The sequence below is a fragment of the Streptomyces sp. NRRL S-646 genome (assembly GCF_000720765.1).
Taxonomy (GTDB): domain Bacteria; phylum Actinomycetota; class Actinomycetes; order Streptomycetales; family Streptomycetaceae; genus Streptomyces.
This window is the reverse complement of record NZ_JODC01000018.1, coordinates 114676-203419: the sequence shown is the minus strand read 5'-3', so window position 1 is coordinate 203419 and position 88744 is coordinate 114676. Positions and strand designations below refer to the sequence as shown.

The window sequence follows — 88744 nt, the reverse complement described above, 5'->3', positions numbered from 1 at the left end:
GCCCGGTTACATTCCGAACCCGGAAGCTAAGCCTTACAGCGCCGATGGTACTGCAGGGGGGACCCTGTGGGAGAGTAGGACGCCGCCGAACAAAATTTGGGAAAACCCCGCACCATTTTGGTGCGGGGTTTTCTGCGTTCCGGGCCGTTTAGGGTGGTGTCATGCGCTACGACCTCGTCATCTTCGACAACGACGGCGTCCTCGTGGACAGCGAGCCGATCTCCAACCGGCTCCTGGCCGCCTATCTCACCGAGCTCGGGCACCAGACCTCGTACGAGGACTCCGTCCGGGACTACATGGGGTCCGCCATGCACCGGATCCACGAGCTCGTCCTGGAGCGGACGGGGCAGCGGCTGCCGGCGGACTTCGACGATGTCTTCCACGCGCGTGTGTTCGCCGCGTTCGAGCGGGAGTTGAAGCCCGTGGCCGGGGCCACCGACGTACTGGAGCAACTGGCGGCGGACGGGGTGCCGTACTGTGTGGCGTCCTCCGGGAGTCATGAGCGGATTCGAGTGGGGCATCGGACGACGGGGCTGGACCGATGGTTCGACGAGTCGCGGGTGTTCAGTTCGCAGGATGTGGGGCGGGGGAAGCCGGCTCCCGATCTGTTCCTGTACGCGGCCGAGCGGATGGGGGTCGCGCCTGAGCGGTGTGTGGTCGTGGAGGACTCACCGCTGGGTGTGCAGGCGGCCGTTGCGGCCGGGATGGACGTCTACGGGTTCACGGCCATGACGCCTGCTGAGCGACTTGCGGGGGCCACTCAACTCTTCTCGGGCATGGGGGAGTTGTCAGGGCTGCTGCACTGACATTTGTCATGCCGAGCTCCGGACGATCGTTTCTACTGGCGACCGGGTGCCGGACGGGAAGCTGAGGGCATGACGACGAACACGGTGTCCCAGGGCCAGAGCAGCAACCAGACTCCCAGCGCGCTCGACAACCTCCGCCCGCTGATTGTGGACGTGGCGGTCCCGCTCGGTTCGTACTACCTGTTCAAGGACGCCTTCGGGATGAGCACCTTCGCGGCGCTCGCCTGGAGCAGCGTCGACCCCGCGGTCCGGACCGTCTGGAGCGTGGTGAAGGAGCGCAGGACGAACGGGCTGGCGGGGCTGATCCTCGTCGTCAACGTGGTCTCCCTGCTGCTGAGTTTCGTCTCCGGTGACCCGCGGCTGATGCTCGCCAAGGATGGTGCGGTCAGCAGCACCGTGGGCATCGGCATCCTGGTCTCGGTGGCTCTCGGCCGGCCGATGATGACCGCCGGGATGAAGCCCTTCCTGGTGAAGGGCGACCCGAAGAAGGAGGCCGCATGGCAGCGACTGGCGTCGGGCCGGGCGGCCGCCTCTGCGGACTTCCTGCGCAAGGAGCGGACGTTCTCCTTGGTCTGGGGCGTGGCCCTGCTCACCGAGTGCGTGGCGCGGGTCGTGGGGGCGTACACCGTGCCCGTGGACACCATGGTCTGGCTCGGAGGCGTCGTGATGGCCGGTGTGATGGTGCTGACCTTCCTCCTCAGTGGTGGGCTGGCCGCCGGGCCGATGGAGGAGATGCTCCGCGCCGAGGTGGAGGCCGAGGAGGCGGCTGCTCGGAGCGCCGTTGCCGTCGCCGCCTGACAGAGAAAGTAAAGCTGAGGGAAATTCATCTTTGGCTTGATCTACCCACAGGTAGCCCGGGGCCCTACGCTCGCCGCCATGACAGATGTGCTGCGGCGCGGTAGGGCCTCGTTGGCGTTCAGCTTCCTTGCCCAGGGCGCCACCTTTGCCCTTCTCGTGACCCGTATCCCGGCCATTCAGGACCGGTACGGGGTCTCCGACGCGCTGCTGCCCGCCTTCCTGGCCGCCGTGCCGATCCTGGCCGGTGTCGGGAGTGTGACGACCGAGCAGCTGGTGAAGCGGATACGCCCCGGTCTGCTGCTGCGGTGCCTGCAGCCTGTGGTGCTCCTGGCGCTCCTCGGCGTCGGGTCCGGGGAGCACCTGGCCGAGCTGGGGATCGCGCTGGGGGCCTTCGGGCTGGCGGTGGGCGGGCTCGACGCCTCGATGAACATGCTCGGGGTGAGCCTGCAGCGGGCGTACGGGCGCAGCATCATGCTCAGTTTCCATGCCGCGTTCAGCCTGGGCGGGATCGTGGGGGCCTCGCTGGCCTGGGTGGGGGCGCACTGGCATCTGGCGCTGTGGGTGTCGTATCTGCCGGTCGTCGCGGTGCTGTTGCCTGCCACGCTGATCGGGAGTCGGTGGTATGTCGACTCGGGTGCCGCCGTCGACGTGTCGGAGGAGGGGGAGGGCCAGGCGCAGGGGCAGTCCGTCGTCTTCAAGCTGCTGCTGCCGCTGTGTCTTGTGATGACCTTCGCGTACATCGGGGACTCGACCGTCTCCAACTGGAGCGCCAAGTATCTGAAGGACGTGCTCGGGAGCTCGGAGCAGCTGTCGACCGTGCCGTACAACGTCTACATGGTGACCACGCTGCTGGGGCGGTCGCTCGGGGACCTGGGGGTACGGCGGTTCGGGGCCGTGGCGGTCGTGCGGCTGGGGGCGATGGTGGCGGCGCTGGGGTTCGCGGTGGTGGCCGTCGCGCCGGGGGCGTGGGTGGGGATGCTCGGGTTCACGCTGCTGGGGCTCGGGCTGTGTGTGCTGGTGCCGCAGACCTTTGCGGCGGCCGGGCGGTTGTTCCCGCATGCGTCCGATGCGGCCGTCGCGCGGCTGAATGTGTTCAACTACGTCGGCTTTCTGATCGGCTCGCCGCTGGTGGGTGCGCTGGGGGATGCGTGGAGCTACCGCGGGGCCATGGTCGTCCCGATGGCGTTGGTGCTGGTGACCGTGGTCTACGCCAGGTCGTTCGCTCCTCAACCGGACCGATACGGTGGCGGGCATGAGCGGCCGCGCACAGCTGATGTGGGACGAGGCAGTAACGGGCTATGACTTCGGTCCGGATCATCCGATGGATCCGGTCCGGCTCGCCCTGACCAGGCGCCTTGTCGATGCCTTCGGGCTCGACAAGGAGGTCGAGGTGGTGGCGGCGAAGCCCGCCGGGGAGTCGACCCTGCGGCTCGTCCACCGGGAGGACTACGTCGACGCGGTGAAGGCGGCTTCGGCGGATCCGGAGGCGGCGAACGGGGCGTACGGGCTGGGGACGATGGACGATCCCGCCTTCGCCGGGATGCACGAGGTGTCCGCGCTGATCGCGGGGCAGTCGGTGGGGGCCGCGGAGGCGGTGTGGCGAGGGGACGCGTTGCACGCGGTGAACTTCGCGGGCGGGCTGCATCATGCGATGCCGGGGAGCGCCTCGGGGTTCTGCATCTACAACGACGCCTCGCTGGCGATCGCTCGGCTGCTGGAGCTGGGCGCCGAGCGGGTCGCGTACATCGATGTGGACGTGCATCACGGGGACGGTGTGCAGGCGGCCTTCTGGGAAGACCCGCGGGTGCTGACGATCTCGCTGCACGAGCATCCGCGGACGTTGTTTCCGCAGACCGGGTGGCCGGAGGAGACGGGGGCCGACTCCGCTGAGGGGGCGGCCGTCAATGTGGCGCTGCCGGCCGGGACCGGGGACGCCGGGTGGCTGCGGGCCTTCCATGCCGTCGTACCGGAACTGATTGCCGATTTCCGGCCGCAGGTGCTGGTGACGCAGCACGGGGCCGACACGCACTTCGAGGATCCGCTGGCGCATCTGGCGGTGTCGCTGGATGCGCAGCGGGCTGTGCAGGTCGCCTGCCATTCGCTTGCGCACGAGTACGCCGGTGGGAAGTGGGTTGCGCTGGGCGGTGGTGGTTACGCGGTGGTCGAGGTCGTGCCGCGGTCGTGGACGCATCTGGTGGGGATCGCGGCGGGGCGGGAGATTGCGCCTGAGGCCGTGATTCCGGAGGGGTGGCGGCAGGAAGTGTTCGCGCGGACGCGGCAGTTGGCGCCGGCGCGGATGACGGATGGGCGGTGGCCGGTGTCGTACCCCTCCTGGGAGGCGGGGTACGACCCTGCGGATCGGTTGGATCAGGCTGTGCTGGCTACTCGGCGGGCTGTGTTTCCGTTGCGGGGGTTGCTGGCGTAGGGGGCCGCTTGCCTGCGCTGGCGGGGTGCCGCCCTGAGCGGCACGACTGCCCGCAGCTGCGTGGAGTGCAGCGGCACCCCGTGTCGCGTCAGCCGCAGTGGCCCGAGTCGCCGCCCGAGGCGTTGCCGATGACGCCGTACCACTCGATGCAGTGGCCGCGGGCCTCGACGTAGACAGGGCCGGCGTACGACGTGTACCGGCCTTCGTCCCTGACCGGCGTGGTCTCGTGGCCGACGAGGGCGTTGAGCTCGACGGACATGTAGATCTTCGCGCCCGGGGTGTTGCGGATGGTCACGGCGCAGTTCTTGCCGGTCGACTGGTTCCAGGTCAGGAACACCTTGCCGGAGTTGCCGACCGGGGTGGAGTCGATGACCTTGTAGCCGGTGCCGCAGGCACCGTTGTACGACGCGGCTGCCGCGCTGGTGGTGGTGGCCGCCGAGGCCGGAGCGGTGGCGGCGACCGTGCCGCCGAGCGCCAGCACGGTGAGTGCGGCGGCGGTCGTGGCGCGACGGGACAGCTTCATGGTGTTCCCCCTGGTGATGTGTTGGCCAATGCGGTGAGGACGGTTGGTCGTTGCCGTCCACGCAGAGTGAGACCCGGGAGCCCCTACGACGGTTGTGGGCCGTTGTGTCCCTGTTCTGTCACCAGTGTCACGGGAGCCGTTACGCCAACTGTGCGGTGTTTGCGCGTTCGTATGCCCCTGCCCAGCCCGGTCCGCCACCATCGATGTGTGTTGAGCACCGGAGCCCTGCGGGCCCATCTCCTGGCCGCCCGTCTCGCCGGGCCCGTGGCCACCTCCCGGGAGGAGAGCCTGCGCAGCTATCGGCTGTTCGCCGCCCGCGACCCCCGCGTGCTGATCGGGCTCGATCCCGAATGGACATGGCGGCAGCGGGATTTGATCGAGTTGATGGCGGACAAATGCGGTGTTTCGGCCGATCCGCGGCATGTCTCCGGCCATGACGTGATCGATCCGGAGCGGACTCTGACTGCTCTGGATGCCTTCGCGGACCGTCTCGCCGCAGCCGCCCAGCGCGGCGCCCCTGTACTCCTCGGCACCGGCCACCCGCACCGGCTGCTCGGGTTCTACGCCGCCTTGGCGGACGCGCTGTCGGCGGCGGGATGTACCGTCCTCACACCGGCGCATGGTCACTGTGTCGACATAACGACCCGGTTCGGTCTACGCACGTACAACCTTGACTACGTACAAGGAGTCGCGCTCGTGCGAGAACCCGGGGCGCCTCGCCCCGGTTGTGCGACCGGCGCACACACGCATTCACCGCTCCCGGTTCGTACCGCGCTGGCTGTGGCGGCCGAGGCCGGCGGGCCGCTTCCCGAGCTGGTCGTCGGAGACCACGGCTGGGTCTGCGGGGCAGGTCAGCTGGGGTTCGAGGCCATTGGGCTCGCCGATACGGACGACCCCGCGCTCTTCGTGGGGGAGGCCGAGGGGTCCGTGTCCGTCGTCGTTCCACTTGATGACGCTGTGCGGTCTGATTACTACCGGCCGCTTACCCGCTACGTACTCAATCGAGCGTGTCTGTCACAGTAGGCCGCCGATGGGTGCACCTCTTCCCCACTCGCATCACCCGCCCCTACATTGGGGAGTGAGCACGCAGCGACGAAGAGTCACCGGAAGGGGAAGCCGGTGGCCGTCGAGTGCGGAAGGTTCAGGTGTGTCATGGCTGCTGAGCAGAGGCCTCTGAGCGAGGTTCAGTTCCTTACCGTGGCGGAGGTCGCCTCGGTGATGCGAGTGTCGAAGATGACCGTGTACCGCTTGGTGCACAGTGGTCATCTGCCCGCGATCAGGGTGGGGCGGTCCTTCCGCGTCCCCGAGAACGCGGTTCACGAGTACCTCCGCGAGAGCTACGTGGGGGTGGAAACCGCCTGACGGCGATCCCCGGGGGGATCCTCAGGGCTCTTCTGGATCTCCCCCGGCACCCTCGATTACGACCTCAGCGCTCGGGCGGGTAGGCTGGCCCCTTGTAGGTCGTATGGGCCCATGGCGCCCAGCACCGAGTGATGAGAAGTGAGCGAGGGTAGTCGTGGGCTCTGTTATCAAGAAGCGGCGCAAGCGGATGGCCAAGAAGAAGCACCGCAAGCTGCTCAAGCGCACGCGCGTTCAGCGTCGCAACAAGAAGTAAGCGACGCTCCAGGAGCGTGTTCTGTGGCCCCCCACCGCAACCGGTGGGGGGCCACACGCGTTTGGAGTTCACAGAAGCTCCCAGAAGCGCACGGGACCTCGCACAAGGCCTGTGCGTACGCACGTGTTTCACATGGCTTGGTCTGTTCGTACGTCTGTGGATGTCGTCACTTCGTGCATTGGGTGGTCATCACAGCGCAACATCGACCCGCTAAGTTGGCCGAACACGGGGAACGCGGCAGGCTACGAGTACCGGATGGGCTGGAAGGAAGGCGCAGATCTTGGGCAAGGTCGTGCTCGTGACCGGAGTGGCCCGCAGGCTTGGGGGCCGGTTCGTACGACGGATCCAGCGTGACCCGCAGGTGGACCGGGTCGTCGCCGTGGACGCGGTCCCACCCGAGCACCACCTGGGCGGCGCCGATTTCATCCAGGCCGACATCCGGCAGCCCACCATCGCGCGCGTGCTCGCCGAGACCGGCGCCGACACGGTCGTACACATGGATGTGAGCGCGACCGGGCTCGGCAGCGGCAGCCGGACCGCGATCAAGGAAACCAACGTCATCGGCACGATGCAGCTGCTCGGCGCCTGCCAGAAGTCGCCGACCGTGAAGCGGCTCGTCGTGAAGTCCAGTACGAACGTGTACGGGTCCGCGCCCCGTGATCCCGCGGTGTTCACCGAGACCACTCCGCCCAAGTCCCTGCCGAGCGGCGGCTTCGCCAAGGACACCGTCGAGGTCGAGGGGTATGTACGCGGCTTTGCGCGGCGGCGGCCGGATGTGGCCGTGTGTGTGCTGCGGTTCGCGAACATCCTGGGGCCCGCGGCCGACACGCCGCTCGCCTCCTACTTCGCGCTGCCGGTCCTGCCGACCGTGTTCGGCTACGACCCGCGGCTGCAGTTCGTGCACGAGGACGACGTGATCGAGGTACTGCGGATCGCCTCGCACGAGCCGGAGCGGGGCACCCTCAACAGCGGCACCTTCAACATCGCCGGCGACGGCGTCCTGCTGCTCTCCCAGTGCTCCAGGCGGCTCGGCCGGCCCACGGTGCCGCTGCTGCTGCCTGCGGTCACCTGGGCGGGCTCCCTGGTACGTACGCTGGGCATGACGGACTTCTCACCCGAACAGATCCGGCTGCTGACCCACGGCCGGGTCGTGGCGACGGACCAGATGCGTGAGACGCTCGGATTCAAGCCGAAGTACACGACCGCGGAGACGTTCGCGGACTTCGCGCGCAGCCACGGACCCGGACTCCTGCCGCCGGAGGCCCTTGCGGGGGCCGTCGACCGGATCGCCGCGCTGCCCCTGCCGGGCAGCGGCCACCCCCCGACGCAGAGCGCCAACTGAGGAGCGCATCAACGATGGCGGATGCCAAGGTCATTCCGTTCGACGACGACCGGTCCCGCGGGAGCGCCGTGCAGCGGCCGCCGCGGCGCCGGGGCGTGGGGAGCCGACGCAAGACCGCGGAACCCGCGCTGGTCGGCGACGTCCAGCCCCTGCCCAGCAGGGCGCGCACGCAGGATGATGTTCCTGTGACGCATGAGGAACAGCCGCCCCAGCGGCCGCAGCACGACGGCGGCCTGGAGCGGCGCGTCGCGAGCGGCCTGAGCTTCCTGCGCCGCCGCCTCACCGGCGACTACGAGGTCGACGACTTCGGCTACGACGAGGAGTTGACCGACCAGGTCCTGATGTCCCTGCTGCGGCCGGTGTACGAGAGGTACTTCCGGGTTGAGGTGAAGGGCATCGAGAACATCCCGTCGGAGGGCGGCGCGCTGATCGTCGCCAACCACTCCGGGACGCTCCCGCTGGACGGCCTGATGATGCAGGTCGCCGTCCACGACAACCATCCCGCAGGCCGCCATCTGCGTCTGCTCGCGGCGGACCTCGTCTTCATGTTGCCCGTGGTCAACGAACTGGCCCGCAAGCTCGGTCACACCCTGGCCTGCGCGGAGGACGCCGAACGGCTGCTGGGCCAGGGCGAGCTGGTCGGGGTCATGCCGGAGGGGTTCAAGGGCATCGGCAAGCCCTTCAGTGAGCGCTACAAGCTCCAGCGCTTCGGCCGCGGCGGCTTCGTCTCCACCGCTCTGCGCCACGGCACGCCGATCATCCCGTGCTCGATCGTCGGGGCGGAGGAGATCTACCCGATGATCGGCAACGCGAAGACGTTGGCTCGCCTGCTCGGCTTCCCGTACTTCCCGCTGACGCCGACGTTTCCATGGCTGGGCCCGCTGGGTGCGGTGCCGCTGCCGACGAAATGGACGATCCAGTTCGGCGAGCCGATCCCCACGGACGGCTATCCGCCGGAGGCCGCCGAGGACCCGATGCTGATGTTCAACCTGACGGACCAGGTGAGGGAGCAGATCCAGCACACGCTGTACAAGTTGCTGGTGCAGCGGCGGTCTGTGTTCTTCTGAGGGTTTTCCGTACGACAGAGGGTTTTTTCGTACGACGACGGGGGCGCCCCTCCTGAGAAGGGCGCCCCCGTTGCCGTACGGGCTACTGGTTTGTTTCGCCGCTTTCGATGCCTAGGCCGGGGAGCAGGCCCGGGAGTAGGGGCGGGATCGTCACGTCCGGTTCGGTGGACGGGGACTTGGTGGACGACGGGGAGGCGCTGCCGCTGTCCTTGGGCGGGTCGAGCAGGCCGCCGGTGCTGCCTCCGAGCAGGCCCTCGCCGGTGGAGCCGGCCGACTGGCTGGGGCTGCTGGAGTGGCTGTTCTTGGAGGAGCCGCTGCCGCTGCCGGATGCCGCCGATCCCCGGCCGGAGCCGGGTGTGCCCTTGGACGCCGCTCCCGAGCCGTGGCGCTTGCCGTTGCCTCCGCCGTGGGCCGCGGACGGGGGCAGCAAAGACTGCAGCGGGGCCACCTCTTCGTCTATGGCGGCGAACACCGACGAGACCTGGCTACTGACGTCTCCGAGCTGCACCGGGAGCTTCTGACGGAGAGCGCCCCAGACCTCGCGGTGCGCGCGTGAGAAGGCGGACAGGGCCTGGATGGGGCCGAGGGACCCGGGGTCCCGCTCATACGCCTCGTGCAGCAGCCGGTGGCCCTCGGACGCGTCGCGCGTCATGCCCGACAGCGTGCGGCGGATCTCGCCGACGGACTCGTGATCGAGGTGGCGGCCGCCGCGGCCGCGCTCCATCAGACGACGCGCCTCGGCCAGCCGGGTGGAGGCCTGATCGAGGTAGGCCACTCCGCGCTCGTCGTCCCCGTCGGACAGGTAGTTGAGCTTGAAGTCCTCGATTCCGCGTTTGAGCCCGTAGAGCGAATCGCCGGGCAGGGCGTCCGAGCTGGCGGCTGCGACCCCGCCGAAGGCGCCCGCCGCGACGCCGACGCTGAGCCCGCCCGCGGCCAGGCCCTTGGTCAGCCGCGACCGCGGTCGCAGTTTGCCCAGTGGGCTCGCCCGGTGCGCTCCACGGGAGCGCTGCTCGGGTAGCGCAGCGTCCGCCGCCTCGCCGCCGACGCCCTCCTGCACCATGGCCTCGAACGCGGCCACCAGTTGTGCTCGTTGGACGACCTTTACCTCGGGGTCCAGCTCCGGTCTGGGCAGCTCGCCGAGACACTCCGCGAGGGCCAACAGACGGCCCTGCTCGGTCTGTTCCGCAGCAGCCGGGGCCGTGGCCGGTCCTTCGGACTGCTCGGCCGCCGTGCCCTGGTCCGGCTGCTCCTCCAGGGCCTGGGCGAAGGCGTTCGCCCGCCGGTGTGCCGATACGTTCGCGATCACTGGCGGCACCTCCTCTCGTGATGACGGTCGACTCCCCAGGGGGTCCTGAGGGTTGCACGCTCTGACCACATCCACACGATCGAGTGATCGGAGACGGCCAGGGAGTGACCACAGGGAGCCTGCATCCCGCACAACGAGTGTCTCGGCACTTGGGTTACGGACGACGGATGATCGGATCGGGAAGTCAACGGACTTTCACTGACAGCTAGTTGGGAATCACTGAGCGTATACCGAAGTGTTCTGTCAGGGCCGGTGTGGGTGCCGGGTGCATTCCGTGCGGTCCGCGGGGATCGCGGGACCGGGTGGTCCGTGGTCCGTGGTCCGTGTTCCGTTTCCGTGCGTCGTGTCAGCGGGCGTCGTCCGGGAGGAGGCGGGCCAGGGTGCGTACGGCGCGGTACTGAAGGGTCTTGATGGCGCCCTCGTTCTTGCCCATCACGCGTGCGGTCTCGGCGACGGAGAGGCCCTGGAGGAAGCGGAGCGTCACGCACTCCTGCTGCTGGGGGTTGAGGCGCCGTACGGCGTCGAGTAGGGCGGCGTTGGAGAGGGACTCCAGGACGGAGTCCTCGGGGGAGCGCTCGACCTCGTTGGCGTCGAGCATCTCGCCGGTCGTCACCTCGAGGCGGAAGCGGCTCGACTTGAAGTGGTCGGCCACGAGGTTGCGGGCGATGGTGACGAGCCAGGCGCCGAAGTCGCGGCCCTGCCAGGTGAAGGTGCCGATGCGGCGCAGTGCGCGCAGGAACGTCTCACTGGTGAGGTCCTCGGCGGTGGCTTTGCCGCCGACGCGGTAGTAGATGTACCGGTACACGGTGTCGCTGTACTGGTCGTAGAGGCGGCCGAAGGCGTCGGCCTCGCCGGCCTGGGCGCGTTCGACGAGATCCATCATCCGGGCGCTGTCGCTGTCCGCGGCCGGGCGGCGGGTGGTGGTGGCGCCGGCGGCTCGGCTGCGTCTGCCGACGGCGGCGGTGCTGCCGTCGGCGAGGGCGTAGCACGGGCCGACGGGGGTGCTGGCTACGGCAAGGGCGGGGACGGCGTACGCGGTGGGGACGAAGCCGCGCAACAGGTCTTGGACCGTTGCGCGCAGCGTAGCCAGGCCCGAGGCGTCAACCCCGACGTGTGGGTACACGGGACTCCCAGAGGCAGAGCTTCCATCACGTGCAGTGCGGGACCTTTCACCCGTCGTAGCGACGGAGGGGTACCGGTTTGCGTCTGAGGAGAATAACGCTTCGTGCAGGCGCTGCTACACCCAGTTGCTCAAATCATCGATTACGTCGCTTCTGTAACCGATTGGCGGCCTATCAAGTGCCGTAGCGTGACCGGTTGTTGATCGGAACGGGTCGGGTTTCGAGTGGGAACGGGGCGTGTTGTGGCCGTGTGCAGCCAATGGGACTGGACAGGGGGTGTGGGGGTAGGTCGTGGGGATTGGCGTGTTCGGGGCGGGGTTGGTTGCGGTGTGATCAGGAGTGGTGCGGGTGTTGATGTTTTCTCGCCCCCGCCGCCCCTACCCGTCCCGTCCCCAGGGGCTCCGCCCCTTCGACCCCGCCGGGAGCGGAGCCCCTGGGCCCCGGCGGGGACTGCGTCCCCCGCGCCCCTCGGGGCTCTGCCCCTGAAACCCGGCGGGGACTGCATCCCTGGGGCCCTTCGGGGCTTTGCCGTTGAGCCCTGGCGGGGACTGCGTCCCTTGTACCCCTCGGGGCTCTGCCCCTGAAACCTGGCAGGGACTACGTCCCCCGCGCCCTCGGAACTCCTGCCCCTGCGCCCTACTTCGGGAGCCAGCCCCCGGCCCCGTGCCACTGCTGCCCTGGCCCCTTCGCGGGGCTCTGTCCCGGACACCGGTCGGCCTGAACGGCCTCGTCCTCAAACGCCGGGCGGGCCCATAGGGCCCCGCGGGTGGGGATCTGCGGCTGCGTCGGCTGAGGGCCGGGCGGGCTGGTCGATGCGTACCCGGGACCAGAGGGAGGGGCCAACAGCCGACGCGGCCCAGAGGCTAGGCCTCCGCGCATGGTTGGGGAATGGCGGCTGGAGGTGTCGGTTCCGCGTCGAGCGCCGGAGGGGTGGGATTACGCGTTCGGTGGGGCGCAGTGCCGCGGCGTTTGGGCCGGGCCGGCTTGCAGCGGGTCCTTGTGGGCCCTGACTTGCTTGTAAGCAGGGTTATTTGCTGCCGGAGTGGCTCGCGCGCGTCGCTCTTTGCTCGTGGGCCGGCGTGCGGCTCACGGGGCTGGCTGGCACGCGGCCGCGGCGGCTGCGGACTACCCCCGTCATGCGGCGCATGATGACGTCCACCCGTTGGCCTGCGGACTGGCATGGCGTCCACCAGTGCTGGCCTGCGGACTGGCATGGCGTTCGCTCGTGTTGGCCTGCGGACTGGCTTGTGGCGTAGTGGTGTTTGCCGATTCCCTTGGGCCGGCCTGCGGCGCAGGGGTTTGCTGCCGGCGCTCGTGGTTGTCCTCGGGGTGGCTCGCAGGGCGTGGGGGGTTTGGTCTCCGGGCGGGGTGGCCGGGTCAGCGGCGGCGTCTGTGGAGGGCGATTGCTGCTGCTGTGCCGCCTGCTACTGCTCCTACGCCTGCTGCTGCGGGGATGCCCACCTTGGCTGCCTTGCGGCCGGTGCGGTAGTCGCGTAGGCGCCAGTCCAGGTTGCGGGCGTGTTTGCGGAGCTTGGTGTCCGGGTTGATGGCGTAGGGGTGGCCCACCAGGGACAGCATGGGGATGTCGTTGTGGGAGTCGCTGTACGCGGCGCAGCGGGAGAGGTCGAGGCCTTCGGCGGAGGCGAGGGCGCGGACTGCTTCCGCCTTTGCCGGGCCGTGGAGGGGTTCGCCGACCAGTTTGCCGGTGTAGACGCCGTCGACGGACTCGGCCACCGTGCCCAGGGCGCCGGTGAGGCCGAGGCGGCGGGCGATCACCGTGGCGATTTCGACCGGGGCCGCTGTGACGAGCCACACCTTCTGGCCCGCGTCCAGGTGGGCCTGGGCGAGTGCGCGGGTGCCCGGCCAGATGCGCTCGGCCATGTACTCGTCGTAGATCTCCTCGCCGATGGACTGGAGTTCCGCGACGCGGTGGCCCTTCACGATGGAGAGGGCCGAGTCGCGGGCCTCCTGCATGTGTTCCGGGTCCTCGACGCCGGCCAGCCGGAACCACGCCTGCTGCCATGCGAACTTGGCGAGGTCGCGGGTCTCGAAGAACTTGCGCTTGTAGAGGCCCCGCCCGAAGTGGAAGAGGGCAGCACCTTGCATCACGGTGTTGTCGAGGTCGAAGAAGGCTGCTGCCTTGTCGTCGCCGAGCACCGGGAACTCCGGTTCCTCCGGGGGGACGTCCTGCGAGGACTTGCGCGCTGCCTCCGCCGAGGCCTCGCCTGCCAACACGCTCCGCGCCGTGGCGGAGCGCCTACGGGGAGTGAGCCATCCGAGAGCGGCCATGCCCGTGAGCATAGCCAGTTTGTTCGGTGCCTCCAGACGCCAGAGGTTTGAACGCTGTGAACTCTCCGCGACCATGTCGTTAAAGAACTGATCCGATCCACCCGGTCCTTGGCTTTTTCGCGGGTGTGCCGCCGCCGCGCGCTCGCGCGAGAATGGCTGACATGAGTCCCCTCTTCCGACGTAAGGCCCAGGACGTCCAGGGCCGGAGCGTCACTCTCATTCGTAAGGCCGGGTGTCATCTGTGTGATGACGCACAGCTTGTGGTGGAGAAGGTGTGCGCGGAGGTGGGGGTGGAGTGGGAGGCGAAGGACATCTCCCTGGACCAGCAGCTTCACGACCAGTATTGGGAGCAGATTCCCGTGGTTCTCGTCGACGGTCGGCAGCACACCTTCTGGCGCGTGGACGAGCAGCGGTTGCGCAAGGCACTGACTGAGTAGTCCAAGTCGTCCGGAACCTCGCTTAGGATCGACGGCGACTGGTCTCGGGGGCGGGGATCGTAAGAGGAGAGTGTGCGGTTTTGCCCCCAGAGATAGAGGGTCGGTGGTGCTCGTGCGCCGGTTCTGCATCAGTGCGCCGGGGGCGCGTGACCCCGGTCACGTTGGCCGGGCAAATCGGACACCATCTTTGTGCACGCGTTCACAAAGACATAGCCTGCTGTCGACGGGGCGGTCTGGGTACGTGTGACCGCCTGCAGCCCCGCTCTACCCGCAGGAGCACCGTGGCAACTGGCCGAACTCACCGACCGGCGACCCGTAGCCGAGGGATTCCCGAGGCCACCGTCGCCAGGCTTCCGCTGTACCTCCGCGCCCTGACCGCACTGTCGGAGCGCTCGGTACCCACGGTCTCGTCCGAGGAACTGGCGGCTGCCGCGGGGGTCAACTCCGCCAAGCTGCGCAAGGACTTCTCGTATCTGGGTTCGTACGGGACGCGCGGTGTCGGCTACGACGTCGAGTATCTCGTCTACCAGATCTCGCGTGAGCTGGGGCTCACCCAGGACTGGCCGGTTGTGATCGTCGGTATCGGTAACCTCGGTGCCGCTCTGGCCAATTACGGAGGGTTCGCCTCCCGTGGGTTCCGGGTCGCGGCTCTCATAGACGCCGATCCGGCGATGGCGGGGAAGCCCGTCGCGGGGATTCCCGTGCAGCACACCGATGAACTGGAAAAGATCATCGAGGACAACGGGGTGAGCATTGGCGTCATCGCCACTCCCGCCGGTGCCGCGCAGCAGGTCTGCGACCGGCTCGTCGCCGCCGGTGTCACCTCCATTCTGAACTTCGCGCCGACCGTGCTGTCCGTCCCGGACGGCGTCGACGTGCGCAAGGTGGATCTCTCGATCGAGCTGCAGATCCTCGCCTTCCACGAGCAGCGCAAGGCCGGGGAAGAGGCCGAGGCCGCCGGGCCTGACGGCTCGGGGCCCGTCGCCGCCGCCCGCCAGGAGTCCGCCGAGCAGGGGCCCGACGGGGACGTACCCGCCGTGATGCCGGCATGAGTCTCCTCGTCGTCGGGCTGAGTCACCGCAGCGCCCCGGTCAGCGTCCTGGAGCGGGCCGCGCTGAGCGCGGACGCCCAGGTCAAGCTGGTGCAGGACACGGTCGCCGCGGAGCCCGCCACCGAGGCCGCGGTCCTCGCCACCTGCAACCGCATCGAGCTGTACGCCGACGTCGACAAGTTCCACGCCGGTGTCGCCGAGCTGTCCACGCTGCTCGCGCAGCACAGCGGGGTGGGGCTGGACGAGCTCACGCCCTATTTGTACGTGCATTACGAGGATCGGGCCGTTCACCATCTGTTCTCGGTCGCTTGTGGGCTCGACTCCATGGTCGTGGGGGAAGGGCAGATCCTCGGGCAGATCAAGGACTCGCTCGCCAAGGCGCAGGATCTGCACAGCGCCGGGCGGCTGCTGAACGATCTGTTCCAGCAGGCGCTGCGGGTCGGCAAGCGTGCCCACTCCGAGACCGGGATCGACCGGGCCGGGCAGTCGCTGGTCACCTTCGGGCTGGAGCAGCTGGCCTCCGGGGCGGATGTCCAGGGGTGGGCCAGTGGGAAGAAGGCGCTGGTCATCGGGGCCGGGTCGATGTCCTCGCTGGCCGCAGCCACGCTGGCGCGGGCCGGGGTTGCCGAGATCGTGATCGCCAACCGTACGGATGAGCGGGCCGAGCGGCTCGCCCAGATCCTGGCCGAGGGCGACGACACGGACGTGGTGGCCCGCGCGGTACCGATGGGTTCGGTGCCGGGCGAGCTGACACGTGCCGATGTTGTGGTGTCCTGTACCGGGGCGACTGGGCTTGTGCTGACGGCCGAGGCGGTTGCTGCGGCTGTTGGCGAGCGGGTGCCGGACGTTGGTGCGGGCCGCGGCGCGGGTGCGCAGCCCGGCGGTGGCGGCGTGCCGCCTCTTCGTGGGTCGGGAGCCGCCCCAGCGGCACGACTGCCCGCAGGCTCCGCGGGTGACGAGAACTGTCCGCTCGATCTGCCCCCGATGCAGGCCACCGCCGGTTTCTCCGTGCTCGGTGAGGGGGCTGTTGCCGGGATGGCGGCGGCCGATCTCGAGCAGCACGCCGCCTGGGTGGACAACGCGCCGCGGCCGCAGACCTCCGGCCCCGCGGCGGGCACCGTGCTCGACCCCGCGCAGGATGCCGGGGCCATCGCAGCCCTGGCCGCCCTCGCCGGCACCGTCGGCCGCATCCCCGAGCGCCGTAAGGCCGAGCCGGTCGTCGAGGCTCCGCGTCCCGCGCCCGTGCTGTTCCTTCTCGACCTGGCGATGCCCCGCGACATCGACGCGGCCGTGCACCGGCTGGCCGGGGTGCGGCTCGTCGACATCGAATCGCTCGCCGAGGCCTCCGCGGACGCTCCGATGGCCGCCGACGTCGACCAGGTCCGTCGTATCGTCGCGGACGAGGTCGCGGCCTTCGGGGCGGCGCTCAGGGCCGCGCACATCACACCCACCGTCGTGGCCCTGCGCACCATGGCCGCCGATGTGGTCGCCAGTGAGATCGCGCGGCTCGAGGGGCGGCTGCCCGCGCTCGACGACAAGCACCGCAGCGAGATCACACAGACCGTCAAGCGCGTCGTCGACAAGCTGCTGCACGCGCCGACCGTACGAGTCAAGCAGCTCGCGGCCGAACCGGGCGGAGCAGGGTACGCGGATGCCCTGAGGACCCTGTTCGACCTCGACCAGGAAGCGGTGGCCGCCGTCTCCCGGGCCGAGGGCGCCGACGATGAATCTGAGAACAGCAAGAACCGAGGGCCGGCATGAGTAGCAAGGCATTGAGACTGGGGACGAGGCGAAGCAGACTCGCCATGGCCCAGTCCGGGCAGGTGGCGGACGCCGTGAGCCAGGTGACCGGACGGCCCGTCGAGCTCGTCGAGATCACCACGTACGGCGACACCTCCCGTGAGCACCTCGCGCAGATCGGCGGCACGGGTGTGTTCGTCACGGCGCTGCGCGACGCGCTGCTGCGGGGTGAGGTCGACTTCGCGGTTCATTCGCTCAAGGACCTGCCCACCGCGCAGCCCGAGGAGCTGGCGCTCGCCGCCGTCCCGCTGCGCGAGGACCCGCGCGACGTGATCGTCGCCCGGGACGCGCTGAAGTTCACAGACCTGCCGCGCGGGGCGCGCATCGGTACGGGTTCACCGCGTCGCACGGCGCAGCTGAACGCGTACGCGCGCAGCCACGGGCTGGACATCGAGACGGTCCCGATACGGGGGAACGTGGATACCCGGATCAGGTACGTGCGGGACGGTGAGCTGGACGCCGTCGTCCTCGCCGCCGCCGGGCTCAACCGGATAGGCCGTAGCGATGAAGTGACCGACTTTCTGTCGGTCGACACCGTTTTGCCCGCCCCCGGCCAGGGGGCACTGGCGATCGAATGCGCCGCGGACAACGCGGACCTCGTCGCCTCGCTCGGTGAGCTCGACGACCCGTTCACACGGGTCGCCGTGACTGCCGAGCGGTCACTGCTCGCCGCCCTGGAGGCCGGCTGCTCCGCCCCTGTGGGCGCGCTGGCCGACCTGCTGGCCGACGGGCAGATTGTCAAGGAAATGCGCCTGCGGGGCGTCGTCGGTACCACCGACGGCTCCCGTACGGTGCAGCTGTCCACCACCGGTCCCGTGCCCGAGACGTACGACCAAGCAATGGCGCTCGGCCGTGAACTCGCTGCCGAGATGCTTGCCCAGGGCGCGGCCGGTCTGATGGGGGAGCGAGCACATTGAGCCCCACCACCCTTCCCGCCGGCCTTGAACACGGGCACGTCACCTTCCTCGGTGCCGGACCCGGGGATCCGGGACTGCTGACTCTGCGCGCCGTGGAGGCGCTGGCGAACGCGGACGTCCTCGTCGCCGAGCACGACGTGCTCGACGTGGTACGTCAGCACGCCAGACAAGGTGTCGCCGAAGTGCACACGGACGGGGGTCCTTCGTCGGACCCGCTTCCGGGCACGGGCACACCTCAGCTCGCGGTTGTTGACGGCTCGTCAACAACCGCTGGGGTCCCCGCGGTACGGGATGCCGCACATCTTGTCATGGAGGCCCTGCGGGGCGGCAGGCGGGTCGTCCGTGCGGTGTCCGGTGACCCCGGACTCGACGCGTACGCCGCCGAGGAGATGCTTGCCTGCGCCGCCGCGGGCGTGCCTTTCGAGGTCGTGCCCGGGGTCGCCGCGGCCGTCGGCGTGCCCGCGTACGCAGGTGTTCCGCTGCGCGACGCCCAGGGTGCGGACGTGCGGTTCGTGGACGCCCGTACCGCCTCGGACCGGTGCTGGACGGAGGTGGGTGTCTCCGACGGGACGGTGGTCGTGTCGACGACCCTCGACTCCGTGGGTGCGACCGCGGGCGAACTGGTGTCGGCCGGCCGTAAGCCGGACACGCCCATCACCGTGACGGTGGCCGGCACGACCACGCGCCAGCGGACCTGGACCGCGACGCTGGGGACCGTCGCCCAGACGCTGAAGCAGGCCAAGGTGCTGCCCTCGCCCGAGGGCGGGCGCCCGGTGATAGCCGTGGTCGGTGAGCGTTCCGCCGCCGCCCAGCGCGACCGGCTGTCGTGGTTCGAGTCCAAGCCGCTGTTCGGCTGGAAGGTGCTCGTGCCGCGTACGAAGGAGCAGGCGGCGTCGCTCTCCGACCAACTGCGGTCCTACGGGGCCGTACCGCACGAGGTGCCGACCATCGCGGTCGAGCCGCCGCGGACGCCCCAGCAGATGGAGCGGGCCGTGAAGGGGCTCGTCACCGGGCGGTACGAGTGGATCGCGTTCACCTCGGTCAACGCGGTGAAGGCGGTCCGGGAGAAGTTCGAGGAGTACGGGCTGGATGCGCGGGCCTTTGCCGGCATCAAGGTCGCTGCGGTCGGGGAGCAGACCGCGAAGGCGCTGGTGGCTTTCGGTGTGAAGCCGGATCTGGTGCCGAGTGGGGAGCAGTCGGCTGCGGGGCTGCTTGAGGACTGGCCGCCGTACGACCCGGTGTTCGACCCGATCGACCGGGTGTTCCTGCCGCGGGCGGACATCGCCACGGAGACGCTTGTCGCCGGGCTGATCGAGCTCGGGTGGGAGGTCGACGACGTCACGGCCTATCGGACCGTGCGGGCCTCGCCGCCGCCGGCGGAGACGCGGGAGGCGATCAAGGGGGGTGGCTTCGATGCGGTGCTGTTCACCTCGTCGTCCACCGTGCGGAACCTGGTGGGTATTGCCGGGAAGCCGCACAACGTGACCGTGATCGCGTGTATCGGTCCGGCCACCGCCAAGACCGCTGAGGAGCATGGGCTGCGGGTGGATGTGATGGCTCCGGAGCCGTCCGTGCACAAGTTGGCCGAGGCGCTTGCGGACTTCGGGCTGCGGCGTAGGGCTGCCGCCCTGGACGCCGGGGATCCTGTTACGCGGCCCAGTGAGCGGCGGCCGGGGGCCAGGCGGCGGCGTACGACCTGAGGTGTGTGGGGGTGCGCGGCCCTGGGGGCTGCGCACCCGGACCCCCATCGGCCCGAGAGGCCTCGTCCTCAGACTCCCCCACTCTCGGCTTGGCTCGAGCGGGGGGACCCCCACGACGGGCTGGAATCGCCGTCACCGGCAGGATGCAGCTACGCGGATGCGGGAAGCACCGTGTGGCCGAAGCGGAGCAGGTTGTCCGGGTCGTAGGTCGACTTCGTCTTGCTCAGGCGGGTGTAGACCTCGTCCGTCCAGGCGCGTGCCCGGTCCTTCTCGTCGCCCGGGCGGCCGTGGAGGTTGACCATCGTGTGGCCGGTGCTGTGCGGGGACATGGCGTTGTGGAGGGCCGTTGTGGCCGATTCCACGGCGGCTGCGGTGTCGGGGTCGGGCAGGACGCCGACCGTTTCCAGGAGGTAGCTGGCGTCGCGGGCGCAGATGGCGTCCTCGACGGGGGCCGGGCGGGAGAGTTCGCCGCCCATGTGGCGCAGTTCGATCAGCAGGAGCGGGAGGTCCGGGACGGCCGGGCCCGCATGTGCCAGGAAGGCCGTCTGGGCGTCCGGGGGCAGCGCCCTGAGCAGGGTGCAGGCCTCGCGGGCGGGGAGCGGGTCGTGCGGGTCCAGGTAGATGCGGTCCATGGCGGCGTACGGCATTTCCTCCACCGTGTCGATGACGACGGGTGCGGCCGCGCGGACGGGGGCCAGGAGGCTCTCGCCCTCCTTCGCGTCGCCGGTCCAGGCCAGGGCGACGCGGGCCCAGAAGCCGCCGCGCAGGGGCTCTGGGATCTGCGGGATCGGCGGCAGGCGCAGGATCGTGTACGCGCTGCACATCTCGGTGGGCAGCGTGGTCGTCCAGTCGGCCCAGGTGCGCAGGACCGTCTCCGCGTGTTCGCCGGGGAAGTAGATGCCGCCGCCGAGGACCGTGGGCAGCGGGAGCAGTTCGAAGGTCAGCTCGGTGACCACACCCACGTTGCCCTTGCCGCCCCGCAGGGCCCAGAAGAGGTCCGGTTCGGTGTCGGCGGTCACCGTGCGCAGGGTTGCGTCCGGCGTGACGACCTGGACGGAGCGGACCCGGTCGGCCGCGTAGCCGTAGGTCCGGCCGAGGACGGGCAGACCGCCGCCCAGGGTGTAGCCGACGACGCCCGCGTCCGAGGACGACCCGTTGAGCGGGGCGAGGCCGTACGGGGCGGCCGCCTCCAGGACGTGGCGCCACCTCGCGCCGGCGGCGACCGTCGCGGTGCGTTCGGCCGGGTCGATCGTCACGTCGGTCAGGCGGGTGGTGCTGAGGAGCAGGCCGCCGTCGATCGGGAAGTTCGCGCCGTGGCCGGTGGCCTGCACCGCAACCGGGGTTCCGGTGGCCGCGGCCCAGCGCATCGCCGTCACGATGTCGTCGACGTCTGCCGCTCCGACCACGACGTCAGGATGGTGGAAGGCCGACAGATTGAAGCCGGTGACCTCGGCCACGTAGGCGTCATCGCCGGGGCGCAGGACGGGGCCGTGGATCTCGGACAGGGCGAACAGGTCCGGGGCCTGATGCGGGGTGTGGTGTGTGGCGGTCATCTCGTCCTCCTCCTTCGCGCAGGCAGACAGGCGTGCGCGGTGAGGGGACGGGGGCCCGGTCCTTGCTCCTTGCTGTGTTTTCAGGATGGACCCGGGGGGTGCGGGGCGCATCGCGAGGGGCGAGCAGCTGCGCAGGCCCGACATACCGTCGGCAAAGGTGCCTGTGGGCCGGGCGTAGCGTAGGCGGCATGACGAAGTACGGATCCTTCCCCGGCACGCGGCCGCGGCGGCTGCGGACCACCCCCGTCATGCGGCGCATGGTCGCCGAGACCCGGCTGCACCCGGCGGACTTCATCCTTCCGGCGTTCGTGCGCGAGGGCGTCTCCGAGCCCGTGCCGATCTCCGCCATGCCCGGCGTCGTTCAGCACACGCGCGACAGCCTGAAGAAGGCGGCCGCCGAGGCGGTGGCCGCCGGGGTCTCCGGGATCATGCTGTTCGGCGTGCCGGAGGAGGAGAAGAAGGACGCCCTCGGGACGCCGGGGACCGACCCGGACGGGATTCTGCAGGTCGCGATCCGTGATGTGCGGGCCGAGGTCGGGGACGATCTTCTTGTGATGTCCGATCTGTGTCTCGACGAGACGACCGATCACGGGCACTGCGGGGTGCTCGACGCGGAAGGGCGCGTCGACAACGACGCCACGCTCGAGCGGTACGCCGAGATGGCGCAGGTCCAGGCCGATGCGGGCGCCCATGTGGTGGGCCCCAGCGGGATGATGGACGGGCAGATCGGCGTCATCCGTGACGCACTCGACCAGATCGGGCGGGAGGACGTCGCGATCCTCGCCTACACCGTGAAGTACGCCTCCGCGTTCTACGGGCCGTTCCGGGAGGCCGTCGGCTCCTCCCTGAAGGGCGACCGGAAGACCTACCAGCAGGATCCCGCCAATGTGCGTGAGTCGCTGCGGGAGTTGGCGCTCGACCTCGAAGAGGGCGCCGACATGGTGATGGTGAAGCCGGCGGGACCGTTCCTCGACATCCTCGCGCGGGTCGCGGACGCGGTGGACGTGCCGGTCGCCGCCTACCAGATCTCCGGTGAGTACTCGATGATCGAGGCCGCCGCCGAGAAGGGCTGGATCGACCGCGACCGGGCGATCCTGGAGACGCTGACCGGCATCAAGCGGGCGGGCGCGCAGAACATCCTCACGTACTGGGCGACCGAAGTGGCGGAAAAGTTGCGCTGATTCGGGCTACGGATGGGGATACGTCAGGCCTCGAATCGGCCACCGACCAGCATCGGTATGCACTCGGTTCGGACACGGAAGCAACTCGGATCCGTGAACTGACGCCTCCCGTCCTGCGGTTCCCCGCCGTTCTCCGTGATCAGCGGCGGGTCCGGGGCGGATCTGCGGTGGATCTGTCCGAAAAGCGCTCAACCGTTGCGGTGTGCACACCGAATTGACGAGTTCTCGTCAGTGTCTTTACCTTCTCGCCTGGCCTGATCCGTTCCGGATGGTCCGAACGTCGATCCCTGGGGGACACAAGTGAGCTGGTTCATCGAGGCGCTGAAGAAGTACGCGGTGTTCAGCGGGCGCGCGCGCCGCAAGGAGTACTGGATGTTCGTGCTGTTCACGGCGATCATCTACGCCGTGCTGCTCGGCATCGGCCTCGCGATCAAGGCGCCGTTCATCGCGATCGTCTTCTACGTCGCGATCCTGCTGCCCAGCCTGGCCGTCGGCGTGCGCCGTCTGCACGACACCGGCCGCTCCGGCTGGTGGCTGCTGTTCGGGATCGTCCCGATCGTCGGCGGTATCACCCTGCTGGTCTTCAGCTGCTCCGACAGCCAGCCGGGCGAGAACAAGTACGGCCCGAACCCGAAGGAAGCGGCTGTGGCCCACGCCTGATCCTCTGAGCATCGAGGCCGCCCGGTTCACGACCGGGCGGCCTCTTCGCGTTCCGTTCGGCGGGAGCGTGCCCGGCGGGAGCGTGCAGGGAGTGGTTCCTTGCCGGGCCCTCGTCCTGAAGGCCCTCCCCGTCCCTGCATCCCGTCAGCGCGAACGCGGCGAGTACCAGGGCGGTGGCGGCGAGGAGACGGGTGCGAGGGGCTCGGGCGGGCATGGTGGTACGTGCCTTCCGTGGGCGGTGGGCTGGGGGATTCCAGCCTGAGCGGTGATCGGCCGCGCGCGCCACAGTCTGCTGGCGATTCGGGACGCCGAAGCCAGGGAATGGCCTCTGACCTGCAGGGATGTCACGTCCCATGGGTTCGATACGGGACGCGTCGGGAGTCCGGGACCTGTGAGGCCACGGTGCGGGCAACGGCAACCCTTCGTGCTGCGCTCCCGGGCGGAGGTCGAGCGCTTCTTCGCGGAGAGCGCGCTGGAGCCGGCGGATCCGGGGGTGGTCCCGGTGCATCACTGGCGCGCCGACCACGCCGCTCCCGTGCCCGAGCAGCCGGACGCCTCCTGCCTGGCGGTGCTCGAGGACATCGAGAAGGTGCGGTACGCCGACATCAACGACGTCACGGACGCCGACATCAACGTGTACGCGGCGATCGGCAACAAGGCCTGAGCGGCAGGCCGAAGGCCTGAGGAGCGGTTCGTCCGTATCGCGGAAACCTGCTTGTAGACAGCACGTACATCCCTAGGCTGCGGTCACGAGCCGCCGTCACCGCAGTCGAAGGAGCCGTGCCATGACCGTCGCACCCGCCTTTGCCCCCGTCCCGCCGCCGGCCGCGCGGGCCCGGTCGATCGGCGGTTCGCCGGTACGGGACATCCTTGCCGTCACCGCCCGCCCCGAGGTGATCAACTTCGCGGGCGGGCTGCCGGCGCCCGAGCTGTTCGACGCGCAGGGGGTCGCGGAGGCCTTCGGATCGGTGCTCGCCGGGGCGTCCGCGCAGGCCCTGCAGTACTCCACGACGGAGGGCGAACCGGCGCTGCGGGGTGCACTCGCCGCCCGGACGGCGGCCCGCGGGCTGCCCACGGACGCCGACGACATCCTGGTCACCACGGGCTCTCAGCAGGCGCTGTCCCTGCTGGCCACGGCGCTGCTGGAGCCCGGGGACGCCGTCCTCGTCGAAAGTCCCTGTTATCTGGCGGCACTTCAGGTCTTCGCGTTCGCGGGCGCGCGGGTGGTGGCCGTGCCAGGAGACGGCGACGGCGTCGACCCCGTGGCCCTGGAGGAACTGGTGGTGCGGGAGCGGCCCAAGCTGCTGTACACCGTGCCGACGTTCCAGAACCCGACCGGCCGCACCATGCCGGCCGACCGCCGGGCGGCCGTCGCAGCCGTGGCCGCCCGCCGGGGGCTGTGGATCGTCGAGGACGACCCCTACGGCGAACTCCGCTTCGAGGGCGAGCGGGTGCCGTGGATCGCCTCGTACGAGGAGGCGGCGGACCGGACCGTGCTGCTCGGCTCCTTCTCCAAGGTCATGGCGCCGGGCCTCAGGCTCGGCTGGCTGCGGGCGCCCGGGGAGCTGCGGCGCGCCTGTGTCGTCGCCAAGCAGGCCGCCGACCTGCACACCCCGACCCTCAACCAGCTTGCGGCGGCACGGTACTTGGCGGACCGTGACCTGGACGCGCATGTGGCGCGGGTCGCGGGCGTCTACCGCGAACGGCGGGACGTCATGCTCGCAGGGCTGGCCGAGGCACTTCCCGACGGCTCGGTCTGGACCCGGCCAGAGGGCGGCATGTTCCTCTGGGCCCGCCTCCCGGAGCCGTACGACACCACCGCGCTGCTTCCGCAGGTGGTGCGGCACGACGTGGCGTACGTCCCCGGCGCACCCTTCTACGCCGGCGAGCCCGACCGCGCCACCCTGCGGCTGTGCTTTGTGACGCAGACGCCGGAAGAGATCCGGGAGGGGCTCAGGAGGCTGGGGGAGGGGCTTGCCCTGTTTTGATCAGGCCCGTAACGCCGGTGGGAATGTGACGTTATCGAGAACGGCAGAAACATCACATTTCGTACACGGAGGTCTCAAATGGTCGTCGCTGCTCTGCTCACCGGTGTGGCTGTCCTCCTTCACCACGTCCTCGGCGTCTGAAGACAGCCCCTACGCCGCGGTCGAGACCGGTGCGCCCACCACCGGACCGGCCGCGGCGTCTGCATGCGGCGGACCGTCAGTCCCACCAGAAGTGCCAGGCCGGCTGGTTGAGCAGCTGATGCTCGGCATACGCGGCCAGGGTGGTGTCCGCGCCCTGCAGGAGGTTGTCAGGGCAGAACGCGAAGTGCTCGGCGGCGACGGCCTCCGCCTCGGCGAGGGTGGTGGGCGGGGCGGCGACGGACACCGTCAGCTGGTCGAAGCCGAGCGCCACGACGCGTATGCCGAAGCGCTCCTCCCAGGAGCGGAGTACGGAGCACAGCCGCGCGGTGTCGCCTTCGTGGTTCGCCGGACCCGTCCAGCCGATCGCCGCGGGTATGTCGGCGCTGCGGCGGGCCGGGACGAGGGCGAGACGGGGCTCCTTGAGGGGACCCCCACCGTCGAGGAGGGAGTCCACGACGGCGGAGGCGACGGACTCGGGGTCCGCGTCGGCGGCCACGGGTTGGGCGGCGGCCAGGCCGGGCCAGTCGGCGCCGTCCTCCGCGCACTCGGCCCAGAGCTCCTCCAGCACCTCCTCGGCGTCGTGATCCCCGGGATAGGAGGTCTTGCCGGGCATCAACTCCCACTGCTCCGGCCCGCCGTGACCGGCACCGACATCAAGGACCAACGGGAGCAGCCCGGCGGCCGGTGCCGTCTGCTGGAGCGCGGCCCGGGCACCGGGCGCCGCCTGTCCGTCGGCCAGCCACAGCAACGGCTCGTGCCACGGCCCGTCGTCCGTGGCGTCGACCAGCGCGCCCGGCGGGAGGTCGAGGCCGAGGGACGCGAGACGTGGCAGGGGGTTGGGAAGAGTCGCCATGTCATCGACTGTAGGGGCCGCCACTGACAATGCCGCGGGCAGCCGTCACCGCACGGCCCCAGCGACGACGGTCGCCACCGTTCTGCGCACCGCCGCCGCGTCCGGCGGCCCCGCCTCCCGGTCGGCGAACAGGAGGTGTGCGGCGCCCAGCAGGGTGGCGGCGAGGATGTCCACGTCCGCGTCCACCGCGATACGGCCCAGGTCGCGCTCGGCGGCGAGATAGCCCGTGAGCATCGCCGACGCCTCCGTCATGAGCGGGATGCCGCTGGAACCCGCCGCGCGCAGCCGGGCACGGAGTTCGTCCCGGGTGATGACCAGGCCCACGACGGCGATCGCCACCGCGTCGAACAGGTCCGTCAGCGTGCCGGTCAGGTTGCCGACGACCGTGCCCGTCCCGGCGGCCTCACGCAGGGCCCCGTCCAGGTCCGCCAGCCGGCGGATACGGTCCAGCACCAGCTCCGCCAGGAACGCGTCGAAGTCCGCGAAGTGCCGGTGCAGAACCCCTTTCGCGCAGCCCGCCTCCGTCGTCACCGCCCTGCTCGTCAGGGCGCTCGGACCGGCGCGCAGCAGGATGCGCTCGGCGGCGTCGAAGAGCTGTTGGCGTGGGTCGCGGATGGCCACACCTGTCGGCATACCGCCTCCTGTCCCGGCACGAGTGGGCGCATGCCCATTGACGAGTGGGCGCGCGCCCACCCATAGTGGGCGCATGCCCACTTTACCGTCCTCGGCGTCCTCCTCGCCGTCTGCCGCCGCGAGTCAGCCCGCAAGCCAGTCCCCGAACGAGCCCCACCAGCGCCGAGACATCGCCGAGTCCTTCGGCACGGACGCCGAGCGCTACGACCGGGCGCGCCCCCGCTACCCCGACGCCCTGATCCAGCGGATCGTCGCGGCCGCCCCCGGACCCGACCTCCTCGACGTCGGCTGCGGCACCGGCATCGCCGCCCGGCAGTTCCAGGCGGCCGGCTGCAAGGTCCACGGCGTCGAACCCGACGCACGTATGGCCGAGTTGGCTCGACGGCTCGGTACGGACACGGACGTCGCGAAGTTCGAGGACTGGGAGCCGGGGGAGCGGCGCTTCGACGTCGTCGCCGCCGGAACCGCCTGGCACTGGATCGACCTCGCCGCGGGCGCGGCCAAGGCGGCGCAGGCGCTGCGGCCGGGCGGTCTGCTGGTCCCCTTCTGGAACGTCGCCGAGACCCCGCCCGACCTCGCGGAAGCGGTCGCCGACGCCGCCGAACGCGTCATGCCCGACGCGCCGTTCGACTTCCGGGCGGCCCTGACGCGGTCCATGGTCGACGGCTACCAGGTCTTCCTGGCCAGGGCCTCGGACGCGATCCGGGCGGCGGACGGCGCGTTCGGCGAGCCCGAACTCTGGCGGTACGACTGGGAGTTCACGTACACCCGGGACGCCTGGCTGGACGTCCTTCCCACACAGGGCGCCTTCACCCGCCTCCGGCCCGACCAACTCGCCGAGATCCTGCGCGCGGTGGGCTCCGCCATCGACACGCGTGGGGGCACCGTCACGATGCCCTACGCGACGCTGGCGGTGGTCACCTCGCGGCGGTGAAGGCGGCCCAGGCGATCGTCGTCGTCGCCACGGCCGGCCTGTACGGAGCATGGCTCGGGGCCGAGCCGTGGTGAAAGGGAGCAGCAGGATCCCCAGGAGCCCGCCTGAGCAGGTGCCCGAACTCACCGTCACCGCGAAACGGAGTCGAAGCACTCCTCCTTACCGCCCTCTGCCGGACGGAAACAGGTTCGGAGCACGGTTCCCGGACGGGTCACCGTCATCGGGGTGTAGACGAAGTTGTCCGCGTCGACGGCGTTCTCGACCTCGGCGCGGCGGTCCCGGCCGCCTGCCGTCAGCTCGAGACGGTCGCCGACCCGCGTGCCCCACATCCGTGCCCAACTCGTCCCGCACTCCTTGCTGTAGCGGACCTCCAGCCAGGCTCCGGCGGCCGTGTGATGCGTGGCGACGGTGTCCGGTGTGGCCGCGCAGTACATGTCGATCGGGCTCTTGCCCTCGCAGGACGAAGCCCGGCAGTGCGGCCCGGGAGCGGAGGCGGTCGCGGCGGCCGTGCGGGGTCCGTCGCTGTGGCGTGGCAGCAGGAGCAGCGCCACCGCCACGCCGCCGAGGGCCACGGCACACACCGACGCGAGCACCGCCACGGTCACCGCACCCCGATGACCACCGCCCTGCGCGGTCTCCGCCGGAGCCTCAGGCGGACGCGGCAACGGATCCGCGGCCGGCGACGACGCCTGCTCCGGCGTATCCGCCCGGCCCGCCTCCGTCGCCCGCCCGCTCCACTCCGACTCCGCGATCTCCCACAGCGCCAGACACCGGCCGTCCGGTTCGCCGGCCAGTCGGCACAGCTCCTGCACCGCCGTGCGCGGCGGCAGTGTCCTGCCGTTGAGGTAGCGCTCCCAGGACGACTTGCTGAACGCCGTCTTCGCCGCGAGGGCCGCCAGGCTCAGACCGGTGCGGGCCCTCAACTCCCGTAGCGCGGCGGCCAGTCGGGTCTGTTCCGGGGTCATCCCCGCAGGGCCTTCCAGGTGTGCGGGCCGACGACACCGTCCACGTCGAGCCGCGCCTGCTTCTGGAACGCCTTGACCGCGCCCTGCGTCAGCGGGCCGAACATGCCGTCGATGCCGCCCGGCGAGATACCCGCCCGGCGCAGCAGACACTGCACCTCGGCCACCGCCGGCCCGGAGTCGCCGTACCCCACCGTGGCGTTCCGCGTACGGCTGTTGCCCGCGTACCAGCGGCCGTCGACCTGCTCCAGACGGCAGCTGTACGCGGGCGCCGACGTTCCCGCCGTCAAGGTGACCGTGGTCGTCGTCGTCCGGTCCGCGGTGCCGCCGCCGTGGTCCATGAGCCGCCAGGTCACCAGCACCGCCGACGACATCGCCAGCACCAGGGCCACCGCCCCCGCCACGATCGCGAAGCGCAACGACCGCGCGCTCCCGCCGCCGGGCTCCGCCGACAGGATCTCCGCCTCCGGTACGGCGGTCTCCATGACTGCCGTCTCCGGTTCGGGAGTTCCGCCGCGCGGGTTCCCCCAGGCCTCGGCGGCGACTTCGTGCAGAGCGAGCAGCCGGGTCGGGTCGTCGCCGCCGACCAGGGCCAGCGCCTCCACGGCCTCCCGCGGCGGCAGCGAACGGCCGCCCAGATACCGCTCCCACGACTTGGGGCTGTACCCCGTGCGCGCCGCCAGCTGACGTACGCTCAGCCCGCTGTGGTCCTTCAGCCGGCGTAGACGCACCAGTAACTGCCGTACACGCGGATCGAGTTCTGCGGGCAGCGCTTTCCAACGCGACATGGTGTGGTCCCCCCACGCGTTCATGAACAGCGGCCGTGGTCAGTGGCCCCTGTACCCCGTGCCGCATTCTGCACCAGCATCCACAGGACTGCACCGGAACCTGCGGCCTGCACCCATACCCAATCGGCCACCACCCGCCGCCGGCCGTCCCTCTGCACCGTCGCCCCACCACGAGTCCCCGCAGGTCAACGGGCGGGACATCCCACGAGGACGTCACTTCCGCGGCAACCGTGGCGGCCCTCGCCGCCCTCCCCGCACTCTCGTCCCGGCACCACACACCACGACCCGAGAGGGACACGAATGCGATCGAACGCCTTGGCCAGGACACTCGTCAGCGCCGCCGCAGTGATCGGACTCGCCGCCGGCGGCCTGGCCACCGCGGGCACCAGCTTCGCCGCGCCGGCCTCGGCCACCAGCGCCCAGACCGTCACCATCCGGGCGACGCACAACTTCGGCCTGACCTCCGACGAGGCCAAGAAGGTCCAGAACTGGCTGCACACCTACTGGAGCTACAACGACGGCATCGACGGACAGCTCGGCACCAACAGCTGGAAGGCGTTCCAGCGCTGCCTGCACACGTACTGGGGCTACAACGACACGATCGACGGAGACCCGGGCCCCAACACCATCAAGGCCCTGCAGCGCCTGCTGAAGGACGCCTGGGGCTACACCGGCGAGATCGACGGGGACGCCGGATCGGGCACCAAGGCCGCGTTCAAGCGGTTCGCCAACGGCATCTGACGTCCTCGCCCGAACGACCACGGCCCGCCCTCTCCGCGGAGAGGGCGGGCCGCGGTACGTCGGCCGGTACGGGCCTCAGAGCCGCTCGGGCGTCCGGATCCCCAGCAGCGCCATGCCCTGGTGCAGGGTGCGGGCCGTCACGTCGCACAGGAACAGACGGTTCGCCACCTGCGCGGGCGTCTCGGCCTTCAGCACCGGGCACTTGTCGTAGAACGACGTGTACAGCGACGCCAGCTGGTACAGGTACGCGGCCAGCTTGTGCGGCGCGTACTCCGCGGCCGCCTCGAAGACCGTGTCACCGAACGCGTCCAGGTGCAGGCCGAGCGCCCGCTCCGCCGGGGCGAGTTCCAGCTCCGGGTGCGCGGCCGGCTTAGTCTCCCCGGCCTTGCGCAGGATCGACTGGATACGGGCGTACGCGTACTGCAGGTACACCGACGTGTCGCCGTTCAGCGACACCATCTGGTCCAGGTCGAACTTGTAGTCCCGGTTCGGGGACGTCGACAGGTCCGCGTACTTCACCGCACCGATGCCGACCTGCGCGGCCCGCTCCTGGATCTCGTCCTCGGTGAGGTCCTGCGCCTTCTCCCGGACCACCTCGGCGGCCCGCTGCACCGCCTCGTCCAGCAGGTCCTCAAGCCGTACGGTCTCGCCCTCACGCGTCTTGAACGGCTTGCCGTCCGCGCCCAGCACCGTGCCGTAGCCCATGTTGTGCGCGGAGACGCCGTCCTTCAGCCACCCCGCCCGCCGGGCCGTCTCGAAGACCATCTTGAAGTGCAGCGACTGGCGTACGTCCACGACGTACAGCAGCGACGTCGCGTGCAGGTCGAAGACACGGTTGCGGATCGCGGTCAGGTCGGAGGCCGCGTAGCCGAAGCCGCCGTCGGCCTTCTGCACGATCAGCGGGACCGGCTTGTCGTCCTTGCCCCGGATCTCGTCGAAGAAGACGACGAGCGCGCCCTCGGAACGCTCCGCGACCCCCATCTCCTCCAGGAGGCGGGCGGTCTCCGGCATGCCCTCGTTGTACGCGGACTCGCCGACGATCTCGTCGTCCCGGATCTCCATGTCCAGCTTCTCGAAGACCGAGTAGAAGTAGACCTTCGACTCGTCCACGAACTGCTGCCACAGCTCGAGCGTCTCCTTGTCGCCGGACTGCAGGGCCACGACCCTCTTCCGCGCCCGCTCCTTGAACTCCTCGTCGGAGTCGAAGACCGCACGCGACGCCTTGTACACCCGGTTCAGGTTCGACATGGCCTGCTCGCCGTCGACGTCCTCCGCCGGGGCCAGCTCGCCGGGGTGCTCGAACAGGTACTGGATGAGCATGCCGAACTGGGTGCCCCAGTCGCCGATGTGGTGCCGGCCGATCGTCTGCTCGCCGGTGAAGTCGAGCATGCCGCGCAGCGCGTCACCGATCACCGCCGAGCGCAGATGGCCGACGTGCATCTCCTTCGCCACGTTCGGCTGCGCGTAGTCGACGACCGTGATGCCCGGGTTCTCCTTCAGCGGCACACCGAGCCGGTCACCGTCGGCGGCACGCGCCGCGAGCGTCTCGGTGATCGCACGGTCCGCGATCGTGATGTTCAGGAAGCCGGGGCCGGAGACCTCGACGTCCTTGATCGGACCGTCACCGGTGGCGATCCGGGAGACGACCTGGGTCGCCAGCTCCCGCGGATTCGCCTTCGCCTTCTTGGCGAGCGCGAGGATGCCGTTGGCCTGGAAGTCGGCCCGGTCGCTTCGGCGCAGCAGCGGGTCGACTCCGTCGGCTTCCGGGAGGGCGGAGGCGAGGGCGTCGGTGAGGTGCTGGTTGACTGCGTCGCTGAGGGACTTGACCGGGGCCATGGGAGTGGGTGCCGTTCTCCTCGTGGGGATTGATAGACACGGTCAGTATCCCATGGGGGGTGAAGCGGTTTTTTCGATCGCGGGCCGGTGGGGGTTGATCGCGCCCCGCGGCGGAGCCGCATATGAGCACAGCCCCGCGCCCCTAAGGGAGGCGGCTTCGCCGCCTAGACTGGGGGCGCAGTCGAATTGACCGTACTGGCTGCCCGGAGAAAGAAGGACGTGCCGATCGTGGCTCAGAGCACCGAGACCGCCGACTGGGTCTCCCGTTTCGCGGATGACGTCATCGAGGAGTCGGAGCGCCGGGCACCCGGCAAACCTGTCGTCGTCGCGTCCGGCCTGTCCCCCTCCGGCCCGATCCACCTCGGCAACCTGCGCGAGGTCATGACCCCGCACCTCGTCGCCGACGAGATCCGCCGCCGCGGACACCAGGTCCGCCACCTCATCTCCTGGGACGACTACGACCGCTACCGCAAGGTGCCCGAAGGCATCCCCGGGGTCGACAAGGACGCCTGGGCCGAGCACATCGGCAAGCCGCTGACGTCCGTGCCCGCCCCGAAGGGGTCCGCGTACCCCAACTGGGCCGAGCACTTCAAGGCCGCCATGGTCGAGTCGCTCGCCGAGCTGGGCGTGGAGTTCGACGGGATCAGCCAGACCGCTCAGTACACCTCCGGCGTGTACCGCGAGCAGATCCTGCACGCCGTCGCGCACCGCGCCGACATCGACGCGATCCTCGACCAGTACCGCACCAAGAAGGCCCCGGCCAAGCAGAAGCAAGGGCAGAAGCCGGTCGACGAGGCCGAGCTGGAGGCCGCCGAGGGCTCCGGCGCGGCGAACGAGGACGACGGCTCGTCCGGCACCGCCGGCTACTTCCCGTACAAGCCGTACTGCGGCAACTGCGAGAAGGACCTGACCACGGTCACCTCCTACGACGACGCCACGACCGAGCTGACCTACGCCTGCACGGCGTGCGGCTTCTCCGAGACCGTCCGGCTCAACGAGTTCAACCGCGGCAAGCTGGTCTGGAAGGTCGACTGGCCCATGCGCTGGGCCTATGAGGGCGTGATCTTCGAGCCGAGCGGTGTCGACCACTCCTCCCCGGGGTCGAGCTTCCAGGTCGGCGGCCAGATCGTCGGGATCTTCGGCGGCAAGCAGCCCATCGGCCCGATGTACGCCTTCGTGGGCATCAGCGGCATGGCGAAGATGTCCTCCTCGCGCGGCGGCGTACCCACCCCCGGCGACGCCCTGAAGATCATGGAACCGCAGCTCCTGCGCTGGCTGTACGCCCGCCGCCGCCCCAACCAGTCCTTCAAGATCGCCTTCGACCAGGAGATCCAGCGCCTCTACGACGAGTGGGACAAGCTCGACGCCAAGGTCACCGACGGCTCGGCCCTCCCGGCGGACGTCGCGGCCCACTCGCGCGCCGTGCGCACCGCCGGCGGCGAACTGCCGAAGACGCCGCGCCCGCTGCCGTACCGGACACTCGCGTCCGTCGCCGACATCACCGCCGGCCACGAGGACCAGGCCCTGCGGATCCTGAGCGAACTGGACCCCGCCAACCCGCTCGGCTCGCTCGACGAGGCCCGCCCGCGCTACGACAAGGCCGAAGCCTGGATCAACACGCACGTCCCCGCCGACCAGCGGACCATCGTGCGCGACGAACCCGACGCCGAACTGCTCAAGTCCCTCGACGAGGCCTCCCAGCAGTCCCTGCGGCTGCTGACCGAAGGCCTCGCCGACCACTGGTCGCTCGACGGGCTCACCCACCTCGTCTACGGCGTGCCCAAGGTGCAGGCCGGATTCCCCGCCGACGCCACACCCAAGGAACTCCCGCCGGAGATCAAGACCTCCCAGCGGACCTTCTTCGCCCTGCTGTACCACCTGCTGGTCGGCCGCGACACCGGTCCGCGACTGCCCACGCTGCTGCTCGCCGTGGGACAGGAGCGGGTACGGGCCCTGCTCGGGGAGTGACGCCGTGAGCAAAGCACCCGGTGCCCTGGGGCACCGGGCGCTTTCTCATGCGATGTGCTCCTCCGCCATCTCCGCATTGAGACGGTTCGAGAAACGGTTCACCATGCGCTTGGCCTCGGCCTCGGGGAGCGTGATGCCGTACGTCGCCTCGACGTCGGCGATGAACACCCTGGGCGTGGGCGCCCCGTTACCGCCCTTTATCGACTCCCGGAAGACCTGGTAGTACGCGTCCTCGTCAGGCTCCGGAGGGCCACCGCCCTCGCCCAGCTCACGGGTACGGCCGGGACTCACCGGGATCGGGAAGCTGCCGGTGTCCTCCGGAGAGGGCTCCTGCGCGGGCCCTTCCTCGTACTGGAGCTGCTCCTGCTGGTACTCGTCCTGCTGGTACTGCTCCGCCTGCTGCTGCTCCGCGTACCACTGGGCGTACTGCTCCGGGTCGTACGCAGGGTCGTAACCCCCGTGGTACTCGATCTGCTGCGGATGCCGGGCGTGCAGCCACGGGCTCACCTCCGGCTCAGCCGCCTCGGGAGCCGCGGGCGCCTCGGGAACATAGCCGCGCTGCTCCGCCGGCTGCGGAGCCGGCGCCGCCACCGCGGGACGGCTCTCCACAGAACGGGCGAGCTCCGGCGCCGGCGGCAGCAGGGCCGGCTCGATGCCCGCCGCCGCCAGCCCCTCCGGAGCCGTCTGCGCCAACGGAACCCCGTACCGCGCCAGCCTGAGCGGCATCAGCGACTCCACCGGAGCCTTCCGCCGCCACGCCCGGCCGAAGCGCGAACGCAACCGGGCCTGATAGACGAGCCGCTCCTGCTCCAGCTTGATGACCTGCTCGTAGGAGCGCAGCTCCCACAGCTTCATCCGCCGCCACAGAAGGAACGTCGGGATCGGGGAGAGCATCCACCGCGTCAGACGGACACCCTCCATGTGCTTGTCGGCCGTGATGTCCGCGATACGGCCGATGGCGTGCCGGGCGGCCTCGACAGCGACCACGAACAGCACCGGGATGACGGCGTGCATCCCCACACCCAGCGGATCCGGCCAGGCCGCCGCACCGTTGAACGCGATCGTCGCCGCCGTCAGCAGCCACGCCGTCTGACGCAGCAGCGGGAAGGGAATGCGGATCCACGTCAGGAGAAGATCCAGGGCCAGCAGGACACAGATACCCGCGTCGATGCCTATCGGGAAGACATAAGAGAAGTTCCCGAAACCCTTCTTGATGGCCAACTCACGGACCGCGGCATACGAACCGGCGAAGCCGATGCCGGCGATGATCACGGCGCCGGTCACGACCACGCCGATGAGAATCCGGTGCATCCGAGTCAGCTGCAGTGGCGCGGCCACCCGTACTCCCCTCCCATTGCATGCTGTTGCGCGCAACAGAGTGGCACATGTGTCCGCCGAACGAGGTAACGGAACGGGTGGAGCCCGGTCCCCGCAGGGGGCCGGACTCCATCAAAAAGCGGTGCTGAGCTGCGAGTTGGCGTCCAGACGCAGCCCAGATGTGACAGTCAGCTCTTCTTGGACGCTGAGGAGGACGGAGAGGCCGAAGCGGACTTCGAAGGAGACGGGGAGGCCGACCTCGACGCCGACTCGGACGGCGAGGGCTTCGCCGTGCCCGCACCACTGCCGGCGCCCGCGCCGCCATCGCCGTTGGCCGCCGCCACCGAGGCCACCGCCTCCTTGGCCGCCGCCTCCGCGACCTTCACCAGCGCGTCCGCGCTCGGAGTCTTCTCACCGGCCAGACCAGCACCGTTGTAGTCCAGCGTGATCACGACGTTCTCGACGCGCGTCACCACCGTCTGCTGCTTGAAGGCGCCTTCCTTCTTCTTCAGGTCGTAGCGCACCAGCGTCGCCTCGGCGCCCGTCCCGGCAACCGGCTCCGACTTCAGGTTCTTCGCACCCTGAGCCGCCTTGGCGTCCGTCACCTGCTTCTCGAAGTACGTATGCGCCAACTGGTCGCCCTCACCACGGGTGGCATCCGACTCGAAGCGCAGCAGCGACACATTCAGCCAGCGGAACTGCGAGCCCTTCACACCGTTGTTGTCCAGACTGCTCCACGAGCAGCTCGCCCGCGTCGCCGTATCGCCGGACTTGCCCGCCTTGCCGGACTTGACGCCCTTCGGTACGAGCGAAGTCAGCGTCTTCTTCGACAACACCCCACACGAATCCGGCAACTTCCGGTACGCGGCCGCCTGCACCGTCGGCGCCGTGCTCGCCGTCGCCGCCGCCGTCTCACCGGCGCCCGCGGCCTTGCTCCCCCCGTCACCGGAGCCGGAGTCCGAGGAGCAGCCGGCGGCGAACACCATCACGGGGACTGCGACCGCGCCCGCAAGCAGACGGCCTGACCGCCTCACTCGCTTCTCTCGCCGGTCGCGCTGGTCTCGCTCTGCTGGTCGCTGCATGGTTCCTTCACTCATGACGCTGTGGTTCCTGAGGTCGGCGGATCGGGTCCGAGGAGCCACCGTACGCGGTGAGGAAACTGTGTGCTTCCGCTTCTTCAGCTTTACGAAGGGGCACCCGAGGCACCCGAACGCCCCCTAACCACCCAGCGTGTCCGCCAGCTGCGCAGCCAGATTCCGGGCCCTGTCCTGCATTTCCTCACTGTCGGGCACAACGCCGACAGCAGCCGGCTGCTCCTCGTACTCGATGGTCACAATGACGTTGGACGTGCGGAACACCACAGTCACCGTGCGCTGCCGGGCCGTCGAACCCGAGCCACTCAGAGCGTCGTCCAAGAACGCCTCGTCACCGAGATCGTCGAGAGTACGGGGCTGGAGATTGGCCGGGGCCGCGGACGAGGAGGCGGACTCGGAGCCGGAAGGGGAGACCGAAGCCGAGGAACTGGCGCCGGCAGTGGGACTCGAACTGGCACTGGCGCTGGGAGTGGAACCGGAACTGGAACTGGAACTGGAATCACTGTCCGAACTCGTCGGCTCGGGCAGGTCGGCCGCCGTCTCCTTCTCCGCGAACAACTCCTGCGCCTGGGTGTCGTCGCTCACCGAGTTGTCATACGAGACCACCCGCTCGAAATCGACCATCAACCGGTCGGAAGCCGCCGTCGAGTCCACCTTCCAGCGACAACCCGCCTTGCGGTCGTTGTCGAACGCGAGCGCGGCGTCACCCTCGTAGGCCTTCTCCTGCTGGTCCGCATCCGCGATCTGCTTGATACCCGGCAGCAGCGAGTCCAACGTGTCATGACTCACCGCACTGCACGGCCCCGGCAGCGTGCGGTACTTCCCCGGCTGCGCCACGACACTCGCCGTACCCGCCTCACCCGGGTTCGCGTCATCCGTCGCGCCGCCACCGCCCGAACCGCCTGTGCAGCCTGCCAGCAGCGCCACAAGGAACGCGGCGACGCCGGATACGTACGCCTTCCGCTGCACGGTCGGCTCCTCTCGACGGTGGCTCTGTGGCCGTTCCTGGGCCGGGTCTACCAGTGTCCCCGCTGGTTAATCGCTTGCCGCGCGGGGGCGTCTCCTGGGCACCATGTGTATCGCACGCACTGCCGTGGACGCCGGTCCGTTGTCCTTTTTCATCGACCTTGGCGCCGGTTTTGCGGTCTAAGACTTCTGTCATGTTTTCGGGGGAATGAGGATGATATGTCGTACGTAGAGATGCCGGGCGCGAAGGTCCCGATCCGCATGTGGACCGACCCGACGACGGTCGAGGACGTGGCCCTGCAGCAGCTCCGCAATGTCGCGACGCTGCCGTGGATCAAGGGCCTGGCGGTCATGCCGGACGTGCATTACGGGAAGGGCGCGACGGTCGGGTCCGTCATCGCGATGCAGGGGGCTGTGTGTCCTGCGGCGGTGGGGGTGGACATCGGCTGCGGGATGTCTGCCGTCAAGACATCGCTGACCGCCAATGATCTGCCGGGGGATCTTTCGCGGCTGCGGTCGAAGATCGAGCAGGCTATTCCGGTGGGGCGCGGGATGCATGACGATCCCGTGGACCCCGGGCGGCTGCACGGGTTCGGTACGGCCGGGTGGGAGGACTTCTGGGGGCGGTTCGACGGGATCGCCGAAGCGGTCAAATTCCGTCATGAACGTGCTGAAAAGCAGATGGGTACGCTCGGAAGCGGCAACCATTTCGTCGAAGTGTGCACAGATACGACCGGTTCCGTTTGGTTGATGCTGCACTCGGGATCGCGGAACATCGGCAAGGAACTCGCAGAGTTCCACATCGGCGTGGCCCAGAAGCTCCCGCACAACCAGGGCCTGGTCGACCGTGACCTCGCTGTCTTCGTGGCGGACACCCCGCAGATGGCGGCCTACCGGAACGACCTCTTCTGGGCGCAGGAGTACGCGAAGTACAACCGCACCCTGATGATGGCGCTCCTGAAGGACGTGATCCGCAAGGAGTTCCGGAAGGCGAAGCCGACCTTCGAGCCCGAGATCAGTGCTCATCACAACTACGTTGCCGAAGAGCGCTACGAGGGCATGGACCTGCTCGTCACCCGCAAGGGCGCGATCCGCGCAGGTTCCGGCGAGTACGGGATCATCCCCGGTTCCATGGGCACGGGCTCGTACATCGTGAAGGGCCTCGGCAACGAGAAGGCCTTCAACTCGGCGTCGCACGGCGCGGGTCGGCGCATGAGCCGCAACGCGGCGAAGCGGCGGTTCTCGACGAAGGACCTGGAGGAGCAGACGCGGGGCGTGGAGTGCCGTAAGGACTCCGGTGTCGTGGACGAGATCCCGGGGGCATACAAGCCGATCGAGCAGGTCATTGACCAGCAGCGGGACCTCGTAGAGGTCGTGGCGAAGCTGAAGCAGGTTGTTTGCGTCAAGGGCTGACACGGCTGAAGGCTGTGCGCGCCCATGGGGCCCGAACCATCCGGTTCGGGCCCCATTCCGTCAATGGAGCCGTTTCTCCAGCAGCGTCACCGCGTAGGGGCTGCCCAACCCGCCGTCCTTTACCCGCTGTTCGCCGACCACCGTGTAGCCCGCCGACTCGTAGTACGTGCGCAGGCGCGGGTTGGAGGCCAGGCAGTCGAGGCGGGCGTATGGGCGGCCTGTGGCGGCGATGCGGGACTCTGCCTCCGCCAGCATTCGGCGGCCTGTTCCGGGCGGAGCCGTGTGCGGGGTCGTCATCAGGCGGTGGATGTAGCCCGCGTCGGCGGGGCGGGGGCCCCAGGCTGCCGGGTCGTCCCACCAGAGTTCCCAGGCGCCGGCGAGGTGGGGGCCTGCGTGGGCCAGCCAGACCTCGCCCTGTTCCATGCGGGTGCGGAAGTGGCTCTCGTCCTTTTCGCCCGGCTTCCATTGGTCGATGCCTTGCGCCTGCTGCCAGAGCGCGGCCGTGTCGCGGAGGCGGACGAGGGTGGGGGCGTCGGGTGGGGTCGCCTTGCGGAGGGTCAGGGGTGGCCAGGTGGTGGGGCGGGGTTCCAGGAGGGCTGTGCGGAGGGTTGTCGCCAAGGCTTCTGCGTCCAGGGACAGTTCCCGTGCCACGTAGTCCTCGATCGAGCCGTAGCGCGCCTTCATGGCTGCGAGGAAGGTGCGCATCACCGTCTGCGGGGCCCGGCCGAAGCCCGGCCAGGTCGGTTCGCGGCCGTCGTTCCTCGACTTCCAGCTGGCCAGGATGCCGGGTGTGGCCAGTTCGGTGAGGCTGTAGTCCTCGATGATGGTCGTTTCCGGGATGCCCAGCAACGTCAGGATCAGCGCGGCCAGTTGGCCCGTGCGGTCCTTGCCCGAGGCGCAGTGGAAGACAAGAGGCTCTGCCGACTCCGCTGCCTCCGCCACCAGTTCCAGGGCCCGGCGGATCTCCTTCACGCCGTCCTCCGCCACCTCCATGTAGCGCTCCGCCAGGTACGGCCCGGGGTCGAGGCCGGGGGCCTGGACGGCCTGGTCGTAGGCGCGGTGTTCGATGCTGAGGTTGTGGTACGTGAAGGAGGGGGCGGCCGGGACACGCCCGCGGGCGTCGGCCTCCCAGGGGTGGCGGAGGTCGATGACCGTGCGGATGCCGAGGGCGAGGAAGTGGGACCAGTCCTCCGTGCCCTGCCGCAGCTTGCCCAGCGAGTCGGCCCGGTACAGGCGTCCGGGGCGGATCCGGTGGCCGTCGGGGGTCGAATAGCCGCCCAGGTCACGGAAGTTGTGCAGCCCGTCGAAAGGTATGTGTCTGTCCACAGGCTGTGACTCTACGTTGCTGTACGTCTACTTCGCGTGCAGTACCGCGTAGATCATCACGAAGGCCACGATGTGGATGCCGAAGAGGAAGTACGCGAGGTAGTACCACACGTAGCGTTCGCGTTTCTTCTCCAGCTGCAGGCGTTGCTGTTCGGCCTCCCGCTGGGCGTCATCCGTCATCACAGTTCCCTGTGGACCTTCGTGTTCGACGCCTGGGCGCGCGGGCGCAGGACCAGGAGGTCGACGTTGACGTGGTGGGGGCGGGTGACGGCCCAGGTGATGGTGTCCGCGACGTCGTCGGCCGTGAGGGGTTCGGCCACGCCCTCGTAGACCTTCGTGGCCTTCTCCTGGTCGCCGCCGAAGCGGGTGAGGGCGAACTCGTCGGTCTTGACCATGCCGGGGGCGATCTCGATGACGCGGACCGGCTGGCCGACGATTTCGAGGCGGAGGGTCTCGGCGAGGACGTGCTCGCCGTGCTTGGCGGCGACATAGCCCGCGCCGCCCTCGTAGGTGCCGAGGCCGGCGGTGGAGGAGAGCACGACGACCGTGCCGTCGCCGCTTGCGACCAGCTTCGGGAGCAGGGCCTGGGTGATGTTCAGGGTGCCGATGACGTTCGTCTCGTACATGGCGCGCCAGTCGGCCGGGTCGCCGGTGGCGACGGGGTCGGCGCCGAGTGCGCCGCCCGCGTTGTTGACCAGGACGCCGATCGTCTTGAAGGCGGTGGCGAACTCGTCCACGGCCGTGCGGTCGGTGACGTCGAGCTGGTACGCCGTGGCCTGGTGGCCCGCCGCGTTGATCTCTTCCGCCAGCGCCTCGATACGGTCCTTGCGGCGGGCGGTGAGGACGACCCGGTAGCCGGCCGCGGCGAGCTGCCGGGCCGTGGCGGCGCCGATTCCGCTGCTCGCACCGGTCACGACGGCGATGCGGGAGGCGGCGGACGGTGCGGGTGCCATGCGGTGCTCCTGGTGTTGGGTCGGCGGTCGGGTCCGTCCAGCGTAGGCGAGGCTCAGCCGCCGTTGCGCGGTGCCCACATGATGAGAGCCATGCCGGCCAGGCACACCAGCGCGCCCGTCACGTCCCAGCGGTCGGGGCGGTAGCCGTCGGCGACCATGCCCCACAGGATCGAGCCGGCGACGAAGATGCCGCCGTATGCGGCGAGGATGCGGCCGAAGTGGGCGTCGGGCTGGAAGGTGGCGACGAAGCCGTAGGCGCCGAGGGCGAGGATGCCGCCGGTGATCCACAGCCAGCCGCGGTGTTCCCGGACGCCCTGCCAGACCAGCCAGGCGCCGCCGATCTCGAAGAGGGCGGCGACGACGAAGAGGGCGGCGGAGCGGGCGACGAGCATGCCAGCAGCTTGGCATGTCTGCGGCCGTCGGCAGTTGTGCTGTCACCTGTTGGACGGCGCCTGTCCCGCGCTCCGCGTGGGATACATCCGTACGACTGCGTGGAGTGAGGAGTGGCGGTATGCGGAGGATGCGGGTTCCTGTGGTCGGGGCTGCCGCTCTGGGGGTGGTGCTGGCGGCGGCTCTGCCGGGCGGTGCCGTCGGTGCTCCGGAGGCCGATCTTGCGTATCACGGTGTTGTGTCCATGGTCGGCGGCCGGGTGGACCTGCGGCTCACGCCGCGCAATTACGGGCCGTCCGCCGTGCCGGACGCGACGGTGCGGCTGCGCTGGTCGGTGGCGCCGGTGAACAGGCAGAGCCTGCCGGCCGGGTGTGTGCGGTCGGAGGCGCGGGTGATGCTGTGCCGGGTGGGGGCGCTGGCCGCGAAGGCGGTGGCCCGGCAGATCCGGTTGCGGGTACGGCTGGGGGGCGCGCCGTCCGAGGTGCGGGTGGAGATCGACACGGCGTGGAACGGGGGGACCGTGGACCGCCATCGGCACAACGACCGGGAGCGGGTGCTGGTGCTCGGTACCGGGGACGAGTACTCCTTCTAGGGAGGCTGCGTCGTACGATCCCTGCACGGCGCAGACGAAGTGGGGCGAAGGAGGAGCGGGGCATGGCCGGGAACGTGCGGGAGCGGCTGCTCGACGAGCTGGCCGGTGTCTCGCGTCGCTATATCGCCTCGTACGCCCTCTTCAACCAGGCCGTGGCCGACCATCTGGGGCTGCACCCCACGGATCTGCAGTGTCTGAATCTGCTGACGCTGGAGCGCGGGCCGGTGACCAGCGGCCGGATTGCGGAGATGACGGGGCTGACGACCGGGTCGGCGACGCGGCTGGTGGACCGGCTGGAGAAGGCGGGCTACGTCGTACGGGAGCGGGACGCGGAGGACCGGCGGCGGGTGCTGGTGGTGACCGTGCCGGAGCGGATCGCCGAGTTCGGGCGGATGTGGGAGCGGCTGGGCGGCGGCTGGTCCGCCCTCTTCGAGGAGCTGGACGACGCCGAACTCGCTGTGGTCATCGGGCACATGCGGCGCACGGTGGAGTTCGGCTCCCGGCAGGTTGCGCGGCTGCGGGCGGGTGAGGTCTAGGCGCCGGTGGCGTCGTAGCGCTCGCGTGCCTCGTGGACCTCGTCGAAGTGGGTCTCGGCCCAGGTTTTCACCGCGGTGAGCAACTGGGCGAGGCTGCCGCCGAGTTGGGTGAGTTCGTAGTCGACGCGGACCGGTACGGACGGGGTGACCGTGCGGGTGAGGATGCCGTCGCGTTCCAGTGAACGCAGTGTCTGCGTGAGCATCTTGGGGCTGACGCCCGCGATCTTGCGGCTGAGGTCGCTGTAGCGCATGGGTCCGGAGGTGAGGGCCGCGAGGACGAGGCTGACCCATTTGTCGCTGAGGCGGTCGAGGAGCTGGTTGGTGGGGCAGGCGCGGAGGAACGCGTCGTACTCCACGCGGGCCTGTTCGCGCTTCTGGGCCGCGGTCATGGTCGCCATGGCTCTCCTCCCGGTGAGGTAGGCACCTGCGGGTAACTACTTCCTCCTGGATAGTAACTCTTCCTAGGGTTGTTGCACGCACAGCGAAACCATTCGAAGAGTCTTGTTACGGGAGAAACAACCATGCGTGCTGCAGTGGTGAGGACGTTCGGCGGGCCCGAGGCCGTGGAGGTCGTGGACGTGGATGTGCCCGAGCCGGCGGCCGGGCAGGTGCGGATCAGGGTCGCGGCGGCCGCGCTGAACCCGGTGGACGCGGGGGTGCGGGCCGGTGCCTTCGGGGGTGCGGGCAAGCAGATCGGGTTCGGCTGGGACGTCGCCGGGACGGTGGACGCGACGGGAGTGGCCACTGCGTGGAGCGTCGGCGACGAGGTGGTGGCGCTGGATTACGGCATGGTGCAGCCGCTGGGCACGCACGCCGAGTACGTCGTCGTCGACACGGACGCGGTGGCCAAGGCGCCGGCCACGGTGGACGCCGTGCACGCGGCGACGCTGCCGCTGAACGCCCTGACCGCCGTACAGGCCCTGGATCTGCTGGAGCTCGAGCCGGGGCAGTCGCTGCTGGTGACGGGGGCCGCGGGTGCGGTCGGCGGGTTCGCCGTCCAGCTCGCCGCCCGTCGGGGGGTGGCCGTGACCGCGCTGGCCAGGGAGGACGACGAGGAGCTCGTACGGTCCCTGGGGGCCGCGCACTTCACGTCCGGTGCCGTCGGGACGGGGAGCGTCGACGCCGTGCTGGACGCGGCGGTCCTCGGTGAGGCGGCTCTGGAGTGGGTGCGGGACCGGGGCGCGTATGTCGGCGTCATCCCGCAGGCGGCCCCGGCGTCCGTGCGCGGTGTGCGGACCGGTGCGGTGGAGGTGAGCGCCGACGGGGCGCGGCTGGCCGAGCTGGCGGGGCTGGTGGACGAGGGGGTGCTGACGCTGCGGGTGGCCGAGACGTACGCCCTGGAGGATGCGGCGAAGGCGCACGCCCGCCTCGCGGAGGGCGGGGTGCGCGGCCGGTTGGTTCTGCTCCCCTAGGTCCTGTCTAGTGGTCCCCCTCGGGGGGGCCTTGCGCGGCAGCAGCCGTACGAGGGGCAGGCAGAGGGTGACGGCCGCGGCGACCACGGCGAGGCTCGCCAGCAGGGCGTGGGTCTCGCCGCCGTCGACCGCTTGGAAGTACACGGTCGTCACGGTTGCCGCGCCGATGGCGTTGGCGAGCTGCTGCACCGCGTTGAGGGAGCCGCTTGCGCTGCCGGCCTCGTCGGGGGCGATGTCGCCGATGGTGACGTCGTAGACCGTGCCGAAGCAGGTGCCCATGCCGAGGCCGGTCAGCAGGAGGGGCGGGACGAGGGTCCAGCCGGACCCTTCGGGGAGGAGGGCGAGCCAGCCGCAGCCGCCCAGGATCATCAGCAGTCCGGCGACGACGAGCCGTCGGCCGTAGGTGTGGATCAGCCGGTAGCAGGCGATGGACGCGACGACGATGCCCGCGGAGAGCGGGATCAGGCCGAGTGCGGTGCCGGCGGGGGAGCGGCCGAGGCCGCGCTGGAGGTGGAGGGAGACCACGTAGAGGAGGCCGGCGACCGCGGCGAAGGCGAGCACGCCGAGGATCAGGCCCGAGGTGAAGCCGCGGTTGCGCAGCAGGGTCGGGCGGATCAGGGGTTCGGCGGCGGTGCGCTGGCGGTGGCAGAAGGCGGCGAACAGCGCGAGGCCGAGGAGGAGCAGGGCGAGCGGGCGGGAGGTCCAGTCGGACGCCGAGCCGTCGATGAGGCCGCCGAGCAGGCCGAGCATCGCGCCGCCGAGCAGGGCCGCACCCGGGACGTCCACGGAGACGGAAGGGTCGCCGGTGTCGCGGGGGAGCAGTCGGGCGGCGGCGAGCAGGGCCGCGCCGCCGAGGAGCAGGTTGATCAGGAACATGGGGCGCCAGCCGAGGCCCGCGAAGTCCGCGTCGACGAGGAAGCCGGCGAGGATCGGGCCGCCGACCGCGGACAGGCCCATGACGGGCCCGAACAGGCTGAACGCCTTGCCGATCTCCTCGCGCGGCCAGGTCGCGCCGAGGATGCCGAAGCCCTGCGGGATGACGAGCGCCCCGAAGGCGCCCTGGACGAGCCGGGCGACGACGAGCGCGGTCGGGTTGGGGGCGAGCCCGCAGGCCAGTGAAGCGGCGACGAACCCGGCGAGTCCGGTGAGGAACAGCCGCCGGCGCCCGTACTTGTCGCCGAGCCGCCCGCCGGGCACCAGCAGCACGCCGAGTGCGAGGGCGTAGGAGGCGCCGAGCCACTGGACGAGACTCGCGCCGCCGCCGAGGTCCAGGGTGATGGTGGGGGCGGCGATGTTGGTGATCGTCGCGTCGAGGAGGTCGAGGACGTCGGCGGCGAGCACGACGGCGAGGACGGCCCAGCGGGCACGGGCGGAGAACGGAGGACTTTCTGTTGCGTTACGAAGAATCTGTGTCACGCAGATAAATATCCGCAGGGAGCCGACTGGCGTCAAGGGGATTTCGTCAGCCGGAGATTCTGGCTGCGTAGGCGGTCGGCGGTACACCGACCGTGGCCGTGAAGTCCCGTACCAGATGGGCCTGGTCGGCATAGCCGAGCTCGGCCGCCAGGGCCGCCCAGTCGACCTCGCGGTCCGTCTCCGCGTGCTCCAGGGCCTCGTGGATGCGGTAGCGCAGGATGACCCACTTCGGACCCACGCCGACGTACCCGGCGAACAGCCGCTGCAGCAGCCGTACGGACATCCCCTCGGCGCGGGCGAAGTCGGCGACGCGGCGGATCGTGCGGTCCGTGCGGATGCGCTCGACCAGCGTCATCGCCAGGTCGGCCTGGGGGTCGGGGCGGGGGGAGAGGGAGAGCAGGAAGGTGTCGAGGGCGGCGATCCGGGTGTCCTCGTCGGCCGGGGTGAGGACGGCCGCGAGATCCGCGGTCGGGAAGGCCTCGGGGAAGCGGACCCGTCGGCCCGTCCACTCGCTCACCGCCTGCCCGGGCGCGAAGGGGCGGAAGCCGCCGGGCCGGAACTTGATGCCGCACACCCGGCCGCGCCCCTCCAGCTTCTGCGCGAAGAGCCCCTGCTGGACGCCGGCGACCTCGACGAACGGCTCCTGGTCCGCGAACTGCTGGAAGACGATGTGGACCGCGGGGTGCGGGACCACGTGCGAGACGTACGGCTCGTCCAGGTCCCAGTCGATCAGCCAGTAGTGCTCCACATGGCGGCGCAGTGGCTCGGCGGGATCCGGGCGGCGGAAGTCCACGCGCGCGAGGAAGTCCGCGGCGCCGACGATGCCTCGGGTGTCACGGCGTGGGGCGGCCATGTCGGGATCGTAGGACGGAGCACTGACAATCGCCGGAATAAGGGGGCGGGGGCGACCGTTGAGCGGCTATAGTTGAACGGTCAACAACTTGGAGGTTGAGCGACCATGCAGTTCGGGATCTTCAGCGTCGGCGACGTCACGCCGGACCCGACCACCGGGCGTACGCCGACCGAGCGCGAGCGCATCAAGGCCATGGTCGCCATCGCGCTGAAGGCCGAGGAGGTCGGCCTCGACGTCTTCGCGACCGGTGAGCACCACAACCCGCCGTTCGTGCCGTCCTCGCCGACCACGATGCTCGGCCATGTCGCGGCGCAGACGAAGAAGCTGATCCTCTCCACCTCCACGACCCTCATCACCACCAACGATCCGGTGAAGATCGCCGAGGACTTCGCGATGCTCCAGCACCTGGCCGACGGCCGGGTGGACCTGATGATGGGCCGTGGCAACACCGGACCGGTGTATCCGTGGTTCGGCCAGGACATCCGCGAGGGCATCAATCTCGCGATCGAGAACTACGCCCTCCTGCGCCGGCTGTGGCGCGAGGACGTCGTGAACTGGGAGGGGAAGTTCCGCACACCGCTGCAGGGCTTCACGTCGACGCCGCGGCCGCTGGACGGTGTCCCGCCGTTCGTCTGGCACGGCTCGATCCGCTCGCCCGAGATCGCCGAGCAGGCCGCGTACTACGGCGACGGCTTCTTCCACAACAACATCTTCTGGCCGGCCGACCACACCAAGCGGATGGTCGAGCTGTACCGGGCCCGCTATGCGCACTACGGGCACGGCACCCCCGAGCAGGCGATCGTGGGCCTCGGCGGGCAGGTGTTCATGCGGCACAACTCGCAGGACGCGGTGCGGGAGTTCCGGCCGTACTTCGACAACGCGCCGGTCTACGGCCACGGGCCCTCCCTGGAGGACTTCACGGATCAGACGCCGCTCACCGTCGGCTCCCCGCAGCAGGTGATCGAGAAGACCCTGTCCTTCCGGGAGTACGCCGGTGACTACCAGCGCCAGCTGTTCCTGGTGGACCACGCCGGGCTGCCGCTGAAGACCGTGCTGGAGCAGCTCGACCTGCTGGGCGAGGAGGTCGTGCCGGTGCTGCGCAAGGAGTTCGCCGCCCGGCGTCCGGCGGACGTGCCTCAGGCGCCGACGCACGCGTCGCTGCTGGCCGCCGCGGAGAAGAAGGAGGCTGCCGTATGAAGCTCGTCGTCGTCTCGGCGGGGCTGAGTGTCCCGTCGTCCACCCGGCTGCTGGGCGACCGGCTGGCCGCGGCCGTGGGTCGGCGGACCCCGGTCGACATCGAGGTCGTCGAGCTGCGCGACCTCGCGGTGGAGATCGCGCACAACTTCACCAACGGGTTCCCGGGGCGGAAGCTCTCCGCCGCGCAGGAGGCGGTGACCGGGGCCGACGGCCTCGTGGTCGTCACCCCCGTCTTCTCGGCGTCGTACAGCGGGCTGTTCAAGTCCTTCTTCGACGTGCTCGACAAGGACGCACTGGCGGGCAAGCCGGTGCTGATCGCGGCGACCGGCGGCACGGCCCGGCACTCCCTGGTGCTGGAGCACGCGCTGCGTCCGCTGTTCGCGTATCTGCGCGCCGTGGTCGTGCCGACCGGGGTGTACGCCGCGTCGGAGGACTGGGGCGCCCAGGGCCTGGACGGGCGGATCGAACGGGCGGCGGGAGAGCTGGCGGGGCTGATGACCGGGCTCACCGCCGAGCGGGAGGAACCCGGGTTCGTTCCCTTCGAGCAGCAGCTGGCCGCCCTGCGGCCCACAGGGTGAGAAGACGGTAGGGGCGCGGCCTTGGTTGCGCCTCAGGGGTGAGAGGCCAGTAAGAAGGGCCCCGGGTGAGCTGCTCATCACGTCGCAGCACTCGGGGCCCTTGGCACACTGGGGGCGTGCCCCAAACTGTGCTGCTCGCCGAAGACGACCGCGCCATCCGCCACGCCCTGGAGCGCGCCCTGAGCCTGGAGGGCTACCAGGTCACCGCGGTCGCCGACGGCGTCGAGGCGCTGGCGCAGGCCCACAAGACCCCGCCGGACGTGCTCCTGCTCGACGTCATGATGCCCGGCATCGACGGACTGCAGGTCTGCCGGGTGCTGCGCGCCGAGGGCGACCGCACGCCGATCCTCATGCTCACCGCGCTCGTCGAGACCGCCGACCGCATCGCGGGCCTGGACGCGGGCGCCGACGACTACGTGGTCAAGCCGTTCGACGTCGAGGAGGTCTTCGCGCGGCTGCGCGCGCTGCTGCGCCGGACCAGCCCGGACCCCGGGGCCCTGGCCGACGTGCCCAAGGAGCTGCCCGCGGTCTCCGACCGGCAGATCGAGGCCGCCGGACTGCGCATGGACGTACAGGCGCGGCGCGCCTGGCGCGGCGAGCGGGAGCTGGAGCTGACGCGGACCGAGTTCGAGCTGCTGGAACTGCTCGTGCGGAACGCCGGAATCGTCCTCGACCACTCCACCATCTACGACCGCATCTGGGGCTACGACTTCGGGCCCGGTTCCAAGAACCTCGCCGTGTACGTCGGCTATCTGCGCCGCAAGCTCGACGAGCCGGGCGCGCCCGCGCTGATCCACACGGTGCGCGGTGTGGGTTACGTGCTGCGGGAAGACTAGTGGGCAGGATCAGGCGGCTGCTGGCGAGAAGGCGGCCCGGGCTGGTCTCCCTGCGCACCACGTTCGCGGTGTCGTTCGCGGCGGTCACCGCTGCCGTCACGGTGCTGGTCGGTGTGCTGTCGTACGGCGCCGCGGCCCGGCTGGTCCGGGTGGACCAGGAGTCCGTGTTCGACCAGGTCGTGCAGGACCTGCAGGACGAGGTGATCCAGCACCGGATGACGCCCGAGGACTTCTCCGTGTCGGCGCCGGGGCACGACATCGTACGGCCCGCCCGTACGGATGTGCAGGTGCTGGGGCCGGACGGCAAGGTCGTCGACGCCGGCAGTCCGGGGCTGCCGATCACCGGCCACGACCGGGCGATCGCGGCCGACGAGATCGCGGGGAAGACGCAGGAGTACAAGGACGTCGGCGTCGACACGGACGTCTACCGCATCGCGACCGTCTCCCTCGGCAACGGGCGGGGCGCGGTGCAGGTCGCGCAGGAGTTCAGCGACACCGAGGACCTGCTGCGGGCGCTGCAGCAGCGCACGCTGATCCTGATGTGCGCGGTGGTGATCGCGGCGGGCCTGTTCGGCTGGTGGCTGGCGCGGCGCATCACCCGCCGTCTGATCCTGCTGACCTCGGCCGCGGAGGACGTAGCCCGCACCCGGCGGCTCGGCATCGAGGTGCCCGTCACCGGCTACGACGAGGTGGGCCGCCTCGGCCGCGCCTTCGACCGGATGCTGGGCCGCCTCGCCCAGTCGGAGGAGGACCAGCGGCGCCTGGTCCAGGACGCGGGCCACGAACTCCGTACGCCGCTCACCTCGCTCCGTACGAACATCTCCCTGCTGCGCCGGATCGACGAACTGCCTCCGGCCACCCGTGACGAGCTGGTCGCGGATCTGGGCCAGGAGGCGCGCGAACTGACCGACCTGGTCAACGAGCTGGTGGACCTGGCGGCCGGGCAGTCCGACACCGAGCCGCTGCAGCGGGTCGACCTCGCGGACATCGCGGAGGACGTGGCCGGGCTCGCCCGGCGCCGCTGGGGGTCCCCCCGCTCGGAGAGTGGGGGAGGGCGGCAGATCACGGTCCGGGCGAGCGGCGACACGACGACCGACGGCCGGCCCGGGATGCTGCAGCGCGCGATCTCCAACCTCGTCGAGAACGCGGCCAAGTTCGACCGTGACGGCACCGGACCCATCGAGATCGCCGTGTCCGGTCCCGCCCGCGCGGGCACGGTCCGTGTGGAGATCCTCGACCGGGGCCCCGGGATCGCGGACGGCGACCTGATCCGCATCTTCGACCGCTTCTACCGCGCGGCCGACGCACGCTCCCTGCCCGGGTCCGGGCTGGGCCTGTCGATCGTGCGGGAGGTCGCCATGGCGCACGGCGGGGCGCCGTTCGCGGTACAGCGGGAGGGGGGCGGAGCGGTGATCGGGTTCACCGTCGGAGGGGTGCCGGGGAGCGGGGCGGGCGCCGGGGGGTGACGCCGCCTCTCCTGCCAGGGGACTGGAACAGGCCATTCCGCTCAACCCCATTTAACTCTCAAGCTGTCATGACATACTCGCGATCCGGCGTGTGATCGTCCCCCTGAGTGTTGGGAAAGCGATTGCCGGTGAACGTGAGAAGCCATCTGCTGGAGCAGTCGTGAGCCGGCAGCGGGGACGTCCCGAGCGGCCGCTCGATCCCGACGCGGGGCCGGTGCAGCGCTTCGCGCATGAGCTGCGGTCACTGCGGGCCCGGGCCGGCTCCCCGTCGTACCGGACGATGTCCGGGCAGGCCCGCGTGTCGGTGGCCGCGCTGTCGCGGGCGGCCTCGGGCGAACGGCTGCCGTCGGTGGCGGTGGTGCGCGCGTACGCGCAGGCCTGCGGGGCCGATCCGGACGTCTGGCAGGACCGATTACGGGCGGCGGCCGAGGAGGTCGCGGCCTGCGGAGCGGCGGAGGGGGAGTCGCCGTACCAGGGCCTGGCCCGGTTCGAACCGGGCGACCAGGAACTGTTCTTCGGCCGGGACGCGCTCGCCGAGGACGCCGTGCAGCTGATGAAGGAGCACCGGTTCGCGGTGCTGCTCGGCGCGTCCGGCAGCGGCAAGTCCTCGCTGCTGCGGGCCGGAGTCATGCCCCGGCTGGAGCGGGTGGTGGACGAAGCGGGCTGCGGCGCTCGGCTGCGGCTGATCACGCCCGGCGCCCGGCCCGCCGCCACCCACGGCCGGCTGCTGGCACCGGGCCGGACGAGCCCCACCGGGTGGTCGTGGTCGACCAGTTCGAGGAGATCTTCACGCTCTGCCGGGACCGCTCCGAACGGTGGCGGTTCGTCGACCAGTTGCTCGCCGCCAAGGACGCGGACGGCCGGCTGCGCGTGGTCGTCGCGGTCGGGGCCGGCTTCCACAGCCGGTGCGTGGAGCACCCCGGGCTCGCCCAGGCGCTGCGGCACACCACGCTGTCGGTCGGGCCGATGACCCGGGAGGAACTGCGGGACGCGGTCGTCAGACCGGCCACGGCAGCGGGCGGCGGCTCCGCCTCGGGCGATCCGGACGCCCCGACGCCCTCGTCGCTGAAGAAGGCGTACGGCGCCACTCTCACCGGCGCGGGCACCTCGGCGACCGCCGACGTGCCGGCCCTGCGCAGCACGCCGGCCGCCCGCCGCGGCGGCACGGACCTGGCTGCGGTCCAGGGGCCTGCTCGGCTGACCCCCTCACTCGTACCTCACTCGTACTTCACTCGTACAGAACGGTGACAGCGAAATGCGTGACCTCAGAAGGAAGTTCGCCATAGCGGCACTCGCCACAGGGGCCGCCCTCAGCGGTCTCGCCCTCCCGACGACGGCCGGCGCCGAGTCGGTCTCCGCCGTACAGATCACGGTCTGCAACGACGCCGGCGTGACGCAGGTGTTCTGGGTCAAGGGCTACAACCAGCACGACGACTGGGTCGGCTCCCCGATCTGGACCGCCAACGCGGGTACCTGCGCCACCGGTTGGGACTACTGGTGGAAGCAGAACTCCTCGGTCGAGCTCCACCACAAGCCCGGTAGCGCCGGCTGGACCTGGAAGCAGCAGTACGTCCCCAGGACGAAGGACCGGACGACGACGTTCCATCTGTCGTAGACGGCAGACCGCAGGCACGGCACGGATTGCTTCGCCTGCTCAGGCGCGTCACACGCACAGGAAAGCATGACAAAGGCGGGGTCCGAAAACCCCGCCCGAAATCAGTGAAACCCTGCCGTAGGCCTCGTGCCTCTCAGTGCAGGCAGAGGCAGAACGGATGGCCGGCCGGGTCCGCGTAGACCCGCCAGTTGGCCTCCGGGTGGAGCTGGTCCGTCCGCTCCAGGACGGTCGCGCCCAGGGCGAGCGCCCGCTTCTCCTCTCCGTCGAGGTCGTCCACGTCGAAGTCCAGGTGGAGCTGCTGGGGACGCTCCTGGCCGGGCCATTCGGGCGGCCGGTAGCCGTCGACCCGCTGGCAGGCCAGCGGTGTCCCCTCGAACCCGTGCACCTCGACCCAGTCGGGCTCCCCCGAGTCCATGACCACCCGGCCACCGAGCAGCTCCGCGTAGAACTCCGCGAGCCGTACCGGATCGGCACAGTCCAGCGCGACCGCCTGCAGCTTTCGAATCACTTACGACACCTCTCGCTCTCCGACCGCTTCCGCGGCGCCCCGTACGGAGCGGGCGTACCCGCCACCACAGCGGGTATGCGCGACGGCACACCGGATCGCCGCCGGGCTTCACCCGGAAGCCGGAGACCTCGTCAGCAGGATGCGTCCGCTCGCGCCCGCGAACACCAGGCCGGCCACCATGCAGACGAGGCTGAGGGCAGGGCCGGAGGCCCAGTGCACGTGGGCGGCGCGACAGGCGAGGACGACGGCCACGGCGGCCGCGGTGGCGGGCAGCGCGAGGAGGGCGGGGCGGGTTCGGGTCAGGTCGTCCTCGGCGAGGGCACCCAGCACGCCGACCCCGAGGGCGAGCGCCCAGACGCCGAGCGCCTGTGCGTCGAGACGGCCCGTGTCCCAGGGGACGAAGGCGGCCCAGAAGCCGGGGCGGACGAGCAGACCGGTGCCGATGCCCAGCCACACCGAGCCCAGGACGGCCAGGGGCGGTTTCGACCAGCCGGGCAGGGGCACGACGGACGCGGTGAGCGGTTCGGCGGCGGTGCGGTGCTGCAGGGTCAGCGAGACGACGGCCCAGACGCACAGCAGGCCCAGTACGAAGATCCAGCCCAGGCTGAACAGCACGGAGAGGACGGGACCGCCCTCGGCGATGTACAGCCGCCGGGCGTTGAGCAGGGTCACGGCGAACAGCCCGACCAGGACGATCGCCAAGGGATAGAGGAGCGTGCGGGCCTCCTCCCAGTGTCCCGCCCGGCCGACGGCGAACAGCGCCGGCGCGGTGCCCAGCATGGCCGCGCCGACGAGGCCCTGGTTCAGCGACTCGGGCGACGGCCAGGCGCCGAAGACATGGCCGGTGAGGCCGACGGCCGCCAGGAGTCCGCCGACGAGGAGGCTGGTCACCGCCACCGCGGTGGCGAGCATGGCCACTCCCGCGGTCAGCGGGCGTCCGCCGGAGGCTGCGCGGGTGGGGGCGTCGGATGCGTGCGGCATGGGGTTCCGTTTCCGGGGCTACGGGACGGGGACGCGGGAGTCAGGCCTGGTGCTGATGGCAGGGTCGGCGGTCGCCCGCCTGCGCAGCTCACGGGCGTACATGACGCGCAGGCTGACCACCGAGGTCGCGGCGGTGGCGAGGACGCCGCAGCCGATGGTGATGCCGGCGGACAGCGCCGTGGGGAGGTCGAGGCCGAGGGTGCGTTCGAACAGCGGGGTCGCACCGGCCGACAGCACGGGGGCCAGACACAGCGCCGTCAGATGCAGCCGCCACTCCTCCCGGGCCCAGGTGCGCCCCTGCCGCCCCGCGCGCCGGGCGCCGGCGGCCATGACGACGTAGGTGACGGCGTACGGCAGCAGGTAGGCGACGAGCAGCCGCCGTCCCGTCGCCCCGAAGCCGAGGCACGAGTGGACGATCCAGGCCAGGGCGGCGGCACCGGCAAGGTGGGCCGCGGCCAGTACCGGCAGCGGTGCCCACGACCCGGACACCCCGTCGAGGACCGTACGACGGTCGAGCGTGCGCGAGGCGATGAGCGCGCCGAACGCGACCAGCGACCCCAGATGCATGATCGCCACCTGGTTGATCTCGGCCATGGACAGCCCCGGCAGCAGCAACGGCAGCCCGCCCCACTCCAGGCGCAGCAGGGGCGCGGTCAGCAGAAAGCCGTAGCAGAGCAGCATCCACCGCTGGTGCAGATCCGGGAACCCGCCGACGGCGGCCAGGATGCCGAAGCTCACGCTCAGCACCGTGCCCACCAGGATGGTGGCGAGCACGAGCCAGAACGCGGCCCCGCTGAAGGCGTCCTCGGGAGCGGTACGGGCGAGATAGATTCCGGCGCCCGCCATCGAGGCGTACACGGTGACCGCGAAGACCACACCGAGCACGCGATGCAGCCGCCTGCGCCGCCGTGCCGCGGTCAGCAGCTGCGCGGGCCCGAGCAGCATGAGCACACCGCCGAGCACCGAGTGCACGATCATCGGCAGCAGGCTGTGCCGGTAGTGCCGGATCCGGGTGGCCAGGGCGTCCGCGACGTAGCTCGGCGACACGGCGCGGCCCAGCAGCCACTCGCCGAACGCGGGGGCGCCGGGGCGGGCGTAGGGCCACAGCTCGGTCATCGCGACCGGCGCATACGCGACGCACACGACCGTCACCGCAATCGCGGCGCCGCGGCGCCAGGTGCTGCTCGTCGGACGGCGCACGGCGACTCCCTGTCCGGTCGATAGTCACTTCCGTATGGTCTAGAATGGACTATCGAGACGGTAGGGCCGACCGCTGCCGAGGTCAACAGCCCGGGATGCTCAGGAGCCGGCTGTCCGTTCCTCGCGGCTCCGCACCCACACCCAGAAGTCGACCATCATCCGCTCGTACCGAATCCCGAACTCCAGCGCCTCACGCTGCCCGGGAGCCAACAACTCCCCGACTTCCTCGGCGAGTTCCTCGTACGACCGCAGCGTCTGCCGGTGCTCGTCCACCTGCACCGGGGCCAGCACCTCCGGGCGCCCCCCGAACCACAGCTTGAGGATGCCGCGCTCCCGGGCCTCCACCGGCACGAACTCCGGATTCCCGAGCCACTCCTCAAGAGCTGCCCGCCCCTGTGCCGTCAGCGCCAGCACCCTCCGATTGCGCCCGCTCTCCTGCCGCACCTGCGACAAAAGCCCCGCCTCCACCAACCGGTCGCACTGCGCGTACACCTGCGCATGCGGCACCGACCAGAACGGCGCCACGGTCCGCGCCGCCTCCACCTTCACGTCGTACGCACTCGCCTCGCCCAGCTTGTCGATGATCCCGAGCACGAGATAGGAGGAGGTCGTCAACCGCACGTCAGCCATGGGGGGACGGTATCGCCCGGGGGTACGACAGCGGGCCCGCGGTCTGCGCCGGCAGCACCCAGGCGAAGACCGGTGGCGCCGCTCCAGCCGATCCCGCGGTCCAGAACGCGGCAGGCCGCCTCGGCCTCCGCATCCGGCGGCGACAACTCGTCGAGGGTGTCGAGCTCGTCGTCCGCCTCCAGCTCCGACCCCCGACGAAACCGATGTGCCCTCAATGCGCCCTGGCCGCCTGACGGCCCCTCTCCGGCACCAAAAAGGGCGAGGCCCGAAGACCCCGCCCGATCCGCAAGAAGCCCCAGCTCAGGGCCAAACGAGGCAATACGGCTGATGCCCCGCCTCATGCAACCGGTGGCTGAAGTCCTGCCACTCGTGCAGCGATTGGGGGCGGGGGGGCTGACCTGGGATTTCGTAGGGAAATGTGCGTTGACCTGGGAAAACTCCTCTCGGTAGTTCTCACGGGTCAACGCCGTTTCCCAGGCTCATGTGCCCTGGATGTGCCCTCGGGGCCCCTCACCAGAGGGCGCCTTGCTCGGCTGACGGACGGGTAGTGGGCGGTGTCGTCGCCAGGCTCACTCGCGTCTCAGTTCTTGAACCGCTGGAAGTTTCCGAAGGAGTCCGCTGCGGCGGGAGCGGGAGCGGCGATCGAGGTCGGCCAGTCGTGTGGTGAGTTCGCCGAGGGCCGTGAAGTCCGTCAGCTCGGCGGTGTGTGGACGTGGGTTGACGCCTGTGCACTTTGGTCTTCGGCGCATGCAGGTCGTCGTGTGCCGTCTGAGGTTCACCGTGAGAAGCGATTCCCGGACCGAGGGACACGACTGTCGCTCCAACCTACGTGCGTATCAGCCCGTTTCGGGTGATCGCTCCGCGGCCGGCGCCGCTCGACGGTACGCCCGGCGAGGGCAGACATGCGATCGGCTCTGCCGACCGCCGGCGGCGACCTGGCGATGTCCTGGTTGGTGGCGCCGTCGGCGAGCAGCTTGGCGATTTCCAGTTCACGGGGTGACAGCTGGGTTCCGTAGCCGCGGCGTCCCGGTCGCCGCGCCGTCTGGACACCGAGTTCGCGTAGGCGGTGTTGGCAGCGTGCGGCGTCGCAGGTCGCGCCGAGCTCGGTGAAGCCGCGCGCGGCGTCGGTCAGGTGCGCCGCCGCGTCGTCGGGAGACGAGCAGGTCAAGGCTTCACCCCGGCGTTCGGCGGCCTTGGCGACGTCGTAGGGACGGCCAATGTCCTGCCATCTGCGCTGCACCTGGGCGAAGTGTTCGGCGGCCCGCGCCGGCTCGGTGGAGCGGAGCAACAGACCTCGGGCCAGTGCCAGTTCGGCCGAGGCGGCCGGCGCGTCGCGGTCGCACACGTCCGACTCGGCCTCCGCCACGAGTCGTTCGACCAACGCGTGGTGCCCACAGGCCAGGGCTGCCTCGGCCGCGACCGGGACGAGGTCCAGGGTCCGAGCCCAGGACCTGAGTCCTCGCAACATCGACAGCGCGGGTTCGGCGATCGCCCAGGCCGCCTGCGGGTCACCCTCGGCGAGCCGGAATCCGGCGAGCGCGGCGGCGATCCTGATGCTCACGTCCACCTCGCTCGTTCCGCTGGCGGCCGCCGCCGCGGTGGCGAAGTGGTCGTGGGCCAGGGAGCGCCGCCCCTGCGCGAGGGCGAGGTGTCCCTGGCACAGAGCCCGGTCCACGTTGATCTGCTTCACGTCGGGGTGGGCATGCGCCAGGGCGGCGTAATCCTCCTCCAGCCGGGTCCAGCGCCCGGCCAGCCAGTCCAGGCGCAGCTCCACAATGCGGGGGAGGCACTCGATGCGCCCCTGGGCCGCGTGATCGGCCAAGTCCTGGACCTCGGTCAGCAGAGCGCGGGCCCTGCGGTCGTGGCCGAGCTGGATTGCCACCTCGGCGAGGCCGTACAGCGCGTGGGTGACGTGGCGCAGCACCGCGCCGGCGGCATCTCGGCGCGGTAGCTCCTCCAGCAGCGGCCAGACGGCGGGATCGCCGTCCCGAGCCATCAGGATGAGCCGGTTGATCTGGACTGCTCTCCGCCTCATCTCGTCGGCGCTGTCGCGGACGGTCCGCTCGGCTCGGTCCTGCCAGTCCCACGCGTGCGCGGCGGCACCGTCCCGCTCGTTGAGGGCCAGGTTGGTCATCGCGCTCAACGCCTTGAGCGGCTGCGTGGCCAGCTCGTCGACGGCGTGGGCGAGTTCGCGGAAACCGGCCGGGTCGGCGCCGACGATGAGCATGACCGCACCGAGTCCCAGGCGGATCTCGCCTCGGGTGGCGTCCGGCAGCTTCGGATCGTCCAGCACCGATCTCAGCTCGCGGACGGTCACGGCGTAATCGACGCCGTAGTTGACGATCCGGGCGAGCGTGAGCGCGGCCCGGGACCTCCGTTCGGTCTCCACTCCGGGCTGGTCCAGGATCTGGTGCAGGAGGAAGGCCGCGGTGCCGGTGTCACCCAGTGCGACGGCCTGGTCGGCGGCCTGCTCAATGCGCTCCAGCCAGCCCTGATGGTCGCCGGTGGCCAGTGTGTGGTGGGCGATCTGCACCAGCGGGAGCGGGTCCTGGCTTTGGAGGTGGTCGATCGCCCGCTGGTGCAGGCGCGTGCGGCGCGGCCCGGGGATGTGCCGGTAGGCGACCTGCTGGGCCAGCACGTGACGGAAGCCGTAGAGGCCGCCGGCGGTCTCACGCAGCACAGCCGCCCGCAACGCGTCGATCAACCCGTCCGCGGCCTGGTCGCCGTTCAGAGCGGCGACCCCGGCGAGCAGCGTCTCGGTGGACGGCACGGCCAGCACCGCCGCCGCGTTCACGATCGCCGCACCGGCCGGCGACAGGGAGGTCAGCCGCTCGCTGACCGCTTCCCGCAGGCCGCCCGGCACCTCGGCCCGCTCCAGCTCCGTGCTGTCGCGGCAGCCCTGGTCCCGTAGCGTGATCAGGTCTTCCTCGGCGACCAGCGGCAGGCCCTCACTGCGGCGGTGGAGCGCCGCGCACAGCTCAGGCGTGGCCTGGGCGCCGAGCGCGGCACCGGCCAGGGCGGCCACGTCGGTCCGGGTCAGCGGTGACAACCGGATCACCGTGCCGCTGGCGCCGGGCGGCGGGCGGTAGGCGGCGCCCAGGGCCGCGCCCCCGGGCGGCAGGTCCTCGGCCCGGTAGGTGACCACCAGCGCGAACTGGTCGGGCAGGTCGCGGGCGAGCAGCAGGAGCAGCTCGCGGGTGGCGTCGTCGACCCAGTGCAGGTCCTCGACGACCAGAACCACCCGTCCGACGTGCGCCAGCACCGAGCGCACGGCCTGGACAACCTGGTGGCGCGCGGCGCCCGGGCCCTGCGGCGTGTCCGGCGCCGGCGGCAGGCGGTCGGCCAGGTCCGGGAGCAGCGGGGCCAGCGCGCCGGTGGACGGCGGCAGAGCGGCGTCCGGCAGCCACGGACCGATCTTGCCGAGCGCGTCGATCACCGGCCCGTACGGCAGGGGCTCGCGCAGCGGGTGGCAGAAGCCTGTCATCACCCGCCACCCCTCCGACTTCAGGACCGTGGTGGCTTCGCGTACCAGGCGGGACTTGCCCATCCCGGCGTCGCCCTCGACCATCACCACGGCCGGTGGCTGCCGGATGGCGGCGAGCACCCGGTCGAGTTCGTGGCGGCGACCGACGAACGCGAAGCCCCGGCCAAGTCCCGAAGAGCCCTGCTGGGCCGCCATACCATCACCGTCCAATGCGGGACGCCCTGCCCCGGTCACGCACAGAGGCCGCTCGGACCGACGTCATCGGCCACCACCATTTTATGTCGGCCCACCCCCACTAAATACATCCTCCATTGTTTCGGTCCGTCCCTCACCTGCATCGTCATTGCCATCCACACAAGTGGAAGCCACGACAACAGCGTTTGTTGCCGCATGGCACACAGCACGAGGGGCCGAGCCCATCGAAGCGCAACCTCCGATCCGGTGCCGCTCAGACCCTCCCGAGCACGGAGAACCCCCACACCGCCGTGGGAGCTTTTCCACCCTCCTGAAGCGGGCCTGACCCGCAGGGAGGGCACGGTCAACTCCGGATACCGGTGTCCGGTTACGTCGGAAAACGATGGCCCGAACGCCGTTCGACACAGTTCATCTCCTTCCTGGGTCGGCCCACCGACCACGCACAACGGAGCGCACACCATGTCCCGAGCACACATCTTCCGCAGGCTCAGCACATCGGCCGTACTCTCGGCGGCCCTCGCCGGCGCCGTCGCCCTCGCCGGCCTGGGCGGCGACCTCACCACCGGTGCGCAGCACCAGTCGCTGGGCGGGCACGTCCAGCTGGCCGCCGAGAACTACCCGACCGATGGCATGACCTTCGACCTGACGAACGCCGGCCCCGACCGGTACGACGCCATCATCAACTTCCTCCGCGAACGGGGCGGCAGCTGGAACCTCTACGGAAGCATCCGTCTCACAAAGGACAAGAACGACTACTTCCCCCTCACCCTGCGGGTGGGTCAGACCGCGATCACTCTGATCTTCAACGCGCGGAACGGGTACGTGACCGGCTGGTTCAACGAACAGACCCACCAGTACGTCCGGTTGAATGAGGGACCCGGTTCATATGAGGGGCAGGAAGGGCAGAACCGGAACTGGCTCAACTACTCCCAGATGGAGGCTGCCGCTGGGGTTGACCGCGGTTCCCTCGGCATCACCATGGGTGCCATCCAGGGTTCGATCAGCGACCTGGCGAGGGGCGCCAATCGGGACCAGGCGCGGGCCCTGCTCGTCCTTGTCCAGGCCCTTTCCGAGGGTGCCCGCTTCGACTTCATCTCCTACCGGATCGGCCAGGCGATGCGCAACAACGGCATCTTCTACGCCGGGTCCTCGTCCGTCATCAACGGCGGGTCGGGCGCCATCCAGCTGACGTCCCTGGATCTGGAGAACAACTGGGGAGGTCTGTCCCAGGCAGTCGAGAACGCGACACAGAACGGCTGGCCCATTAACTACCAGATCGGCAGTGGGGCTTTCACGAGGATGCAGGCGATTGACGAGCAGCTGGCCATGGCCCTGTACATCTTCTACAAGAAGCCCTAGCCCGAAAGCGCGCAAAGTAGCTCAAACTGGTAAGCGGGCTCGGGAGCCGGACAGTGTCCGCCCTCGAGCCCGCTTACCGTCGCCGGGCGATCCTCCCCGCGACCGTGCGGCGTGAGACGGCGCACGGACACGGCCGGAGACGCGTCCGAAACTTCCTGGTCAGAGCGACGCCGCAGGCCATGTATCCCTCTCGAAGGACGGGGGCCGAAGCCAAGGCGATATTCCGTGGTCGGCGGGCATCTGTGCCGGCGCCCCGCCTGCTTTGCCCGGCGGTAGGAGAGCCGGGCGCGGCCGGTCTCGGGCATTACATCCAGCGTCGGTGTTCCGGCCGGGGCCTTGCGGTCGGTGAGGAACAGTGGGCCGCGGGTGCGGCGGGCGATCAGGCGGGGCAGCGGTTGGGCGGTGCGGAGTGCACGGCTACTTCGAAGCGTCCTCGATGGTCTCGAAGATGTCGGCGTCCGTTTCCTTCTGCCAGTCGGGCAGGTCGGGCCAGTCGGCGACGTAGCCGGGTTTGGGGTTGTCGAAGTGCTTGTACATCTGGGCGGTCCAGCAGGTGGCGACGAAGCGGCTCTTCTGTTCGCGGGTGAGGCGGGAGGCGTGGCGGTCGCTGAGGTCGAGGAACTGTCGCACCTGGTCGTACACGGCCCCGGCGGCCTGGCGCTCCCACTCGGGGGTTTCTTCCCAGGGGGTGACGTAGCCGGGCTTGGGTTCGCCGGGGAAGTGCTTTCGAACGCCGGTGATCCAAGCCTCGCGGAACACGCGTGCGCCCTCGGTCTGCGACATGCCTTCCCCTCTCGTCACGTCGTGCACAGTGCGTCGATCTCGGCGCCCAGTTCGACCACGCGGGTGTCGTGGGCGAGGGGGCCGAAGTCGGTTCGTAGCCCTTGGAGTTTACGGGCGACGTATCCGGAAGACGTCGCTCGGGCGAGCTGGAGAGCCTCGCGGCCGTAGGCGAGGACCTGGTCCGGGTCGTGCCGCTTGGCGCCGATGGACGCGAGGTCGGTCAGGACTGCGCCGCGTCGCCGGAAGGACTGCCCGGAGGCAAGCACGTCCTGGCTCAAAGCAGTCGTGAGGGCCTTCTCGGCGAGGTCGAGGCGGCCGAGTTGGAGGTAGCGGGCGCCGCGTTCTTCGGCGAGGCGGGAGCCGTCGAAGCGCAGCCAGCCGCCGTTGTGGAACGGGCCGCTCAGGTCCGTGACCTTCTCTGCCTCGTCCAAGGCGCGCTCGCAGGCGGACAGGTTCCCGAGTCCGGCATACGCCTCGGCTTGGACGGAGGCGACCCAGTGGCGGGTGGACAGGGAGCTGTCCCCGCGCCGCGCCACCCTCTCAGCCGCCGAGAGTGCGGTTGCGGCATCGGCGTAACGCCGTTCGTAGAGGTCGACGTATGCGTGCCGGACCAGGGCGCATGCCCAGAGGTCGTAGGACTTTGCTTCCTTGCTGGCGGAGGCGGCGAGTGTGTAGGACGCGGCGGCGTCGGTGTAGCGGTTGCCGTCGAAGGCGAGTTCTCCGGCGAGCTGGAAGAGGTCGCCGGCCGCGCTGCAGAGGGCTTGGGATTCGGCTGCCTGTTGGCCGTCGAGGGTGTCGTTGAGCGTGGTGAGCTGGTCGCGGACGATCGGGTACACGGTGCCTTTAGCGCGGGCGAGTTGATAGACCTGCCACAGGTGGCCGTTCATGCGCAGGAATTCTTCCGACATCCCACGGCGGATCCCGTCGGTGAGGGCGGCACTCTCGTCGACAGGCAGAGCCACGAGGGCGCTGGTGACGGCTATGGCGCGCAGGAACTGTCGTCGGATCATGTCGTCGGGGTCCCCTGAGCCGTGGTGGTCGCGAGGCGGCGACCCTGCCGACTCCTGACGGGCTGCTTGTGGCTGTCCCACCAGGGCGTCGAGTTCGTCAAGGTCGAGGTGCAGCAGCTCGGCCAGCCGTGGCCGTAATGGCGGCTGGGGTGTGGTGGTGCGCGTCTCCCAGCGCCCGATCGTGCGCCGGTCGACGCCGAGGGCGTGCGCGAGCTCTTCCTGACTGTAGCCCAGCGCCCTGCGCCGCTCCGCAAGCCCCATGCCGCCCCCTTTCCACGTTCCGGTCCGTGTCTACCCTGGCGGCGCTGATCTGTCCCATGAGTGTCCCAGGACTGCCTCATGGATGCCGTGGTCCGCGCCAACCCGCTCCGGTTTTCTGGACGTTGTCAGCCACGACAACGGTGACCACCGGAGAAGGGGTGCGGGCATGGGAACACACAGCGCCATGTCGTCCGAGGCGGCGCAGCTCCCGATCGTCCTGGAGACGGTCGACGAGACCGTGGCGACCGCGCTCGCCGTCGGGCTCGCGATGCCCGATCGCCCGGTGATCGACGCGACGACCCGGGACCTGGTCAGCCACCTCAGAGCGCTGATGGCCGAGGACCTCGGCTTCGACGAGGACTCGGCCGTGCAGGCGCTGTTCCGGGAGGGCTACCGGGTCCTCGACCTGACGCGCCGGCCCACCGCGGAGTCCACCCACTTCGGCGCCTACCAGTACATGCGCGAAGTCGGCCTGCTGACCCGGCGCTTCGCCGACGTCTACCGCGAGGCACAGGAACAGGATGCAGCCGATGGCTGACGAAGCCCCCATCGAACTGCCCATTCGGCCGCCCGGAGCGACCCTGCCTGACCAGAAGCGGGCAGGGCGCCTCTTCATCAGCCCACCCGGCCTCCCACCCGTCATTCAGCAACCCGAGAAGGGTCACCGCGAACAATGAAGAACAGCCAGCACAACAGCTTGCGCCGTGGCCCCTACGGCTGGCGCCAGTGGCTGCTGTCAGCTCTGATCATCGCCGCCACCGCACCGGTCGCCTGGGCCTTCTGGTACTTCGACCGCTCCTAGCCCTCGACGGGCACTCACTGCCTCCCGCTCTGGCCGCACGAGCCCTCAGGAAGACCCGGTTCCCCACCGGGGCGGGCTCAACAACTCCCCAGCGGCCAGAGCGGGATCCCACCACGGCACAACCGGCGCCCTGCCGCCGTGGCAGCAGCACCCGATGAACCCCCGTCCTGGCCGCCGAGTCTGCCCGCGGCCGGGACGGGCACACGGCTCCGCACTTCGCGGGGCTCATCCACTCACTCCGTAGGAGAGGAACAACCATGAACATCGACGACCTGTTCACCGGCGACCTGATCACCGGCGTCCCCAGCATGGACGCGGCGCTGCTCGACAAGATGCCCGGCGGTGGCGACAACAACGGTGACCACTGCAGCTGACCAGCCCGTGAACGCGGTGGAGCCGGGCCAAGCGCCCGGCTCCACCGCCCCATAACCGAGGGGGAAGCAGGTGCTTTCGTTTCGTGTGCGGCTGGCCGATACCCGGAGCACAGCCTGGCGCTGGGACACAGACCGCTGGGTCAGCGGGCAGAGCTGGATCAGACCCGCGCACGCGGCTGCCCTGGAAGCCGAGCTTGTGCCGGGCGATGGATCCGGCGTCCACGCGCTGGTGAGGGAGGACAAGGGCGGGGAGGTGGACTTCACGTCGCTGTTCCTGCGCCCGGACGAGGTTCAGGTTTCAGCGGGCGTGTTCGGCACCGCACCGCTCTATCTCGTCGCGGCCGGAGAAGACCTGTACGGCTCCTGGGACTTAGCTGACCTACGGCCCCACCTGCGAACGGACCGACTCAATCCCCGGGCCATGGCGCGCACCTTGACCCGACAGCACCGCTACAGCACCGACACCCTCTTCGACGGCGTGTACCGGCTCACGGAACGCGCCACGGCCGTCTTCACGACCGCGGGACTCACGATCCTCTGCCCCGAGCCCGCCCAGCATGTGCTGGAGCCCCGAAGGCTGCGCGCGGGTGTTGACCCGGTGGAGGCGTTCGATGCGCTGCTGACCGAGGCCGTGGCCGGATGGCGTTCTACGGTGAGCTGGGTCGGCGTGGAGGTGTCCGGCGGGGCCGACTCGGGCAACGTGGCTCTCTCGACCGCCGCGGCCGGCTTCGGCTCCGTCCACACGTTCGGGCTGCTCATGGGCGGACGGATAGGCCAGCTCCAGCAGGACCGACGCCGCAGGTTCGTGGATCACTTGGGGCTGCGGGACACCGCCGTCCCAGCCATGCAATACCCGCCGTTCGTGCCCGGTGGAGTACGGGAGCGCGGAGCGCCGCACGACCCGGCAGGAGCCTTCTACCAGGAAGCGTTCGACGTCTTGCGCGGCCACGTGGCCGCCCATGGTTGCGAGGTGATCTTCACAGGCGGTGGTGGAGACGAAGTCAATGCCTGTCACTCCCGTACAGGCGCCGAACTCCCCGCAGCGGAGCCCGTCCCGTGGCTCGGGGATACGGCAACCGAAGCCCTGGCCCAGGTGGACGAGAACCTCGCCCCTGTCCCCGTGCTCCCGGTACCCACGCTCATGGCATTCGGCCTGCACAACCCGGCCTACGTAAGACTCGGAATCTGGCCCGTCGCCCCGCTCGTCCACCCCCGCGTCGTCCGCTTCATGGAGCAACTGCCACACGAGCACAAGCGGGGCAAGGCGATGTTCCGCGACCGCCTGCGGCGCGCGGGACTGCCCGAGTCCGTCGCGGCCCCGACCGAACCGGAGAACTTCCTCGCGGTCATGGAGTCCGGCTTGCGCAACTACGGTCTTCCGCTCTTGGACGACATGCTCCGCGAGTCGCTGCTGGTCGACCTCGGCTACGTTGATCCCGTCGCCCTTGCCGGAGCCTGGGAGCACGCCGAGCGAGCCCCCGTGGTGCCTGACCTGCTGTGCGACACACTCGCCCTGGAAGTGGGACTCCGGAGCCTTGCATGAGCAGCCTGGACATCGTGGAACCGAGGCACCTGGAAGCGTCGAACCTCTTCTATCGGGACCCCGCTCTGTACGACGACGTGCAGGCCGACAGCGACAGCGCGAGGATCTGCCGGGAACTCGTCGACCGGTACTTCCCGCAAGCCCGCACGCTGCTGGACTTCGGCTGCGGCACCGGCAGGGACCTGGAGCTGCTGGCCCAGCGCTTCGACTGCGTCGGCGTCGATCTCCAGCCCGGCCTGGTCGACTACACGCGCCGCACGCGCCCCGACCTCGACGTCCGGGTCGGGGACATGCGCACCGTCCGACTCGGCCACACCGCCGACGTCCTGGTGTGCCTGGGCAACTCGCTCGCCTACGTGCACGACAACGAGGACGTTCGCGCAGCATTCCAGACCTTCGGCGCACACGCGCACCCGGACACCCTGCTCGTCCTGTGCTCCCCAGTAGCCCCGATCGTGTCCTCCAGCTCTCAACAGGCCCGCGTCGACACCCGCCTCGGGGCCGCCACGGTGACCATCAGCTACGAGTGGGATCTGCGAACACAGATCAACACCATGCGCCGGCACTGGATGTTCGACTCGGGCGAGGCGTGCCACGATGCCATCCGGCGGCGTGTTCTCGGCCCTCGCGAACTGGAGCTGCACGCGCTCCTCGCCGGTTTCGAGGTCCTTGAGATTGTCAACGAAGCTGGCGCGCTGCCTGTCCTGGGTCCAGGCGCCTACACGGTGGCTCGCTATCAGGGGTGAGGCTCCGGCCGATGCCGCAGCGGTATGGCGGGAAGGAAACGGGGTCGCCCTCCAGCAGGTGCTGAACCCTCAACCGCACAGCATCGAGGGCATCTGAAGGACCAGTAGGTATGAGCCGTGGAGTGAGGGAGTGCCGGTGCCACACAACGAACAGCGCCAGATCACCGAGGAGCAGTTCCACGACGCGGTGCTGATCTGGGACTACCACCGGATGGGCCATGAGCGGCGGCCTTGCTCCGCGGCGATCGGCCTGGGCAGTCACGACCTGGGCGTGGCCACCACTGCCGTCGCCCTCTACCGCACCGGTTTCTTTCCGGTCGTGGTCTTCAGTGGCGGAAACAGCCCCACCACCCGTGCCCGCTTTCCCCGCGGCGAGGCCGTCCACTACCGCGAGCACGCCCTGAGCCTTGGCGTGCCGGACGAGGCAATCCTGGTCGAGCCGAAGGCCGCCAACACCGGCCAGAACATCACCTTCTCCCGCGAGCTGCTGACCGAGGCCGGGGAGCTGCGGTCCCTCAACCAGCCCTCGGTCATCCAGGGTTGGATCCGCACCCTCCAGGACGGCGGCCTGGAGGTGTCGACGATCGAGGGCATCTTCGACATCCTCTCCAGCATCCTCGGCGCGGCCGTGGAGGACGGGCTGCTGCCGAGGAACCCCTGCAAGTCGAAGTCGGTCAAGCTCCCGACCGCGACCAAGAAGAAGATCATCCCCTGGTCGCTGGAGCGGGTCCGCGTGGTCATCGCCGGGCTCCCGAAGCGCTTCCAGGCCGGCGGCAAGCTCGCCTTCGGCTGCGGCCTACGCCAGGGCGAGGTGTTCGGCTTCGCCATCGAGGACATCGACTTCAAGGGCGGCTGGATCCACGTCAACCGCCAGGTGCGGCTGGTCGGTACGAAGCCCGTCTTCGCCCTGCCCAAGGGCAACAGGATCCGGTCAGTGCCTCTCTCGGCTCAGCTCGCCGCAGCCCTCAAGGCGCACATGAAGGAGTTCCCGCCGGTCGAGGTCACCCTGCCGTGGGGCAAGCCGGACGGCGAGCCGAAAACCTTCCGCCTCCTCTTCGTCGACAAGAAGGGGCGGGCCTACAACCGCAGCGTCTTCAACATGGGCGACTGGAAACGCGCTCTCGCCGCCGCCGGCGTGATCCCTCCACGCGAGCGCGGAGCGCGCTACCTCCAGGCGGCTCCGGAAGACGGCATGCACGCCCTCCGGCACGCCTACGCCTCCGTGCTCCTGGACGCGGGGGAGAGCATCAAGGCGCTATCCGAGTATCTCGGGCACTCGGACCCGGGCTTCACGCTGCGGACGTACACGCACCTGCTGCCGTCCAGCGAGACCCGCACCCGCAAGGCGATCGACGACGTCTTCACAGAAGCCGAGGCAGAAGCCGACGCAGAAGACGAGGACGACCGGCCCGGCACCCAGGGCACATCAGTGCCCCCGGCGAAACCCATGTGCCCTCAATGTGCCCTGGCCGCCTGACGGCCTCTCTCCGCACATGCCGAGGGCGGGGTCAGAAACCCCGCCCGAAACCTCTGAAACACCAGGTCAGGGCCACACCAGGCAATAAGGCTGATGCCCCGCCTCATGCAGCCGATGACTGAAGTCCTGCCACTCGTGCAGCAGTTGGTACACGTTGAACGCATCCCGCGGGCCCCCGCGGTCCGGCACTGTCGACCAGATGAACGCTGCCGCGCCCACCGCCTCCTCGCCTATGCCGCGCAGCGGGTCGACGACCGTCATCGGGAGCTTGACCACCGCGTAGTCGGGGTGCAGGACGACCAGTTCCAGGGGCGGGACCTTGTGGAGGGGGACGCCTTCGATGCCCGTCAGCACCATCGCCGCCATCGTCTCCGGCTTGATCTTGGTGAACATGCCGTTCATGCCGAGCTCGTCGCCGCCGAGTTCCTCGGGGCGCATCGAGATCGGGACACGGGCCGCGGTCGCGCCGTCGGGCGCGCCGAAGTACTTGTACGTCACCCCCACCCGACCACCATTCCTGCTCCCCGCCCTGAGCGCGTCGCCCCGGCGGTCGATCCGCCGGTCGAGCTGCTCGGGCTCACTCGGTGCACCCTGTCCCTGACGTGCCTCGGTAGCTTCCTCCGCCTCGCGTCGGTGCCTTCCTCGATGGGCACGTCGAGGACCCAGGTCATCAGTCCCCTCGCCCAGTCCGCCACCGCGATGCATATCTCCACCCGACTGCTTTTCTAGGACGCGTGGCCCCCGCCGCGCAACCCGATCATCGTGTCAGTGACCTCCCCCACGGCCGCCCGCCGAAACGTGCGTTGAAACACCTGTCCGCAGGATCTTCGCAGCCTCTGAACAAGCCTCCGTACACCTCGTCGTCCACCTGGCCGCGCACCGGTCGTACATCCGTCCGTACACCTATACGTACGCCAGGGCCGTATGGGCTGTGTGTATCAGGTCCCAGTTTCGCAGATCGCGCCGGGCGGCGGCCGTCTCTCGGGTCAGCAGCAGCGCCCGCTGCCGCCCGTGCACCCTGGCCTACCCTGAGGAGGTCCCTTGCAACCGGAGCCCGAGAAGTCGGAGAAGGTCGGAGAAGTCGCAGGTCATGAGCGAACTGCCCAATTCACTGCCTTATTCATACGAAGCGCCTGTCTCGCAGGCTCTGTTCGACCGTGCCTCGGCCGTCACGCCCGGTGGTGTGAACTCCCCGGTGCGAGCGTTCCGCGCCGTGGGCGGCACGCCCCGGTTCATGGTGTCCGGTACCGGTCCGTATCTGACCGATGCGGATGGGAGGGAGTACGTCGATCTGGTGTGTTCCTGGGGGCCCATGATCCTCGGGCACTCCCACCCGGAGGTCATCGCCGCCGTTCAGGACGCCGTCTCGCGCGGTACCTCCTTCGGTACGCCCGGTGAGGGCGAGGTCGCGCTGGCGGAGGAGATCGTCGAGCGGGTCGAGCCCGTGGACCAGGTGCGGCTCGTGTCCAGCGGGACCGAGGCCACCATGAGCGCCATCCGGCTCGCCCGCGGGTTCACCCGGCGCACCAAGGTGATCAAGTTCGCCGGGTGTTACCACGGTCACGTCGACTCGCTGCTGGCCGCCGCCGGGTCGGGGGTCGCCACGTTCGCCCTTCCCGACACTCCCGGTGTCACCGGCGCCCAGGCGGGCGACACCATCGTGCTGCCGTACAACGACCTCGAGGCCGTGCACGAGGCCTTCCACCGGCACCCCGGTGAGATCGCATGCGTGATCACCGAGGCCTCGCCCGGGAACATGGGTGTCGTGCCGCCGCGGCCCGGGTTCAACCAGGGACTGAAGGACGCCTGCTCCAAGAACGGCGCCCTCTTCATCTCCGACGAGGTCATGACCGGTTTCCGGACCAGCCGGGCGGGCTGGTTCGGGATCGACGGGGTCAAGCCCGATCTCATGACGTTCGGGAAGGTGATGGGGGGCGGGTTCCCTGCCGCCGCCTTCGGCGGCCGGGCCGACGTGATGGCGCATCTCGCGCCCGCCGGGCCCGTCTACCAGGCCGGCACCCTCTCCGGGAACCCGGTCGCCACCGCCGCCGGCCTCGCCCAGCTGCGCCTCCTCGACGAGGCGGCGTACGACAAGGTCGACGCGGTGTCGGGGACCATCCAGGCGCTCGTCACCGAGGCGCTCGGCAAGGAGGGCGTCGCGCACCGGCTGCAGAACGCCTCCAACATGTTCTCCGTCTTCTTCACGGACCGGGAGGTCCGCGACTACGAGGACGCAAAGAAGCAGGAGTCCTTCCGCTTCACCGCCTTCTTCCACTCGATGCTGGCGCAGGGCGTCTATCTGCCGCCCTCGTCCTTCGAGTCCTGGTTCGTGTCCACGGCCCACGACGAACAGGCCGTACAGCGCATCGCCGACGCCCTTCCGGCGGCGGCCCGAGCGGCGGCGGAGGCCACGGCAGCATGAGCGACAGCAACAGCACGGCGAGCAGCGACATCACCGTCGTCCACGTCATGCGGCACGGCGAGGTCGCCAACCCGGACGGGGTCCTGTACGGGCGGCTGCCCGGCTACCGGCTGTCCGAGCTGGGGCGGCAGATGGCCGACCGGGTCGCCGAACACCTCGCCCCCCGCGACATCACCTACGTCTGTGCCTCCCCGCTGGAGCGGGCCCAGGAGACGGCCACCCCGATCGCCAAGGCGCACGGGCTCGACCTGGCCACCGACGAGCGGCTCATCGAGGCCGACAACGTCTTCCAGGGCAAGACCTTCGGGGTCGGGGACGGCGCGCTGAAGAAGCCGGGCAACTGGAAGTACCTCGTCAACCCCTTCAAGCCCTCCTGGGGCGAGCCGTACGTCGACATCGTCGTACGGATGATGCAGGCTCTGGACTCCGCCAAGGACCAGGCACGGGGGCACGAGGCCGTCCTCGTCAGTCACCAGCTGCCCATCTGGATCGTGCGGTCGTACGTCGAGAAGCGGCGGCTGTGGCACGACCCGCGCAAGCGGCAGTGCACCCTCGCCTCGCTGACGTCCTTCACCTACCAGGGCGACAGGCTCGTGTCCGTCGGTTACAGCGAACCGGCCCGCGATCTCGTCCCCGCCCATCTCCTCGCGGGCGCCAAGCCGGTGAAGGGGAAGGCCAAGGCCTTCGGCGCCTGAGCGCTCCGCTGGGAAGTGCCGAGTTGGCCCGTCGAGCGTCTGCGGCTCCGTCGTGGCTTGTCGCGCAGTTCCTCGCGCCCCTATAGGGCGCGCAGAGAGCCCCTTTTGGGTTCCATGACGCTCTCGTGACATTTGTTGCGAGATCGCCGTGATCGTGAGGAACCTCCCCCTTCGTCATGTCCTCTGAATGGGTGACCACCACAGGACATGACGAATCGGGGTTGGAATGCGCACTCGCAGCGCTCTCACTCGCAGGGGAATGCTCGGTCTCGGAGCGGGCGCCGCGGCCGCCGTCGGACTCTCCGGCTGCGGCACCCTCACGCCGTCAGACGGGTCGACCCATGGTTCGGGTTCCAAGGGCGGCGGATCCGGCAAGCCCTCGCACCCCGCCCGCCCCATCGGTGACGGCTCGACCTCCTTCACCGGCAAGCAGCCCCACCAGCCCGCAAAGCCCGAGCCGCTGGAGCCGGGGCAGACCCCGCCGCAGTTCGTGATCTTCTCCTGGGACGGCGCCGGCGAGGTCGGCAACGGGCTCTTCCCGCGCTTCCTCGACCTGGCGAAGCAGCACGGCGCGTCCATGACCTTCTTCCTGTCCGGGCTCTACCTGCTCCCCGAGTCGAAGAAGCGCCTCTACAACCCGCCGAACAACCCGCGCGGCGCCTCCGACATCGGCTACCTCACCGACGAGCACGTCAAGGCCACGCTCACCAACGTCCGCCGTGCCTGGCTCGAAGGGCACGAGATAGGCACCCACTTCAACGGCCACTTCTGCTCCGGCTACGGCACCGTCGGCAACTGGACGGCCGCGCAGTGGCGCAGCGAGATCCAGCAGGCCAAGGCCTTCGTGAAGGAGTGGCGGACGAACACGGGATGGTCCGACATGCCGTCCCTGCCCTTCGACTACGAGAAGGAGCTCGTCGGCGGCCGTACGCCCTGTCTGCTCGGCCAGAACAACCTGCTGCCCACCGCCAAGTCGCTCGGCTGGCGCTACGACGCCTCCTCGCCCGGCGGCCGCCAGGTCTGGCCGCAGAAGAAGCTGGGCATCTGGGACCTGCCGCTGCAGCAGATCCCGTTCCCGGGGCGCAGCTTCGAGGTCCTGTCGATGGACTACAACATGCTCGCCAACCAGTCGGTCAACTCGACCAAGGCGCCCGCCTACAACTACCCGGGCTGGCGCACCCAGGCCTCGAAGGCCTACATAGCAGGCTTTCAGCGGGCATACGAGACAAACCGTGCACCCTTCTTCATAGGCAACCACTTCGAGCACTGGAACGGCGGCATCTACATGGACGCCGTCGAGGAGGCGTTCAAGCACATCGCGCAGGAGAAGGAGAAGGGCGCGGACGTACGCCTCGTCTCCTTCCGGCAGTTCGTCGACTGGATGGACGTACAGAAGCCCGAGGTGCTCGCCAAGCTGCGCACCCTCGACGTCGGTCAGCAGCCGGCGGGCGGCTGGAAGACGTTCCTCAAGGAGACTCCGACCTCCTCTGCCTCACCCACCGGGCAGGCTGCCTGAAATGCGGTTATCCCCCCGCAAGGGGGGTGCGCATGATCCCCGGAACGGGCATGCGAAACTTTTCACATGAGTGCCGCCAGCCGCGCCCCCGTGCGCTCGAACCGCGCACGTCGCCGAACCGTCCTGACCACCGCCGGTGCCGCGGTCGCCACGCTGCTGATGTCCGCCTGCTCGTCGGGAGGGACCTCCGGCGGCGGCGGTGACACCAACTTCGTCATGGGCAAGGACGGCATCTCCACCGCGGAGAAGGGGGAACGGGCCGCAGCGCCCGACCTGTCCGGCAAGACCGTCAACGGGGGACAGCTCGACGTCGCCTCCTACAAGGGCAAGGTCGTCGTCCTGAACGTGTGGGGCTCCTGGTGTGCCCCCTGCCGCGCCGAGGCGCCCAACTTCGAGAAGGTCTACCAGGACCTCAAGACCAAGGGCGTCCAGTTCGTCGGCATCAACACCCGCGACACCAGTACCCAGAACGCGGTCGCCTTCGAGAAGCAGCAGGGCATCACCTACCAGAGCCTCTACGACCCCACGGGCAAGCTGATGCTCCGCTTCAAGAGGGGCACGCTCAACCCGCAGGCGGTCCCCTCCACGCTCGTCCTCGACCGGGAGGGCAGGATCGCCGCCCGCTCGCTGGCCGCGCTCAGCGAGGACAAGCTGCGCAAGATGATCGCCCCCGTCCTCGCGGAGAAGTGACGTGACCTCAGTCACCACGCTCGCCGCAGCGACGGGCTACAACGACACGGTGCTCCACGGCGCCCTGCTGATCGCCCTGCCCATCGCGCTGCTCGGCGGACTCGTCTCCTTCTTCTCCCCGTGCGTCCTGCCGCTCGTACCCGGCTATCTGTCGTACGTCACCGGAGTCGCCGGCACCGACCTGGCAGAGGCCCGGCGCGGGCGGATGGTCGCCGGAGCCTCCCTCTTCGTGCTCGGCTTCACCGCCGTGTTCGTCTCCGGCGGGGCCCTGTTCGGTTCCTTCGGGTACACCCTCCAGGAGAACAAGAGCGTCCTCACGAAGGTGCTGGGCGTGCTCATGATCCTCATGGGTGTCTTCTTCATGGGCCTGATGCCCTGGATGACCCAGCGTGAGTTCCGCTTCCACAAGCGGCCCGTGGCAGGCCTCGCCGGTGCGCCGCTCCTGGGCGCACTGTTCGGTATCGGTTGGACCCCGTGCATCGGCCCGACCCTCGCCTCCGTGATCGCCCTCTCCGCGGAGCAGGGCAGCGCGGGCCGCGGGGCCCTGCTGACCGTCGCCTACTGCCTCGGTCTCGGCGTACCGTTCGTGCTCGCCGCAGTCGCCTTCCGCAAGGCGCTCGGCGTCTTCGGCTGGGTCAAGCGCCACTATGTCTGGGTGATGCGGATCGGCGGCACGATGATGATCGTGACCGGTCTGCTCCTGCTGACCGGCGCCTGGGACCGCCTCGTGCAGGACATGCAGTCCTGGTCCGCCGGCTTCACTGTGGGGATCTGATCGATGAGCAAGACCACCGCCACCGGTACGACCCCCGAGCGGGCCGACGACCCGGACCTCGGCGCCGCCGGCTCCCAGCTCTCCACCGCCCCCCGGGAGGAACTGGCGAACCTGCCCGGCCTGGGTGTCATCGGCTGGGCCCGCTGGTTCTGGCGGCAGCTGACCTCCATGCGGGTCGCGCTGCTGCTGCTCCTGCTCCTCTCGCTCGGCGCGATCCCCGGCTCGCTGATCCCGCAGTCCGGCATCGACGAGACGAAGGTCGCCGACTTCCGCAAGGCCCACACCTTCCTCGCGCCCATCTACGACAGGCTCGGCCTCTTCCACGTCTACAGCTCGGTGTGGTTCTCCGCGATCTACATCCTGCTGTTCGTCTCCCTCATCGGCTGCATCATCCCGCGCACCTGGCAGTTCATCGGCCAGCTGCGCGGCCGCCCGCCGGGCGCCCCCAAGCGCCTGACCCGGCTGCCCGCCTACACCACCTGGCGCACCGAGACCGAACCCGAGCAGGTCCGCGAGGCCGCCCTCGCCCTCCTCACCAAGCGCCGCTTCCGCGCCCACCTCGCCGGTGACGCCGTCGCCGCCGAGAAGGGCTATCTGCGCGAGGTCGGCAACCTCGCCTTCCACATCGCGCTGATCGTGATGCTGATCGCCTTCGCCTGGGGCCAGCTCTTCAAGTCCGAGGGCAACAAGCTCGTCGTCGAGGGCGACGGCTTCTCCAACACCCTCATCTCCTACGACGACTTCAAGTCCGGCAACCTCTTCACCACCGACGACCTGGTGCCGTTCAGCTTCACCCTGGACAAGTTCACCGGCACCTACGAGGCCAGCGGCCCCAACAAGGGCACCCCGCGTACCTACCAGGCCGCCCTCACCTACAGCCAGGGCGCCTACGGCAAGGACAAGAAGGACCTCGTCAAGGTCAACGAGCCGCTGGAGATCGGCGACGCCAAGATCTACCTCACCGCCCACGGCTACGCCCCCCTCATCACCGTCCGCGACGGCAAGGGCAACATCGTCTACCGCGACGCCGTACCGCTCCTCCCACTCGACTCCAACGTCACCTCCACCGGTGTGGTCAAGGTCCTCGACGGCTACAAGAACGCCAAGGGCGTCAGCGAACAGCTGGGCATCTCGGCCTTCCTCCTGCCGACCTACACCCCCGGCAGCGAGACGGCCTCCACCTTTCCGGCGCTGCGCAACCCGGTGCTGAACCTGACCCCGTACCACGGCGACCTCGGCGTCGACTCCGGTATCCCGCAGAGCGTGTACCAGCTCGACAAGACCCATGTGAAGGAGTTCAAGGACTCCAAGGGCGCCCAGCTCAGGGACAACCTGAGGCCGGGCCAGACCATGAAGCTCCCGAACGGCGCCGGCTCCATCACCTACGAGACCACCAAGGAGTGGGCCAACTTCCAGGTCGTCCAGCAGCCCGGCACCGCCTGGGCACTCGGCGGCGCGCTCGTCGCCATCTTCGGCCTCGCCGGCTCCCTGTTCATCCAGCGCCGCCGGGTGTGGGTGCGGGCGGTCAAGGGCGCCGACGGTGTGACGGTCGTGGAGATGGCCGGCCTCGGCCGCAGCGAGTCCGCCAAGGTGCCGGAGGAACTCGGCGACCTCGCCGGGATCCTCTGGGACCGGGCGCCGGGTGCGCCCGACGACACGGGGGCGGAGCCGGACGGTGTGTCCGACTCCGACGCCGCATCTGCCGAAGGGGCTGAGAATTGAATCCTCTCCCACGCGGAACAGGGGAGATTCCTGGCTCTCGCCGCCCGACGGACCAGCCGCCCGCCAGGTCTTCCACGATCAACACCAGCCGGGTTGAAACCAGCCCGGTAACACGACTGCAAGCTTCCTGCAGACCTCACCGCCCGACCGCAAGTCGCCGGGATATTCACCCGAAGGAGTGCTGAGGTGCCTTTCGCCGCCCCAACCGAGTTGGCCACCGCGACCAACGAACACCTCGCGAACATCAGCAACACGCTGATCTACTCCGCGATGGCCGTGTACACCCTGGCCTTCTTCACGTACATCGCCGAGTGGATCTTCGGCAGCCGCAGCAAGATCGGCCGGACCGCCGCCGCGCTCACGCCCGGGGCCAAGGCGGCGAAGGCCCCCGCCGTCACCGTGAACAAGGCCGGCGGCACCGCCGTACTGGAGCGGCCCAAGGTCGTCGTACGGGCTTCGGCCGGTGCGCGGGACGTGCCCGACGGGCCCGGGGCGCACGGCGGGGACGAGCAGGGCGACCTCTACGGGCGTATCGCCATCTCGCTCACCGTGCTCGCCTTTCTCATCCACCTCGGTGGTGTGGTCGCCCGCGCGGCCTCGGTGGAGCGGGCGCCGTGGGGCAACATGTACGAGTTCAACATCACCTTCTCCACCGTCGCCGTCGGCGTGTACCTCACGCTGCTCGCGCTGAAGAAGAACATCCGCTGGCTCGGGCTGTTCCTGATCACCACGGTCCTCCTCGACCTCGGCATCGCCGTCACTGTCTTGTACACCGCCAGTGACCAGTTGGTTCCCGCCCTCCACTCGTACTGGCTCTACATCCACGTCTCCACCGCCATCCTGTGCGGCGCGGTCTTCTACGTGGGCGCCGTCGGCACGCTCCTCTACCTGTTCAAGGACTCGTACGAGACCAAGCTGGAGAACGGCGGCACCCCGGGCCGCTTCGCGACGTCCTTCCTGGAGCGCCTGCCCGCCTCCTCGTCCCTGGACAAGTTCTCCTACCGCATCAACGCGGCCGTCTTCCCGCTGTGGACGTTCACGATCATCGCGGGCGCCATCTGGGCGGAGTCGGCCTGGGGCCGCTACTGGGGCTGGGACCCCAAGGAGACCTGGGCGTTCATCACCTGGGTCGCCTACGCCTGCTACCTGCACGCCCGCGCCACCGCCGGGTGGAAGGGCCGCAAGGCCGCCTACCTGGCGCTGATCGCCTTCGGCTGCTGGCTGTTCAACTACTACGGCGTCAACATCTTCGTCTCCGGCAAGCACTCGTACGCGGGCGTCTGAGCCACCGGTGTCCGACACTGGTGTCATGAGCGGTTCCATCGCACAGGGCACCAGTCAGAGCCACGGGAACACGCACATGCTCCACTTCCTGGTGCGGGTTCCCCGGCGCATGGAGGACGTCTGGCCGGCGGTGGCCACCCCCCAGGGGCTCGCCCAGTGGTTCACCACCGCCGACGTCCTCGAACCCAGGCTCGGCGGCGCGGTCACCCTGCGTGACCTGGGCAGCGGTCGGGTCACCGCATGGGACGTGGACCGGGTCGCCGAGTACACGCTGGACGACGGCGACCGGATCCGTTTCCACCTGGAGCGGGACGGCGAAGAAGGCACGGCCCTCCGCTTCACCCACGAGTACCGGGGAGCCGAGGCGGCGGAGCCCGCCTGGCGGGCCCGCTTCGAGAAGCTGGTCAGCCGACCGTGATCGAGTCCAGCTTCTCCCGCAGATAGAGGTGCGAGTCGACCGGCTCGTACGCCACCCGCCCCACCGGCGCCGGCACCGACTCCACGATCGTCCCCGGTGTGCACTCGCCGAAGTACACGAGCGACATCAGCTCCTCGGCGGGCGCGTCCGCGGGCGGCGGCAGCACCCGGTGCCGCCCCGACCGCCACCTGTCACCGGTCCAACGGGCCATCAGATCCCCGATGTTGATCGTGAAGGCCTCCGGGTGGAACGGCGCGTCCTCCCAGCCGCCCTCGTCCGTGTACACCTGCAGCCCGCCCTTCCCCGCCTGCCGGTCGAGGATCGTGACCGTCCCGAAGTCGGTGTGCGGCCCGATGCGGAACTGGCCCGGCTGCGGCTCCCCGACCACCTCGACACCCGGGTACCAGTTGATGTTGAAGCCGTACGTCGGGTGGTCCATGTGCCGGGAGAAGAAGTCCGGTTCGAGGCCCAGCGCCTCGCCGAGCAGGGACAGGAGCTGCTTCTCCAGATCGGCCATACGGGCCAGGTACTCCTCGCACAGTGTCTGCAGCTCGGGCACCTCCGCGGGCCAGACATTGGGCGCGTACCACTCCGCGTTGACGACGGGGTCCTCGAAGGGCTCGTGCGTCGCGAACGTCAGCGACTCCTTCAGGTCCGGCGGGGTCTCGGTACCCTCCGAGTAGCCGTTGGCCTCGGCGCCGGGGCCGAGCCAGCCGCGGCCTCCGACCTTCGCCGCGTACGGCTGCTTGGTCCCGGCGGGAAGCCGGAAGAACGCACGGGCCGCCTCCCGGATCGCGGACCGCAGCGCAGGATCCACACCGTGCCCGGTGACCAGCAGGAAACCGGCGGTCTGCAGGGCCTTGTCGACGGTGCGGGCGATGGCGGCACGGGCGTCCTCGTCGCCGTCGAGCCAGGGCCGCAGATCGATGGTCGGAATACGCGGGGCAGGGGTGTCACTCACCAATGTCCTCATTCCACAGTGCCGGATGGTTCTTGATGAAGTCGCGCATCATCCCGATGCACTCGGCGTCGTCGAGCAGCACGATCCGCACGCCGTGCTCCGCCAGCCAGTCGTGCCCGCCGTGGAAGGTGGCCGCCTCGCCGACCACCACCTGCGAGATGCCGAACTGACGGACCAGGCCGGAGCAGTACCAGCACGGCGAGAGGGTCGTGACCATCGTCGTACCGCGATACGAGCGCTGCCGTCCCGCATTGCGGAACGCTGCCGTCTCCGCGTGCATCGAGGGGTCGTCGTCCTGGACGCGCCGGTTGTGGCCGCGGCCGAGCAGGGTGCCGTCGGCGCCGTAGAGCGCGGCGCCGATCGGGATGCCGCCCTCCGCGAGCCCGGCGCGGGCCTCCGCGACGGCGGTGGCGAGCCAGGTGCGTGCCTGTGCCTGATCCATACGTCCCACTCTCCTGTGGTCGAAACACGAGGGCAACGTGCGGAAAGTACTCTCCGGGCAACCCGCCGCCGGACGAACTGTCCACGCGTGAGCCCCTGCCCTGGAGGTGCCCGTGGCCGCACTCACCCTCCGCGAAGTCCTGGATCTCGATCCGGTACGCGCCTCCGAACCCGAGCTCCTCGCCGGTCACGGCGCCCTGGACTGCCCGGTCCGCTGGGTCCACTCCAGCGAGGTCTACGAGGGCGCCAACTTCCTCGACGGCGGGGAGCTGCTGCTCACCAACGGCTTCGGGCTTACCGACGCGGACGAGGAGGTCCGTCGCCGGTACGTGCGTGAGCTGGCCGCGCGGGGTGCCGCCGGGCTGGCGGTGGAGGTCGGCCGCTCCCTGCCGCACATGCCCGCCGAGGTCGTCGACGAGGCCCGCCGCCTCGGCCTGCCCCTGCTCGCCCTGCACCGGGTCGTGCCCTTCGTACGCATCACGGAGGCGGCGAACCGGGCGATCGTGGCCCGGGGGCTGTCCGGACGGTCGGTGGTACGTCCCTGGGGTGACGACCACACGGCGGCCCTGCTCGCCGACCTGGCCGACCGCGCGGCCCTGAATCAGCCGGAGGTCGAGGCACGGTCGGCGCTCGCCGGGTTCCACCCGGGGCCGGGGGCACGGCTGATCGGGGTGTCGGTGCACGGGACGCGGGAGACCGGCGCCGTGGACCGGGCGGTACGGCTGCTGGGCGGGGCGGGGGTGCTACGGGCCGCGTTTCCGGGGGATGTGCTGGCACTGCTCACGCTGCCCGCAACCAGAACCGGTGACCCGATCCGCGCCGTCCAGGAGGCATTTCGTACGGCAGCCGACGCCGGGCTCACCGTCGCCGTCGGGCACGCCGTCGACGCCGGGAGCGGCTGGCTGCGCTGGAGCGACACGCTGCGGGCGGCCCGTACGACGCTGGAGCTGGCGCTCACCGTGCCGGCTGCCGAACCCGCCGTTCCCGACGGCCCGTTGGTGACCTCCGCCCGCGCACTGGCCCTGGAACGGGAGCTGACCCGCGGCGGTATCGACACCAACCGCGACCGCCTCGACCGGCTGGTCCAGCACACCCTGGGCCCGCTGCTGGCCTGGGAGGCGGCCCACCCCAGCGATCTCGTCCGCACCCTGGAGGTGCACCTGCGGCACGGGTGTTCGCCGACGCGCACGGCGGCCTTGCTGCACATCGGCCGCCAGTCGCTCTACCAGCGCCTGGAACGGATCGAGTCCCTTCTCGGCCTGGAGATCGACGACCCGGATCTGCTGGGGGAGTTGCTGGCGGCGGCGTGTGCGCATCGGGTGGTCCGGGGGACGGGGGCGGCCCCGGCACGCGGCCTGCGAACCGTTGCCTGAGTTCAGCGGAGGGTGACGTGACTCGGCCCCTTGTACGGCGCCGAGCACAGCACCGTCTTCGGGGTGCGCAGGGTGTCGTCCTCGGTGAACAGCTTGCGGGCCGCGTCGAAGGGGACGTCGTCGCCCGCGACCAGGGCAGCGCGGTCGTAGAGCTCACGGGCTGCTGCCGACAGTGGCGTGCCCGGCTTCCCTTCGTCCATTCCCCACTCGTCCCACAGCAGCGTCTCCACCTTGTTCAGGGCTGCGAGGTCGAGCCGGATGTTGCCGGCCACGAACCGCTCGCCCCAGAACGGGCCTTCCCCCGGCGGATGCAGCCCGAAGGTCTTCGGGTCCGCGGCACCCTCGCGGATCGCCTGCCACGCCTTGCCCGCGACGAGGAAGCGGTCGCGCGGGACGTCCATCGGGGCGAAGTCCGCGTTCCAGTTGGCGGTGATGGCGGGGTCGGCGAGCTGGGCGTCCGCGAACAGCCAGCCGCGCTCCTCGTCCCAGTACTCGGTGACCACGTGGTCGCAGTGGAAGCCGTCGGAGCCGAAGTAGTCGGCGAAGCCGGAGCGGATGCGGGCCGGGATACCCGCCTGTCGCAGGAAGGAGCAGAGCAGCAGCGAGAAGTCCCGGCAGGTTCCGACGAAACGGTCCTCGACCTCGCGCCGTACGTGCAGGGGGGCGTCGTTCCGTGCCATGAGGATGCGCAGGATGTCGTCGATGTAGCGGGTCTCGGCGTCGTTGTGCAGGCGGTCGGCCGGGTGGGTGTGGTGGAAGAGGTCGCCCTCCACGCGGTGGATGAGCAAGTCGCGGGAAATGCGTGCGAGTTGGATGGGGTCGCGGGGTAAGTCGACGTACTGGTCGGCGAGTTCGCCGGGGTCCGAGAACGTGCTGTGCGTGGCGTAGAAGGCAAGTGACATGGCTGACGGCCTCCCGGATGTCCGGTGTGTCATCGATCGCGTGTTCGAATGCGGATCGGTGCGCCTCACCGTGTCAAAATTCGCGGGGCATTGTCCAGTCCACGCGCTGCCACACCGTCACCGCGAGGTCGATGTGGTCGGCGAGGTCGCCCACCGGGACCCGGCCGGACGATCATGCCCCTGGCGTGGCTGGAGGCGATCCCGGAGGACCGGCCCCGGCAGACGTGTAAGTGGGTCCGGCACCCTGCAGAACATGTCCAACAGCCAGTGCCTCGAGAACTCCGCCGGCTGGCCGGTCACCGACACCTGCACGTCCGGGAACCAGGCCCAGCGCTGGACGAAGATCTGATGGGGGTCGGCTGACGGGGGTCAGCCGCCCACCCGCAGCAGCAGCTTGCCCGTGCTGGTCCGCGTCCCCATCAGCCGGTGCGCCTCCGCCGCCTCCTCCAGTCCGAACTCGGCGGTGACCGGCAAAGACACCGTGCCGTCCACCGCCTTCGCGAAGGCCCGCTCGGCGAGGGAGCGCAGTTCACCGGGGGCCGTCTTCGCCAGCGTAAGGATCGAGAAGCCGCCGACCGACACCCCGGAGGGGTAGAGCTCCGGCTGTCCCACGTTCCACGCCGGCGCCGAGCTCGCGTTGCCGAAGGAGACCAGGCGCCCGAAGACCGCGAGTGAGGCCAGGCTGCCCCGGAACGTCTCGCCGCCGACCGGATCGAGCGCGAGGTCGACGCCCCGGCCGCCGGTCGCCTCCCGTACCGCCTCCGTGAACTCGCCGACGAACACCTCGTCGTAGCCGTACTCGCGCGCGTACGCCGCCTTGGCCGCGCCCGACACCACGCCGTAGACCGCACCGGCGCCCGCCGCCTTGGCCAGCTGCCCCACCACCGTGCCGACGCCGCCCGCCGCGCCCTGCACGAGCACCGTCTCGCCCGGCTGCAGTCGGCCCACCGCGTGCACCAGGGCGTAAGCCGTCGGCAGCACCGTCGGCAGGGTCGCCGCCGTACGCAGGTCGACGCCGGCCGGGACCGGGAAGACGGTCGAGGCGTTCGCCAGCGCCACATCCGCGTAGGCGCCGCCCTCCGTCAGCGCCGTCACCTCCTGGCCGACGGACAGGCCCGTGACGCCCTCGCCGAGCGCGCGGACACGCCCGGACCCCTCGAGCCCGGGCACGAAGGGCAGCTGCGGCACCCGGTAGCCCTCGCCGCGGGCCTTGAGATCGGCGAAGTTCACCCCGGTGTACGCCACGTCGACGCTCACCTGGCCCGGGCCGGGCTCGGGGACCTCCGCCTCCACGACCTTCAGGACCTCGGGTCCGCCGTACTCCTGGAACTCCACCGCACGCATGCCGCACCCTCCATGACTGCTCGACCCGCGACTGTTCGATGAAAAGCAACTGTTCAATGAAAAGCGAACAGCCGCGAGTGTATGATTTTCATCGAACACTTGGCAAGACGGAACCTCGGCAAGGCGTGAAGGAGCCCCGCGTGGCGCAGCGCACCAGTCATCGGGCCGCCCCCGAGCACACCCACCCCGACGACGTCTCCGTCCAGACCGCCCTCGCCGCGCTCGCCGATCCCGTACGCATCAGCCTCGTCAGGGAGCTGGCGGGCTCGCAGGAGTGGTCGCGCAGCTGCGGAAGCTTCGACGTGCCCGTCGGCAAGGCGGCGCTCAGCCATCACTTCGTGGTGCTGCGGGGCGCGGGCCTGGTCGAGCAGCGCGACGAGGGGGCCCGGCGGGTCAACCGCCTGCGGCGGGCGGAGTTCGAGGCCCGCTTCCCGGGTCTGCTGGACCTCGTCCTGCGGGACGAACCCACGGACTGAACCCCTCCGGCCCCTCCGGCGTCACAGTGCTGACGCCAACGCACGGGGACGGAGGGGGACATGGGCAGCAACCGCACCTGGATCGCATCGGCCGGAGCGACCGCCGCGCTGGTGGTGGCCGCGGGCCTGTACGCCCAGGCCATGGGGACCGGACACAGCGACGGAGGCCTCAGGTCGGAGCCCGTTCGGATCAAGTCGGTGGCCACGGACCGGACTTGCGTCGGCACCCGCCCGGTGGACAGCCTCCCCGGTCGCAACGACGACACCCCGCTGACGCGCGTGGTCATACACGTCGACGACCTGGCCGAGAAGAAGTACTCCGACGTCTACACGGGCCTCTCCGTCGACGAGGACCACCAGTCGGCCGACGTCTGGCGCATGCCCTCCGCCGCCTTCGACGACGAGGTCTGCGGGGCGGCCGCCCGGGGCGTGACCGTGCGGCTGCACGACACCGACGTCAGCGGAAAGACCCTCTCGGCCCTCTCCGACCGGATCGGCGACGACATGCGCCGCTGGGACGGCACCTTCGAGATGCGCGAAGTCGCCGCCGACGAACGGGGCTTCGTCATCATCGGGGTCGACGACCCCGACACGGCGGAACCGATCCTCAAGAAGGCCTACGGCGAACACAACAGCAGGTACATCAGGGTCGAGTACGCGGATCAGGCGGAACCACTGGACGCGGACTGAGCCTTCGCGCGGCGCAGCACCGCGTACAGCCCCGCGCTCACCACGAACCCCACCACCGGCGTGATGTCGCCGAAGGACGGCCAGTGCTTCGGGACGTAGCCGACGAAGTCCTCCTGGTTGGAGAAGAGCGGAACCGACACCGCGACGCCGATCAACAGGGCTGCCAGTCCAGGCCAGTTGGTGAAGGAACGGTCGGTCAGACGGGCCGTCAGCTCCTCGTCCGTGGCCGTGCGGGACTGCAGCCACCGCTCCACCAGGACGACCCCCAGCCATGGCGCCACCCAGTACGCGATGACCAGCAGGAACGCCTCGTACGCCGACCCCGCGTCCGACAGCGACGCCCACGCGGCCGCCGTACCGGCGACACCCGACACCACGACCAGCACGCTGCGGCTCAGCCAGGTGGGGAGCTTCAGCCCGAAGGAGGCGATGGAGATCGCGCCCGAGTAGATGTTGAGGGCGTTCGCGGAGATGCCGCCGAGGATGATGGCGAGGAGTACCAGGTCGCCCAGCCAGCCCGGGAGATGACCCGTGAAGGCCGCCGTCGGGGTGGCGTCCTTGGGAGCCACGATGGTCGCCGAGGCCGCGCCGATGACCGCCACGACGGCGACCGACACGAACAGGCCGACGGCCGGGTAGAGGACCGTCCTGAACCTGTTCGCGGTGCGCGGCAGATAGCGGGAGTAGTCCGTGGCGTACGGGTTCCAGCCGGCCGCGTAGCCCCAGGCCGCGCTGAAGGCGAGGAGGAAGCCGCCGATGCCGCCGCCGGTGCCGCCCCCGCCGAGATCCGCGTCCTTGAACGTCCACACGCCCGCCAGCAGGAAGATCACCGCGAGGGCCGGGAAGGCGTACTTCTCGAAGGTGTGCACGAAGTTGTGGCCGATGAAGCCGATCAGGATCTCGGCCACGACCACCAGCAGGAGGGACGGCAGCGGGCGCAGTCCCGTCAGGGTGTTGAGGGCGAAGGCCGCGCTCACGCTGTTCACCGCGAACCAGCCCACGCCCGCCACCAGACCGTTGGCCGCGGCCGGCAGGATGTTGCCGAGGTGGCCGAAGGAGAAGCGGCCGATCACCATCTGCGGCACACCGAACCGCGGCCCGTCCAGGGACAGCACGCCCTGCGTGACCGCGCCGAGCGCGGTGCCCAGCACGATGGCGGCGGTGGCCTGCCAGAAGCTCAGGCCGAAGAACAGCACCGAGATCACACCGATGAAGACGGTTGCGAACTCGATGTTCGGGGACGCCCAGGTCCACAGCAGCTGGAGCGGCGAGCCATGGCGTTCGGCGTCGGGGATGGGCTCGGAGCCAGCCGTCTCGACGGCGATGACCTTGTCACCGTAGGCGGGGGCGAGGGTGCCTGAGGAGTCGGCGGGAGCAGTCGTCATGCGAGGTAAGTGTCCGGTTCCGGCCGGTCCGGGCACAGGGGCGCATTGTCCGCATCGGGAGCCTCGTCGGCGTACAACCTGTAGGCACCTGGGGTCATCGCCGGGGCCGATGGGGGCATCGGCAGGACGCCCCACTGGCGCGTGGACCGGCACCCCGGCCCGCTCGTAGCGTCCAGGACATGACCACGCAGAGCAAGTCCGCAGAGAGCAGGGGCGTCGCCCAGCTGATGACCGCGATGGTGCTGTCCGGCACCCTCGGCGTCTTCGTCGTCGAGTCGGGCGCCTCGCCCTTCAATGTCGTCTTCTTCCGGGTCGTCTTCGGCGCCCTGGCCCTGGGCTCCTACGTCCTGTCCCGCGGCTGGCTCCGCGACCACGGCTTCACCCCGCGCACCTTCGGACTCGCCGTCCTGGGCGGCGTGTTCATCGTCTTCAACTGGGTGTTCCTCTTCGAGTCGTACGAGAACACGTCGATCTCGGTCGCCACGGTCGTCTACCACACACAGCCGTTCTACGTGGTCCTGCTCGGCGCTCTCCTCTTCCGCGAGCGCCTCACCGCCGCCAAGGTCGGCTGGATCGCGCTGGCCTTCGCGGGCCTGATCCTGGTCTCGGGCGTGACACCGTCCGACTTCACCAGCGGCGGCACCTATCTGACGGGCGTCGGCCAGGCCCTCCTCGCCGCGCTCCTGTACGGCCTGTCCACCCTGGTCACCAAGCGCATCACCGGCGTCCGCCCGCACCTCATCGCCCTGGTCCAGGTCCTCGTCGGCATTCCGCTGCTGCTCCCCTTCGCAGACTTCGGCGCGATGGCCGGCACAGGCTGGGACTGGGGCTGGCTGGTCGGCCTCGGGTTCATCCACACCGGCGTGATGTACGTCCTCATGTACGCCGCCTACGCCAAGCTGCCGACCTCGAAGATCGCCGTCCTCGCCTTCGTCTACCCCGCGGTCGCGATGGTCATGGACTGGGCGGTGTACGGCCACCACATCGGCCTCGTCCAGGCGCTGGGCGTCCCGCTGATCGTGCTGGCCAGCCTGAAGGTCACACTTGCCCGGCCTCTTCGGACACGAGCTTCCGCGCCTGCTCGAGAAACAGCCGTACATGCGCCGGAAGCCGCTTCCCGGCCCGCCACGCCAGTTGCGTCCGAAGCGTGAACGGCGGCTGCCACGGCAGCCGTACCAGAGCCCCCTGAGCGAGTTCGGCGGCGACCGTCACCTCGGGCAGCAACGAGACCCCGAGGCCGGCCGCCGCCGCGCGTTTGGTGGCCTCGATCGTCCCGAACTCCATGAAGTCGACCGGCTCACCGGACGACTTGAGCTCCCGCTCGAACAAGTCCCGGTAGGCGCAGCCCGGCTCGGTGGCGAGGAGGGGCTGCCGTACGAGATCGGTGGTGCCGAACTCCCGCCCCGCGAGGGCGTGCCGGGGCGCGGCGACCAGAGCGAGTGGCTCCTCGCACAGCACCACGCTCTCCAGCCCGGGGTGCTCGGTCGTCTCCTCCATCAGGAAGCCGAGATCGTACGTGCCCTGCCGCAGCGCCTGCCGGGTCTCGTCGCCGATGGTGGTGCGCAGGGAGAGCCGCACCCTGGGGTAGCGGTGGTGGAAGAACTCCAGCAGCGGCGGCAGCCGATATGAGGTCAGCGACTCCATCGTCCCGACCACCAGCGAACCGGCGGGCTCCTCGGTACCGGCGACCGCGGCCCGCGCCTCCTCGGCGAGCTCGATGATCTGCCGGGCGTAGGGGAGCAGCCGCTCACCCGCCTCCGTGAGCCGGATCCTGCTGCCGAGCCGGTCGAACAGCTCCGCGCCCAGGGAGGACTCCAGGGCCCGTACCTGGCTGGTCACGCTCGACTGCGCGTACTTCAGCTCGGCCGCGGCCTGCGTGAAGCTCAGCACGGTCGCGACCTTCTCGAAGGTGACGAGCAGCCGCAGCTCCATCAGTCCGCCTTGGGGTCCTCGCCGCGCTCCCGCCGCCGCAGCTCCTCCTCGCGGCGCCGCAGATCGGCCTCCCAGTCCTTCAGGAGCGCCTCGTCCTTCTTGTTCTCTTCTTTGAGGGACTTCAGGAACTCGGGATTGTCGTCGGGTGCGACGAACTCGGCGCGGTGGTTGCGGTGCCACTCGGAGGGCGTGGAGCCGCCGGCCGGGACGGGCCCGCGGTACTTGCCCGCGACCAGCCAGGCGATCGGTCCGACCAGCACCTCCCCGAACAGCAGGATGATGATGACCCAGACCACCTTGGGCAGCCCGCGCACCTGCTCCTCGGGAGTGTTCAGACAGTCGATGAAGGCGTAGATCCACAGCGCCAGCACCAGCAGGAACGGCAGATACCTGAGCATGGTGGTGCGATCCCCCACGAGACGGTGACGGGGCGTCGGCGGCCCCGGTGACGGGGTCAGGGTAGCGGGTGGGAAAAATGGCGCCCGACAATGCGCCGAACCGGGGGAGAGGCCATGCATCCGGCAGCCGTCGAGGACCGATTCATCAGCGGCGCCGGGAACCGTCGCTCCTGGGGCGTCGCCCTGCTCGGCATCGCCACCGTGCTGTGGCTGTACGCCGCCTGGCAGCTGTTCACGCCGTACAAGACGGGGAACGGGGTGGAGTGCGACGCGCCCGTGGTCGCGGAACGCGAGGCCGACACCGACGGCGTCTGGATGACCAGGCGCTGCGCCACCGAACGCGACTGGCCCCAGCCGCTCGCCGCCCTGCTCCTGGCCACGCCCCTCGCCACCGCGGGTGGCGTGCTGTACGCGACAGGTGCGACCACGGTGGCACTGCGGCAGCACGAAGCCGACCTGGGGCGGGCTCGGAGCTGAGTGCGAGCGGGCGGGGCGGGCGTCGGGGGTTCGAGGGGCTCGGCGATACTGGGACGCATGGCTTACGACGATCTTCGCTCCCTGCTCAGGGCACTGGAACGCGAGGGTGACCTCAAGCGCATCAAGGCCGAGGTGGACCCGTATCTGGAGGTCGGGGAGATCGTCGACCGCGTGCAGAAGGCAGGCGGGCCTGCGCTGCTCTTCGAGAACGTGAAGGGCTCCGCCATGCCCCTCGCGATGAACGTCTTCGGCACCGACCGGCGGCTGCTGAAGGCCCTCGGCCTGAAGTCGTACGGCGAGATCAGCGAGAAGATCGGCGGCCTGCTCCGTCCCGAACTGCCGCACGGCTTCGTCGGTGTCCGCGAGGCCTTCGGGAAGCTCGGCGCGATGACGCACGTACCGCCGAAGAAGGTGAAGGAAGCCCCCGTGCAGGAGGTCGTTCTCACCGGCGACGACGTGGACCTGGACCAGCTGCCCGCCCTGTTCACCTGGCCGCAGGACGGCGGGTCCTTCTTCAACCTGGGGCTCACCCACACCAAGGACCCGGAGAGCGGCATCCGGAACCTGGGCCTGTACCGGCTGCAGCGCCACGACAGGCGCACCATCGGCATGCACTGGCAGATCCACAAGGACAGCCGGAACCACTACCAGGTCGCGGCGAGGCGGGGCGAGCGGCTGCCGGTCGCGATCGCCTTCGGGTGCCCGCCCGCGGTCACCTACGCCTCCACCGCGCCGCTCCCCGGCGACATCGACGAGTACCTCTTCGCCGGGTTCATCGCCGGCAAGCGGATCGAGATGGTCGACTGCAAGACCGTGCCGCTGCAGGTGCCGGCGCAGGCGGAGGTCGTCATCGAGGGCTGGCTGGAGCCCGGCGAGATGCTCCCCGAGGGGCCCTTCGGCGACCACACCGGGTTCTACACCCCGCAGGAGCCCTTCCCCGCGTTGAAGATCGACTGCGTGACGATGCGGAAGCGGCCGCTGCTTCAGTCGATCGTCGTAGGCCGGCCTCCGACGGAGGACGGACCGCTGGGTCGTGCGACGGAGCGCTTCTTCCTGCCCCTCCTGAAGATCATCGTGCCGGACATCGTGGACTACCACCTGCCCGAGGCGGGCGGCTTCCACAACTGTGCGATCGTCTCGATCGACAAGAAGTACCCCAAGCACGCGCAGAAGGTGATGCACGCGATCTGGGGGGCACACATGATGTCCCTGACGAAGCTGATCGTGGTCGTGGACTCCGACTGCGACGTCCACGACCTCCACGAGGTCGCGTGGCGCGCGCTCGGCAACACGGACTACGCCCGCGACCTCAGCATCGTCGAAGGCCCCGTCGACCACCTCGACCACGCCTCCTACCAGCAGTTCTGGGGCGGCAAGGCAGGCATCGACGCGACCAAGAAGTGGCCCGAGGAGGGCTACACGCGCGACGGCGGCTGGCCCGACATGGTCCTGTCCGACCCGGAGACGGCGGCGAAGGTCGACCGCCGCTGGAAGGAGTACGGCCTGTGAGCAGCGCCTCCGCCGCGATCCCGCAGCCAGGACGCACCAAGGCGTTCCTCCGCCTGGTGATGATCGAGCACTCGGTCTTCGCCCTGCCCTTCGCCTACATCGCCGCGCTCACCGCGATGTTCCAGTGGGACCGGAACATCCACTGGGGGCGGCTGCTCCTGGTCACCATCTGCATGGTGGGCCTGCGCACCTTCGCGATGGCGGTGAACCGGATCATCGACCGCGAGATCGACGCCAGGAACCCACGCACGTCACACCGGGAGCTGGTCACCGGCGCGATGTCGGTGAAACACGCCTGGACCGGCGCGCTGATCGCGGTCGTCGTCTTCCTCGGATCGGCGGCCCTGCTCAACCCGCTCTGCTTCGCCCTCGCCCCCATCGCGGTGATCCCGATGGTGGTCTACCCGTACGGGAAACGCTTCACGAACTTCCCCCAGGCCATCCTCGGCCTCGCCCAGGCGATGGGCCCGGTCGGCGGCTGGCTGGCGATCAGCGGGGAGTGGTCCTGGGACGCCACGATCCTGGGTCTGGCCGTCGGCATCTGGATCGGCGGCTTCGATCTGATCTACGCCTGCCAGGACGTCGA

At 70.0% G+C, this 88744-nt stretch carries 84 protein-coding genes, 1 rRNA gene and 3 pseudogenes (1 of these 88 cut by a window edge); 53 read left to right on the top strand and 35 right to left on the bottom strand.

All coding sequences use genetic code 11. The annotated features are described in order from the left end of the window. From rrf to IH68_RS0139465, 5 genes are all read left to right on the top strand, one after another. A 5S ribosomal RNA gene (rrf, locus tag IH68_RS52095) occupies positions 1-91 on the top strand; the annotation flags it as partial. Between the two features lie 70 nt (positions 92-161). Then, positions 162-806, top strand: a complete 645-nt coding sequence (locus tag IH68_RS0139480; protein ID WP_030945646.1) for an HAD family hydrolase — start codon at positions 162-164, stop codon at positions 804-806. 69 nt (positions 807-875) lie between these two features. Further along, positions 876-1604 (top strand): VC0807 family protein, encoded by a 729-nt coding sequence (locus IH68_RS0139475; protein WP_030945643.1) that lies wholly within the window; start codon positions 876-878, stop codon positions 1602-1604. 78 nt (positions 1605-1682) lie between these two features. Further along, positions 1683-2906, top strand: a complete 1224-nt coding sequence (locus IH68_RS0139470) for an MFS transporter (protein WP_030945640.1) — start codon at positions 1683-1685, stop codon at positions 2904-2906. Then, entirely contained in the window at positions 2857-4029 is a 1173-nt protein-coding gene (locus tag IH68_RS0139465; RefSeq protein ID WP_030945637.1) for an acetoin utilization protein AcuC, read from the top strand. Before IH68_RS0139470 ends, IH68_RS0139465 begins: the two co-directional genes overlap by 50 nt. 88 nt (positions 4030-4117) lie before the next feature. Here the strand turns inward: IH68_RS0139465 and IH68_RS0139460 are convergent, their stop codons facing one another. Further along, positions 4118-4552 carry a hypothetical protein gene (locus IH68_RS0139460; protein ID WP_030945635.1) on the bottom strand — a complete coding sequence of 145 codons (435 nt, stop codon included), beginning with the start codon at positions 4550-4552 and terminating at the stop codon, positions 4118-4120. A 207-nt stretch (positions 4553-4759) separates the two neighbouring features. On the opposite strand from IH68_RS0139460, the gene IH68_RS0139455 reads away from it, so the two are divergent. The 5 genes from IH68_RS0139455 to IH68_RS0139435 all read left to right on the top strand — a co-directional run bounded on the left by IH68_RS0139455 (position 4760) and on the right by IH68_RS0139435 (position 8576). Then, positions 4760-5575 (top strand): phosphatase, encoded by an 816-nt coding sequence (locus IH68_RS0139455; RefSeq protein ID WP_030945633.1) that lies wholly within the window; start codon positions 4760-4762, stop codon positions 5573-5575. Positions 5576-5704: 129 nt separating this feature from the next. Next, a complete protein-coding gene (locus IH68_RS0139450) occupies positions 5705-5914 on the top strand; it encodes a helix-turn-helix domain-containing protein (RefSeq protein ID WP_016437488.1) in 210 nt (69 codons plus the stop codon). A 154-nt stretch (positions 5915-6068) separates the two neighbouring features. Then, positions 6069-6167: a 30S ribosomal protein bS22 gene (locus tag IH68_RS54185; RefSeq protein WP_003948845.1), complete on the top strand. Its 99-nt coding sequence runs from the start codon at positions 6069-6071 to the stop codon at positions 6165-6167. Positions 6168-6447: 280 nt separating this feature from the next. Then, the gene (locus tag IH68_RS0139440) at positions 6448-7509 is read left to right on the top strand and encodes an NAD-dependent epimerase/dehydratase family protein (RefSeq protein WP_030945629.1); all 1062 of its coding nucleotides are present in this window, start codon (positions 6448-6450) and stop codon (positions 7507-7509) included. A gap of 14 nt (positions 7510-7523) precedes the next feature. Further along, positions 7524-8576, top strand: coding sequence for a lysophospholipid acyltransferase family protein (locus tag IH68_RS0139435; RefSeq protein WP_030945627.1), 1053 nt, complete (start codon positions 7524-7526; stop codon positions 8574-8576). An 82-nt stretch (positions 8577-8658) separates the two neighbouring features. On the opposite strand, the gene IH68_RS0139430 is transcribed toward IH68_RS0139435, so the two are convergent. The 3 genes from IH68_RS0139430 to IH68_RS0139420 all read right to left on the bottom strand — a co-directional run bounded on the left by IH68_RS0139430 (position 8659) and on the right by IH68_RS0139420 (position 13292). Further along, positions 8659-9882: a DUF5667 domain-containing protein gene (locus IH68_RS0139430; protein WP_030945624.1), complete on the bottom strand. Its 1224-nt coding sequence runs from the start codon at positions 9880-9882 to the stop codon at positions 8659-8661. A gap of 346 nt (positions 9883-10228) precedes the next feature. Further along, positions 10229-11005, bottom strand: a complete 777-nt coding sequence (locus tag IH68_RS0139425; RefSeq protein WP_030945620.1) for an ECF subfamily RNA polymerase sigma factor, BldN family — start codon at positions 11003-11005, stop codon at positions 10229-10231. Positions 11006-12380: 1375 nt separating this feature from the next. Then, on the bottom strand, positions 12381-13292 hold the full coding sequence (locus tag IH68_RS0139420; protein ID WP_078912819.1) for an HAD family hydrolase: 912 nt from the start codon (positions 13290-13292) through the stop codon (positions 12381-12383). Between the two features lie 161 nt (positions 13293-13453). On the opposite strand from IH68_RS0139420, the gene IH68_RS0139415 reads away from it, so the two are divergent. The 5 genes from IH68_RS0139415 to IH68_RS0139395 all read left to right on the top strand — a co-directional run bounded on the left by IH68_RS0139415 (position 13454) and on the right by IH68_RS0139395 (position 19197). Then, a complete protein-coding gene (locus tag IH68_RS0139415; RefSeq protein WP_037886024.1) occupies positions 13454-13729 on the top strand; it encodes a glutaredoxin family protein in 276 nt (91 codons plus the stop codon). A gap of 281 nt (positions 13730-14010) precedes the next feature. Then, entirely contained in the window at positions 14011-14781 is a 771-nt protein-coding gene (locus tag IH68_RS0139410) for a redox-sensing transcriptional repressor Rex (protein WP_030945612.1), read from the top strand. Then, positions 14778-16541, top strand: a complete 1764-nt coding sequence (locus IH68_RS0139405; protein ID WP_030945609.1) for a glutamyl-tRNA reductase — start codon at positions 14778-14780, stop codon at positions 16539-16541. The genes IH68_RS0139410 and IH68_RS0139405 overlap by 4 nt, the downstream gene beginning before the upstream one ends. Next, a complete protein-coding gene (gene hemC / locus IH68_RS0139400) occupies positions 16538-17497 on the top strand; it encodes a hydroxymethylbilane synthase (RefSeq protein WP_030945606.1) in 960 nt (319 codons plus the stop codon). Before IH68_RS0139405 ends, hemC begins: the two co-directional genes overlap by 4 nt. Continuing rightward, positions 17494-19197 (top strand): uroporphyrinogen-III synthase, encoded by a 1704-nt coding sequence (locus IH68_RS0139395; RefSeq protein ID WP_030945603.1) that lies wholly within the window; start codon positions 17494-17496, stop codon positions 19195-19197. Before hemC ends, IH68_RS0139395 begins: the two co-directional genes overlap by 4 nt. 149 nt (positions 19198-19346) lie before the next feature. Here the strand turns inward: IH68_RS0139395 and IH68_RS0139390 are convergent, their stop codons facing one another. Then, complete coding sequence (locus tag IH68_RS0139390) at positions 19347-20750, bottom strand: FAD-binding oxidoreductase (protein WP_037886004.1); 1404 nt, start codon at positions 20748-20750, stop codon at positions 19347-19349. A 188-nt stretch (positions 20751-20938) separates the two neighbouring features. Here IH68_RS0139390 and hemB point away from each other — a divergent pair, with 188 nt between their 5' ends. The 4 genes and pseudogenes from hemB to IH68_RS0139370 all read left to right on the top strand — a co-directional run bounded on the left by hemB (position 20939) and on the right by IH68_RS0139370 (position 24579). Then, on the top strand, positions 20939-21931 hold the full coding sequence (gene hemB / locus IH68_RS0139385) for a porphobilinogen synthase (RefSeq protein ID WP_030945597.1): 993 nt from the start codon (positions 20939-20941) through the stop codon (positions 21929-21931). Between the two features lie 300 nt (positions 21932-22231). Beyond that, positions 22232-22591, top strand: coding sequence for a DUF805 domain-containing protein (locus tag IH68_RS0139380; protein WP_030945595.1), 360 nt, complete (start codon positions 22232-22234; stop codon positions 22589-22591). A 421-nt stretch (positions 22592-23012) separates the two neighbouring features. Further along, positions 23013-23255, top strand: a pseudogene (locus IH68_RS55765) (SAM-dependent methyltransferase); the annotation flags it as partial. A 121-nt stretch (positions 23256-23376) separates the two neighbouring features. Further along, a complete protein-coding gene (locus IH68_RS0139370) occupies positions 23377-24579 on the top strand; it encodes a PLP-dependent aminotransferase family protein (RefSeq protein ID WP_030945591.1) in 1203 nt (400 codons plus the stop codon). Between the two features lie 217 nt (positions 24580-24796). On the opposite strand, the gene IH68_RS0139365 is transcribed toward IH68_RS0139370, so the two are convergent. Together IH68_RS0139365 and IH68_RS0139360 are read right to left on the bottom strand one after the other, a co-directional pair. After that, complete coding sequence (locus tag IH68_RS0139365; RefSeq protein WP_030945588.1) at positions 24797-25573, bottom strand: DUF4253 domain-containing protein; 777 nt, start codon at positions 25571-25573, stop codon at positions 24797-24799. Positions 25574-25618: 45 nt separating this feature from the next. After that, positions 25619-26206: a TetR/AcrR family transcriptional regulator gene (locus IH68_RS0139360; RefSeq protein WP_030945586.1), complete on the bottom strand. Its 588-nt coding sequence runs from the start codon at positions 26204-26206 to the stop codon at positions 25619-25621. 73 nt (positions 26207-26279) lie between these two features. Between IH68_RS0139360 and IH68_RS0139355 the strand changes: the two genes are divergently transcribed. Then, a complete protein-coding gene (locus IH68_RS0139355) occupies positions 26280-27140 on the top strand; it encodes a class I SAM-dependent methyltransferase (protein WP_078912810.1) in 861 nt (286 codons plus the stop codon). Between the two features lie 128 nt (positions 27141-27268). Here the strand turns inward: IH68_RS0139355 and IH68_RS0139350 are convergent, their stop codons facing one another. Together IH68_RS0139350 and IH68_RS0139345 are read right to left on the bottom strand one after the other, a co-directional pair. Further along, positions 27269-28105 carry a helix-turn-helix domain-containing protein gene (locus IH68_RS0139350; protein ID WP_030945582.1) on the bottom strand — a complete coding sequence of 279 codons (837 nt, stop codon included), beginning with the start codon at positions 28103-28105 and terminating at the stop codon, positions 27269-27271. Continuing rightward, the gene (locus tag IH68_RS0139345) at positions 28102-28890 is read right to left on the bottom strand and encodes a peptidoglycan-binding protein (RefSeq protein WP_030945579.1); all 789 of its coding nucleotides are present in this window, start codon (positions 28888-28890) and stop codon (positions 28102-28104) included. Before IH68_RS0139345 ends, IH68_RS0139350 begins: the two co-directional genes overlap by 4 nt. Before the next feature lie 300 nt (positions 28891-29190). Between IH68_RS0139345 and IH68_RS0139340 the strand changes: the two genes are divergently transcribed. Next, positions 29191-29631: a peptidoglycan-binding domain-containing protein gene (locus tag IH68_RS0139340; protein WP_030945576.1), complete on the top strand. Its 441-nt coding sequence runs from the start codon at positions 29191-29193 to the stop codon at positions 29629-29631. Positions 29632-29706: 75 nt separating this feature from the next. On the opposite strand, the gene argS is transcribed toward IH68_RS0139340, so the two are convergent. Further along, on the bottom strand, positions 29707-31467 hold the full coding sequence (gene argS, locus IH68_RS0139335; RefSeq protein ID WP_030945573.1) for an arginine--tRNA ligase: 1761 nt from the start codon (positions 31465-31467) through the stop codon (positions 29707-29709). 219 nt (positions 31468-31686) lie between these two features. Here argS and lysS point away from each other — a divergent pair, with 219 nt between their 5' ends. Then, the gene (gene lysS, locus IH68_RS0139330) at positions 31687-33435 is read left to right on the top strand and encodes a lysine--tRNA ligase (RefSeq protein ID WP_030945569.1); all 1749 of its coding nucleotides are present in this window, start codon (positions 31687-31689) and stop codon (positions 33433-33435) included. A gap of 45 nt (positions 33436-33480) precedes the next feature. On the opposite strand, the gene IH68_RS0139325 is transcribed toward lysS, so the two are convergent. The 3 genes from IH68_RS0139325 to IH68_RS0139315 all read right to left on the bottom strand — a co-directional run bounded on the left by IH68_RS0139325 (position 33481) and on the right by IH68_RS0139315 (position 36815). Next, on the bottom strand, positions 33481-34773 hold the full coding sequence (locus IH68_RS0139325) for a DUF2637 domain-containing protein (protein WP_030945566.1): 1293 nt from the start codon (positions 34771-34773) through the stop codon (positions 33481-33483). Between the two features lie 167 nt (positions 34774-34940). Beyond that, entirely contained in the window at positions 34941-35834 is an 894-nt protein-coding gene (locus IH68_RS0139320) for a DUF3558 family protein (RefSeq protein WP_420719030.1), read from the bottom strand. A 135-nt stretch (positions 35835-35969) separates the two neighbouring features. Then, entirely contained in the window at positions 35970-36815 is an 846-nt protein-coding gene (locus IH68_RS0139315) for a hypothetical protein (protein ID WP_030945560.1), read from the bottom strand. Between the two features lie 216 nt (positions 36816-37031). Here IH68_RS0139315 and IH68_RS0139310 point away from each other — a divergent pair, with 216 nt between their 5' ends. Then, entirely contained in the window at positions 37032-38225 is a 1194-nt protein-coding gene (locus IH68_RS0139310) for an RtcB family protein (RefSeq protein WP_030945557.1), read from the top strand. A gap of 60 nt (positions 38226-38285) precedes the next feature. On the opposite strand, the gene IH68_RS0139305 is transcribed toward IH68_RS0139310, so the two are convergent. From IH68_RS0139305 to IH68_RS0139290, 4 genes are read right to left on the bottom strand one after another with little or no spacing between them, the layout of a single operon-like run. Continuing rightward, positions 38286-39551, bottom strand: coding sequence for a GNAT family N-acetyltransferase (locus IH68_RS0139305; protein WP_030945554.1), 1266 nt, complete (start codon positions 39549-39551; stop codon positions 38286-38288). A gap of 27 nt (positions 39552-39578) precedes the next feature. Then, on the bottom strand, positions 39579-39731 hold the full coding sequence (locus IH68_RS57380) for a hypothetical protein (RefSeq protein WP_199931973.1): 153 nt from the start codon (positions 39729-39731) through the stop codon (positions 39579-39581). After that, positions 39731-40504, bottom strand: coding sequence for an SDR family NAD(P)-dependent oxidoreductase (locus tag IH68_RS0139295; protein WP_030945551.1), 774 nt, complete (start codon positions 40502-40504; stop codon positions 39731-39733). The genes IH68_RS57380 and IH68_RS0139295 overlap by 1 nt, the downstream gene beginning before the upstream one ends. A 53-nt stretch (positions 40505-40557) precedes the next feature. Beyond that, positions 40558-40896: a YnfA family protein gene (locus IH68_RS0139290; RefSeq protein WP_030945548.1), complete on the bottom strand. Its 339-nt coding sequence runs from the start codon at positions 40894-40896 to the stop codon at positions 40558-40560. Positions 40897-41015: 119 nt separating this feature from the next. Between IH68_RS0139290 and IH68_RS0139285 the strand changes: the two genes are divergently transcribed. Then, positions 41016-41486: a hypothetical protein gene (locus IH68_RS0139285; protein WP_030945547.1), complete on the top strand. Its 471-nt coding sequence runs from the start codon at positions 41016-41018 to the stop codon at positions 41484-41486. Positions 41487-41548: 62 nt separating this feature from the next. Further along, the gene (locus tag IH68_RS0139280; protein ID WP_030945542.1) at positions 41549-42022 is read left to right on the top strand and encodes a MarR family winged helix-turn-helix transcriptional regulator; all 474 of its coding nucleotides are present in this window, start codon (positions 41549-41551) and stop codon (positions 42020-42022) included. Here IH68_RS0139280 and IH68_RS0139275 read toward each other — a convergent pair. Continuing rightward, complete coding sequence (locus tag IH68_RS0139275; protein WP_030945539.1) at positions 42019-42420, bottom strand: winged helix-turn-helix transcriptional regulator; 402 nt, start codon at positions 42418-42420, stop codon at positions 42019-42021. The genes IH68_RS0139280 and IH68_RS0139275 overlap by 4 nt on opposite strands. Before the next feature lie 123 nt (positions 42421-42543). Between IH68_RS0139275 and IH68_RS54170 the strand changes: the two genes are divergently transcribed. Continuing rightward, positions 42544-43434 (top strand): NADP-dependent oxidoreductase, encoded by an 891-nt coding sequence (locus IH68_RS54170; RefSeq protein ID WP_078912818.1) that lies wholly within the window; start codon positions 42544-42546, stop codon positions 43432-43434. A gap of 171 nt (positions 43435-43605) precedes the next feature. Here IH68_RS54170 and IH68_RS0139270 read toward each other — a convergent pair. Together IH68_RS0139270 and IH68_RS0139265 are read right to left on the bottom strand one after the other, a co-directional pair. Then, a pseudogene (locus IH68_RS0139270) lies at positions 43606-44982 on the bottom strand (MFS transporter); the annotation flags it as partial. After that, on the bottom strand, positions 44897-45703 hold the full coding sequence (locus IH68_RS0139265) for a helix-turn-helix domain-containing protein (protein WP_030945533.1): 807 nt from the start codon (positions 45701-45703) through the stop codon (positions 44897-44899). The gene IH68_RS0139265 and the pseudogene IH68_RS0139270, both read right to left, overlap by 86 nt. Positions 45704-45808: 105 nt before the next feature. Here IH68_RS0139265 and IH68_RS0139260 point away from each other — a divergent pair, with 105 nt between their 5' ends. From IH68_RS0139260 to IH68_RS0139230, 6 genes and pseudogenes are all read left to right on the top strand, one after another. Then, positions 45809-46900: an LLM class flavin-dependent oxidoreductase gene (locus IH68_RS0139260; protein ID WP_030945531.1), complete on the top strand. Its 1092-nt coding sequence runs from the start codon at positions 45809-45811 to the stop codon at positions 46898-46900. Further along, complete coding sequence (locus IH68_RS0139255; protein WP_030945527.1) at positions 46897-47478, top strand: FMN reductase; 582 nt, start codon at positions 46897-46899, stop codon at positions 47476-47478. Before IH68_RS0139260 ends, IH68_RS0139255 begins: the two co-directional genes overlap by 4 nt. A gap of 128 nt (positions 47479-47606) precedes the next feature. Further along, positions 47607-48314: a response regulator transcription factor gene (locus IH68_RS0139250; protein WP_030945522.1), complete on the top strand. Its 708-nt coding sequence runs from the start codon at positions 47607-47609 to the stop codon at positions 48312-48314. Then, on the top strand, positions 48314-49780 hold the full coding sequence (locus IH68_RS0139245) for a HAMP domain-containing sensor histidine kinase (RefSeq protein WP_030945519.1): 1467 nt from the start codon (positions 48314-48316) through the stop codon (positions 49778-49780). The genes IH68_RS0139250 and IH68_RS0139245 overlap by 1 nt, the downstream gene beginning before the upstream one ends. 280 nt (positions 49781-50060) lie before the next feature. Beyond that, positions 50061-51028, top strand: a pseudogene (locus IH68_RS59560) (hypothetical protein). 7 nt (positions 51029-51035) lie between these two features. After that, on the top strand, positions 51036-51395 hold the full coding sequence (locus IH68_RS0139230) for a hypothetical protein (RefSeq protein ID WP_030945514.1): 360 nt from the start codon (positions 51036-51038) through the stop codon (positions 51393-51395). Positions 51396-51528: 133 nt separating this feature from the next. On the opposite strand, the gene IH68_RS0139225 is transcribed toward IH68_RS0139230, so the two are convergent. The 5 genes from IH68_RS0139225 to IH68_RS0139205 form a co-directional block, all read right to left on the bottom strand. After that, positions 51529-51903, bottom strand: a complete 375-nt coding sequence (locus IH68_RS0139225) for a VOC family protein (RefSeq protein ID WP_030945512.1) — start codon at positions 51901-51903, stop codon at positions 51529-51531. A 108-nt stretch (positions 51904-52011) separates the two neighbouring features. Continuing rightward, a complete protein-coding gene (locus tag IH68_RS56695; RefSeq protein WP_030945511.1) occupies positions 52012-52884 on the bottom strand; it encodes a hypothetical protein in 873 nt (290 codons plus the stop codon). Positions 52885-52902: 18 nt separating this feature from the next. Further along, complete coding sequence (locus tag IH68_RS0139215; RefSeq protein ID WP_030945509.1) at positions 52903-54084, bottom strand: DUF2306 domain-containing protein; 1182 nt, start codon at positions 54082-54084, stop codon at positions 52903-52905. Positions 54085-54183: 99 nt separating this feature from the next. Further along, complete coding sequence (locus IH68_RS0139210; RefSeq protein WP_037885999.1) at positions 54184-54714, bottom strand: PadR family transcriptional regulator; 531 nt, start codon at positions 54712-54714, stop codon at positions 54184-54186. Positions 54715-55489: 775 nt separating this feature from the next. Further along, positions 55490-58393 (bottom strand): ATP-binding protein, encoded by a 2904-nt coding sequence (locus tag IH68_RS0139205; protein ID WP_078912808.1) that lies wholly within the window; start codon positions 58391-58393, stop codon positions 55490-55492. Positions 58394-58852: 459 nt separating this feature from the next. On the opposite strand from IH68_RS0139205, the gene IH68_RS0139200 reads away from it, so the two are divergent. Then, the gene (locus IH68_RS0139200; protein WP_030945499.1) at positions 58853-59752 is read left to right on the top strand and encodes a ribosome-inactivating family protein; all 900 of its coding nucleotides are present in this window, start codon (positions 58853-58855) and stop codon (positions 59750-59752) included. A 417-nt stretch (positions 59753-60169) separates the two neighbouring features. Here IH68_RS0139200 and IH68_RS0139195 read toward each other — a convergent pair whose 3' ends face one another. Together IH68_RS0139195 and IH68_RS0139190 are read right to left on the bottom strand one after the other, a co-directional pair. Then, a complete protein-coding gene (locus IH68_RS0139195; protein ID WP_030945496.1) occupies positions 60170-60535 on the bottom strand; it encodes a hypothetical protein in 366 nt (121 codons plus the stop codon). A gap of 14 nt (positions 60536-60549) precedes the next feature. Next, positions 60550-61806, bottom strand: coding sequence for a helix-turn-helix transcriptional regulator (locus tag IH68_RS0139190; RefSeq protein WP_030945493.1), 1257 nt, complete (start codon positions 61804-61806; stop codon positions 60550-60552). Positions 61807-61972: 166 nt separating this feature from the next. Between IH68_RS0139190 and IH68_RS0139185 the strand changes: the two genes are divergently transcribed. The 5 genes from IH68_RS0139185 to IH68_RS0139160 all read left to right on the top strand — a co-directional run bounded on the left by IH68_RS0139185 (position 61973) and on the right by IH68_RS0139160 (position 66748). Further along, entirely contained in the window at positions 61973-62344 is a 372-nt protein-coding gene (locus tag IH68_RS0139185; protein ID WP_143687448.1) for a hypothetical protein, read from the top strand. 135 nt (positions 62345-62479) lie between these two features. Further along, positions 62480-62608: a hypothetical protein gene (locus IH68_RS59260; RefSeq protein ID WP_267883776.1), complete on the top strand. Its 129-nt coding sequence runs from the start codon at positions 62480-62482 to the stop codon at positions 62606-62608. 444 nt (positions 62609-63052) lie between these two features. Beyond that, entirely contained in the window at positions 63053-64525 is a 1473-nt protein-coding gene (locus IH68_RS0139170) for an asparagine synthase-related protein (protein ID WP_030945486.1), read from the top strand. Beyond that, complete coding sequence (locus IH68_RS0139165) at positions 64522-65271, top strand: class I SAM-dependent methyltransferase (protein WP_030945483.1); 750 nt, start codon at positions 64522-64524, stop codon at positions 65269-65271. Before IH68_RS0139170 ends, IH68_RS0139165 begins: the two co-directional genes overlap by 4 nt. Positions 65272-65407: 136 nt before the next feature. Further along, entirely contained in the window at positions 65408-66748 is a 1341-nt protein-coding gene (locus tag IH68_RS0139160; protein WP_234341748.1) for a tyrosine-type recombinase/integrase, read from the top strand. A 66-nt stretch (positions 66749-66814) separates the two neighbouring features. Here the strand turns inward: IH68_RS0139160 and IH68_RS0139155 are convergent, their stop codons facing one another. Continuing rightward, on the bottom strand, positions 66815-67453 hold the full coding sequence (locus tag IH68_RS0139155; RefSeq protein ID WP_199931971.1) for a hypothetical protein: 639 nt from the start codon (positions 67451-67453) through the stop codon (positions 66815-66817). Positions 67454-67838: 385 nt separating this feature from the next. On the opposite strand from IH68_RS0139155, the gene hemL reads away from it, so the two are divergent. The 8 genes from hemL to IH68_RS0139115 all read left to right on the top strand — a co-directional run bounded on the left by hemL (position 67839) and on the right by IH68_RS0139115 (position 76270). After that, on the top strand, positions 67839-69170 hold the full coding sequence (gene hemL / locus IH68_RS0139150; RefSeq protein ID WP_030945474.1) for a glutamate-1-semialdehyde 2,1-aminomutase: 1332 nt from the start codon (positions 67839-67841) through the stop codon (positions 69168-69170). Next, positions 69167-69865, top strand: a complete 699-nt coding sequence (locus tag IH68_RS0139145) for a histidine phosphatase family protein (protein WP_030945471.1) — start codon at positions 69167-69169, stop codon at positions 69863-69865. The genes hemL and IH68_RS0139145 overlap by 4 nt, the downstream gene beginning before the upstream one ends. A 259-nt stretch (positions 69866-70124) precedes the next feature. Next, entirely contained in the window at positions 70125-71381 is a 1257-nt protein-coding gene (locus IH68_RS0139140) for a hypothetical protein (protein WP_234341747.1), read from the top strand. Positions 71382-71447: 66 nt separating this feature from the next. Next, positions 71448-72071: a TlpA family protein disulfide reductase gene (locus tag IH68_RS0139135; RefSeq protein WP_030945463.1), complete on the top strand. Its 624-nt coding sequence runs from the start codon at positions 71448-71450 to the stop codon at positions 72069-72071. A gap of 1 nt (position 72072) precedes the next feature. Further along, positions 72073-72846, top strand: a complete 774-nt coding sequence (locus IH68_RS0139130; RefSeq protein ID WP_030945461.1) for a cytochrome c biogenesis CcdA family protein — start codon at positions 72073-72075, stop codon at positions 72844-72846. Positions 72847-72849: 3 nt separating this feature from the next. Beyond that, entirely contained in the window at positions 72850-74568 is a 1719-nt protein-coding gene (gene resB / locus IH68_RS0139125; protein WP_030945458.1) for a cytochrome c biogenesis protein ResB, read from the top strand. A gap of 186 nt (positions 74569-74754) precedes the next feature. Beyond that, the gene (gene ccsB / locus IH68_RS0139120) at positions 74755-75852 is read left to right on the top strand and encodes a c-type cytochrome biogenesis protein CcsB (protein WP_030945456.1); all 1098 of its coding nucleotides are present in this window, start codon (positions 74755-74757) and stop codon (positions 75850-75852) included. 25 nt (positions 75853-75877) lie between these two features. Then, positions 75878-76270, top strand: coding sequence for an SRPBCC domain-containing protein (locus tag IH68_RS0139115; RefSeq protein WP_030945454.1), 393 nt, complete (start codon positions 75878-75880; stop codon positions 76268-76270). Here the strand turns inward: IH68_RS0139115 and IH68_RS0139110 are convergent. Together IH68_RS0139110 and IH68_RS0139105 are read right to left on the bottom strand one after the other, a co-directional pair. Next, positions 76257-77231 (bottom strand): isopenicillin N synthase family dioxygenase, encoded by a 975-nt coding sequence (locus IH68_RS0139110; RefSeq protein ID WP_030945452.1) that lies wholly within the window; start codon positions 77229-77231, stop codon positions 76257-76259. The genes IH68_RS0139115 and IH68_RS0139110 overlap by 14 nt on opposite strands. Continuing rightward, complete coding sequence (locus tag IH68_RS0139105) at positions 77224-77673, bottom strand: nucleoside deaminase (protein ID WP_030945450.1); 450 nt, start codon at positions 77671-77673, stop codon at positions 77224-77226. Before IH68_RS0139105 ends, IH68_RS0139110 begins: the two co-directional genes overlap by 8 nt. A 112-nt stretch (positions 77674-77785) precedes the next feature. Between IH68_RS0139105 and IH68_RS0139100 the strand changes: the two genes are divergently transcribed. Beyond that, positions 77786-79045 carry a PucR family transcriptional regulator gene (locus IH68_RS0139100; protein ID WP_030945449.1) on the top strand — a complete coding sequence of 420 codons (1260 nt, stop codon included), beginning with the start codon at positions 77786-77788 and terminating at the stop codon, positions 79043-79045. Between the two features lie 2 nt (positions 79046-79047). Here the strand turns inward: IH68_RS0139100 and IH68_RS0139095 are convergent, their stop codons facing one another. Further along, on the bottom strand, positions 79048-79947 hold the full coding sequence (locus IH68_RS0139095) for a transglutaminase-like domain-containing protein (protein ID WP_030945448.1): 900 nt from the start codon (positions 79945-79947) through the stop codon (positions 79048-79050). Positions 79948-80316: 369 nt separating this feature from the next. Continuing rightward, positions 80317-81291 (bottom strand): quinone oxidoreductase family protein, encoded by a 975-nt coding sequence (locus IH68_RS0139080; protein WP_030945446.1) that lies wholly within the window; start codon positions 81289-81291, stop codon positions 80317-80319. 140 nt (positions 81292-81431) lie between these two features. On the opposite strand from IH68_RS0139080, the gene IH68_RS0139075 reads away from it, so the two are divergent. Beyond that, positions 81432-81767 (top strand): ArsR/SmtB family transcription factor, encoded by a 336-nt coding sequence (locus IH68_RS0139075; protein ID WP_030945443.1) that lies wholly within the window; start codon positions 81432-81434, stop codon positions 81765-81767. A gap of 60 nt (positions 81768-81827) precedes the next feature. Continuing rightward, the gene (locus IH68_RS0139070; RefSeq protein WP_030945440.1) at positions 81828-82457 is read left to right on the top strand and encodes a hypothetical protein; all 630 of its coding nucleotides are present in this window, start codon (positions 81828-81830) and stop codon (positions 82455-82457) included. On the opposite strand, the gene IH68_RS0139065 is transcribed toward IH68_RS0139070, so the two are convergent. Continuing rightward, positions 82430-83842, bottom strand: a complete 1413-nt coding sequence (locus tag IH68_RS0139065) for a purine-cytosine permease family protein (protein WP_030945437.1) — start codon at positions 83840-83842, stop codon at positions 82430-82432. The two genes, IH68_RS0139070 and IH68_RS0139065, sit on opposite strands and share 28 nt — an antisense overlap. Before the next feature lie 179 nt (positions 83843-84021). On the opposite strand from IH68_RS0139065, the gene IH68_RS0139060 reads away from it, so the two are divergent. Continuing rightward, complete coding sequence (locus IH68_RS0139060; RefSeq protein ID WP_030945434.1) at positions 84022-84993, top strand: DMT family transporter; 972 nt, start codon at positions 84022-84024, stop codon at positions 84991-84993. Here IH68_RS0139060 and IH68_RS0139055 read toward each other — a convergent pair. Together IH68_RS0139055 and IH68_RS0139050 are read right to left on the bottom strand one after the other, a co-directional pair. Then, positions 84881-85774: a LysR family transcriptional regulator gene (locus tag IH68_RS0139055; protein ID WP_030945430.1), complete on the bottom strand. Its 894-nt coding sequence runs from the start codon at positions 85772-85774 to the stop codon at positions 84881-84883. The genes IH68_RS0139060 and IH68_RS0139055 overlap by 113 nt on opposite strands. Beyond that, positions 85774-86172: a PLD nuclease N-terminal domain-containing protein gene (locus IH68_RS0139050; RefSeq protein WP_030945426.1), complete on the bottom strand. Its 399-nt coding sequence runs from the start codon at positions 86170-86172 to the stop codon at positions 85774-85776. The genes IH68_RS0139055 and IH68_RS0139050 overlap by 1 nt, the downstream gene beginning before the upstream one ends. 114 nt (positions 86173-86286) lie before the next feature. Here IH68_RS0139050 and IH68_RS0139045 point away from each other — a divergent pair, with 114 nt between their 5' ends. The 3 genes in view from IH68_RS0139045 to mqnP are tightly spaced (at most 57 nt apart) and all read left to right on the top strand, a layout consistent with a single transcriptional unit that may run on beyond the window. Continuing rightward, positions 86287-86649 carry a hypothetical protein gene (locus IH68_RS0139045; protein ID WP_037885994.1) on the top strand — a complete coding sequence of 121 codons (363 nt, stop codon included), beginning with the start codon at positions 86287-86289 and terminating at the stop codon, positions 86647-86649. 57 nt (positions 86650-86706) lie between these two features. Continuing rightward, on the top strand, positions 86707-88158 hold the full coding sequence (locus IH68_RS0139040; RefSeq protein WP_030945420.1) for a menaquinone biosynthesis decarboxylase: 1452 nt from the start codon (positions 86707-86709) through the stop codon (positions 88156-88158). Continuing rightward, on the top strand, positions 88155-88744 hold the 5' portion of the coding sequence (gene mqnP / locus IH68_RS0139035; protein WP_030945416.1) for a menaquinone biosynthesis prenyltransferase MqnP. It continues 313 nt past the right edge of the window; 590 of the gene's 903 nt are visible here — the first part of the coding sequence; its start codon is at positions 88155-88157; its stop codon lies off the right edge, out of view. Before IH68_RS0139040 ends, mqnP begins: the two co-directional genes overlap by 4 nt.

Bases quoted from the DNA above. Each gene is read 5' to 3' on its own strand.
- IH68_RS0139480 (WP_030945646.1), top strand. From the start codon at position 162: ATGCGCTACGACCTCGTCATCTTCGACAACGACGGCGTCCTCGTGGAC.
- IH68_RS0139475 (WP_030945643.1), top strand. From the start codon at position 876: ATGACGACGAACACGGTGTCCCAGGGCCAGAGCAGCAACCAGACTCCC.
- IH68_RS0139470 (WP_030945640.1), top strand. From the start codon at position 1,683: ATGACAGATGTGCTGCGGCGCGGTAGGGCCTCGTTGGCGTTCAGCTTC.
- IH68_RS0139465 (WP_030945637.1), top strand. From the start codon at position 2,857: ATGAGCGGCCGCGCACAGCTGATGTGGGACGAGGCAGTAACGGGCTAT.
- IH68_RS0139460 (WP_030945635.1), bottom strand. From the start codon at position 4,552: ATGAAGCTGTCCCGTCGCGCCACGACCGCCGCCGCACTCACCGTGCTG.
- IH68_RS0139450 (WP_016437488.1), top strand. From the start codon at position 5,705: ATGGCTGCTGAGCAGAGGCCTCTGAGCGAGGTTCAGTTCCTTACCGTG.
- IH68_RS0139435 (WP_030945627.1), top strand. From the start codon at position 7,524: ATGGCGGATGCCAAGGTCATTCCGTTCGACGACGACCGGTCCCGCGGG.
- IH68_RS0139420 (WP_078912819.1), bottom strand. From the start codon at position 13,292: ATGGCCGCTCTCGGATGGCTCACTCCCCGTAGGCGCTCCGCCACGGCG.
- IH68_RS0139415 (WP_037886024.1), top strand. From the start codon at position 13,454: ATGAGTCCCCTCTTCCGACGTAAGGCCCAGGACGTCCAGGGCCGGAGC.
- IH68_RS0139405 (WP_030945609.1), top strand. From the start codon at position 14,778: ATGAGTCTCCTCGTCGTCGGGCTGAGTCACCGCAGCGCCCCGGTCAGC.
- hemC (WP_030945606.1), top strand. From the start codon at position 16,538: ATGAGTAGCAAGGCATTGAGACTGGGGACGAGGCGAAGCAGACTCGCC.
- IH68_RS0139390 (WP_037886004.1), bottom strand. From the start codon at position 20,750: ATGACCGCCACACACCACACCCCGCATCAGGCCCCGGACCTGTTCGCC.
- hemB (WP_030945597.1), top strand. From the start codon at position 20,939: ATGACGAAGTACGGATCCTTCCCCGGCACGCGGCCGCGGCGGCTGCGG.
- IH68_RS0139370 (WP_030945591.1), top strand. From the start codon at position 23,377: ATGACCGTCGCACCCGCCTTTGCCCCCGTCCCGCCGCCGGCCGCGCGG.
- IH68_RS0139365 (WP_030945588.1), bottom strand. From the start codon at position 25,573: ATGGCGACTCTTCCCAACCCCCTGCCACGTCTCGCGTCCCTCGGCCTC.
- IH68_RS0139360 (WP_030945586.1), bottom strand. From the start codon at position 26,206: ATGCCGACAGGTGTGGCCATCCGCGACCCACGCCAACAGCTCTTCGAC.
- IH68_RS0139355 (WP_078912810.1), top strand. From the start codon at position 26,280: ATGCCCACTTTACCGTCCTCGGCGTCCTCCTCGCCGTCTGCCGCCGCG.
- IH68_RS0139350 (WP_030945582.1), bottom strand. From the start codon at position 28,105: ATGACCCCGGAACAGACCCGACTGGCCGCCGCGCTACGGGAGTTGAGG.
- IH68_RS0139345 (WP_030945579.1), bottom strand. From the start codon at position 28,890: ATGTCGCGTTGGAAAGCGCTGCCCGCAGAACTCGATCCGCGTGTACGG.
- IH68_RS0139340 (WP_030945576.1), top strand. From the start codon at position 29,191: ATGCGATCGAACGCCTTGGCCAGGACACTCGTCAGCGCCGCCGCAGTG.
- argS (WP_030945573.1), bottom strand. From the start codon at position 31,467: ATGGCCCCGGTCAAGTCCCTCAGCGACGCAGTCAACCAGCACCTCACC.
- IH68_RS0139320 (WP_420719030.1), bottom strand. From the start codon at position 35,834: ATGCAGCGACCAGCAGAGCGAGACCAGCGCGACCGGCGAGAGAAGCGA.
- IH68_RS0139310 (WP_030945557.1), top strand. From the start codon at position 37,032: ATGTCGTACGTAGAGATGCCGGGCGCGAAGGTCCCGATCCGCATGTGG.
- IH68_RS57380 (WP_199931973.1), bottom strand. From the start codon at position 39,731: ATGACGGATGACGCCCAGCGGGAGGCCGAACAGCAACGCCTGCAGCTG.
- IH68_RS0139295 (WP_030945551.1), bottom strand. From the start codon at position 40,504: ATGGCACCCGCACCGTCCGCCGCCTCCCGCATCGCCGTCGTGACCGGT.
- IH68_RS0139290 (WP_030945548.1), bottom strand. From the start codon at position 40,896: ATGCTCGTCGCCCGCTCCGCCGCCCTCTTCGTCGTCGCCGCCCTCTTC.
- IH68_RS0139285 (WP_030945547.1), top strand. From the start codon at position 41,016: ATGCGGAGGATGCGGGTTCCTGTGGTCGGGGCTGCCGCTCTGGGGGTG.
- IH68_RS0139280 (WP_030945542.1), top strand. From the start codon at position 41,549: ATGGCCGGGAACGTGCGGGAGCGGCTGCTCGACGAGCTGGCCGGTGTC.
- IH68_RS0139275 (WP_030945539.1), bottom strand. From the start codon at position 42,420: ATGGCGACCATGACCGCGGCCCAGAAGCGCGAACAGGCCCGCGTGGAG.
- IH68_RS54170 (WP_078912818.1), top strand. From the start codon at position 42,544: ATGCGTGCTGCAGTGGTGAGGACGTTCGGCGGGCCCGAGGCCGTGGAG.
- IH68_RS0139265 (WP_030945533.1), bottom strand. From the start codon at position 45,703: ATGGCCGCCCCACGCCGTGACACCCGAGGCATCGTCGGCGCCGCGGAC.
- IH68_RS0139260 (WP_030945531.1), top strand. From the start codon at position 45,809: ATGCAGTTCGGGATCTTCAGCGTCGGCGACGTCACGCCGGACCCGACC.
- IH68_RS0139255 (WP_030945527.1), top strand. From the start codon at position 46,897: ATGAAGCTCGTCGTCGTCTCGGCGGGGCTGAGTGTCCCGTCGTCCACC.
- IH68_RS0139230 (WP_030945514.1), top strand. From the start codon at position 51,036: ATGCGTGACCTCAGAAGGAAGTTCGCCATAGCGGCACTCGCCACAGGG.
- IH68_RS56695 (WP_030945511.1), bottom strand. From the start codon at position 52,884: ATGCCGCACGCATCCGACGCCCCCACCCGCGCAGCCTCCGGCGGACGC.
- IH68_RS0139210 (WP_037885999.1), bottom strand. From the start codon at position 54,714: ATGGCTGACGTGCGGTTGACGACCTCCTCCTATCTCGTGCTCGGGATC.
- IH68_RS0139205 (WP_078912808.1), bottom strand. From the start codon at position 58,393: ATGGCGGCCCAGCAGGGCTCTTCGGGACTTGGCCGGGGCTTCGCGTTC.
- IH68_RS0139200 (WP_030945499.1), top strand. From the start codon at position 58,853: ATGTCCCGAGCACACATCTTCCGCAGGCTCAGCACATCGGCCGTACTC.
- IH68_RS0139195 (WP_030945496.1), bottom strand. From the start codon at position 60,535: ATGTCGCAGACCGAGGGCGCACGCGTGTTCCGCGAGGCTTGGATCACC.
- IH68_RS0139190 (WP_030945493.1), bottom strand. From the start codon at position 61,806: ATGGGGCTTGCGGAGCGGCGCAGGGCGCTGGGCTACAGTCAGGAAGAG.
- IH68_RS0139185 (WP_143687448.1), top strand. From the start codon at position 61,973: ATGGGAACACACAGCGCCATGTCGTCCGAGGCGGCGCAGCTCCCGATC.
- IH68_RS59260 (WP_267883776.1), top strand. From the start codon at position 62,480: ATGAAGAACAGCCAGCACAACAGCTTGCGCCGTGGCCCCTACGGCTGG.
- IH68_RS0139165 (WP_030945483.1), top strand. From the start codon at position 64,522: ATGAGCAGCCTGGACATCGTGGAACCGAGGCACCTGGAAGCGTCGAAC.
- IH68_RS0139155 (WP_199931971.1), bottom strand. From the start codon at position 67,453: ATGCATCGCGGTGGCGGACTGGGCGAGGGGACTGATGACCTGGGTCCT.
- hemL (WP_030945474.1), top strand. From the start codon at position 67,839: ATGAGCGAACTGCCCAATTCACTGCCTTATTCATACGAAGCGCCTGTC.
- IH68_RS0139145 (WP_030945471.1), top strand. From the start codon at position 69,167: ATGAGCGACAGCAACAGCACGGCGAGCAGCGACATCACCGTCGTCCAC.
- IH68_RS0139140 (WP_234341747.1), top strand. From the start codon at position 70,125: ATGCTCGGTCTCGGAGCGGGCGCCGCGGCCGCCGTCGGACTCTCCGGC.
- IH68_RS0139135 (WP_030945463.1), top strand. From the start codon at position 71,448: ATGAGTGCCGCCAGCCGCGCCCCCGTGCGCTCGAACCGCGCACGTCGC.
- resB (WP_030945458.1), top strand. From the start codon at position 72,850: ATGAGCAAGACCACCGCCACCGGTACGACCCCCGAGCGGGCCGACGAC.
- IH68_RS0139115 (WP_030945454.1), top strand. From the start codon at position 75,878: ATGAGCGGTTCCATCGCACAGGGCACCAGTCAGAGCCACGGGAACACG.
- IH68_RS0139105 (WP_030945450.1), bottom strand. From the start codon at position 77,673: ATGGATCAGGCACAGGCACGCACCTGGCTCGCCACCGCCGTCGCGGAG.
- IH68_RS0139095 (WP_030945448.1), bottom strand. From the start codon at position 79,947: ATGTCACTTGCCTTCTACGCCACGCACAGCACGTTCTCGGACCCCGGC.
- IH68_RS0139080 (WP_030945446.1), bottom strand. From the start codon at position 81,291: ATGCGTGCGGTGGAGTTCCAGGAGTACGGCGGACCCGAGGTCCTGAAG.
- IH68_RS0139070 (WP_030945440.1), top strand. From the start codon at position 81,828: ATGGGCAGCAACCGCACCTGGATCGCATCGGCCGGAGCGACCGCCGCG.
- IH68_RS0139065 (WP_030945437.1), bottom strand. From the start codon at position 83,842: ATGACGACTGCTCCCGCCGACTCCTCAGGCACCCTCGCCCCCGCCTAC.
- IH68_RS0139060 (WP_030945434.1), top strand. From the start codon at position 84,022: ATGACCACGCAGAGCAAGTCCGCAGAGAGCAGGGGCGTCGCCCAGCTG.
- IH68_RS0139055 (WP_030945430.1), bottom strand. From the start codon at position 85,774: ATGGAGCTGCGGCTGCTCGTCACCTTCGAGAAGGTCGCGACCGTGCTG.
- IH68_RS0139050 (WP_030945426.1), bottom strand. From the start codon at position 86,172: ATGCTCAGGTATCTGCCGTTCCTGCTGGTGCTGGCGCTGTGGATCTAC.
- IH68_RS0139045 (WP_037885994.1), top strand. From the start codon at position 86,287: ATGCATCCGGCAGCCGTCGAGGACCGATTCATCAGCGGCGCCGGGAAC.
- IH68_RS0139040 (WP_030945420.1), top strand. From the start codon at position 86,707: ATGGCTTACGACGATCTTCGCTCCCTGCTCAGGGCACTGGAACGCGAG.